This window comes from Cellulophaga omnivescoria (assembly GCF_001999725.1).
GTDB lineage: Bacteria > Bacteroidota > Bacteroidia > Flavobacteriales > Flavobacteriaceae > Cellulophaga > Cellulophaga omnivescoria.
On sequence record NZ_MDDP01000010.1, the window covers coordinates 173,015 to 288,357 of the forward strand.

At 32.4% G+C, this 115,343-nt stretch carries 101 protein-coding genes and 1 pseudogene (2 of these 102 running past the window's edge); 38 read left to right on the plus strand and 64 right to left on the minus strand.

Annotation, left to right across the window (positions count from 1 at the left end; genetic code table 11):
• On the plus strand, positions 1–2,191 hold the 3' portion of the coding sequence (locus BFJ87_RS05835) for an inorganic phosphate transporter (protein WP_077401282.1). 101 nt of this gene lie to the left of the window's left edge; the window shows 2,191 of its 2,292 coding nt (coding positions 102–2,292); its start codon lies off the left edge, out of view; the stop codon is at positions 2,189–2,191.
• A gap of 79 nt (positions 2,192–2,270) precedes the next feature.
• Here the strand turns inward: BFJ87_RS05835 and BFJ87_RS05840 are convergent, their stop codons facing one another.
• On the minus strand, positions 2,271–2,615 hold the full coding sequence (locus BFJ87_RS05840) for a hypothetical protein (protein ID WP_077401285.1): 345 nt from the start codon (positions 2,613–2,615) through the stop codon (positions 2,271–2,273).
• A 91-nt stretch (positions 2,616–2,706) separates the two neighbouring features.
• Between BFJ87_RS05840 and BFJ87_RS05845 the strand changes: the two genes are divergently transcribed.
• On the plus strand, positions 2,707–3,420 hold the full coding sequence (locus tag BFJ87_RS05845; protein ID WP_077401287.1) for a DUF6503 family protein: 714 nt from the start codon (positions 2,707–2,709) through the stop codon (positions 3,418–3,420).
• A gap of 71 nt (positions 3,421–3,491) precedes the next feature.
• Here the strand turns inward: BFJ87_RS05845 and BFJ87_RS05850 are convergent.
• Positions 3,492–5,948 (minus strand): annotated as a pseudogene (locus tag BFJ87_RS05850) (zinc-dependent metalloprotease).
• 165 nt (positions 5,949–6,113) lie between these two features.
• On the opposite strand from BFJ87_RS05850, the gene BFJ87_RS05855 reads away from it, so the two are divergent.
• Positions 6,114–7,148, plus strand: a complete 1,035-nt coding sequence (locus tag BFJ87_RS05855; protein ID WP_077401290.1) for a YiiG family protein — start codon at positions 6,114–6,116, stop codon at positions 7,146–7,148.
• A gap of 4 nt (positions 7,149–7,152) precedes the next feature.
• Here BFJ87_RS05855 and nadD read toward each other — a convergent pair whose 3' ends face one another.
• The 6 genes from nadD to BFJ87_RS05885 all read right to left on the minus strand — a co-directional run bounded on the left by nadD (position 7,153) and on the right by BFJ87_RS05885 (position 11,992).
• The gene (gene nadD, locus BFJ87_RS05860; RefSeq protein ID WP_077401292.1) at positions 7,153–7,740 is read right to left on the minus strand and encodes a nicotinate (nicotinamide) nucleotide adenylyltransferase; all 588 of its coding nucleotides are present in this window, start codon (positions 7,738–7,740) and stop codon (positions 7,153–7,155) included.
• A 1-nt stretch (position 7,741) separates the two neighbouring features.
• Complete coding sequence (gene gmk, locus BFJ87_RS05865) at positions 7,742–8,335, minus strand: guanylate kinase (protein ID WP_077401295.1); 594 nt, start codon at positions 8,333–8,335, stop codon at positions 7,742–7,744.
• Positions 8,335–9,192 (minus strand): YicC/YloC family endoribonuclease, encoded by an 858-nt coding sequence (locus BFJ87_RS05870; RefSeq protein ID WP_077401298.1) that lies wholly within the window; start codon positions 9,190–9,192, stop codon positions 8,335–8,337. The genes gmk and BFJ87_RS05870 overlap by 1 nt, the downstream gene beginning before the upstream one ends.
• Positions 9,193–9,340: 148 nt before the next feature.
• Positions 9,341–10,150 carry a 3-keto-disaccharide hydrolase gene (locus BFJ87_RS05875; RefSeq protein WP_077401301.1) on the minus strand — a complete coding sequence of 270 codons (810 nt, stop codon included), beginning with the start codon at positions 10,148–10,150 and terminating at the stop codon, positions 9,341–9,343.
• A 2-nt stretch (positions 10,151–10,152) separates the two neighbouring features.
• The gene (locus BFJ87_RS05880; protein WP_077402224.1) at positions 10,153–10,911 is read right to left on the minus strand and encodes a 3-keto-disaccharide hydrolase; all 759 of its coding nucleotides are present in this window, start codon (positions 10,909–10,911) and stop codon (positions 10,153–10,155) included.
• A 28-nt stretch (positions 10,912–10,939) separates the two neighbouring features.
• Positions 10,940–11,992: a sugar phosphate isomerase/epimerase family protein gene (locus BFJ87_RS05885; protein ID WP_077401304.1), complete on the minus strand. Its 1,053-nt coding sequence runs from the start codon at positions 11,990–11,992 to the stop codon at positions 10,940–10,942.
• A gap of 191 nt (positions 11,993–12,183) precedes the next feature.
• On the opposite strand from BFJ87_RS05885, the gene BFJ87_RS05890 reads away from it, so the two are divergent.
• Positions 12,184–12,645 (plus strand): ASCH domain-containing protein, encoded by a 462-nt coding sequence (locus tag BFJ87_RS05890; RefSeq protein ID WP_077401307.1) that lies wholly within the window; start codon positions 12,184–12,186, stop codon positions 12,643–12,645.
• A 72-nt stretch (positions 12,646–12,717) separates the two neighbouring features.
• Here the strand turns inward: BFJ87_RS05890 and BFJ87_RS05895 are convergent, their stop codons facing one another.
• Together BFJ87_RS05895 and BFJ87_RS05900 are read right to left on the minus strand one after the other, a co-directional pair.
• Positions 12,718–13,854, minus strand: a complete 1,137-nt coding sequence (locus BFJ87_RS05895) for a Gfo/Idh/MocA family protein (protein ID WP_077401310.1) — start codon at positions 13,852–13,854, stop codon at positions 12,718–12,720.
• A gap of 20 nt (positions 13,855–13,874) precedes the next feature.
• Positions 13,875–14,861 carry a sugar phosphate isomerase/epimerase family protein gene (locus BFJ87_RS05900; protein WP_077401313.1) on the minus strand — a complete coding sequence of 329 codons (987 nt, stop codon included), beginning with the start codon at positions 14,859–14,861 and terminating at the stop codon, positions 13,875–13,877.
• Between the two features lie 133 nt (positions 14,862–14,994).
• On the opposite strand from BFJ87_RS05900, the gene BFJ87_RS05905 reads away from it, so the two are divergent.
• The 3 genes from BFJ87_RS05905 to BFJ87_RS05915 are packed head-to-tail and all read left to right on the plus strand — an operon-like array spanning position 14,995 to position 18,290.
• A complete protein-coding gene (locus tag BFJ87_RS05905; RefSeq protein ID WP_077401315.1) occupies positions 14,995–16,713 on the plus strand; it encodes a GMC oxidoreductase in 1,719 nt (572 codons plus the stop codon).
• Positions 16,713–17,360: a gluconate 2-dehydrogenase subunit 3 family protein gene (locus BFJ87_RS05910; RefSeq protein ID WP_077401318.1), complete on the plus strand. Its 648-nt coding sequence runs from the start codon at positions 16,713–16,715 to the stop codon at positions 17,358–17,360. Before BFJ87_RS05905 ends, BFJ87_RS05910 begins: the two co-directional genes overlap by 1 nt.
• A 12-nt stretch (positions 17,361–17,372) precedes the next feature.
• A complete protein-coding gene (locus BFJ87_RS05915) occupies positions 17,373–18,290 on the plus strand; it encodes a hydroxypyruvate isomerase family protein (RefSeq protein ID WP_077401321.1) in 918 nt (305 codons plus the stop codon).
• Between the two features lie 508 nt (positions 18,291–18,798).
• On the opposite strand, the gene BFJ87_RS05920 is transcribed toward BFJ87_RS05915, so the two are convergent.
• From BFJ87_RS05920 to BFJ87_RS16865, 3 genes are all read right to left on the minus strand, one after another.
• On the minus strand, positions 18,799–21,276 hold the full coding sequence (locus BFJ87_RS05920) for a ribonucleoside-diphosphate reductase subunit alpha (protein WP_077401324.1): 2,478 nt from the start codon (positions 21,274–21,276) through the stop codon (positions 18,799–18,801).
• A gap of 115 nt (positions 21,277–21,391) precedes the next feature.
• Positions 21,392–22,378 (minus strand): ribonucleotide-diphosphate reductase subunit beta, encoded by a 987-nt coding sequence (locus tag BFJ87_RS05925; RefSeq protein WP_013621240.1) that lies wholly within the window; start codon positions 22,376–22,378, stop codon positions 21,392–21,394.
• 499 nt (positions 22,379–22,877) lie between these two features.
• Positions 22,878–23,048, minus strand: a complete 171-nt coding sequence (locus BFJ87_RS16865; RefSeq protein WP_171974472.1) for a hypothetical protein — start codon at positions 23,046–23,048, stop codon at positions 22,878–22,880.
• 240 nt (positions 23,049–23,288) lie between these two features.
• Between BFJ87_RS16865 and BFJ87_RS05930 the strand changes: the two genes are divergently transcribed.
• On the plus strand, positions 23,289–24,023 hold the full coding sequence (locus BFJ87_RS05930) for a LytR/AlgR family response regulator transcription factor (protein WP_077401327.1): 735 nt from the start codon (positions 23,289–23,291) through the stop codon (positions 24,021–24,023).
• Positions 24,024–24,030: 7 nt separating this feature from the next.
• Positions 24,031–25,998 carry a tetratricopeptide repeat-containing sensor histidine kinase gene (locus BFJ87_RS05935; RefSeq protein ID WP_077401330.1) on the plus strand — a complete coding sequence of 656 codons (1,968 nt, stop codon included), beginning with the start codon at positions 24,031–24,033 and terminating at the stop codon, positions 25,996–25,998.
• Here BFJ87_RS05935 and BFJ87_RS05940 read toward each other — a convergent pair.
• On the minus strand, positions 25,978–26,565 hold the full coding sequence (locus BFJ87_RS05940) for a DUF3109 family protein (RefSeq protein WP_077401333.1): 588 nt from the start codon (positions 26,563–26,565) through the stop codon (positions 25,978–25,980). The two genes, BFJ87_RS05935 and BFJ87_RS05940, sit on opposite strands and share 21 nt — an antisense overlap.
• A gap of 123 nt (positions 26,566–26,688) precedes the next feature.
• Here BFJ87_RS05940 and BFJ87_RS05945 point away from each other — a divergent pair, with 123 nt between their 5' ends.
• Positions 26,689–27,270 (plus strand): MarC family protein, encoded by a 582-nt coding sequence (locus tag BFJ87_RS05945; RefSeq protein WP_077401336.1) that lies wholly within the window; start codon positions 26,689–26,691, stop codon positions 27,268–27,270.
• Positions 27,271–27,282: 12 nt separating this feature from the next.
• Positions 27,283–27,483, plus strand: a complete 201-nt coding sequence (locus BFJ87_RS05950; RefSeq protein WP_077401339.1) for a hypothetical protein — start codon at positions 27,283–27,285, stop codon at positions 27,481–27,483.
• 90 nt (positions 27,484–27,573) lie between these two features.
• Here the strand turns inward: BFJ87_RS05950 and BFJ87_RS05955 are convergent, their stop codons facing one another.
• From BFJ87_RS05955 to BFJ87_RS05970, 4 genes are read right to left on the minus strand one after another with little or no spacing between them, the layout of a single operon-like run.
• Positions 27,574–31,032: an efflux RND transporter permease subunit gene (locus tag BFJ87_RS05955; RefSeq protein ID WP_077401342.1), complete on the minus strand. Its 3,459-nt coding sequence runs from the start codon at positions 31,030–31,032 to the stop codon at positions 27,574–27,576.
• 4 nt (positions 31,033–31,036) lie between these two features.
• Positions 31,037–32,203 carry an efflux RND transporter periplasmic adaptor subunit gene (locus tag BFJ87_RS05960; RefSeq protein ID WP_077401345.1) on the minus strand — a complete coding sequence of 389 codons (1,167 nt, stop codon included), beginning with the start codon at positions 32,201–32,203 and terminating at the stop codon, positions 31,037–31,039.
• 31 nt (positions 32,204–32,234) lie between these two features.
• A complete protein-coding gene (locus tag BFJ87_RS05965) occupies positions 32,235–33,569 on the minus strand; it encodes a TolC family protein (RefSeq protein ID WP_077401348.1) in 1,335 nt (444 codons plus the stop codon).
• The gene (locus tag BFJ87_RS05970) at positions 33,570–34,175 is read right to left on the minus strand and encodes a TetR/AcrR family transcriptional regulator (protein WP_077401351.1); all 606 of its coding nucleotides are present in this window, start codon (positions 34,173–34,175) and stop codon (positions 33,570–33,572) included.
• A gap of 144 nt (positions 34,176–34,319) precedes the next feature.
• Between BFJ87_RS05970 and BFJ87_RS05975 the strand changes: the two genes are divergently transcribed.
• Positions 34,320–35,294 carry a polyprenyl synthetase family protein gene (locus tag BFJ87_RS05975; protein ID WP_077401353.1) on the plus strand — a complete coding sequence of 325 codons (975 nt, stop codon included), beginning with the start codon at positions 34,320–34,322 and terminating at the stop codon, positions 35,292–35,294.
• Between the two features lie 4 nt (positions 35,295–35,298).
• Here the strand turns inward: BFJ87_RS05975 and BFJ87_RS05980 are convergent, their stop codons facing one another.
• The 3 genes from BFJ87_RS05980 to BFJ87_RS05990 are packed head-to-tail and all read right to left on the minus strand — an operon-like array spanning position 35,299 to position 39,128.
• Positions 35,299–36,294 carry a hypothetical protein gene (locus BFJ87_RS05980; RefSeq protein ID WP_077401357.1) on the minus strand — a complete coding sequence of 332 codons (996 nt, stop codon included), beginning with the start codon at positions 36,292–36,294 and terminating at the stop codon, positions 35,299–35,301.
• A gap of 54 nt (positions 36,295–36,348) precedes the next feature.
• Positions 36,349–36,828, minus strand: coding sequence for a thioredoxin family protein (locus BFJ87_RS05985; protein WP_077401360.1), 480 nt, complete (start codon positions 36,826–36,828; stop codon positions 36,349–36,351).
• Positions 36,829–36,833: 5 nt separating this feature from the next.
• Positions 36,834–39,128, minus strand: a complete 2,295-nt coding sequence (locus BFJ87_RS05990; RefSeq protein WP_077401363.1) for a TonB-dependent receptor — start codon at positions 39,126–39,128, stop codon at positions 36,834–36,836.
• 79 nt (positions 39,129–39,207) lie between these two features.
• Between BFJ87_RS05990 and BFJ87_RS05995 the strand changes: the two genes are divergently transcribed.
• From BFJ87_RS05995 to BFJ87_RS06055, 13 genes are all read left to right on the plus strand, one after another.
• A complete protein-coding gene (locus tag BFJ87_RS05995; RefSeq protein ID WP_077401366.1) occupies positions 39,208–39,864 on the plus strand; it encodes a metal-dependent transcriptional regulator in 657 nt (218 codons plus the stop codon).
• 8 nt (positions 39,865–39,872) lie between these two features.
• On the plus strand, positions 39,873–40,796 hold the full coding sequence (locus BFJ87_RS06000; protein ID WP_077401369.1) for a metal ABC transporter solute-binding protein, Zn/Mn family: 924 nt from the start codon (positions 39,873–39,875) through the stop codon (positions 40,794–40,796).
• Between the two features lie 6 nt (positions 40,797–40,802).
• Positions 40,803–41,540, plus strand: a complete 738-nt coding sequence (locus BFJ87_RS06005) for a metal ABC transporter ATP-binding protein (RefSeq protein ID WP_077402227.1) — start codon at positions 40,803–40,805, stop codon at positions 41,538–41,540.
• A 22-nt stretch (positions 41,541–41,562) separates the two neighbouring features.
• Entirely contained in the window at positions 41,563–42,687 is a 1,125-nt protein-coding gene (locus BFJ87_RS06010) for a metal ABC transporter permease (protein ID WP_077401372.1), read from the plus strand.
• A complete protein-coding gene (locus BFJ87_RS06015; RefSeq protein ID WP_077401375.1) occupies positions 42,680–43,840 on the plus strand; it encodes a metal ABC transporter permease in 1,161 nt (386 codons plus the stop codon). Before BFJ87_RS06010 ends, BFJ87_RS06015 begins: the two co-directional genes overlap by 8 nt.
• A gap of 20 nt (positions 43,841–43,860) precedes the next feature.
• Positions 43,861–44,865 (plus strand): endo alpha-1,4 polygalactosaminidase, encoded by a 1,005-nt coding sequence (locus tag BFJ87_RS06020; protein ID WP_077401378.1) that lies wholly within the window; start codon positions 43,861–43,863, stop codon positions 44,863–44,865.
• 175 nt (positions 44,866–45,040) lie between these two features.
• The gene (gene pelF, locus BFJ87_RS06025; protein ID WP_077402230.1) at positions 45,041–46,558 is read left to right on the plus strand and encodes a GT4 family glycosyltransferase PelF; all 1,518 of its coding nucleotides are present in this window, start codon (positions 45,041–45,043) and stop codon (positions 46,556–46,558) included.
• Complete coding sequence (locus BFJ87_RS06030; RefSeq protein ID WP_077401381.1) at positions 46,530–48,134, plus strand: hypothetical protein; 1,605 nt, start codon at positions 46,530–46,532, stop codon at positions 48,132–48,134. Before pelF ends, BFJ87_RS06030 begins: the two co-directional genes overlap by 29 nt.
• Before the next feature lie 40 nt (positions 48,135–48,174).
• Positions 48,175–48,942 carry an endo alpha-1,4 polygalactosaminidase gene (locus tag BFJ87_RS06035; RefSeq protein ID WP_171974473.1) on the plus strand — a complete coding sequence of 256 codons (768 nt, stop codon included), beginning with the start codon at positions 48,175–48,177 and terminating at the stop codon, positions 48,940–48,942.
• Positions 48,942–50,921 carry a hypothetical protein gene (locus BFJ87_RS06040; RefSeq protein WP_077401387.1) on the plus strand — a complete coding sequence of 660 codons (1,980 nt, stop codon included), beginning with the start codon at positions 48,942–48,944 and terminating at the stop codon, positions 50,919–50,921. The genes BFJ87_RS06035 and BFJ87_RS06040 overlap by 1 nt, the downstream gene beginning before the upstream one ends.
• The gene (locus tag BFJ87_RS06045) at positions 50,918–54,925 is read left to right on the plus strand and encodes a DUF2194 domain-containing protein (protein WP_077401390.1); all 4,008 of its coding nucleotides are present in this window, start codon (positions 50,918–50,920) and stop codon (positions 54,923–54,925) included. The genes BFJ87_RS06040 and BFJ87_RS06045 overlap by 4 nt, the downstream gene beginning before the upstream one ends.
• Positions 54,926–54,967: 42 nt before the next feature.
• On the plus strand, positions 54,968–55,399 hold the full coding sequence (locus BFJ87_RS06050; protein ID WP_077401393.1) for a hypothetical protein: 432 nt from the start codon (positions 54,968–54,970) through the stop codon (positions 55,397–55,399).
• 20 nt (positions 55,400–55,419) lie between these two features.
• On the plus strand, positions 55,420–55,794 hold the full coding sequence (locus BFJ87_RS06055) for a DUF423 domain-containing protein (RefSeq protein ID WP_077401396.1): 375 nt from the start codon (positions 55,420–55,422) through the stop codon (positions 55,792–55,794).
• 15 nt (positions 55,795–55,809) lie between these two features.
• Here BFJ87_RS06055 and BFJ87_RS06060 read toward each other — a convergent pair whose 3' ends face one another.
• From BFJ87_RS06060 to BFJ87_RS06095, 8 genes are all read right to left on the minus strand, one after another.
• Positions 55,810–57,327, minus strand: coding sequence for a carboxypeptidase-like regulatory domain-containing protein (locus BFJ87_RS06060; protein ID WP_077402233.1), 1,518 nt, complete (start codon positions 57,325–57,327; stop codon positions 55,810–55,812).
• Between the two features lie 494 nt (positions 57,328–57,821).
• Entirely contained in the window at positions 57,822–59,000 is a 1,179-nt protein-coding gene (locus BFJ87_RS06065; protein WP_077401399.1) for an acyl-CoA dehydrogenase family protein, read from the minus strand.
• Between the two features lie 64 nt (positions 59,001–59,064).
• Positions 59,065–59,802 (minus strand): tRNA1(Val) (adenine(37)-N6)-methyltransferase, encoded by a 738-nt coding sequence (locus BFJ87_RS06070; protein ID WP_077401402.1) that lies wholly within the window; start codon positions 59,800–59,802, stop codon positions 59,065–59,067.
• A 73-nt stretch (positions 59,803–59,875) separates the two neighbouring features.
• Positions 59,876–61,324, minus strand: a complete 1,449-nt coding sequence (locus tag BFJ87_RS06075; RefSeq protein ID WP_077401405.1) for a nicotinate phosphoribosyltransferase — start codon at positions 61,322–61,324, stop codon at positions 59,876–59,878.
• Positions 61,325–61,350: 26 nt separating this feature from the next.
• Positions 61,351–62,193, minus strand: coding sequence for a ribose-phosphate diphosphokinase (gene prs, locus BFJ87_RS06080; protein WP_077401407.1), 843 nt, complete (start codon positions 62,191–62,193; stop codon positions 61,351–61,353).
• Between the two features lie 63 nt (positions 62,194–62,256).
• The gene (locus BFJ87_RS06085; protein ID WP_077401410.1) at positions 62,257–62,949 is read right to left on the minus strand and encodes an NUDIX hydrolase; all 693 of its coding nucleotides are present in this window, start codon (positions 62,947–62,949) and stop codon (positions 62,257–62,259) included.
• A gap of 53 nt (positions 62,950–63,002) precedes the next feature.
• The gene (rimM, locus tag BFJ87_RS06090; RefSeq protein WP_077401414.1) at positions 63,003–63,530 is read right to left on the minus strand and encodes a ribosome maturation factor RimM; all 528 of its coding nucleotides are present in this window, start codon (positions 63,528–63,530) and stop codon (positions 63,003–63,005) included.
• 17 nt (positions 63,531–63,547) lie between these two features.
• Complete coding sequence (locus tag BFJ87_RS06095) at positions 63,548–64,066, minus strand: 30S ribosomal protein S16 (RefSeq protein WP_077401417.1); 519 nt, start codon at positions 64,064–64,066, stop codon at positions 63,548–63,550.
• A 259-nt stretch (positions 64,067–64,325) separates the two neighbouring features.
• Between BFJ87_RS06095 and BFJ87_RS06100 the strand changes: the two genes are divergently transcribed.
• The 3 genes from BFJ87_RS06100 to BFJ87_RS06110 all read left to right on the plus strand — a co-directional run bounded on the left by BFJ87_RS06100 (position 64,326) and on the right by BFJ87_RS06110 (position 70,089).
• Positions 64,326–64,796, plus strand: a complete 471-nt coding sequence (locus tag BFJ87_RS06100; RefSeq protein ID WP_077401420.1) for a ferritin-like domain-containing protein — start codon at positions 64,326–64,328, stop codon at positions 64,794–64,796.
• A gap of 152 nt (positions 64,797–64,948) precedes the next feature.
• Entirely contained in the window at positions 64,949–69,388 is a 4,440-nt protein-coding gene (dnaE, locus tag BFJ87_RS06105; RefSeq protein WP_077401423.1) for a DNA polymerase III subunit alpha, read from the plus strand.
• Between the two features lie 86 nt (positions 69,389–69,474).
• Complete coding sequence (locus BFJ87_RS06110; RefSeq protein ID WP_077401426.1) at positions 69,475–70,089, plus strand: hypothetical protein; 615 nt, start codon at positions 69,475–69,477, stop codon at positions 70,087–70,089.
• 71 nt (positions 70,090–70,160) lie between these two features.
• Here BFJ87_RS06110 and BFJ87_RS06115 read toward each other — a convergent pair whose 3' ends face one another.
• The 16 genes from BFJ87_RS06115 to BFJ87_RS06190 form a co-directional block, all read right to left on the minus strand.
• Positions 70,161–71,546 carry a Kelch repeat-containing protein gene (locus BFJ87_RS06115; RefSeq protein WP_077401429.1) on the minus strand — a complete coding sequence of 462 codons (1,386 nt, stop codon included), beginning with the start codon at positions 71,544–71,546 and terminating at the stop codon, positions 70,161–70,163.
• A 1-nt stretch (position 71,547) separates the two neighbouring features.
• A complete protein-coding gene (locus BFJ87_RS06120) occupies positions 71,548–72,012 on the minus strand; it encodes a lipocalin-like domain-containing protein (protein ID WP_077401432.1) in 465 nt (154 codons plus the stop codon).
• An 86-nt stretch (positions 72,013–72,098) separates the two neighbouring features.
• Positions 72,099–73,607, minus strand: coding sequence for a phosphoinositide-specific phospholipase C-related protein (locus tag BFJ87_RS06125; RefSeq protein WP_077401436.1), 1,509 nt, complete (start codon positions 73,605–73,607; stop codon positions 72,099–72,101).
• A gap of 109 nt (positions 73,608–73,716) precedes the next feature.
• Positions 73,717–74,220, minus strand: a complete 504-nt coding sequence (locus BFJ87_RS06130) for a hypothetical protein (RefSeq protein WP_077401439.1) — start codon at positions 74,218–74,220, stop codon at positions 73,717–73,719.
• A gap of 3 nt (positions 74,221–74,223) precedes the next feature.
• Positions 74,224–75,135, minus strand: coding sequence for a helix-turn-helix domain-containing protein (locus BFJ87_RS06135; RefSeq protein ID WP_077401442.1), 912 nt, complete (start codon positions 75,133–75,135; stop codon positions 74,224–74,226).
• A 9-nt stretch (positions 75,136–75,144) separates the two neighbouring features.
• Positions 75,145–76,095, minus strand: coding sequence for an SDR family NAD(P)-dependent oxidoreductase (locus tag BFJ87_RS06140; protein WP_077401445.1), 951 nt, complete (start codon positions 76,093–76,095; stop codon positions 75,145–75,147).
• Between the two features lie 221 nt (positions 76,096–76,316).
• Positions 76,317–76,880 carry a hypothetical protein gene (locus tag BFJ87_RS06145; RefSeq protein ID WP_077401448.1) on the minus strand — a complete coding sequence of 188 codons (564 nt, stop codon included), beginning with the start codon at positions 76,878–76,880 and terminating at the stop codon, positions 76,317–76,319.
• Positions 76,881–77,012: 132 nt separating this feature from the next.
• Positions 77,013–77,480, minus strand: coding sequence for a DinB family protein (locus tag BFJ87_RS06150; RefSeq protein ID WP_077401451.1), 468 nt, complete (start codon positions 77,478–77,480; stop codon positions 77,013–77,015).
• 235 nt (positions 77,481–77,715) lie between these two features.
• Complete coding sequence (locus BFJ87_RS06155; protein ID WP_077401454.1) at positions 77,716–78,159, minus strand: GNAT family N-acetyltransferase; 444 nt, start codon at positions 78,157–78,159, stop codon at positions 77,716–77,718.
• Entirely contained in the window at positions 78,156–78,572 is a 417-nt protein-coding gene (locus BFJ87_RS06160) for a hypothetical protein (protein WP_077401457.1), read from the minus strand. Before BFJ87_RS06160 ends, BFJ87_RS06155 begins: the two co-directional genes overlap by 4 nt.
• 132 nt (positions 78,573–78,704) lie before the next feature.
• Entirely contained in the window at positions 78,705–79,364 is a 660-nt protein-coding gene (locus BFJ87_RS06165; RefSeq protein WP_077401459.1) for a class I SAM-dependent methyltransferase, read from the minus strand.
• Positions 79,365–79,372: 8 nt separating this feature from the next.
• Positions 79,373–79,765, minus strand: a complete 393-nt coding sequence (locus BFJ87_RS06170; RefSeq protein ID WP_077402236.1) for a VOC family protein — start codon at positions 79,763–79,765, stop codon at positions 79,373–79,375.
• A gap of 134 nt (positions 79,766–79,899) precedes the next feature.
• Entirely contained in the window at positions 79,900–80,661 is a 762-nt protein-coding gene (locus BFJ87_RS06175) for an AraC family transcriptional regulator (protein ID WP_139344217.1), read from the minus strand.
• A gap of 110 nt (positions 80,662–80,771) precedes the next feature.
• Positions 80,772–81,485, minus strand: a complete 714-nt coding sequence (locus tag BFJ87_RS06180; protein WP_077401466.1) for a hypothetical protein — start codon at positions 81,483–81,485, stop codon at positions 80,772–80,774.
• A gap of 199 nt (positions 81,486–81,684) precedes the next feature.
• Positions 81,685–82,740, minus strand: a complete 1,056-nt coding sequence (locus BFJ87_RS06185) for a phosphoadenosine phosphosulfate reductase domain-containing protein (RefSeq protein WP_077401468.1) — start codon at positions 82,738–82,740, stop codon at positions 81,685–81,687.
• Positions 82,733–83,395, minus strand: coding sequence for a hypothetical protein (locus BFJ87_RS06190; protein ID WP_077401471.1), 663 nt, complete (start codon positions 83,393–83,395; stop codon positions 82,733–82,735). Before BFJ87_RS06190 ends, BFJ87_RS06185 begins: the two co-directional genes overlap by 8 nt.
• 371 nt (positions 83,396–83,766) lie before the next feature.
• Here BFJ87_RS06190 and BFJ87_RS06195 point away from each other — a divergent pair, with 371 nt between their 5' ends.
• Positions 83,767–84,102 (plus strand): single-stranded DNA-binding protein, encoded by a 336-nt coding sequence (locus tag BFJ87_RS06195; protein ID WP_038505775.1) that lies wholly within the window; start codon positions 83,767–83,769, stop codon positions 84,100–84,102.
• A gap of 66 nt (positions 84,103–84,168) precedes the next feature.
• Here BFJ87_RS06195 and BFJ87_RS06200 read toward each other — a convergent pair whose 3' ends face one another.
• The 5 genes from BFJ87_RS06200 to metG all read right to left on the minus strand — a co-directional run bounded on the left by BFJ87_RS06200 (position 84,169) and on the right by metG (position 90,657).
• Positions 84,169–86,292 carry a Tex family protein gene (locus BFJ87_RS06200; RefSeq protein ID WP_077401474.1) on the minus strand — a complete coding sequence of 708 codons (2,124 nt, stop codon included), beginning with the start codon at positions 86,290–86,292 and terminating at the stop codon, positions 84,169–84,171.
• Positions 86,293–86,379: 87 nt separating this feature from the next.
• Positions 86,380–87,087 (minus strand): YiaD family glycine zipper/OmpA-like lipoprotein, encoded by a 708-nt coding sequence (locus tag BFJ87_RS06205; protein ID WP_077401477.1) that lies wholly within the window; start codon positions 87,085–87,087, stop codon positions 86,380–86,382.
• A gap of 42 nt (positions 87,088–87,129) precedes the next feature.
• Positions 87,130–87,606 (minus strand): lipocalin family protein, encoded by a 477-nt coding sequence (locus BFJ87_RS06210; RefSeq protein ID WP_077402239.1) that lies wholly within the window; start codon positions 87,604–87,606, stop codon positions 87,130–87,132.
• Between the two features lie 424 nt (positions 87,607–88,030).
• Positions 88,031–88,549, minus strand: a complete 519-nt coding sequence (locus tag BFJ87_RS06215; RefSeq protein ID WP_077401481.1) for a ferritin — start codon at positions 88,547–88,549, stop codon at positions 88,031–88,033.
• Positions 88,550–88,578: 29 nt separating this feature from the next.
• The gene (metG, locus tag BFJ87_RS06220; protein ID WP_077401484.1) at positions 88,579–90,657 is read right to left on the minus strand and encodes a methionine--tRNA ligase; all 2,079 of its coding nucleotides are present in this window, start codon (positions 90,655–90,657) and stop codon (positions 88,579–88,581) included.
• Between the two features lie 171 nt (positions 90,658–90,828).
• Here metG and BFJ87_RS16870 point away from each other — a divergent pair, with 171 nt between their 5' ends.
• On the plus strand, positions 90,829–90,999 hold the full coding sequence (locus BFJ87_RS16870; RefSeq protein ID WP_171974474.1) for a hypothetical protein: 171 nt from the start codon (positions 90,829–90,831) through the stop codon (positions 90,997–90,999).
• A 62-nt stretch (positions 91,000–91,061) separates the two neighbouring features.
• Here the strand turns inward: BFJ87_RS16870 and BFJ87_RS06225 are convergent, their stop codons facing one another.
• Positions 91,062–92,777, minus strand: coding sequence for a DUF1501 domain-containing protein (locus BFJ87_RS06225; RefSeq protein WP_077401487.1), 1,716 nt, complete (start codon positions 92,775–92,777; stop codon positions 91,062–91,064).
• A 9-nt stretch (positions 92,778–92,786) separates the two neighbouring features.
• Positions 92,787–94,280 (minus strand): DUF1800 domain-containing protein, encoded by a 1,494-nt coding sequence (locus BFJ87_RS06230; protein ID WP_077401490.1) that lies wholly within the window; start codon positions 94,278–94,280, stop codon positions 92,787–92,789.
• 195 nt (positions 94,281–94,475) lie between these two features.
• Here BFJ87_RS06230 and BFJ87_RS06235 point away from each other — a divergent pair, with 195 nt between their 5' ends.
• Together BFJ87_RS06235 and BFJ87_RS06240 are read left to right on the plus strand one after the other, a co-directional pair.
• On the plus strand, positions 94,476–94,835 hold the full coding sequence (locus tag BFJ87_RS06235) for a YraN family protein (RefSeq protein ID WP_077401493.1): 360 nt from the start codon (positions 94,476–94,478) through the stop codon (positions 94,833–94,835).
• Between the two features lie 157 nt (positions 94,836–94,992).
• On the plus strand, positions 94,993–95,652 hold the full coding sequence (locus BFJ87_RS06240) for a hypothetical protein (RefSeq protein WP_013621306.1): 660 nt from the start codon (positions 94,993–94,995) through the stop codon (positions 95,650–95,652).
• 11 nt (positions 95,653–95,663) lie between these two features.
• Here the strand turns inward: BFJ87_RS06240 and BFJ87_RS06245 are convergent, their stop codons facing one another.
• Together BFJ87_RS06245 and mfd are read right to left on the minus strand one after the other, a co-directional pair.
• Entirely contained in the window at positions 95,664–96,980 is a 1,317-nt protein-coding gene (locus tag BFJ87_RS06245) for a TlpA family protein disulfide reductase (protein ID WP_077401496.1), read from the minus strand.
• A gap of 83 nt (positions 96,981–97,063) precedes the next feature.
• Positions 97,064–100,360, minus strand: coding sequence for a transcription-repair coupling factor (mfd, locus tag BFJ87_RS06250; protein ID WP_245799594.1), 3,297 nt, complete (start codon positions 100,358–100,360; stop codon positions 97,064–97,066).
• A gap of 335 nt (positions 100,361–100,695) precedes the next feature.
• Between mfd and BFJ87_RS06255 the strand changes: the two genes are divergently transcribed.
• Positions 100,696–101,118 (plus strand): tellurite resistance TerB family protein, encoded by a 423-nt coding sequence (locus BFJ87_RS06255; RefSeq protein WP_077401502.1) that lies wholly within the window; start codon positions 100,696–100,698, stop codon positions 101,116–101,118.
• A gap of 55 nt (positions 101,119–101,173) precedes the next feature.
• On the opposite strand, the gene fbp is transcribed toward BFJ87_RS06255, so the two are convergent.
• The gene (fbp, locus tag BFJ87_RS06260) at positions 101,174–102,184 is read right to left on the minus strand and encodes a class 1 fructose-bisphosphatase (protein WP_077401505.1); all 1,011 of its coding nucleotides are present in this window, start codon (positions 102,182–102,184) and stop codon (positions 101,174–101,176) included.
• Between the two features lie 112 nt (positions 102,185–102,296).
• Between fbp and BFJ87_RS06265 the strand changes: the two genes are divergently transcribed.
• The 4 genes from BFJ87_RS06265 (at position 102,297) to BFJ87_RS06280 (ending at position 106,972) form a co-directional block, all read left to right on the plus strand.
• Positions 102,297–102,776 carry a GNAT family N-acetyltransferase gene (locus BFJ87_RS06265; protein ID WP_077401508.1) on the plus strand — a complete coding sequence of 160 codons (480 nt, stop codon included), beginning with the start codon at positions 102,297–102,299 and terminating at the stop codon, positions 102,774–102,776.
• Positions 102,777–102,813: 37 nt separating this feature from the next.
• Positions 102,814–104,064 (plus strand): aspartate kinase, encoded by a 1,251-nt coding sequence (locus BFJ87_RS06270; protein WP_077401511.1) that lies wholly within the window; start codon positions 102,814–102,816, stop codon positions 104,062–104,064.
• A 79-nt stretch (positions 104,065–104,143) separates the two neighbouring features.
• Complete coding sequence (locus BFJ87_RS06275; RefSeq protein WP_077401513.1) at positions 104,144–105,955, plus strand: GNAT family N-acyltransferase; 1,812 nt, start codon at positions 104,144–104,146, stop codon at positions 105,953–105,955.
• A gap of 12 nt (positions 105,956–105,967) precedes the next feature.
• Positions 105,968–106,972 carry a carboxypeptidase-like regulatory domain-containing protein gene (locus tag BFJ87_RS06280; protein WP_171974475.1) on the plus strand — a complete coding sequence of 335 codons (1,005 nt, stop codon included), beginning with the start codon at positions 105,968–105,970 and terminating at the stop codon, positions 106,970–106,972.
• A gap of 54 nt (positions 106,973–107,026) precedes the next feature.
• Here BFJ87_RS06280 and BFJ87_RS06285 read toward each other — a convergent pair whose 3' ends face one another.
• The 8 genes from BFJ87_RS06285 to BFJ87_RS06320 form a co-directional block, all read right to left on the minus strand.
• A complete protein-coding gene (locus BFJ87_RS06285) occupies positions 107,027–107,341 on the minus strand; it encodes a TM2 domain-containing protein (protein WP_245799595.1) in 315 nt (104 codons plus the stop codon).
• A 59-nt stretch (positions 107,342–107,400) separates the two neighbouring features.
• The gene (locus tag BFJ87_RS06290) at positions 107,401–107,784 is read right to left on the minus strand and encodes a VOC family protein (RefSeq protein ID WP_077401519.1); all 384 of its coding nucleotides are present in this window, start codon (positions 107,782–107,784) and stop codon (positions 107,401–107,403) included.
• A gap of 7 nt (positions 107,785–107,791) precedes the next feature.
• Entirely contained in the window at positions 107,792–108,247 is a 456-nt protein-coding gene (locus tag BFJ87_RS06295) for a DUF1801 domain-containing protein (protein ID WP_077401522.1), read from the minus strand.
• Between the two features lie 28 nt (positions 108,248–108,275).
• Positions 108,276–109,214 (minus strand): 2-hydroxyacid dehydrogenase, encoded by a 939-nt coding sequence (locus BFJ87_RS06300; protein ID WP_077401525.1) that lies wholly within the window; start codon positions 109,212–109,214, stop codon positions 108,276–108,278.
• Between the two features lie 2 nt (positions 109,215–109,216).
• Positions 109,217–109,582: a cupin domain-containing protein gene (locus BFJ87_RS06305; protein WP_077401528.1), complete on the minus strand. Its 366-nt coding sequence runs from the start codon at positions 109,580–109,582 to the stop codon at positions 109,217–109,219.
• 17 nt (positions 109,583–109,599) lie between these two features.
• A complete protein-coding gene (ggt, locus tag BFJ87_RS06310) occupies positions 109,600–111,270 on the minus strand; it encodes a gamma-glutamyltransferase (RefSeq protein WP_077401531.1) in 1,671 nt (556 codons plus the stop codon).
• 41 nt (positions 111,271–111,311) lie between these two features.
• Positions 111,312–112,307: an MBL fold metallo-hydrolase gene (locus BFJ87_RS06315; protein ID WP_077401534.1), complete on the minus strand. Its 996-nt coding sequence runs from the start codon at positions 112,305–112,307 to the stop codon at positions 111,312–111,314.
• 102 nt (positions 112,308–112,409) lie between these two features.
• Positions 112,410–113,561: a histidine decarboxylase gene (locus BFJ87_RS06320; protein ID WP_077401537.1), complete on the minus strand. Its 1,152-nt coding sequence runs from the start codon at positions 113,559–113,561 to the stop codon at positions 112,410–112,412.
• 161 nt (positions 113,562–113,722) lie between these two features.
• Between BFJ87_RS06320 and BFJ87_RS06325 the strand changes: the two genes are divergently transcribed.
• Positions 113,723–114,175, plus strand: coding sequence for an Lrp/AsnC family transcriptional regulator (locus tag BFJ87_RS06325; RefSeq protein WP_077401540.1), 453 nt, complete (start codon positions 113,723–113,725; stop codon positions 114,173–114,175).
• Here the strand turns inward: BFJ87_RS06325 and mgtE are convergent.
• Positions 114,170–115,343, minus strand: partial view of a magnesium transporter gene (mgtE, locus tag BFJ87_RS06330; protein ID WP_077401544.1) — the 3' portion only. It continues 173 nt past the right edge of the window; only the last 1,174 of its 1,347 coding nucleotides appear in the window; its start codon lies beyond the right edge, outside the window; its stop codon occupies positions 114,170–114,172. The two genes, BFJ87_RS06325 and mgtE, sit on opposite strands and share 6 nt — an antisense overlap.

The following is a 115,343-nucleotide window of genomic DNA, read 5'->3' on the forward strand; positions in this document are numbered from 1 at the left end:
TTCGGCTATAGGATCTAAGGCTATTTCTTTTAAAACTATAATGATTGTTGCCAGTGTAGGTATTGCCTGCGGAGCTATATTTTCTAGTGGAATGATGGAGGTTGCTAGAAAAGGAATTTTTAATCCTAATGAGTTCTATTTTAATGAGATTATGTTCATTTTTATGGCTGTTATGATTACAGATATTCTGTTGTTAGACTTTTTTAATACCTTGGGTATGCCTACGTCTACAACGGTTTCTATAGTTTTTGAGCTTTTAGGTGCTGCTGTAGCAATGGCCTTAATTAAAATATTGCAAGCTGGTGGTAGTGCATCAGACGTGGTTAATTACATTAACACCTCTAAGGCAACAGAAATTATTATAGGTATTCTCCTCTCCGTTGTTATTGCTTTCTCAATTGGTGCAATTGTACAGTGGTTTTCTCGTTTGCTTTTATCTTATGATTTTGATAAAAAAGCAAAATGGGTAGGAGCTGTTTTTGGAGGTATTGGTTTATCTGCCATTACGTACTTCATTTTTATGAAAGGTATTAAAGGTACTGCATTTGCTAGCGAAAGTTTTGAACTTATTGGAAATATGACTATTAAAGACTTTTTAGAAGTTAAATGGTTTCCTATAGTATTAGCAAACTTTGTAGTATGGTTTATTTTATCATACATATTAACTGCTTTTGCTAAGCTTAATATTTATAAAATAATTATTGGTGTTGGTACCTTTGCTCTGGCATTGGCGTTTGCTGGTAATGATTTGGTTAACTTTATAGGTGTACCAATTGCAGCATACCAATCTTACACAGAGTGGTCTGCATCTGGTGTAGATGCTTCTGCTTTTAGTATGTCAATTTTATCAGAAAAAGTACCAACTCCTACATTGTTGTTATTTATTTCTGGTATGATTATGGTTGCAACTCTTTGGTTTTCTAAAAAAGCACGCTATGTTGCAGAAACAGAAATTAACTTGTCTAGAGAAGGTGAAGGTAAAGAGCGTTTTGAGCCAAACTTTTTATCTAGGGGTATTGTTAGAATAGGAATGGCAATATCTACATATACGTCAGCAGTAATGCCAAAATCTATTTCAGATAAGGTGGAGGCCAGATTTGTTAAACCAAAAATAGCTTTAGCTAAAGATAAGACGTATGAAATGCCTGCTTTTGATATGGTAAGGGCAGCTGTTAACTTGGTGGTAGCGGGTATTTTAATATCGGTAGCTACATCGTTTAAATTGCCATTGTCTACAACCTATGTTACATTTATGGTGGCAATGGGTACTTCTTTAGCAGATAGAGCTTGGGGCGCAGAAAGTGCAGTATATAGAGTTGCTGGTGTGCTAAATGTAATTGGTGGTTGGTTTGGTACTGCAATTATAGCATTTACGGCTGCTGGTATTATCCTTACGCTTATTAATTTTGGTACTGGTGCTGCTATAGCAATTTTACTGTTTGTTGCTATTTTACTTTTGGCTAGAAACTATATTTCTTACAATAAAAAATCTAAAGAAATTAAAGCAGAAGATAGTCTTAGAAGAGCAGAAAGTAGCTCTATACAAGGTGTTATTGTGGAAAGTGCAAAAAACACTGCTAATGTTGTAAAAAGAACAAATAAAATTTACACTAATGCAATTGATGGCTTAGCTAAACAAAACTTAGATATATTAAAAAAGAATAAAAAAGGTGTTGTTAAATTAGGTGATGAGGTTGATGATTTAAGAGATCATATCTTTTATTTTATTAAAAACTTAGATGATGCTAGTGTGGGTGCAAGTAATTTTTATATCAATATTTTAGGATCATTACAAGATATGACACAGTCATTAGAGTATATTACTAAAATATCGTATAAGCATATAAACAACAATCATAAAAAATTAAAATACAACCAAATAAAGGAACTTAAAGAAATAGATTACAAGCTAGAGCATATATTAAATGAAACTCAAGTTGTATTTGAAACACGTTCTTTTGATAGGATTGCGCAAATTTTAGAAGAAAAAGAAGAATTATTTACTTTGTTGTCTCAGAAAATTCAAAAACAAGTAGAGCGTACTAGAACTGAGGAGTCTAGTCCTAAAAATACAACGTTGTATTTCTCATTGTTGTTAGAAACTAAGGATTTGATGACGGCTACAATGACAATGCTAGAGCTATATTACAATGAACATGATAGCAGTGTGCCACCTGCAACAATATCATAAGTAATAAGTGTATAAAACAAAAAAGCCCAACAAATTATTGTTGGGCTTTTTTGTTTTTCAGTACTTCTAATTTATATTTCTATAATCTAATAATTTTTAGGCTATAATTGTAAGTAGTGTCTATTTTAATGTTTCTGGCGTTAAACCTCCCCTTAGGTTTGTGTATGGGCATTGTAGATGTAAATGTTTCTTTTTGCTTAAAAGGGACGGTATTCTTAAAATCAATTTGTTTGTATTTTAACAAATTGTTCTCCTTAAATTTAGAGAAAGTGTCAGAGTTGTTTTTCCTGTAAAGACTAATAAAACTTTTGTTTATAGATTTGCTGTTTAGTGTGGAATCTATTTTAAATCTATTTTTCTGCTGTGCTACTGTGCTAGTTGTAATTATGCCTAAAACAGCTATAAGAAGTGAGATTTTTTTCATTGAGTATTTTTCTTACAAATTATGCATTTTTAATTAAACTTAAAATACTTTTTATACTTTAGAGGCTCTGTTACTGTAAAAAAACACTTTTATGAATATCAAATTATTAATTTATACCTTCTGTATACTGTCATTAGCAAATTTAAAAGCTCAAGAAACTGATGCTTTGGAGTTTTTAGATGAGGTTATTGCACATCATGATCCCAATAATAATTGGGCTACTTTTAATGGAGATTTGATTGTTACTATGAGTACGCCAAATAAAAAAGATAGGATAACGGATATTCATATAAATATTCCTAAGAGCACTTTCGTATTGTCTAATGTTGTAGAAGGTAAAAAACACACCACTAAAATTGTAAATGATAGTGTTCATTTTTTTGTTGATGACAGACAAATTGTAAATAATGTAGAGCAAAAAAAGTTTAAGTTTACCACTAAACGAGCGCTTTTTATGAGGAACTATTATACTTATTTATACGGTTTGCCAATGAAACTTAAAGATAAAGGTACCATAGTAGACCCTAAGCTTTATTCTAAAAAAATTAATAAAAAGTGGTATAAGGTTATTAAGGTAACTTATGATAAAGAAGTGGGTAAAGATACGTGGTATTTTTATTTTAATCCTAAGTCTTTAGATATGGAGATGTATCAGTTTTTTCATGACGAGTCTAAAAATGATGGAGAATACATTTTATTGTCTAATATAGAAATTATAAATGGTGTGCGTATGCCAGCAGTTAGAGCTTGGTATACCAATAAAGATAATAAACTTCTAGGTACGGATGTGCTAACTAAAAAGTAGCATTTAAGAATATAAATATAAAAGGGTAATCTTTACAGATTACCCTTTTATATTTATGATATTTTTATTGACTATTTTGGTTCTAAAGCTTGCTCTATTTTAGCAATAGCGTCTTCATAATGGTAGCGTGTAACAGTATTAATGCTTCCGTTTTTTGCTACTTTTAATTTAGAGCGTAAGGTTTTTAATTCCCCTCTAACTAATGCGCTTATATCAGATGTGGTTATATTAAAATCAGATCTGCTGCTATTTTGCGCATTTAATAAAGTTTCCATACGTTCTAAATACGTGCGCTGTAAATTTCTACGATAAATATCTGCGCTTTTACCTACGTAGGCTTCTTTCCATATGCCTTTACGTAAGTCAGACAACATTTCTAAAGCACTGTAAAATGTTTTGTTGGTGGTTTCTGCATCTAAAAGTCTACCTATGCGGTCTGCGCTTAAAACACTATTTAAATGTCTTGCTTGTACCTTTCGCAGGTTTTCTGGGTATCCGGCATAATCTATGTTTTGTAATATCGCGTTATCTACTAGCCATGACTGTGTGCTAAACACATTGTCTTGCAGTCATTTCATAGATTCTTTTTGTTTTGTTTTGCTTAAAGCTGTATAAACAGTTCCGTTTTGTTTTGGTGTTTTTAAGTTTTCAAAAACACCACCAATGTTTGTAACTACGTGCCCTACGTATCTGCTATACACGCCTAATAATTCTCCGTATAATTCCTCTAAATCATCGTAATTATTTGTTTGGTCAGATGTCCAATTGCTAAGGTTTTTTGCTACATATTTAAGATTTTTTATTCCGTATGTGCTTGCTTTAACCGGATCGTCTCCTAATCCTTCAGTTTGTGATTGCGGATCAAAACGGCTAGACTGTCTTCCAAATTTATAAATAGGGTTGTCTGCTTTTTCTAAAATCCATTTGTTTAATGTAGTTACTTCTGCCTCAGGAGAATCGGCTTCTAAATATCGGTAGCCCCAGTTAGTTACATAATGGTCATACGGCCCCATTTGTCTTATAAATCTAATGTTTTTATCACCAGGTTGAGCTATGTAGTTGTAGCGGGCGTAGTCCATAATACTAGCTGCAATACCATTTTTTTGAGTAAATTCTCCGTTGCGTAAAGAGTCTACAGGATATGCGTAACTAGCAGCCATATTGTGAGGGTAACCTAATGCGTGACCAACCTCATGTGCTATTACCATACGCATCATATCACCAATTTCTTTTGGGTTTGTGTTTAGTGTTCTTGCATTAGGGTTAGCAGCACCAGTTTCTAATAAATATCTATTTCGGTAGCTACGTAAATGGTTGTGGTACCAAATAATATCACTCTCAATAATTTCACCGCTTCTTGGGTCAGATACACTTGGGCCAACTGCATTTCTTGTTGTACTAGCAACATAGCGTATCATAGAGTATCTAATGTCTTCTGGACTAAACTCAGGGTCTTCTTCTGGTGTTGGAGCATCACGTGCAATTATTGCATTTTTAAAACCAGCAGTTTCAAATGGTTTCTTCCAATCCTCAATACCTTGTTTAATGTATTCTTTTAAATTTTCTGGTGTGCCAGGATCTAAATAGTAAACTATTGGTTTTACCGGCTCTACTAGTTCTCCTCTTGCATATGCTTCTGGGTCTTTAGGTTCTAACCTCCAGCGTCTAATATAAGTTTTTTCATCAGCCTTTAATTCATCACTGCCAAAGTCATATTGGCTAACAGTAAAAAAGCCAACTCTGGGATCAAAAATACGTGGTTGCATTGGTTCCTCTGGTAACAAAATCATAGACTGATTTATCTGTAAGCTAATAGATTCTGTTGCTCTAAGTGTAGATGGTTCTGAGGCGTTAAATGTAAAGTCTTGTTTTACTTCTATGTTTTCAGGAAAACTTTTAACACTGTTTATAAAGCTACGTTGCGGGTCTAGTCTTTTTACTTTGTAGGTTTTTCTTAATCTACTAGATAACCCACTTATTGCAGGTACATCTGTGCTAAATAACGATGTAACATCTATTACCACACTTGTAGAGTCTGTACTAAAAGCTTCAATATCAAAAGCAAATAATGTAGGCTCATAGTTGTTAACTTTAACAGATGCGCTAATAGCTTTGCTACTATCTGCTACGTTGTCATAAGATTTACCTTTAAGCAAAACTTTATCCTGAAAACGTACCCAGTGTACTAATTGCTCATTGGTTTTAGACCCGGCGTTCATATAACCTCCACCCAGTCCTGTAGGTATTTTAGATATTCTAGTAACCCACAGCATATCTTTGCCAAGCTTGCTAAAAGGTATTTCATACAAATACTTTTTATCAACTTTGTGTACCTTAAATAGTCCATTGTCTGTAATGGCATCGTTGGTTACAACTTGGTTGTAATTTTTAATGTCTCCTTTTTTTGATTTTTGAGTAGGAGCTGTTTGTTCGGTTTTGCCTTTTTTAGATTTTTTCTTTTTTTGGGCAGTTGTGTTAGTAGCACAAAATAATGATGCTGCTAAGCAAAATAAGAGTATTTTTTTCATTAGTGGTTTGTTAGGTTCACAATATAATAAATGTATAAAAGTATGTTTGTTAGCAAAAAGTTAATATAATAATAGATTGTTCATAACAATTATAAATAATCACGGTATGCCGTGATAGTTAACATAATAACTTTGTTTATTTTTGCACCACATTAAAAATAAGAAATGAAAAACTACCTTGTACATACCTGTTTAATTGCTTTTGTATTTGTAAGCTGCAAAAACGTAAAGCAAGAAAAGGATGACAAGGATGATAGTGATAAGCAAACTGTTACTAGTTCATTAGAGCCTTTTTCTTCAGAAGAACAAAAACTTGTAGTTACTACTATAGAAGATTCTTATAATTCTACCGAGTTTGTTATAAAGTATAACAATTACATAGAATTTTTTAATACCTATGATGATAAAGTTCGTAAGTCTTATGCTAACTATTTAAGTTGGGTAAACCAAAAAGAAATTAACGGAACAACAAACTTAAAAAGTAAAATTGGTTTGCCTTTAGAAGAATTAAACATTTTAAAGTCTACCATTGTTCACAGGCCTGCCATTAAAAAAGTAGATGCTAACATGCTTTTAGTGTATAAAACAGCAGAAATTTTATACAATACAATAGTAGAGGTAGATGCTTATTATAAAAAGGGAATTGTGGTGCCTGTTAATGAAAATAAGACTAAAAAATTACATATTAAATTACTAGAGGCTTACCGTAACTACTTTTCTACTTTTGATGATATGTCTATAGTTTTTTATAGATTACAAGATGATGTAGAAAAATACAAAAAAGAAAAGTACAAGGAGCAAGAACTTGTTGTACAATACAATTTGTTTAGTGCTATAAACGCAGCAGAAGCTATTTTAAATGAAATAGGTGGTAGAGATGTAGATGGACTTTTAACTTTAGATTTTACGGTAATTAATCAAAAAATAAAAGAGCTTAGAGCCGCATATGTGGCTTTAGAGGGGTTAAAGGAGAATCAAGATTTAATAGTAAAAGAGTTTGGTAAGCCTATGCCAGTTGTTACTAATTTTACCAACCATTTAGGTAATATTTTAATGGGTTTAACTAGCTTAAAATTACGAATAGCTAATAATGATTTTGATTACGGTAAAGATCATCCAAACATTGCTGCAGATGGCTCTCCTTTAAAATTAGAACTAGAATTTATTGCTATGGTAAATGAATACAGAAGTATAAATTAAAAACTTACCTATAAAAATTCATTTCATCCATATATTTAAATACCGCAGCAGGAAGTAATGGTGTAATGTTTTTTCCTAATTTATGATTTTTTCTAATAAAGGTAGATGAGATTTCCATTATAGGAGCATCGGTTACCATTTTTATTTTAGGGTTGTTTTTAAATTGATGATCTACTATACCTGTGGAAACCCTTGGATACACATAAATATCGTGGTTTTCTAAAATTACTTCATAGTTTTTCCATTTATGAAGACTCTTTAAATTGTCTTCTCCCATAATTAATGAAAAATTATACCCACTAGGGTACTTCTCTAATAAATGAACTAAAGTGTGTACCGTGTAATTTGGTTGTGGTAAATTAAACTCTATGTTAGATGGTTTTAGTTTAGGGTACTCTTCAGTAGCCTCTAAAACCATTTGGTATCTATGATGGTTGCTTAATAAAGATTGTTTTGTTTTAAATGGGCTTTGAGGTGTAATTACAAACCAAACTTCATCTAAATCTGTAAATTCTACCAAGTGGTTTGCAATAACTAAATGTCCTAAGTGTATGGGGTTAAAAGTTCCAAAATACAACCCTACTTTTTTCATACTATTCTTTTTTTTCGGGAGTTGGTTTACTAATAAAATCTTCAACCAGTTTTTCTGCTTCAGCTAAAGCAGTATCTAAATCATAATTTTTTATAACCGTGTCAAATTGTGGGGCTGTAGCTAGCTCTACAGAGGCTTTTGCAATACGCATATTAATTTTGTCGTCACTCTCTGTACTGCGTTTTTTTAATCTAATTTTTAGTTCATCAATACTAGGTGGTTTAACAAATACAGCAAGCGTTTGTTCTGGAAACTTCTTTTTTATACGTAAGCCTCCAACTACATCAATGTCAAAAATAACGTTTTTACCTTCGGCCCATAAACGCTCTACTTCTGTTTTTAAAGTTCCGTAAAAGTTATCTCGGTATACTTCTTCCCACTCTAAAAAATCATCGTTTTTTATATGATTTTTAAATTCAGATAAAGATAAAAAATAGTAGTGTTCTCCATTTTTTTCTTTTCCTCTTTTTGGTCTAGATGTAGCAGAAACAGAAAAAGCTAGGTTTAAATGTTCTTTGGCCAATAAATGCCTAACTATAGTTGTTTTGCCACTACCAGATGGTGCTGAAAATATGATAAGTTTGCCGCCTTTCATTATAAAACATTTAGCATTTGTTCTTTAATTTTTTCAAGCTCATCTTTCATCTGCACAACTAATTGTTGCATAGGAGCGTAATTAGCTTTAGAGCCTATGGTGTTAATTTCTCTCCCAATTTCTTGAGAAATAAACCCAAGTTTTTTTCCGTTAGAATCTGAAGAGTTAATGGTTGTAGTAAAGTATGTTAAGTGGTTTGCTAAACGAACTTTTTCTTCTGTAATATCATATTTCTCTAAATAGTAAATAAGTTCTTGTTCAAACCTGTTTTTGTCTACTTCGGTTTTTAGATCAGACACAGCTTTTGCTAAACGCTCACGCAGCGCAGTTTGCCTATCTGGGTCTATAGCAATTACTTGTTGTAGCAAGTTTTCTAAAGAAGAAATTCGGTCTTTAAAATCTTGCTCTAAAACAGCACCTTCTTCAGTTCTAAACACGTTAATTTCTTTTAAAGCTTCTGCTAATGTATTTTGTATTGCTTTATATTCATCAGCGTCAATTTCTTCACGCTCTGTTTTCATAGCATCTGGCAAACGTAAAGCCATTTCTAAAAGCTTAACATCATCTCCTTCTGCTATGCTTTTTAATTGTTGCATATATTGTTTAACCACCACTTCATTTATTTGCGAAGATGTGTCTGCACCTGTGCTTTCAATATAAAGATTAAAGTCTATTTTACCCCTTTGTAAACCGTTAGCAATAGTTTTGCGTAACTCCAATTCTTTTTCTCTGTATGCAGATGGCATACGTGCATTTAGGTCTAAACTTTTGCTGTTTAAAGACTTAATTTCAATGGTAATTTTTTTTGATGGAAGTTGCACTACGTGTTTTCCAAATCCGGTCATGGACTGAATCATATATTGTAAATTTTATGCAAATATAAATAAACTATACTAGTTGAGACTAAGAGCTTATCTTATTAACTCTATTTCACTATTTTAAAAAAAACATAAAAAAAATCTGCTTATTTAGAATAAACAGATTTTTATATTAAGTGTAGGGTACTTACAGTTCTCTTACCCAAATATTTCTATAGCTAACTCTACTATTGTCCCCGTGATCTTGCAATCTTAAAGGGGCTTTGCCGTGAGCTTCGTTTTTAGGCCATCCAATATAAGGTGTTGTACCTTTAATTTCTACGTGGTCTAAAACTAGAATTCCATTATGTAAAAGTGTTAGTGTTCCAGATTTTATTTTTTTACCAGCTTTATTAAATTCTGGTGCGTGGTACACAGCGTCATAAGTGTTCCATTCTCCTGTTGGTACAGAGGCTTTAGCAAGTGGGATATGTTGTTTGTATACAGAGCCTACTTGTCCGTTTACATAAGTATCATTGTTATTATTATCTAATATTTGAATCTCATATCTGTCTTGAAAAAAAACACCACTGTTTCCTCGGTTTTGGCCGTCTCTTAAAATTTCTTTTGGAGACATCCATTCTAGGTGCAATTGTATACTTCCAAATTCTTTTTTGGTTTTAATATCTCCAGATTTATCTTTAACGGTAAAAAAACCATCTTCTTGGTTTATATCCCACGGGGCTGTTTTACCATCTATGCTTAACCATTGGTCTAAGTTATTACCGTTAAATAATACAATAGCATCACTAGGAGCGGCATTATTTTTTGCAGGTGTAACTGTTGGCGGTACTGGTTTGTATAATTCTGTTTCTTCAGGTTTTGTAGGTTCTGTGCCACTGTATTCCTCATAGATTATGTAATTTACTTCAGATTTGGTTTCAGGGGTTTCTACTGTTGCTTTCTCTTGGCAGCTAATAATTAGAAGCCCTAAAATAGACCAGATAATTTTTTTCATGCTTAATTTAATTCTTTAATTTTTATGTTTCTGTATGATACTATATCTCCGTGGTCTTGTAGGCCTATTTTGCCTCTTTTGTATTTTGCAAATCCGTCCCAACCGTTAAATTTTGAGTTTTTAAGCATATTATTCCATTCCTCTCCGCTTAAAGAGAATTCTGCTACGGTAACACCGTTTAGCATAGAACTACCTTTGTTGGTTTTATGATTTATTGTAATAACAGTTGTGTTCCATTCTCCTACTGGCTTTGTTGCGTCTTTGCTAGGGGAAACTAAATCATACAAAGCACCCGCTTGTCGGTCTGTGCCATTTTTAGCATCTGGGTGCTTATTGTTGTCTAATACTTGTACCTCTAAGCCTGTTTCATAAGGTTGTGAATAAGTTCCATCATCCTTAATTCCCCAAAAAATACCACTATTTCCTCCTTCAGATATTTTCCAATCTACAGTCAAAACAAAATTTGTGTACTCCTGTTTTGTTACAATGTTATAGTGTGTGTCCTTTGGTCTGTCTGTTGGAGGGTAAAACACTAAAGCATCACCTTCTATTTTCCAGTTTTCTATAGTATTGTCATTACCGTATAGTTTAAAATTGTCTAGATTACTACCATCAAATAAAACCTTCCATTTATTTTCTTTAGGTTCATCTTTTTTAATGGTGTTTTCTGCAGTAATTTCCTTTTTAGTATTTTGGGAAGCTTTTTCTTTGCAACTAAGGGCTAAAGCAGATAGGCAAATTATTAGTAATGTATTTTTCATAAGTAGTAATTGTTGTTTGTTGTATTTTTTAAATACCAAGCATTTTTTTAAGCATTTCTTTGTCTGTTTCTGCTCCGGCAAAATCATCAAATTTCTTATCAGTAACTTCAATTATATGATCTTTTATAAATTTAGCACCTTCTATTGCACCTTGTTCTGGACTTTTAATACAACATTCCCATTCCATAGTAGCCCAAACATCGCATCCGTATTGCGTTAGTTTAGAGAAAATAGTTTTAAAATCTATTTGTCCGTCTCCTAAAGATCTGTATCTACCTGCTCTGTCTATCCAATCATTATAGCCGCCAAAAGCTCCTTTTTTTCCGGTTGGGTTAAATTCAGAATCTTTTACATGAAAAGATTTTATATATGGGTGATAATGATCTATAAAGGCTATATAATCTAACTGTTGTAGTACAAAATGACTTGGGTCATATAAAATATTAACGCGCTTGTGATTTCCTGTGGCCTCTAAAAAACGCTCAAAAGTATCACCATCATGCAGGTCTTCGCCTGGGTGTAATTCGTAGCATATGTCTACATCTTCTTTGTCAAAATGATCTAATATTGGTAACCATCTTTCTGCAAGTTCTTCAAAACCAAGTTCTACTAACCCAGGAGGTCTCTGTGGCCATGGATGCATTGTGTGCCATAGTAGTGCACCGGAAAAAGTAGCATGTGATTTAATGCCAAGTCTCCTACTGGCAGTACCAGCTTTTTTAACTGTTTCTATAGCCCACTCTGTTCTTGCTTTAGGATTTCCGCGCAAATGTTCTGGAGCAAAACCATCAAACATAACGTCATAAGCTGGGTGTACAGCAACTAATTGTCCTTGTAAATGAGTAGATAGCTCCGCAATTTCTAAACCGTAAGAGTTTACTTTTGCTTTTAGTTGGTCACAATATTCTTGACTTTCTGCTGCTTTATCTAAGTCAATTAAAAAAGTTTCCCAAGTAGGTATTTGTATGCCTTTGTAACCAAGGTTGGCCGCCCATTTACATAAGCCATCTAAGGAGTTAAAAGGAGCTTTACTGTCTACAAATTGTGCTAAAAATACCGATGGGCCTTTTATTGTCTTCATTTTATGTGTTTATATTATGTAATTTAATGCTATATTTAACGTTTAATTTATAAGGTTATAAAGAGGAATAACCCAAGTTATAAATATAATAATTTGTAACCGAATAGGTGGTCTTTTTTATATGAATTGAGAGGTTTTGTGTAACGAACAACATAAAACCTGTATTGAAATAAAAATATAAATCTATATCTGTGGAAAACAATAGATCGGCTAAAAATTTATGGGGAGATTATTTAGATAAGCATTTAGAAGATGCTTTTGTAAAAGACCCTAAAGTGGAACATTTCTGCGATAATGAAAAAGATGCTAATGAGTGTGCTACACTTGTTGAAAAAGGGGTTAAAAAAGCAACTACACATTCTTTATTGGGTTTGCAATTACGTAAAGAGCCTTTACCTAAAATTGGCGATTTTAGAATTGTTACTGATTGGAGCGGACAAGCAAAATGTATTGTACGCACTACAGCTGTTAAATTAAAACCTTTATTTAGTATAGATGAAGCATATGCGCAAAAAGAAGGTGAGGGAGATAAAAGCTTAAAATATTGGAAAACAACACATGTGGACTACTACAAAAGAGAGTTGGCAGAATTTAAGCGTGTACCCACAGATAGTATGATTGTAGTTTGTGAGGAATTTGAAAAAGTTTTTTAAAAAAATCAAAAAAAATACGTACAAAAAACCACACTTAAAAGTGTGGTTTTTGTTTTGTATAAGCTTGGTAAATTAATCTAAATCTACCCAAATATTTCCTTTTTGGTGAGACGTTACACTACTTTGTATAAAGTTTAGTCCGCGCACACCGTCTAACATTGTAGGAAATTCACCGTCATTATATTCTTCTCCTCTTACGGCTCTGGCTACACCTAAATAGATATTTGCCATAGCATCAAAAATACCTTCTGGGTGTCCTGGAGGTAACTTTGTTCCGTCTAAAGATAAATCAGAGTTATAAGCGTGACCAGGTTTGTAAACCTGTAAAGGCTTGTCGTCACTCATAACATATAAGTAATTTGGATTTTCTTGCTCCCACTTTAATCCACCTTTGTTACCATAAATTTTAATGGTAAGTCCGTTTTCTTCACCAGTGGCTATTTGGCTAGCTCTTATTATGCCCTTTGCATTACTGTTAAAGCGTACAAGTGCTGTACCATCAATATCCATTTTATTATCTTCGTACAAATAGTTTAAATCTGATAATAAAGATTTTATTTGCATACCAGTTGTGTACTCTATCATGTTAAACGCATGTACTCCAATATCTCCCATACAACAACTAATTCCAGATTTTTCTGGGTCTAATCGCCAAGTGCTTGTTCTTTTATCTTTTTCATGTATTATAGGGTTTATCCAACCTTGGTAGTATTGTGCATCTACCTTTTGGATGTTTCCTATGGCCCCAGCTTTTATCATTTCACGCATTTGGCGCACCATAGGGTAGCCTGTATAGGTATGTGTAACTGCAAAAATAGTACCTGCTTTTTCTAGTGTAGCCTGTAAAATTTTAGCTTCTTCATAAGTGGTTGTCATTGGTTTTTCACAAATAACATGAAATCCATTCTCTAATAGCTTTTTTGCCATAGGAAAATGTAAAAAGTTAGGTGTAAGTATAGAGCAAACCTGTATTCTTTCTTCGGTTGGTAATTTTAACTCTTCTTCAATTAAGGTGTCAAAGTCTTTATATATTCTGTTTGTAGGAATATCTATTTGCTTTGCAAAGTTTAAACTATCCTGTAAATTAGGGTTAAAAACAGCGCCCGTAATTTGGTAATTATCATTAATAAATGAAGCTACCCTGTGTAAAACACCAATTAAAGAATCTCCGCCGCCGCCTAGTATTCCTAGTCTTATTTTTTTACTCATACAAGTGTTTTTTTAATTTTTTATTTTAAGTTTTTTGCAGCATTAACTAATAAATCTCTTGTTGCAATAATACCTTCTTCTTCACCTTTTTCATCACCTTCATACTCAACACCAATAAACCCTGTGTAACCTGCATCTTTTACTATTTGTAGCATTTTCGCATAGTCAATTTTAGTTTCGTTACCTTCAGCATCAAAATTATAAGACTTTGCGCTAACAGCTTTTGCATAAGGCATTAACTCAGTAACACCTTTGTAGTTGTCATACATTTCTTCACAGCCTTCTTCTGATTTTTTTATGCAAAAGTTTCCAAAATCTGGTAGTGTGCCTACGTTATCCATATTAACTTGGCTCATAACTTCTGATAGTAGTTTGCCATTAGAAGATAAACCACCGTGGTTTTCTACAATAACATTAATGTTATGTTCTTTGGCAAAAGTACCAAGTTGTTTTAATCCGTCTATAGAACTAGTAACCCATTCTTGTTCATTAGTAGAGCCCGATAAATTTACGCGTATGGCGTGACAGCCCATTTCTGCTGCTGCTTTAACCCATTTGTAATGATTTTCTACTGCTTTTTTGCGTTCGGTTTTATCTGCCAATGCAAGGTCTCCTTGACCATCAATCATGATCAATACATTTGTCATTCCGTGTTTTTTTGCAGCTTCGTTAGATTTTGCAATAAATTGCGCCATAGCTTCATCAGAATAGTTTGCTTCTTTAACATCATTATACAGGGCGCTAACATATTCTAAGCCAGTAAAACCAAGGCTTTTAGCTTTTTCTGCAAAATCATAAGGATTGCCACCATCAAAAACTTGTTTGTGTAAAGACCATTGCGCTAATGATAATTTAAAAAATGGTTTTTGCTCTTCGGTGTTGGTTACTGCAACTTCTTCTTTTGCTTCTTCATTTTTTTTAGGAGCATCCTTACAAGATGCAAAACAAAAAACAAGTAAAATTAATGGGTATTTAACACTCTGTTTAACTAGTTTTTTAACTTTCATTTTTTAGATATTTAATTTTTAGGAATTTACATCAACTATAACGTTATAGTACGTTACCCTCAATATTTATAGGGTTTAAATGTAGAAAATTTATTTTATATTTGAGAAAATTATGAAATAAACAATACAAAGAATGGGCAAATTTTATTATAACGAAGAACAAGAGTCTTATGATGCTATAGTTGTAGGAACTGGCATAAGTGGAGGATGGGCCGCTAAAGAATTGTGTGAGGCTGGTTTAAAGACTTTAATTTTGGAAAGAGGTAGAATGGTAAAACATAGGGATGATTACCCAACCGCTTTTAAAGAGTCTTGGGATTTGCCAAATAACGGAGCCATTTCTCCTGAAGAAAAAGCAAAACAAGAAAAACAGTCTAGAACTGGATATACTACAAATGCAGATACAAAGCATTGGTTTGTAAATGATTTAGAACACCCTTACAATGAAACTAAACGTTTTGATTGGATGCGTGGTTACCATGTTGGAGGAAGATCTATAATGTGGGGTAGGCACAGTTACCGCTGGAGTGATATAGATTTTGAAGCCAATAAAAAAGATGGTCACGGTGTAGATTGGCCTGTTCGTTATAAGGATATAGAGCCGTGGTATGAAAAGGTAGAAACTTTTATTGGTGTGTCTGGAGAAAGCTTAGGCTTGCCGCAATTACCAGATAGTAAGTTTGAGCCTGTAATGCCGCTTAATTGTGTTGAAGAAAAGTTAAAAGAAAGTGTAGCTGAAAATTTTAATGGCCGCGTTGTAACAGCTGGTAGAGTTGCCCACATTACTAGTGATAAAAAGTTTGCAGGAGACGGTAGGTCTAAATGTCAGTTTCGTAATCGTTGTAGTAGAGGTTGTCCTTTTGGTGCGTATTTTAGTAGTAACTCTTCTACGTTACCAGCTGCAGAGGCTACAGGTAATTTAACACTTAGGCCAGACTCTATTGTTTATGAGGTTATTTATGATGAAGAAACTAAAAAAGCAACTGGAGTTAAAGTTATTGATAGAATAACAAAAGAAAAAATAGAATTTAAAGCAAAGGTAATTTTCTTATGTGCTTCTGCTATTGCTTCTACAGCTATATTAATGCAGTCTAAGTCTGATACTTTCCCTAACGGAATGGGTAATGAGTCAGACCAGCTAGGAAGAAATATTATGGATCACCATTTAGGTTGTGGTGCAAATGGTAAGTTTGATGGCTTTGAAGATAAATATTATAAAGGCAGAAAGGCAAACGGTATATATATTCCTAGATTTAGAAATTTAGGAGGTGATACAGATCGTAAAGAATTTATAAGAGGTTACGGTTACCAAGGTGGTGCAAGCAGAGGTAACTGGCAAGAGGTTGTTGCAGAAACAGGTTATGGCAAAGATTTAAAAGATGCTATTTTAAAGCCAGGCGGATGGACTATGGGTATTATGGGATTTGGTGAAGTATTGCCTTATGAAGATAATAGGTTTACTCTAGATTATAATAAATTGGATGATTGGGGATTGCCAACTGTTACTTTTGATGCAGAATTTAAGGAGAATGAACTTAAAATGCGTGAAGATATTAAAGAGCAGGCCGCAGCTATGTTAAAATCTGCAGGATTAAGAGATGTTAATGTCTTTGATAATATTGGGGCTTTAGGTCTTGGTATTCATGAAATGGGTACGGCTCGTATGGGTCATGATCCTAAAACATCTGTGCTTAATAAATACAATCAGGTGCACTCTGTACCAAATGTATATGTAACAGATGGGTCTTTCATGACATCATCTTCATGTGTTAACCCATCGTTAACATATATGGCTTTTACTGCAAGAGCGGCAAACCATGCTGCAGAACAATTTAAAAAAGGATTATTATAATGAATAGAAGATTAGCACTTAAGAACCTAGGTTTGTCATTAGGCTATGTTGTAGCTACGCCAACCTTAATTAGTATTGTACAAAGTTGTAAAAATGATAAAGGTGTTGCTTTTACTCCAGAGTTTTTTTCTCAAGAAGAAGGTGATGTTGTAGTAACCCTAATGGATATTATTTTACCTAAAACAGATTCTCCTTCAGCATCTGAAGCAAATGTTCATATGTTTGTAGACCAATATATTAATGTGTCTAACACAGCGGAAGAAAAGGCTTTGTTTAAAGCTAAAATGGCTAGTTTTTTATCTTTAGCAAAAAGTAATTCAAAAAAAGAAGCTGTTTCTGATATTACTGCTGAAGAGCTTGAAAATACATTAGCAAGTTGTTTAAAATTGTCTGAAGAGCAAATAAAACAACAAGATATTACTATGCGTAATTATAATAATGCTATTGCCAATGGAGAAGTAGGAGAGTTAGATGTAAACTCTGGGGCAATTGCTTTTGCGCAAGAGCTTAGAGGTTGGACAATTAGAGGTTATAAAGCAACCGAAGAAATAGCTAAAAACTTTTTAGCTTTTGACCCTATTCCAGGAAAGTATGTTCCTTGTGGTACTATTGACGAATTTACAGGAGGTAAAGCTTGGGCTTTGTAATTAACTAATTTTATGAAGAGAAGGAGTTTTATACAAAAATCGGCATTAACTACAGGGGCTATAACCTTAGGTGTTGCTTATGGTGCTGCTTCTAATAATATTGAGAAAGCTAAGCATACATTTAATTTAAAGTATGCGCCACATTTTGGTATGTTTTCTAATTATGCTAAAAGTTTAGAAGATCAACTGCATTTTATGGCAAGTGAGGGCTTTACAGCGTTAGAAGATAATACTATGCTTAATCGTGATGTTGCTACTCAAAATAAACTTGCAAAAACAATGCAAAATTTGGGGATGCAAATGGGGGTTTTTGTTGCTCATGAAATATTATGGAAAAAGCCTAGTTTGGCTTCTGGCGATTTGGCTTTAAGAGAAAAGTTCTTGTCCGAAATTAAAAGATCTGTTGAGGTCGCTAAGCGTGTTAATGCTAAATGGGTTACTGTTGTGCCAGGTCATGTAGATTTAAAACAGTCTATGGGGTACCAAACGGCACATGTAATAGAGTCTTTAAAGCAAGCAGCTTCTATTTTAGAGCCTCACGGCATAGTTATGGTGTTAGAGCCGTTAAACTTTAGAGATCACCCTGGTTTGTTTTTAACAGATTCTCCACAAGCTTATGAAATTTGTAAGGCTGTAGATTCTCCATCTTGTAAAATTTTATTTGATATTTATCATCAGCAAATTCAAGAGGGTAATTTAATACCAAATATGGAAGCATGTTGGGATGAAATAGCTTATATACAAATTGGAGATAACCCAGGAAGAAAGGAACCTACAACTGGGGAGATAAATTATAAAAACGTTTTTAAATTTATTTATAATAAAAATTTTACTGGCATTTTAGGTATGGAGCACGGAAACTCTATGCAAAATAAAGCAGGGGAACGTGCTGTTATTAATGCTTATAAAGAAGTGGATAATTTTATTTAAATATGTTGTTTAACGTACTAAAAAGCTGTGCTTATGCACGGCTTTTTTGTATTTTATATGCTTGTGTTATGTTGGAAATTGTAATTTTAAGTTAAATTCTATAAATTTTTATCGATTAACTGCACTTTTATTTGGTTGTATGTAAAGTTTTTGTATTTTCATAACGTATAAATAACAAAAGGGTAATATTTCTCTTTTTGTAAATACGAACTACTATGGAGAATTATTTTATTTTATTAATTGTGTATACTTCTGCACTAGTGTATTCTACAATTATTAGACCTAGACTTAGAAAAGAATAGTTAAGACTATTTCTTGGCTTTATAAATTAAAAGCATCATTAAATCTACTATTATGGTAGTGTTTAATGATGCTTTTTTGTTTGGTGTAGTTGGTAAAATAATAATGTTAAATAAAAAACCTCAAGCTATGCCAAATTAGGGGAGGGCATAGTTGAGGTATTTTTTTTCTCGTCCATAACGAGAGGTGTTCATAAAGCTTTATGCTGTTATGAGCCGCACATTAAACAATCGTCATCTGCTTGGCCAGCTTTAGCTTGTTCTATAAGTGCTTTCATTTCTGCTGCACTCATAGGTTCTACATCTGTATCTACAGGTGTAGGGTTAACTTTTAACTCCGTTGCCGCAGCTTTAGGAGCAGTACTAACTGCAGCTAACTTTGGTTCAGGAATTTCAACTTTTGGAGTTTCTTTTTTCTTGCTATTGTCTACTGTAAACTTAATTGCATCTGCCGCAGCTTTTGTTCTTAAGTAGTACATACCCGTTTTAAGTCCGCTTTTCCATGCGTAAAAGTGCATAGATGTTAACTTAGAGTAGTTAGCGTTTTCCATAAATAAGTTTAAAGACTGACTTTGGTCTATAAAATACCCACGGTGTCTAGACATGTCAATAATGTCTTTCATACTTAACTCCCAAACAGTTTTATATAATTCTTTTATTTCTTGAGGAATAATATCTATGTGTTGTATAGATCCGTTAGCACGCATAAGCTCTTGTTTAAGGCTTTCATTCCAAAGTCCTAATTGTACTAGATCTTCTAATAAATGCTTGTTAACTACAATAAACTCACCAGATAAAACTCTACGTGTATAAATATTGGATGTGTAAGGTTCAAAACACTCATTATTACCTAAAATTTGAGAGGTAGAAGCCGTTGGCATTGGGGCAACTAATAGAGAGTTTCTAACTCCATTTTTTAGTACGCTTTTGCGTAATTTTTCCCAATCCCATCTGCCTGATAGTTCATCATCTTTAATGCCCCATAAGTTATGCTGAAAATCTCCTTTAGATATTGGAGATCCTTCGTAGCTAGAGTAAGGACCTTCTTCCTTAGCCATTTCCATAGAAGCTGTTACGGCAGCATAGTATAATGTTTCAAAAATCTCCTGATTTAGTTTTTTTGCTTCATCACTAGTAAAAGGCATACGCATCATAATAAACGCATCTGCTAAGCCTTGTACTCCTAAACCAATTGGTCTGTGACGCATATTAGAGTTTTTAGCTTCTATTACAGGATAGTAGTTGCGGTCTATTACAGTGTTTAAGTTTCTGGTAACGCGTTTAGTTACACGAAAAAGCTCTTTATGGTCAAACTCTCCATTTTTTACAAACATTGGTAAAGCAATAGAGGCAAGGTTACACACAGCTACTTCATCAGGAGCAGTGTATTCCATAATTTCTGTACATAGGTTAGAAGAGCGTATAGTACCTAAGTTCTTTTGGTTACTTTTACGGTTTGCGGCATCTTTGTAAAGCATATAAGGTGTGCCAGTCTCTATCTGAGATTCTAGTATTTTTTCCCAAAGGTCACGAGCCTTTATTGTTTTTCTTCCTTTGCCTTGAGCTTCAAATGCAAGGTATGCTTCTTCAAATTCTTTATCGTGTTTTTTGTATAAATCTGGGCATTCATTAGGGCACATTAGTGTCCAGTCTTCATTAGCTTCAACTCTTTGCATAAATAAATCTGGAATCCACATTGCGTAAAAAAGGTCACGCGCACGCATTTCTTCTTTACCGTGGTTCTTTTTTAGATCTAGGAACTCAAAAATATCTGCATGCCATGGTTCTACATAAACAGCAAAGCTACCTTTACGTTTTCCTCCTCCTTGATCTACATAACGAGCCGTGTCATTATAAACGCGCAGCATTGGTACTACACCATTAGACGTACCGTTTGTACCTGCAATATAAGAACCTGTAGCTCTTACATTGTGTATAGATAAACCAATACCACCGGCAGACTGAGATATTTTAGCAGTTTGCTTTAAAGTGTCATAAATACCATCAATACTATCATCTTGCATAGCAAGTAAAAAGCATGAAGACATTTGTGGTTTTGGCGTGCCAGAGTTAAACAATGTTGGTGTAGCGTGTGTAAAGTATTTTTTAGACATAAGTTCATATGTCTCTATAGCAGCATCTAAATCGTTTAAATGTATACCTATAGATACACGCATTAACATGTGTTGTGGTCGTTCTGCTATTTTACCATTAAGTTTTAATAGGTAAGAGCGCTCTAAGGTTTTAAATCCAAAATAATCGTAGCCAAAATCTCGGTTGTATATAATAGTAGAGTCTAGTTTTTCTGAGTTGTCTTGTATCACTTTAAAGACTTCATCAGATAAAAGAGGTGCTTTTTTACCTGTTCTTGGGTTTACATATTCATATAAATCTTTCATTACTTCAGAGAAAGATTTTTTCGTGTTTTTATGTAAGTTAGATACAGATATACGTGCTGCTAGTTTTGCATAATCTGGGTGAGTAGTTGTCATTGTAGCGGCAATTTCTGCTGCTAAATTATCTAACTCAGATGTTGTTACACCATCATACAAACCTTCTATAACACGCATAGCCACTTTTAAAGGGTCTACTAATGCGTTTAAGCCATAACAAAGTTTACGAACTCTTGCCGTAATCTTGTCAAACATTATTAATTCTTTTCTGCCGTCTCTTTTTACTACATACATGCTACAATTGTTTTTAGTGATACGTTGGTTAGGTCAAGTCTTGTGAGACTCAACAAATTGGTTATTTATAGTGCTTTTTTTAGAAGTGTATTCTAAAAAATAAAAGGGTTAAATTTTAAAAATCTGCGTCAAAGCTAATTTTCTGTGCGTCGTCACCATCATTATTGTTGGCAACTCCAGATTTTTGGTACTCGGCTACTCTTTTTTCAAAGAAATTTGTTTTTCCTTGAAGAGAAATCATATCCATAAAGTCAAACGGATTGGTAGAGTTGTACACTTTGTCACAGTTTAATTCTACTAATAAGCGGTCTGTTACAAATTCTAAATATTGTGTCATTAATTTAGAGTTCATACCAATTAAGCTTACAGGTAAAGATTCTGTAATAAATTCTCTTTCTATATCTAATGCGTCTACAAGTATTTCTGTAATACGCTCTTTAGGTACTTTGTTTATTAAGTGGTGGTTGTGTAAGTGTACTGCGTAATCACAGTGCATACCTTCATCTCTAGATATTAATTCGTTAGAAAAGGTTAAACCAGGCATTAGGCCTCTTTTTTTAAGCCAAAATATAGAACAGAAAGAACCAGAAAAGAAAATGCCTTCTACTGCTGCAAAAGCAATTAAGCGCTCTGCAAAACTTGGAGATTCAATCCATTTTAAAGCCCAATCTGCCTTTTTTCTAATAGCAGGGAAGTTCTCTAATGCATGAAATAAAATATCTTTTTCTTTTTCATCTTTAACATAAGTGTCAATTAATAACGAATATGTTTCAGAGTGTATGTTTTCCATCATTATTTGAAAACCATAAAAGAATTTTGCTTCTGCATATTGTACTTCACTAACAAAGTTTTCTGCTAGGTTTTCATTTACAATACCATCAGATGCAGCAAAAAACGCTAATATGTGTTTAATAAAATAACGTTCGTCGTCGTTTAATTTGTTTTTCCAGTCATCTAGATCAGCGTGTAAATCTATTTCTTCAGCTGTCCAGAAACTAGCTTCACATTTCTTGTACCAATCCCATAAATCATTATGTTTAATAGGAAAAATTACAAATCTGTCTTCGTTTTTTTCTAAAATAGGTTCTATTGCTGCTGACATAATTTAAATCTGGATTATAACTGTTTTTAAAATTTTAAGGAGAATTGTTCCTTAAACCTTGGGGGACTACAAAGATTGTAAAATGTAGGCACATGGTAAAGGGGTTTTGCTGCTTTTAGCTTATAAGTTTTTAACAGCAATTGTTGACATGTGTGCTCGCTAGTGATGTTTATTGCCTTTGAAGAATTTATATGTTTTTTTAGTTTTTAAAACATAAAAATGTTCTAAAAAAATAAACCAAAAAGTATATTGTTTATAAGTGTTGTGAGCTAGTGAAGTAGCAATTTATGACGCACCAAACTTTACGATTCTGGCTTTAGTTTTTACAAAAATGAAATATTATATGATTCAGGTAGTTCCCCCCGAAACCTTTAAATCATTTGCAATAAAAATCATTTAACGTTTAACTAAAGCTAGGCTGCTTAACGCAGTTGTGTATTCTGTTTTTTAATACACGTCCTTTAGAATCGTAAACTCTTAGTTTGGTGGTATCATAAAATTATTTATCTTTTTTATTTATTGTTGTTGGTATTAAAGGTTTTGTACTGTTGTTCATATTTGCTAATACAGGTTCTTCTTTATTTAGCGTTGTTGTTTTGTTATTTTCCATTAGTGCAGCAACAGCTATTGTAATTACTAACAGACTAAACATAAAAATGCATTTTTTCATAATACTATAATTGCTTTTAAGTTTGCTTTATAATTGTTGTATTGCGCACATCTAATACAGTGCTAATTTATAATCATTTAGTAATCTTTTGGTTAACAATGTATAAATGGCAAAAAAAACTGTGTAGTTTGTATGATTTATACCTTTTTTGAGCAATTAACACGCAATTTTATGCCAACTACACAAAAAAAATATTGTTTTAAACAATGTATTGTACATTTACTATTCTAAATCTTTATTATGATAGAAGCAGTTGTAATTGACGATGAAATAAAAGCCATACAGAGCTTAACTTGGGAGTTAACCAACTTTAGTGATGAAATTAGAGTGGTAGCTTCTTTTACAGATCCTTACGAGGCTCTTAACTATTTGGAAGGAAACATACCAGATTGTGTATTTTTAGATATAGAAATGCCTATAATGGATGGTTTTCAGTTTATGCAAAAAGTAAAAGATAGGGAATACCCTATTATAATTACTACTGCGTACAACCAGTACGCTATAAAAGCCTTAAAAAATGAGGCTATAGATTATTTGTTAAAGCCTATAGATACAGATGATTTAAATGACACTATTATTAAAATTAAAAAGTACAATCAGAAAAACGATACTATAGAGCGCTTAGAACGTTTGCTTATTGGTTTTAATTCTAATATGGTAAATAAAAGAATAACCATAAATACAGATGGTAAGTTAATTTTTTTAAATAGTGACGAAATTATGTATGCGGAGTCTGACGGAAATTATAGTACACTGTATTTAGATGATGGTAACAAAGTTGTACTTACAAAAAAACTTAAAGAGGTAGATGATATGCTTACCTTAGAAAACTTTTTTAGAGTGCATAATTCGTACATAGTCAATGTAAATAAAGTAAAAGAGTTTATAAAAACTGATGGGTATTTGGTGCTACAGTCTAATGACAGAATTCCCGTTTCTAGGCAAAAAAAGTCTAATTTTTTAGACTTGCTATAACAGTGTCATGACGTTTAAATTAAAAAACAACATACTTATTATAAAGCCAATATTGCATATTATACTGCTGTGTGTCTTGTTCTTATTTTGTATTGGAGCCAAGGGGCAAGCTACTTTAAGTAATGCATATAAAAAAAAGATAGATAGCTTAATACTAGCAAAACCGCAAACGTATAAAGAGATAAATACTGTTATTAAATACAGTAAAAAGGATACTCTATTATTAAGGTATTTGGCTGTAAATTCAGAAAAGCATCGTTATTATATTGGAGTTTCCTATGCATACAATCAATTAGGAACCGTGTATAGAAACCTTTCAAGGTACAAAAAAGCAATACAACTACATAAACTAGGATTACAAGCCTCTACCAATGCAGATAATTTGGAGTTTAAGGTTTACAGTTTAAATATGCTTGGGGTAGATTATAGAAGAATAGATGCTATACGTACTGCTTTAGATTACAACCAACAAGCACTAGAGTTGGCAGAAAGCGTAAAAAATCCTAACGAAGAATTAAAAAGAAGTATAAATGTATCTTTAAATAGTATTGGTAATTTATACCATAGTTTAGAGCAATATAATTTAGCTATTAACAGGTACCATGCGTCTTTAAAAATAGAGGAAGAATTAGGGAATAAACTTGGGTTAGCTATAAATTACCAAAATATAGGAGAGGCTTTAGAGGAGCAAGGGAAATTACAAGAGGCACTAGATAAGTACAGAACTTCTTTAGCTTATAATGAAGAAATAAACTCAAACAAAGGAAAAGTTATATGCAACAATAGCATAGCACAAGTATACTTAAAACAAAACAAACCAAAAGAAGCAATTGTACTTTTAGACACTGCTTTAATAGGAGCCAAACAATTAGGGGACAAATTTATTACTGCTTTTGTAGAGGCAAATATGGGTTGGGCTTTTATGCAGTTAAATAATATAGTAAAGGCAGAAAAACATATAACAAATAGTATAGAAATTGGTAAAGAACAAGGTATACCAAGAATAATTGCTTTGGGCACCAAAAGATTGTCTGAGTTAGAGCATTTAAAAGGAAATTATGACAAAGCCCTAACGTATTATAAAAGAGCAATAGAATTAGAAAAACAAATTAGTAGCACAAGAAACATACGTTACGCTAACGATGTTATTTTAAGGTACGAGAATGAAAAAATTAACAATGAAATAGAAAACCTTAGGAAAGATAATGAAATTGTAAAGCTAAAACTAAAAAAAAATAGAGCTACTTTATTAATAATTGGTATTTCTTTACTGCTGTTGGCAGTGGTTTTATTTGTGTTTTATAAACAAAATCAATTAACTAGTGATAAAAAAATGTTGACATTGGAGCAAACAATGTTACGTAGCCAAATGAATCCACATTTTTTATTTAATTCTTTAAATTCTATTAAATTATATATAATTAATAACGAAAAAAAGAATGCTGTACACTATCTAAATAAGTTTTCTAAATTGGTCCGTAAAATACTAGAAGCTTCATCTTTAAAAGAGATTTCATTAGAAGATGAATTAGAAACCGTTAGCTTGTATATGCATATAGAAAACATTCGTTTTTCTAACAAAATAGATTTTACTGTTCATGTTGGTAGAGATGTAGATATTAACCAGGTAAAAATACCGTCATTAATTTTACAGCCATTTTTAGAAAACGCATTATGGCATGGTTTGTCCTCTAAAAAAGGTGCTAAAAAAATAGATCTTCAGATTTCTAAACCAGATGAAGAGTTTATAATAATTAGTATAACAGATAATGGTATAGGTAGAGCAGCATCAGAAAAAATTAAAGAAGCTAAAGTGCTTAAAAGAAAATCTTTAGGTATAGATATTACTAAAGAGCGCCTTAAAAACTTTTCTAAAGATTATTTAAATTCTTTTAAAGTAGAGTTTGTAGATCTAAAAGATGAAGATGGCACTGCGCTAGGGACAGAAGTAACTTTAACTATTCCCATTATTTAACTTGGTATACTCTTTAGCAACTAGGTCCAACTCGTTATACCAATCTTCTCCAAATTTTCTAATTAAAGCCTCTTTTACAAACTTGTAAATGGGCACTTTTAACTCTTGCCCAAGTGAGCAGGCAGTGTCGCATATTTCCCATTTATGATAATTTACACCAGTAAATTCTGAATATTCTCGTGTTCTAACAGGGTATAAATGGCATGATACAGGCTTTTTCCAGCTGGTAACACCTTCGTTATAGGCATCTTCTAGTCCGCATTTTGCGGTTCCATTTTCAGAGAAAACTACATATGCACATTCACTACCGTTTACTAAAGGTGTTTCCCATTCACCGTCTTCTCCCTTAACAAATGCACCTTGTTCTTCTATGGCAGCAATACCTTCTGGTCTTAAAAAAGGTTTAACATCTTGGTAAATGTCAACTAAAATTTCGGTTTCCTTATCTTCTAAAGGAGCTCCAGCGTCTCCATCTATACAACAAGCACCTTTACAAGCCGTTAAATTGCAAACAAAATCGTTGTCAATAATTTCTTCAGATACTATGGTTTTTCCTATTTGAAACATATGCGTAATATAAGTGTGCAAAGATACTTTTTTAACGTTAATAAGCTGTTATTTTTAATTTTAGTAATTTAAAACCGTTTTATAAAGTGTAAGTTTGCACCGATTTTTAAAAAAAGTAAAATTATGCCTTCTAGTTTTTTTGATTTTAAGGAGATTGTTACTGCAAGTATGATTTTGTTTGCTGTAATAGATATTATTGGTAGTATACCTATAATTATAAGTTTAAGAGCAAAAGTAGGACACATACAGTCTGAAAAAGCATCATTGGTAGCTACTTTAATTATGGTAGCATTTTTGTTTGTTGGAGAAGAAATACTTAACCTTATTGGTATAGATGTAAATTCTTTTGCTGTAGCGGGTTCTTTTATTATCTTTTTTATGGCTATAGAAATGATATTAGGTATTACGCTTTACAAAGATGATGTTCCTGAAACGGCATCTATAGTGCCAATTGCTTTTCCGTTAATAGCAGGAGCAGGTACAATGACTTCTTTATTATCTTTACGTGCAGAGTATCACGTTCAAAATATAATTGTAGCCATTTTAGTAAACATACTTTTTGTGTATATAGTGTTAAAGTCTTCTAAAAAAATAGAAAGAGTACTAGGAAAAAGCGGATTAAGTGTAATTAGAAAAGTTTTTGGTGTAATTTTGCTGGCAATAGCGGTAAAATTATTTGCTGCAAATATTAATGAACTCTTTTAAAAAGTAGTTAAAATGAATAAAGTAGTATTTATAATCTTGTTTTTAATAGCAGGGTTGTTAATTGGGTACAATGTAACTCAAATTAATTTTGAAGATCCACTTAGTGGCCCAAGTACTATTGCACTTATCTGTATTGTTGCGGCTTTGTGTGCTATAGTATTGTTGGTAATATTTATGATTTCTAAAAAAATACAAGAAAAAATAAAAGAATAACTTTTTTAAATAAAGTTTTAAAAAACAAAAAGGCGCTATTATTAGCGCCTTTTTTTTATGGTATGTTGCAGTGTTTACGCTGCACTTACTTTAGCTTTTTTTATAAAACCTTATTTTTAGTCTGTATGTTATATCAAACAATGCAGGTACAATTATTAGGGTTAAAAATGTAGCTACCATAAGTCCAAAAATAACTGTCCAGGCTAAAGGTCCCCAAAAAATAACATTGTCACCACCAATATATATATGTGGGTTAAACTCAGAGAATAGGGCAAAGAAATCTATATTTAAGCCTATTGCAAGAGGTATTAAACCAAGTACAGTTGTAACCGCAGTTAAAATTACGGGTCTTAGTCTTGCTTTACCACCTGTTACAATTGCTTCTGTAGCTTCTTCTCTAGACAGTACATCTTTTTCATCTAAACCAAGTTTTACTTTTTTACGATCTATAAGTATTTGGGTATAATCTAACAAAACAACACCATTATTTACTACAATACCCGCTAAGGATATAATACCCATCATAGTCATCATAATAACAAAAGACCAGCCAGTAATCATTAATCCTCCAAATACTCCTATAAAGCTTAAGAAGATAGCAATCATAATAATTACGGGTTTAGAAATACCACCAAACTGAAAAATTAAGATAAGCATAATTAAACCTAAACCAGAAAAGAACGCACTTACAAGAAATTTCATTTGTTTGTTTTGCTCTTCAATTTGACCTGTATAGTCAATTTTTACGGTATCAGGTTTACCTTTATAATCTTCCATTTCTTTTTGTATTTCATCTACAATTGCAGCTGCATCTGTATAACCAGGCTCTAAACCAGAATAAATAGTTACCACGCGCTCATTGTCTCTATGCTTAATAGCACTAAAACCAGATGTATTTTTAACGCTGGCAACAGCAGAAACCGGAATTTCTTTTATTTGTCCGTTAGATGGATCTCTAAAAATTATATTCTGATTAAATAACGCATTTGTATTGTAGCGTAAATCTTCATTAAAGCGCACGTTAATATCATAATCATCACCATCTTCTTTATAAATTCCTGCTTTTTCGCCAAATAAGGCTCTACGCAATTGGTTGCCAACCTGTGCAACAGAAACGCCTAATTCTCCTGCTTTTTCACGATCTACAACTACTTCCATAGATGGTTTACTCTTGTTAACATCAATCTTTATTTCTTCTATACCAGCTATGTTTTTGGTATTAATAAAGTTTTTAACGCTTTCTGCAGTAGAAATTAGTTCATTGTAATCTTTACCCTCTAACTCAATGTTAATTGGGTAGCCAGCAGGTGGACCATTTACGTCTTTTTCTACAGATATATTTACACCTGGGTAAATACCACTTAATGCTTTTTGCACTTTTGCACGTATTTCCTCGGTATTAATTCCTCTCCTAAATTTAAACTCGCTAAAGTTTACTGTTATTTTACCTTTATGAGGCATTTCTGCAGCAGAACCACCATCGGTTTGTGGGTTACCAGCACCTTCACCTACTTGTGATACAGCAGAATCTACAATAAAGTTTTCCCCATCGTGTTTGTATATGTCATCATCTAAAATCTCATAAACTCTTTTTTCTATAACCTTAGTTATAGCATTTGTTTTCTCTATAGATGTACCTTCTGGATATTCTACATATACAGATATTTCATTTGGTATATTGTCTGGGAAAAATTCTATTTTGGTTCTTTTGCTGCCAACAGACATACCAAAAAGCATAAATACAACAATTAAAAGAACAAAGGTTATAGATACATACCAGTAAACGTTACCACCTCTTAAGGCGTGTTTTAATCTGCGTTCATACCAGTTTTCAAACTTAACCATTGTGTTTTTTTGAAAACGAATTGCCCATTTTTTAATGAAATATTTGTACGCCCAGAACATTACAGCAGTAATAAGCATAACAGTACCTAAACCTCTCATTACGCCGCCAAAAACTAGTATCAATATACCAAAACCACCAAGAATAATACTTAAACGTATAAGTTGTTTAACGGTAAGTTCTTTTTCGCCTAGTTCCATAAATCTAGAAACTAGCATAGAGTTCATTAAAATTGCTACCAATAATGAAGAACCTAAAACAACGGATAATGTTATTGGGAAAAACTTCATAAACTGCCCCATTACACCTGGCCATAAACCAAGAGGTACAAAGGCCGCAACTGTGGTAAGTGTAGATACTATAATTGGGAAAGCAATTTCACCAACACCTTTTTTTGCAGCTTCAACTTTAGATAAGCCTTCATCCATTAAACGGTACACGTTTTCTACAACAACAATACCGTTATCTACAAGCATACCAAGTCCCATAATCATTCCAAAAAGAATCATTGTATTTAGGGTGTAACCTAGCCAAGATAATATCATAAAAGACATAAACATAGACATAGGAATGGCAAAACCAACAAATAGGGCGTTTCTAAATCCTAAAAAGAACATTAATACAGTTACAACCAGTATAATACCAAAAATAATATTGTTTACTAGGTCATCAACTTGGTTTAAGGTTTTAGTAGAAGAATCATTAGCAATAGAAATTTTTAAGTCTGGCGGATAATACTCCTTTTGTGCTTTTTTTACTATTTTTTTAATTTGGTCTGATGCAGAAATTGAGTTTTGACCGGCTCTTTTTTTAACATCTAACATAACTACACTTTCACCAAACTCTCTGGCATAGGTGGTTTTGTCTTCTTCCGAAAACGTAATTTTTGCAATGTCTCTAAGATATGTAGCGCCATTTTCTGACTTAACAACAAAGTTGTTTAGTAGTTGAGGGTCTTTTACTTCTCCTAAAATACGGATGGTTCTTCTTTGCTCTTCTGTTTTTAAGTTACCAGCAGACATAGTAACGTTACCACCTCTAATGGTGTTTAAAACATCATCAAAACTAATTTTAGCAGCCATCATTTTATAAATGTCTACCGCAATTTCTACCTCTTTTTCTTGAGCACCGCGTATATCTGCCTTTTTAATTTCTTGTAAGTCTTCAACTTCATCTTGTAAATACTCAGCAAAATCTTTTAACTTTTCTACAGGGTAATCTCCTGTAAAGTTAATGTTCATTATTGGCATTTCTTCAGATAAGTTAAGGTCAAAAACATTAGGCTCTACTTTAGCGCCGTTAAATGTTGGCCAGTCTTCACTAGCTTTTTCGGCATCTACTTCGTCCTTAATTTTTTGCTTAGCTTCCTCTACACTTATACCTTCATCAAATTCTACTATAATCATAGCATAATCTTCTTGAGAGGTAGATGTAAATTCTACAACGTTACTAACGTTCTTAATTTTATCTTCTAAGGGATCTGTAATTAAACGTTCTATATCCTCAGCAGTGTTACCAGGATATGGTGTGCTAATGTATATTTTGGTCTCTATTACCTCTGGAAAATCTTCTCTGGGCATAGCTAAGTATGCAGAGAGTCCTATCCATAAAAATAGCCCAATAAGTACGTAAATAACCGAAGGGTTATCTATAGCCCATGAGGATATTTTAAATTCCTTGTCGGCGTTTTTTTGTATTTTGCTCATGGAATTATTGATTTAAAATTTCAACTTTTTGTCCGTCTTTAACTGTTCTTGCACCTTCTTTAATTACGTGTTCATTAGCTGTTAATCCAGAAATAACCTCTATTAACGGACCTTGACTTTTACCTGTAGTAATTATTTTCTTTTTTGCAGTTGCGTAATTTTCTTCAGTTTTTTCTGCTACATAAACATATTGCTCCCCGTTAGCATTTTCTGATATTACGCTTTGCGGTATTAAAATAGCCTCGTTGTTAGTGTAGTCATTAAGTCTAACTTTAGCTGTTAAATTTGGTTTTATGTTACCGTTTTTATTAGGAACAGAAACCTCTACAGAAAAGGATCTGTTACTAGGGTTAATAAAGTTGCCTGTTTGTCTAATTTTAGTTGTAACACTATCGTTTAAAATTGGAAAATAAACAACAGCTTCTTTACCGTTTTTAATGCTTTTAATGTAAGTTTCTGGCACTTCTACATCTAAATACATATTAGAAAGGTTTACAATTCTAAAAACTTCAGATCCCATACCAGGAGCAACAACAGTACCTTGTTCCTTAATAACATTGTCTATAATACCTGTAAAAGGGGCTCTTATGGTAGATTTTCCTAATTGGCTTTCTGCTTGTTTAATAGCATTTACCTGAGCCTCATAATTTGTTTTAGCTTGTAAATACTGTATTTCTGAGCCTATTTTTTGTTCCCATAGCCTTTGCTGTCTTTCATACGTAGTTTTAGCTAATTCTGCTTGTGTTTTTAACTGTGCAAGTTGGCTGCTCATACCACCATCATCTATAGTTGCAAGTACTTGTCCTTTGTTTACTTTTTGCCCCTCTTTAACGTATACTCTTTTTAGCGTACCAGCCATTTCTGGGTAAATTAAAACATTTTGTTTTGTTTGTACATTACCTTGCAACTCTAAAAAGTGATTAAAAACTTGTGTTTTGGTAGTTAGGGTGCTTATTAAAGGAAGGTTTTTGTTTCCTTGTATAACAGCAATAGCAGAATCTAATAATATCATTTGTTTTTCTAAGGTTTTGTGTTCCTCAGAAACGGTTGCTTTTTTTGCTCTTATTTTATCTATATTTTTTGTAGCAATAATACTTTCTATGGAGTCGTTTTTGCCTCCGCAGGCAGTAACAACTGCTGTAAGTGTTACTATGTAGAATATTTTTTTCATGTTGTTTGTATTACAAATTGTTGTGATGGGGTTAGTTATTTAGAATTAATTCTAAAGCTGTTTTTTTATTAATTACGTCTACCATAGACTGTAAATACTCTTGTTGTACTGCGTATAGTTGCGTTTGCGCTTGTCTAAGTTCAAAACTTGTAGCTAAACCTTCAAAATACTTTACTTGGTTTTTTTTCTCTATACGTTCTGCTAATCCTAAATTATCTTTGTTTGTTTGGTACTGCTCAATAGCTAAAATGTATTCGCTTTTTGCATTTTCCCAGTTTAAACGTAAAGACTCTTCTGCTTCTGTTTTTTGTGTTTTTGCTTTTTCTAATGCAATTCTAGCACGTTGTGTAGATGCGCTTCTGCGTAATGAACTAAAAATAGGAATATTAAGATCAAACCCTAAAATAGAAGAGTTAAACCAGTCTGTCTCTTTCTTTAAAAAATCAAATTCCTGACTGTAGGCTGTATATCCAAAATTTACAAAGGCATTAAGTGTAGGTAAGGCTTTACTTTTTTCTAACTTAAGCTCTAAAGCACGTTGTTCATTAAGGTTAAGTGCCATTTTATAGTCTACATTATTTTCTAAATTAAAGCTACTTTCTATTAAGTTAAAATCTATTTGTTTTTCTGTTAATATATCTAAGTCTTCAGTTAATTTAGTTGGGTTATCTAACTCTAACCCCATTACTAAGTTTAACATTTGTACTGTAATTTTTTTTAGCCTTATGGCATTTTTTAATTGGTTGGTTACAGATGCTAATGTAATTTGTAATTGCTCTGCATTTTCTTCCTCTGTTAAACCGTTTTCAAAAATCTTTTGTGTTTCATTAAGATTTTTTTCTAGTGCTGCCTTGTTTTTTTCTAGTATAGCAGTGCTTTCTTCAGCTAAAAGTACATTTCCATAGGCCTCTACCACAGCTTTGCGAACATCTAAGGCATTTTTTTCTTTGCTGTTGGCACTGTAGTCTATAAAGGTTTTTGTTGCTTGTACACCTACAATATAAGAGCCATCAAAAATTTGCTGACTTAATGTTGCTGTTGCACTGGTAGATTGTTTTTGCCCAAAAACCACAGGAATAAATGATCCTGGTGCACCACCGGCTAATTCTCCTGGTATTAAAGATACAGGTTGTTTTAGTTGGTTTTGGTAACTTATTGCACCGTTTACTTGTGGTAAACCGCTAGCAATAGTTTCCCATTTTTGCTTTTGCGCATCTTCTATGTCTCGGTCTGCATTTATAGCACTGTAGTTGTGCTCTAGTGCGTAATTAATTGCCTCTTGCAGCGAAAAACTAGTGGGCTTGTCTTGTGAAAAACCCATTTGTATGCCCAAAAGCAATAGTACTAATGTTAAACTCCTTTTCATTTATGATTGATTTGATTTGATAATATCTGTTAATACTTTTTTTCCTTTTGTTGTTACTATTCCTCGTAAGTGGTACTCTAAATAATTGTCCATTAATTTAATTTTAGAAAATTGCTCTGGCGGAAAAAAGTCATCATCCTTAATTGCTGTCATTCCAGAAAAATATATTCTAGATATAAACTCTATATCTAAGTTTTTTCTAAATAAGCCTTCTTCTATCCCTTCTTTTAAGTTCTCAATTACACATTTTTGCATAAATGTAAATTGCTCTTTTTTTAAAAATTTATGAATTTTAGGGTAATACTTTTGCAACTGGTAAATAGGAGAAGAACTCTCATCCTTTAAATTTGAAATTATAAATTTTCTAATCTCAAACATTTCTACAATAGGGTTGTGTTTTAAAGAGCATATGTTATTTATACCATTAGTAATATTACTAAATAAATAGGAAGTACTTTCTTCTACTAATCTAGTTTTATTGTCAAAATAGGTGTAAATAGTTTTTTTAGACATTCCTAACTCATTAGCAAGGTCATCCATAGTAACACTCTTAAATCCTAATTTTAAGAATAAATCTGTAGCTTTTTCTAAAATTTTATCTTTCATAATGCGCGGCAAAGATAATTCAGGAAACTTAGAATACAAAAAAAGTTTCCAAAGTTTTATTATATCTTAACTATAGTTTAAAATGAATGTTACATTTATAATTGCTTAAAAAGTATTTCATGTATTTTTGGTAAAAAAATACAGATGCATACCATAGACCAGTATAGAGAGTCTTTTTTAGAAGAATTAAACAAAATTACAACAGAAAAGGAGCCTAAAAACTTATACCAGCCAATTAATTATATATTGAATTTGGGAGGTAAGCGTTTACGACCTATACTGGCGTTAATGAGTGCAGATATTTTTGGTGCAGATTTTAAAAATGCTATACCAGCTGCAATGGCTGTAGAGGTTTTTCATAATTTTTCTTTAGTACATGATGATATTATGGATGATGCGCCTTTAAGAAGAGGAAAAGCAACTGTGCATGAAAAATGGGATATTAATACGGGTATTTTGTCTGGTGACGCTATGCTAATTGAAGCATATAGGCTTTTAGAACAGTATAATGGTAACCAATATAAAAAATTAAATGCGCTTTTTAGTACTACTGCTTTACAAGTTTGTGAAGGCCAACAATATGATGTTGATTTTGAAACCAGAGATGATGTAACCATACCAGAATACTTAAAAATGATTGAGTATAAAACAGCGGTATTGGTTGCTGCTGCTATGAAAATGGGAGCTATAATAGCAGAAACTACAGTAGAAAATGAAGACTTAATTTATGAGTTTGGTAAAAATTTAGGTATCGCTTTTCAGTTACAAGATGATTATTTAGATGCTTTTGGTGACCCAAAGACATTTGGTAAACAAGTTGGAGGTGATATTATAGAAAACAAAAAAACATATTTGTACTTAAAAGCGTTAGAACTCTCCTCTAAGGCAGAGCAAAACTCATTAGATCAGTTGTTTTCTATACAACCAGCAAATAACAACGATAAAATAGCTACGGTAAAAGCTATTTTTGAAGAGTTTAAAGCAGATGTTGCTACAAAGCAAGCTATAGAAGATTATACGCAAAAAGCCTTTAATGTTTTAGATAAGCTAGAAATACCTGCTACAAACAAAGAAGCATTAGAGCAATTTGGGTTATGGCTAATGACCAGAAAAGTGTAACTTTTTAGTCTACCAAATACGGAACCTTCTTTAATGTAATTATTGGCTTACTTAGCATTTGCTGTATGGTTTGCTGTTGTTCTACAATGCAAATAACCTCTATGCCAATGTGTATGCCGTAAATATTATCTGGATTATTAAGTCCTAGATAAAATGTGCCTTTGGTAGTATCTGTTACATTTACAATACCAGACTTGTAGTTTTCTCTAGAGCCAAATAAGTAGGGAACATAGTCTTCTTTTTGTTTAAAGAGTAATGCATTTTCTTCGTTTAGTAAATAAATGTCGCAAATATTAGCTCCAGGTGGCGGACTCAAATTTTCTACTGCGCCCGAAAAAGAATTTTCCGTATCTATATAATTAGACAATGTAGAGGCTAAACCAAAACTTTTTATTGTGTTTTTTATGTCTTGTTCTTCTCTAGAGGCACTAAAAACGTAATACCAAGAAACTGTATTTTGTGGTAATGCAATTGGTACTAGAACTCTGCTTTTTCCTCCTTTTAATAAGTCGTTAGACCTACTGTTAAGGTAAAAATTATCTTGCTGTAAAGAGATTGTTTTTAGTTTAGTAACCTCTGTGTCTGTTTTTATTGGTGTAGCATATGTTGTGTCTGCAACTTCTTTGTAGGCAATAATAGGCGCTTGTTTGTTAAAAGAATCTACTTTAAAATTTAAGCTTATTTTTGAATCCTTAATATTGCTGCTTTTTATAATTAATTGGTATAGGTCTGTGTCTGGAGCTTCTAGCCAATAATTTGCTTTTTTGTCTAAAGTTTTAAAAATTGCGGTATTTATATCTTTATACTTACTTATGGTATAAACTATATCTCCTTTTCCTTTAGCTTTTAAACTTATATGTATGTTATCCTTTTTATTAGCAGAAAACAGTAATCTGTAATCATTACCTGTATTAACCGTAAAAGTAGTGTCTTGTTCTTGTTGTGCGCTAATTGTGATAACGCAAAACAGTAGGGTAAAAAAACAGACAAGGTTTTTCATAGCTTTTTTTTGTAAATGTAACCAAAGTTATTTTTTTTCAAACGATAAACATTGTTATTGTATTGTTTTTAAAAGTTGTTTTGAGTTTAAAAACTGAAAATATCTGGCTGTTGCAATAAAATTTTCATCTAGAATAACGGTTGCGGGTAAAGAAAACGGCTTGTTTTTGCGGCTAGCCATTAAGAGAGGTATTTGATGAATAGAATTTACCTTTTTAGCATTCTTATTTTCATAAGTGTTACCTCCAAATGTAATTTTTTCTGTAGATTCTACATTCATTTTTACGGCGTAATACTCCTTGTTAAGTTTGTTAATTACAGTAGAATCTTTATATGTTTTACGTTCCATTTTGTTGCATAATACACACCAGTCTGCATAAAAATGGATAAAAACTTTTTTTGGCTTTACTGCTAGGGAGTCTTCAAGCTGATTAAAACTTAGCCAGTTTACCTCATTATTTTGCGCAGTTACTTGTGTACAGGTGATGTAGTTTATTAGCAATAAAATTAGTGCTTTTTTGTAGTAAGATTTCATTTTAATTACAAGCTTTTTATTCTTAAACCTATAAAAATTGTTCTTGGTAGAGATGGGCCATAAACATAATTGCTATCTCTATTTTTACCAGTGTCAAAATCGTTTTGGTAAGCATTAGTTATATTTTTTATACCTCCAAAAAACTCAATTCCTGTATTTAATTTAACACTGTTAAATGTGTAGCCTAGTCTTAAACTTGTTTCTAAAAAAGATGGTGTCTCTTTGTACTCATCTCTAACTTGGCCCGTGTTTTCACCTCCAAAATGAGCAATGTCCATATTACCAGTATATATTAAATTAGCAGAAACGCTAAGCTTTTTTTTGGGAGTGTAAGTAAAGTTAGCGTAGCCGTATGTGTTAGGTGTTCTTAAAAATTCTTTTTTGGTTGGCAAACCTTCAATATTTTCTACTGCCTCTGTAAATTTACTAGATTGTATTGTAAAACCAGCATCTACCTGAAAAACGTAATTAAAATTTGCTCTAGTTTCTAGGGTAATACCCTTTACAACTGCGCCGTCGCCATTTCTTTTTTCAAATAATTCGCCAAAACTATCTTCGCCTAGAGGAAAAAGATAAAAGGCATTATTTAGTTTGGTGTAAAAACCTTCTATTGTTACACCAGTAATTAAATGCTCTGTAGCTTTGTCATAATTAAAAGAAGCCGTGTAGCTGTTAGATCGTTCTTCAAATAAATTATCAGATAAAGAAATTCTAGAAATTCCTCCTCCTGCAAAAGCAATGTGTAAATCGGTATCAAAAGCTTGTGGAGCTCTAAAACCTGTTCCCCAGCCCAATCTAAACTGTGATTCTTTATTAAGTTTGTATAAAAACGATAGTCTAGGGCTAGCAATTACGTTATCTAGCAAGTTGTGTTTGTCTATTCTTAGTCCTGATAAGAGGTTAATTTTAGGAGTAACATCCCAATCGTTTTGTAAAAATGCACCCCAATTTCTGGTAGTTTGGTCTATGTTATAGTTATAAGCTTCAATTACATCTAAAACATCATCATACACATACTCCGTACCAAAAGTAAAAATTGCTTCTCCTCCTAAAAATGAATCTACTTTATGGTTTAACTGCAAGCCTGCTTGGTGGGTTTCTACTTTGGAAGTACCGTAAGGAGGGTTTGCTAAAAAAATATTTAACTCATCTTCATCATCAGGCTGTATACCTGTGTAGTGATCTCTATCTGTAATTTGTCCGCCATAGTAGGCAATAAAACTATTTTTATCTTCATTAAAATTTATTTGATAATCTAAACTTCCCATTACAACATTATGAGTTCGTTCTTCAGATTGTTTTGCTAAATGTGCTGCTTTATCTACTTGTTCGCCCCCATATCTGTATTCATAAATGCTACTAATGCTAGCTTCTATTTTTTCGTTTTCAGATGGTAAATAAAATAAATTAGCACCAAAAGAATTGTTTTTTAAACTGGGTAATTCAGAGTAATTATCTCCGTTATCATCATACGTATTTCTGTCCCTTTTATTAATAAAAAACGTAGCGCCAGCAGTTCTATCATCATTAACTACAGTAGCATTACCTAACAAAATATTGTCTGATGCATTGTTGTTTATACTCTGGTAGGTATAAGTTAAGTTGTATTCGTTTTTAATAGGTATTTTGGTAATTACATTAACTGTACCGCCAATAGCACTAGAACCATAAAGTGCAGACACGCCACCTCTAACTACTTCTATACGTTCTATCATATTTACCGGTATTTGCTCCATACCATATAAACCTGTTAAAGGGCTAAAAATAGGCCTGCCATTAATGAGTATTTGAGAATAGCCTCCCTGCAAGCCATTTATACGTAATTGTGTGTAGTTGCAGGTTTGGCAGTCTGTTTCTACCCTTAATCCTGGCTGAAATCTTAAACCTTCAGATAAATTGGTAGCAACAACATTGTCTAACGTTTTGCTATTTATAAGGTTTACAATAACAGGAGAATCTGTTCTTCTTTTTTCTGTTTTTGTGCCTGTAACCACAACTTGGTCTAAACCCAAAACATCTTCTTTAAGATTAAAATTAATAGTTTGGTTATGGGTAACCGTAATTTGTTTTTCTACAGTTGCAAAACCCACACTTTGGCAAATTAAAGTATAAGTACCTTTAGCAAGTTTTAAACTGTAAAATCCGTCTTTATTAGTAGTAGTCCCAATAGATTTTTCTTTAAGGTATATAGTTGCATACGCTAAAGGATTTGTATTGTTGCTTACTTTTCCTTTAATGTTAATGTCTTGAGAAAAAATAGAATAGGGAAGTATAAAGAATAATAAAATTACTTTTTTCATTAATTTAAAATTAAATTTAGACAAAGCTAAAAATTTGTTTTTAGAAATAAAAATGTATTTTTGGTAAAAATTAAATTTGATGACGCATTCTGAGGAAAATTATTTAAAAGCAATTTTTCACATAGGTAAGGGAGGAGTAAATGATATTTCTACTAATGCTATTGCAGAGCAAATGGAAACCAAGCCATCTTCTGTAACAGATATGATTAAAAAATTATCAGAAAAAAACTTGGTAAACTATAAAAAGTATAAAGGTGTTTCTTTAACAGATGCAGGTAAATCTACTGCTTTGTCTATTATTAGAAAACATAGGTTGTGGGAGGTTTTTTTGGTAGAAAAATTAGATTTTTCTTGGGATGAAGTGCATGAAGTTGCAGAACAATTAGAGCACATTAAAAGTGAAAAGTTAATTGATAAATTAGATAAACTTTTAGATTTTCCTAAATATGATCCTCACGGAGATCCAATACCAGATAAGAATGGTAATTTCAAAGTTATAGATAAAAAGCTTTTGAGTGAACTTTCTGTAAATGATAAAGGTATTTGTGTGGGAGTAAAGGACTCTTCTAGTCAGTTTTTAAAGTTTTTAGATAAAAATAAAATTGCATTAGGAGATGTAATAGAAGTGACCGATAAGGAGGATTTTGATGGTTCTTTTCAGTTAAAAATAAATGCCAATAGTTTTAACGTATCTAACCAAATTGCTTCTAATTTATTTGTGCAAATAACAGAATAAGTAATAAAATGAAAAAAATTAAATATATAATAATAAGTGCTCTAATGCTACAATTGTTTGGTTGTAAAACCGATACAAAGAATGCAGATAACGGACAACTTAATGTAGTTACAACAACTACAATGATAACAGATTTGCTACAAAATATAGGTGGTAATGCTATTAATGTTGTTGGCTTAATGGGTAGTGGTGTAGATCCGCATTTGTACAAGGCTAGTGAAGGAGATGTAAGTAAACTGGTAAACGCAGATGTAGTTTTTTATGGTGGTTTACATTTAGAGGGTAAACTTGTTGAGGTATTTGAGAAAATGGAAAAAACAGGTAAAAAAGCCATAGCTGTTTCAAATGCTTTAGACAAAAAAGAACTTATAGGTTCTGAGTATTTTGCATCTAATTATGATCCTCATATTTGGTTTAATGTTACATTTTGGAAACAGATAACTACATATGTTACAAATGAATTAAAAAAGGCAGATCCCCAAAATGCATCTGTTTTTGAGAAAAATAGTAACAAATATTTAGAAGACTTAACAAAGCTTGATGCGGAAGTTAGGGCTAAAATTAATGAGTTGCCAAAAGATAAAAGAATACTGGTTACAGCCCATGACGCATTTAACTATTTTGGTAATACTTACGGCTTTAATGTGGTTGGGTTACAAGGTATTTCTACTGCAACAGAGGCAGGAGTACAGGATGTACAAGAATTGTCTAAATTTATAATAGACAACAAAGTGAAAGCTATTTTTGTAGAGAGTTCTGTACCTAAACGTACAATAGAGGCTCTGCAGGCGTCAGTTAAATCTAAACATCATGATGTTGCCATAGGTGGCACATTGTATTCTGATGCTTTGGGAGATAAAGGTTCTGTAGAAGGCACTTACATAGGAATGTTTAAGTACAATGTAACCACAATTGTAAATGCATTAAAATAAATGCTTATGGAAACTAAATACGCTATAACAGTAGACGATTTAACGGTTGCCTATAATTACAAGCCCGTGTTGTGGGATATAGACTTGGCAATACCAGAAGGCGTACTAATGGCTATTGTTGGTCCAAACGGAGCAGGTAAATCTACCTTAATAAAATCTATTTTAGGTATAATAAAACCAATAGCAGGTAGTGTTAAAATATTTGGTAAACCCTATAAAAAACAGTTTAAAGAAGTTGCTTATGTGCCACAAAAGGGTAGTGTAGATTGGGATTTTCCTACTACTGCATTAGATGTGGTTATGATGGGTACTTACGGTAGTTTGGGGTGGGTTAAAAGACCTGGGCAAAAAGAAAAGAAAGCAGCATTAGAAGCCTTAGAAAAAGTGGGTATGCTCTCTTTTAAATCACGACAAATTAGTCAGCTTAGTGGCGGACAACAACAACGTATTTTTTTAGCAAGAGCCTTAGTGCAAAATGCAAGTATTTATTTAATGGATGAACCTTTCCAAGGCGTAGATGCTACTACTGAAAAAGCCATTATTAATATTTTAAAAGAGCTACGTAAAGCCGGAAAAACTTTAATTGTTGTACACCATGATTTGCAAACAGTACCAGAGTATTTTGATTGGGTTACGTTTTTAAATGTAAAAAAAATTGCAACTGGGCCAGTTAAAGATATTTTTAACGATGGTAACCTAACTAAAACTTATGGTATAAATTATAAGGTTAGTGTACAAGAGTAAAATTATACTAAAAAATTAAATAGTGACCGTAACCGAATATTTTAACCTATTGTTTACAGATTATACACTGCAAACCATAACCTTAGGCACTGCAATTTTAGGTGCTTTGTGTGGTATGCTTGGCAGTTTTGCGGTGTTGCGTAAACAAAGTTTGCTAGGAGATGCAATATCACATGCAGCATTACCTGGTATTGCTTTGGCTTTTTTAATTACAGGAGCTAAAGACAGCAATACTTTATTAATTGGTGCTTTGGTAAGCGGTTTGGTTGGTACTTTTTGGATTAGAGGCATTGTAAAAAAAACACATTTAAAAACAGATACGGCTTTAGGGCTTATATTATCACTATTCTTTGGTTTTGGGATGTTGTTGTTAACCTTTATACAAAAAATGCCTAATGCAAACCAAGCTGGGTTAGATAAATACTTATTTGGGCAAGCGGCAACTTTAGTGGCCAGTGATGTTTGGACAATGTGTATTATAGCGGGTTTAAGTTTACTTATTTTATTGGTGTTTTGGAAAGAGTTTAAGCTTTTGCTTTTTGATGTAGACTACACTAAATCTTTAGGATTTAATGTAAAATTTTTAGATGTTTTAATTACCTTTTTTATAGTAATATCTATTGTTGTGGGGCTACAAACAGTTGGTGTGGTTTTAATGAGTGCTATGCTATTAGCGCCAGCAGCAGCAGCTAGGCAATGGACAAATAGTTTAAGTGTAATGGTAGTTTTAGCTGCTATTTTTGGTGCTTGTTCAGGAGTGTTTGGTACTGCAATTAGTGCCAGCTCTAACAATTTATCTACAGGACCAGTAATTGTTTTAATAGCTGCCGTTTTTGTATTGTTTTCGTTTATTTTTTCACCTAAAAGAGGATTGTTATTTAGGGAAATTAGGTACCGCAGCAACCGTAAAGATTTGGAGTTAAACAAAACGTTGGCTTTTATGTATCAAATTGTAGAATCACATGATAATATAAATCACCCACACGCTATAAAAATATTAAATAATTTTCACGGGTTTACGCGTAAATCCCTTCAGAAATTAGAAGACAGAGAACTAATTACGGTAACTAAAACAATGTGGTCTTTAACAGAAAAAGGATTTAGTACGGCTGCAAATTTATATAATCAATTAGAAGAAAATGAGTAGCGCACAATTAGAGATACAACTTATTGCTTGTTTAGTGGCTATAGCTTGTGCTATACCTGGTACATTTTTAGTACTACGTAAAATGGCAATGATTAGTGATGCTATTAGTCACTCTATTTTGCCAGGTTTAGTAATAGGCTTTTTTTTAACAGAAGATTTAAACTCGCCTTGGCTTATTTTATTGGCTGCTGTTGCTGGTGTAATTACAGTTGTTTTAGTAGAGTATATTCAAAAAACCGGACTTGTAAAAGAAGATACAGCTATAGGCTTTGTTTTTCCTGCATTGTTTAGTATTGGTGTAATTTTAATTGCAAAAAACGCTAATGATGTACATTTAGATGTAGATGCCGTTTTATTAGGCGAGCTAGCTTTTGCTCCATTTGACAGGTTGTTGGTTAATGGTGTAGATTTAGGAGCAAAATCGTTATGGGTAATTGGTAGTATTGTAGTTGTTACATTAATTTTATTGGTTACTTTTTTTAAAGAACTTAAAGTAAGTACTTTTGATAAGCAATTGGCGGCTACATTAGGTTTTTCTCCTTTGGTAATACACTACGGTTTAATGTCTATTGCATCTGTTACAACAGTTGGTGCTTTTGATGCTGTAGGTGCCATACTCGTTGTGGCGCTTATGATTGCCCCAGCTGCAATGGCATATTTGCTTACAAATAACCTTAAAAAAATGTTAGTTATTGCTGTTTTTGCGGGTGTGGCTTCTGCAATAATTGGTTATTGGGTAGCACATTATTTAGATGCTTCTATAGCGGGTTCTATGACCACAGTTTTAGGTGTTCTATTTTTACTGGTTTATTTATTTGCGCCAAGTAAAGGTCTAATTTCTGTGTTATTTAGGCAAAAAAGGCAACAGGTAGAAGTGTATCTACTTACATTTATGTTGCATTTGCAAAACCATAGTGAAGAGTCAGAACGACACATAAACCATTTAAGTGAGCATATTAATTGGGGAAAAATGCAATCTAAAACTGTACTAGATTTGGCATTAAAAAATAATATGATAGTGATAAATAATAACATTATATCACTTACAGAAAAAGGACAGGGGTTTACAAATAAGGCAATAGACTATATTACAACTAATAGTGCGGTAGCAATAGAAAAAATGAAAGAAGATTTCTTTTTGTTTAGAGGATAATATATAAATAATCAAAAATTATGTCGATTAAAAAAATAACTAGCTTGTTACTTTTTATTGTAATGTTTAGTTGTGGTAGCTCTGCTGTTAATTATGATAACTTAGACGAAAAAGTTGCTGCTAAGGACTCTATAAATTATAGGCAAGAAATGCGCAATTTTGTTGTAGGTTTAAGTGCCTATGCAAAAAATATAAACCCTAATTTTTTAGTAATACCACAAAACGGTATAGAATTAATTACTAGTGATGGCGAGATTTCATCAGAAATTAATACTACATATTTAGACGCAATAGATGGCCACGGGCAAGAAGATCTTTTTTATGGGTATACAAAAGATAATGGTGCAACGCCTAAAAAAGTAACAGCTTATATAACGCAATTGTTGCAGTTGTCTAAAAATAGAGGAAAAACAATTTTGGTTACAGACTATTGTTCTTCAGAATATAAAATAAAAAATTCACAAGCAAGTAACAATAATCTGGGTTTTGTTTCTTTTGCAGCTACAGAAAGAGACTTAAATGTAATACCAAATGTGCCAGTTTACAATGCATCAAATAAAAACATTACAACATTAAATGAGGCTGGTAATTTTTTGTATTTGCTTAATCCTGAAAACTATGAGCTTAAAGATAAGTTTATAAGTGATGTTGCTAACACAAATTATGATGTGCTAATAATTGATTTGTTTTTTAATGGAGATGTAGCTTTTACAGTTTCTGAAATTGAAAAACTTAAGATTAAAGAAAACGGAGGTAAGAGATTGGTAATATGCTATATGTCTATAGGAGAAGCCGAAGATTACAGGTATTATTGGAAGCCACAATGGAAATCTACTACTCCAGCTTGGTTAGACAAAGAAAATAGAAATTGGCCAGGAAACTACAAAGTTAAGTATTGGAATAAGGATTGGAAAAATTTAATTTTTGGTAATGAAGGTGCCTATTTAGACAAAATTTTAGATAGAAAATTTGATGGAGTTTATTTGGATATTATTGACGCTTTCAACTTTTTTGAGGAAAACTAGTCAATTTTTTTAACATATTTTAACTTGTAGTCCAATGGTGTATTTTATCTATTTTATAGAGTAAATAGGCAACTTAACTATATTCTTATTTAAAAAATATTTTTTGGTAGTTGTTTTGTGTTCTGGCACAAACCCAATATTAAACTTGACTACAAAAAGTAAAATTAATGTATTAATGATAACCGAAGGTACTTATCCGTTTAACCACGGAGGAGTATCTACATGGGCACATAACTTGTGTAATGAAATTACAAATGTAGACTATACACTTTATGCCATTAATGCAATGGTAGAACCTAAACCAAAATACAAATTAAGCAATAATGTAAAAAAGGTAATACAGGTGCCAATGTGGTCTGCCGAGGAGCCTTTTGACTGTGTTTATTATGATGTTAAATACTCTGATGTTATTTATAAAAGAGAACGTACATCTACAGATGCTATTTCTCAAAAATTTGTACCATACTTTATAACCTTTATCAAAGAAATTTATTCTAAAGAGCAGTCGGTTACTGTTCTAGATGATTGTTTTTATAATATGTGGCTTTTTTTTAATGATTATGATTATAAAGTAGCAATGACCAGTAAACCTGTTTGGGATGCATTTACAGAAGTATTAAAAAGTACCTTGCCACAAAATGAACTCGTTAAACTTAGTTTAGAAGATGTAACCATTGCTATGCGATGGATATATAGGTTTTTAATACCAATAGCCATAGATGTTCCTAAAGCAGATGTGTCGCATATAACAATTTCTGGAATAGCAGTGTTGCCTGCCTTAAGTTTAAAGTATAAATACAATACACCTATTTTGGTTACAGAACATGGTGTTTTTATAAGAGAACGTTTAATTGCAATTAGTGCAGCAGATTACTCGTATTTTTTAAAGAAAATGCTTATTCATTTCTCTGAGTGCATTACTAAATTAGTTTATTACCATGCAGCTAAAATTACTTCTGTAAGCAAATTTAACATTGCTTGGCAAAAGCATTATGGAGCAGATGTTAATAAAACAAAAGTTATATATAATGGTGTAGACCCTAATGTTTTTGTCCCAAGAAGTAAGCCTAAGCATTTAGAAAATACACCAACTGTGGTTGCCGCTGCAAGAATTTTTGACCTAAAAGATATTCTTACAATGATAAGAACTTGTAATGAGGTTAGAAAAACAATACCAAATGTACAGTTTTTGGTTTATGGTAATAAAGATGCTGTGCCAGAGTACACTAAAGAATGTCAAAATTTAATTGAAGAGTTAAACCTGAGCAAAAATTTTAAATTGGCAGGTTTTCATTCTACACCAGAGGCAATCTACTCCGAAGGAGATATATCCATATTAACATCAATTTCAGAAGGTTTTCCTTTTACAGTAATAGAGTCTATGAGCTGTGGAGTTCCTGTAGTTGCTACAGATGTTGGTGGAGTATCTGAAGCTATTGATGATAGTTGCGGTTTTATATGCAAACCTAAAAATTATACTGAAATTGCAGAAAAAGTAACATTGCTGTTAAATGACGTTTCATTACGCAATTGGATGGCAGAAAATGGTAGAAAAAAAATACAAGAAAACTTTACCATTAAAAATTTTATTCATGAGTTTGAAGAAACTTATGAGTTGTTAAATACAAAAAATGAAATCTCAAAATTAGCAAGTTTCCCCCAAGATGAGCCAAGTTTTACCAACTATAGATGATTTAACCGCACAGGTTGTCTCTAAAATTGGCAATCCAGTAAGTGTAATGGTAGTAAAAGCAACGTTAGAGTCTTTTGGCTTGCGCGAAAAAGATATGCTTAAAGACTACGGTTATAACTCGTTAGATAGTTTATCTTCTTTCATTTATAATAAATTAAAAGCAACAGATGAAGAAAAACTATTTAATGTAAAAGAGTTAGAGAAAAAAGAAACATTAGATAAAAATATTCCGGTGTCTGGTTACTTATGGGTAAAAGCAAAATTACTTTTTAAGTTTTATCCAATAGGTCTTTTTCATTTGTTTCCTGTGTTATTGCAAATTGTTACTATAGTATTTTTTGGGTACTCCTTATGGACTTTTACAGAGTTTAATGTAATGCAGTCTACAGCCGTAGTTGTTGGTGTTATGTTAGGCCTAATTATATCTGGAGGTTATGTACAGGTTTTAGGAAAACAAGCGTCATTTTACTGGAATCATAAAGAATATTACAAATCAAAAATTGTAATAAAAAAGCTTATAAAGTCTGGAGTTTATGGTATTTGCGCTGTTTTTGTAGGTTTGGCTGTAGTTAATTTTTTGTTTTCTCTTTTTCCGTTTACTTTTTGGTTTGTAACCTTTATGTACTCCTTGTTAATAGGTACTTTGTTACTTTATACAGCACCTTTTCATACCATAAAGCAGCGTTGGGTAATATCTGTAGTGGTACTTATAGCAACAGTTTTAGCCTTGTTTCTTAAGTTACATACATCTATACACATATATATAACACATTGGTTGGGTATTAGTACAGCAATAGGCTTAAGTAAATTGTTTTTAGCTTACTTTTTAAAACCTTATGTTGTTAGTACGGAAGGTGAAATTAGACCAAAAAGGTTAATTGTATTGTACCGTAATTACTTTTATTTTTTTTACGGAGCTTTAATTTATGTTTTTATTTTTTTAGATAGAATTTTAGCTTGGTCTGCCGATGTAACTCAGACAAAAAAATTTCTTTTTTTATATGAAAAAGATTATGAAATAGGGATGGATTTGGCCATACTTGTTTTCTTTTTACTTGCAGGGGTTATGGAGTATGCTATAGCTGCATTTAGCAAGTTTTTAGATATTAACCAGAAAAAAATACAGTTTTTACAAACTAAACAATTTAATTCCCAATTTTATAAAATGTACTGGGGCCATATTGCTCTCCTATTTGTATCTGCAATGGTAGCAGTTGTAATACTTTACTATATAATTACAGAACCTTGGGGGTATTTTAGTGCTTTTGGTGAGCAGTTAGGTGCTTTAAGTATAAAGGTGTGTGTACTTGGTGGTGTTGGATATTTCTTTTTAACATGGGCTATGCTAAACACATTGTATCTTTTTACATTAAATAAGCCACATAAAGCACTAAGGGCGTTGCTAATTTCTGTTGTTGTAAACTTTATTGTTGGTTTTATTTTAAGTAGAACAATTAGTTATGAGTATAGTGTTGTAGGAATGCTTGTAGGCTCAATTGTTTTTTTAGTCTTAACACTTAGAGATAACTATATTTTTTTTAAAAAATTAGATTACTATTATTATGCGGCTTATTAATTTTTTATATCTAATTGTGCCGTTTGTTTCTAATATAAATGTGGCGCAAAAAACTGTAGCTAATCAAAGCTTTTTTATATGTTATGGCAAAGTAGAACCTAGTTTAATTAAGGGTTATAAGCTTGTAATATTAGAAAGCGCACATTATAACCAATATGAAATTTGCCTTTTTAAAAAAAATAATGATAAAGTTGTAGCTTATTTAAGCACAACAGAAGCCAATGAATACGCAAGTATTTTTAAAAACGTAAAGGGTACTACACTTGGTAAAAATAGCAACTGGAATAGTTTTTATTTAGATTTAGCTGCTAAGCAAACAATAGAAGCTTTGCATCTAGAAATTAATAACATAAAAGGCAAAGGTTTTAACGGAGTGTTTTTAGATAATTTAGATAATACATCTAAATGGGGAGTTCTTAAGGATTATAAAAAACCGCTTATAGATTTTATAAAGAGTATTAAAGTTAAACACAAAAACTTTTATGTGGTACAAAATGCGGGTTTATTTATAGCCAAAGAGCTAAAACAGAGTACAGATGCAATACTTATGGAGTCTGTTTATACCAATTATAATTTTAAAACCAAAGAATATAGTTTTAGAGAAGTAAAGGATACCAAAACGCTTTTAAATAATATTAAAAAAGTAAGTAATAGCGTAACCAAACCAATATTGTTGTTAGAGTATACCAACACTTATAAGATGAAAAATGATTTGCATAAAAGGCTTAAAACGTTAAAATTTCCTTTTTTTATAGCAAATATAGAGCTGCAAAGTATTCCTAATTTTTTTAAACCACAGGATAAGTAATGCCAGTTTTAGACATCACATTAATTGGGCCTTTGCGTGTACTTCTGCTTATTATAATGCTATTTGTAATACACCAAATGATAACTAAACAACCACTAAGTACATATAGTTTAAACTATGTTTTAAAGCGCTTATTTTTTTACGGTAGTTTAGTTTTTGTAGTGGTTTTTGTGTTAGTGCAAGTAAATATGTACGACACGTTTACGGTACTGTCATTATTTTTTGTAATGCTTGTTCTTCAGTATTTTAATTTTGGCAAATTAGCTACTCTGAGATCTAATTTTAAACAAAAAAGGTATTCTTTTTTATTGTCTTTTTTTAGATTCTTAGAGCACAACCCCAAACAGTCTTTACAAACAAGGTGGAACTCACTAAAAATAGTGAAAATTAACTATGTTTTTGTTTCTGCTTTTGTTACTGCTTTAGCGGTCTTTATATCTAGATATGCTTTTTTAAAAAATGATTTATATACACTGTCAAACCTATGGGTTAAAAATTTATCAATTGTAAAAAAAATAAATTTAAACAAATGGTTTACTAGTGGTTTGGAATTAAAAGGAGAGCTAGTTTTTGTAAATTTTTATAGCAAAATAACAGGAATTAGTGAGGAAATTGCTATGCATTCCTTTGGCTTAATAGAGAATTTTATTTTAGGTATAGTTATATATTGGGTTGTTAGCAAAATGGCTAAATCAATTTATGTAGCGCCTATAGTAAGTGTGTTATTTTTTGCCTTTTATTATGACTTTATGCCTATTAATATAAATATATTATTAGAGCATAACCCGTTGTATTTTGCATTGTGTTTCTTATTGCCTGCAATGCTATTTACACTAAAGCCTACTATGTTAGTAGTAAGTAAAAATAGGTACACTTTAATTGTATTTTTACTATACGTAGTTGTTTGTTTTGTTAATCTTTTTGTGGCCGTATTTATAGTGCCAGTTTTTTTGGTTATTGCGGTTTTATGCGTTAATAAAATTAATAAAAAATACGTTTTTAAAAGTATATTAGCATTTGTTGCAGCACTTGGTTTTATGCTTAGTGTTTATGGTACAGCGTCATACTTTGTAAATAAATCTTTTGCAGATTTTTTATATCGAAGTTTGCTTCTGGTAGACGTATACACCTATTTTCCACATTTAGCAATAACACTAAATAACTTATTGTTTGCCTATAAAGCCATAGCTATAATTACATTTTTAGTACTGTTGCCTAAACTATTTTTTAATAAAGAAAAATGGTTGCCTGCACTTATTTTTGTAATGTTTTTTATTGTAATTACTTTTTTGGTTAATCTAAATTTTAAATGGTTAGATGTAGATTTATATTATCAATCTTTATCTGTTTTTATTGTTGTTGTAATAGGTATTTTAGTGGGTGTATTAACGGCCTATATTAAAGACACTTTTTTGTTAGACGTACGTAAATACAAACCTATAATAGTACTATTTCTTTTTGTAATTATAGCGTTAACAGCTTATAAGTTTAATCCTGTTTACACTAATTATGTTGTAGCTAATAAGCAGGAGTTAAAAACAAGTGTTTTAAACGTTTACCATAATTTATCTACTAATAACTTGCCGTATTCTTATGGGGTTGTAAATTCTAGTTACGGTCATTTTTTATCAGAATCTGAACACACCTTTATTAATTACAAAGATTTTTTAGCCAACTACACGCATAGAGATTCTATTTATCATTTAAATAAAAATAATAAACCATTTTTAAAAGCTAATCCTGAGTATGTTTTACCAAATAGTGTGTTTGTTTTTGTGTCTAAAACAACAGAAAAAGAAAATGAAGGTCATTTGGTAACCAATACAGCAATAGTACAGAAAATTGAAACCGTTTTACATACATTAACAAGCAAAAACAGAACAGTAAAAGTTTACTATAAAACACCAAATTTAACTGTTTACAAAATTGTAAACATCCCAAATTCTACAAACCTAAACAATCTTATTATTAAACTATGAGGCTTACCAAATCACTTATAGTTATATTGTTACTGGCTAGCTTGCTTATAAGTTGCCAAAAAGAACTATATAATTTTTCACACAAATACACAAAACCTAAAGTTAGTAGTGAGCCATCTTTGGTTCAATTTGTTGTAGATGGTACAGACGCCAATAATATTAATCAAGCTAATCATCTTAAAAAAACACTAGAGTATACAAAAATACCTTACCAGAGTATAGGAGTAGATGCTTTTAATACAAATAAAAATATAGCCAAAAGTACAAGGGTTTTGTGTGTCTATAATTCTGAGCTTTTAGAAAATACCACTTTAGATAGTATACAAAGTTTTGTAGCAAAAGGCGGTACTTTATTTTTACTAAAGGCGACAAAAGATAAAAGGTTAAGTTTTTTATTAGGGCTTAATCCTGTAGCTAATTTTAATACAAATAACCGGGCATCGGGATATTATTTTAAACAGCCGCTTTTTCCAGATTTAAAAGGGTTTTCCTTAAAATTAAAAAGTATACACAATGGTTTAGCAAAAGAAAATTTCACAAATAAGGTAAACGTTTTAGTTACAGCTACTAATACACAATATCCTGTAATTTTAGAACATCAAATAGGTAAAGGAAAAGTACTTTTATACAATTCCAATGTAGAGTTTGATAAATGGTCTAGAGGTATTTTGTTTTCTACAACATTAAATGGTCTAGAAGGAGTTCCATACCCAATAGCTAATACTTCAACAATATTTTTAGATGATTTTCCCTCTCCACTTTATGATATTTATAAAACTCCAATTAAGGAAGAGTTAAATCTTTCTATAGCAGATTATGTAAAAGATGTATGGTGGCCAGATATGAAAAAATTGGCAGAAAAACAGAATTTAACTTATACGGCATATGCTGTTTTTGATTATAATGAGCAAGTACAACCTCCTTTTATTTTTAAAGAATGGGATAGAAATGTATTTGTAAACGATAACAAAATTTTAGAAAAAAGTGTATGGATTGGTCAAGATATTATTGCTAGCGGCCATGAAATGGCTTTACACGGTTATAATCATGTATCTTTACTAACCACAGATTGGAAACAGCCAGACTATATGGCTACTGCATTAGCAACAGCAGCAAAAAAATGGAAAACGGTAGGTTTTGGAGCTTTGCCTGTATCATATGTTCCTCCTTCTAATTATATAGACAGTATTGGCTTAGCACAATTAAAAAAGGCTATGCCTAGCATAAAATATGTGCAAAGTACTTATTTAGGAGATATAGAAGATGGTGGAGACAGAGATTTTGATCCGGATCCTTACCACAATGGTTTTTTCGGATATCCAAGAATTACAAGTGGTTTTGATTTAGACAGTGATAATTTGTTTGCATTGGAGTCTATGAATATTTATACGGGTATTTGGACCCATTTTGTACATCCAGATGATGTTTTTCAAATTCCAGATGCCTCTAATAAGGTTACAAGCAGTCATTATCCATTCAGAAATCAAAACGAGCTAAACTGGTATACGTCTAATGGTAAAAAAGGAATGTTAGATAAGTTTACGTCTACCATTATACAATTTAAAAAAAGACACCCTTTTAGCAGGTTTTTAAACGCAACAGAGTCTTCAAAAATAGTTCAGGACTGGAGGTATGCCTATTACACCCATTTGCAACAGGCAGATAGGTATGTGGTAGATACAGATTATTATTTTGGTGGTAATACCAATTATTGGTTGGTGTATTCAGCTGCAAATAATACAAAAATTTTAGAGGAAGATTTAAATAAAAATAAACACAAGTTTAAAAAAACAGCCCTTTTAAATGGTTATTTATTTACGGTTAGTACAGACGAAACTACTCTTTCATTGCCAAACTTAAAATACAAAAATGAGTTTGCTAGTATACCTAATGCCATAATGGTTCAGGAGGTTAACAACAAAAAAAATGAATACCTAAATAGGCAAACTATTTTACAACCATTAAACAAACAAATTAATGCATACGTAGAGCAAGGAGATTTAAACAGCGCAACAAATTTGTTCCAAACTAACATTCTTAAAGGAGTTAATATAACAAGGTCTCAGTGGTTAGATTATGCCACTTATATGGTATGGCAAAAAAAAGAAAATAATTTATGGCAAGTTGTAGAACAATTTTATCAGAATAGTAACCATAAAAATAAGGTAGTTAAATTGTCTAGATCAATTTCTAAAATTGCAGATTATTCTACTTTAAAAATTAGAGAAACTTGGCTTACTAGGCACATAGAAGATAATACAGAAGATATTAGTATACTTAAAGAATATGTAGATTATTTTTCTGTTGACCTTAATAAAACAAAAATTAAAGATGTTTTAAATAAAATAGCAATTGTAGAACCAAATGAAAACAACAAAAAAAAATACATAGAGCACTTATTAGCCTTTAAGTTTGATGATCTTTTTACAGAGCTAAATAAGATTGATGCCTGTGAAGAAGGATACATGAGTTCTGCAACTGCAATAGCGTGGATTTATGCAGATAATTTTATGTTTGATAAGGCTTTAGATTGGTCTAAATGTAGCTTGGATATTGATGAAGAGACAAAGCAAAATTGGTGGGCTTACAGTTCTAATTTTGATTCGCTAAAAACATTAAATTTTCCTTTATACATAAAAATACTGCTTCAAAAAAACACTAAAAAAGCCCTTAAAGAATTGCAAAATAAAGAGGCTTGCACAGATAGTAGTTTAGTGCCTTTGGCAAAGGATATTGCTTATGCTTATGAAGGTTTTAAGTTGTATAGAGAAGCTTTAAGTTGGGGTAAATGTGCAAAAGATTTGCCCGTTACATCTGTATTATCATGGTATCATCAGTTAAAAGAATACGAGTTGTTGTCTAACACCTATAGTAACTACATAGCCCTTAATCCTGAGGATCACAATGCCAAACTTCATATGAGCTTATTGTTGTTGTATAGTGGTAAGGTTAATGGCTCTGTAGCAATTGCTAAAACAATACCAAAAGGTATTGGAAAAACCAGGTTAAAAGCTAAAATTAATGCGGAATTAAAAAATTTAAATATAAGAGACCAGCGTAAAGTAATAGCTTCTGATGATGGTATTTTGTATAAAAATGTTAGTACAGATATTAGTAACGCTATACGTTTGCAAGAGGGTAATTCTGTTAGTGGTAATACAGAGGCAATTTATGATGCAACTTCACCAATAAGCTTAGCAAATGTATTAAGCTATAATTTGTACGATAAAAAATTTAATGTACATAGCTTGTCTGTTACACAAAGTGTAATGAGCCCTATTAGAACTGGTAGGCCCAGAAATAATAACAATAGCTATTCTTTATTTGGTTTTATGTATGGATATAAAAATACTAGTAAAGAGGAACTGCAGTATTGGGCAAATGGAGGATTAGAAAAAGATGTGGAGTCTCAAGATTTATTTTATAAAATAGGAGCGGGCTTAATTAGTAATAAGGAAAGGAACTTTACTTCTTTTGAAGCTAATTTTTTTCCTGTAAAATCTGGCGCAGGTTACAGTGCAAATATTTATAGACTTATGCTAGATAATTATAACGAGTTTTTGCTATCTAAAACCTTTAGACAAGTTTTTGCGTTACAAGGTAACTACTATACAGATTCTCAGGTAGAAGTAATATTAACCAGTAGATCTGAGTTTAGAGTTTTAAATGGTATAAACCATAAGCTATTTCCTTATGCAGAAGTTTCTTATGTTCAAGGAAGTGTAGAACGCAGAGGTGGTTTTCCTTATTGGATGGCAGAAAATAGGGCATACGCAGGGCCAGGAGTTTTACTGCAATTAGGAACAGAGAAAAGTAAGTTTAATGGTACATTAGATGCGGGTATATTTGCAGAAACCAATGAACCAACCTTTCAACGCTATATAGGGAATTTAAGCTATAGGTTATTTAATTTTACTAAACTGCAATTAGGAGTTGAGGTCTATACAATAGATAATTATTTTTCTAATACCTATCAACTGGGTTTTGTACATAATTTTAAGTAATATTTTTCTACAAATCTATTCTGTTGTACATTCGTAATTGTGATGAAAAATAGAAAAATACACTGGCTATGGAATGTGGTAATTGTACTAACACTAATGGTTATAGTTGCTGCTTTTATGGCACACTACAAAAACTGGATTAACGTAGAGAGCAATCAGTTTAAAATATTATCTGGTATATACTATAAAAAGATAAATTTTACCGATGTTAATATGGTAGAAATGGTTGATAAAATACCGTCTCTAGAGCGTATTAATGGGTTTTCTGTGAGTGAAACAGAAAAAGGCATTTTTAAAGACTCTATTTATAATACAGACGTATACATTTTTGTAGATAAATTATCTACACAAAAAATTAAAGTGACTTATAAAGATACGCTCCAGCTCTTTTTTAATGTTTCAGACTCTTTGGAAACAGAAAAAATGTATACATTGTTTTCTAGTAAATTAGACAGCTTATCTAGCTTAAAATAAATTCTACTTAATTAAGGTTTATGATTATCACAATTAAATTTTTTGCAGCGTTGTACGGTATGTTAGCTGTAGTTTTTGGCGCATTTGGAGCACACGCTTTAAAAAAAATATTCACAGATGACCAACTCAAAAATTTTGAAACTGGTGTAAAGTATCAAATGTATCATGCTATTGTATTGTTAGTTTTAGGTTTTAATTATAGTTTTTCTACAACTATTGAGGTTGTAATGGGTTATGCCTTTATTATAGGTGTATTTTTATTCTCATTTAGCATTTATGGTTTGTGTATTTCTGCTGCCAAAGGAAAAAAAGTAAAAATACTTGGTCCAATAACGCCCCTAGGAGGTTTGGGATTAGTCCTAGGTTGGGCGCTTTTACTAATTACCGTTTTGTAAGTGTAATTATATTTATTATTCTACTGCCGTAAACTCTCTTATGGCTTGGTTAGGTTCAATAATGTTATAACCTTTCCAAAATTCCGGATCGTATTTACGTAAGTGTTTAGGTTTAATGTCTTTATTCTCTTCAAAATTAGTAAAGGTGGATTTTGTTATAGGTTCTGCATCAAAAACAACAATTTCATATTTTACTACATTAGTAAATGCCATATCTAACTTAACATATAGCTCATTTTGTCGGTTTTTTCCTTTTACAATTTTGTTTTTTTCAATTATTTTTAAAGGTCTGTTAATGCCAGATTTGCTTCCCGTTTCTCTCTCTAAATATTGTAAGTCATAGGTGTTATTTTCATTTTTAGCAAAAATCATTTTTCCATTTGCTAAATGCTCTTGGTAAGATATGCCAAACAATTTTATGCTTTTTAGCATTTTAACGTTCTGATAATCAATTCGTATAACTGCAAAATCATCTGCATTTACATACATTGTACCCTTGTAATCTTCACCTCTTTTTGGTTCAAAATTTAATATGTATACTGGTGCATTTCCCCAATATGTGTAGTCTTTAATAGTAAAATTGTAGCGGCCAGATTTTGATATTACATTTAATTTTGCATCCTCCATATAAAACAAGTTTTCAAACTGCCTACCAATAGTGTGTTTTCTATGATTTGCAAAGTTTTCATTTCTTATTCGTTCTTCTTCTTTCCTTTTTTCAAGTTGCTTTTTTAATTCTGTGCTGTCTTTTTTTATAGTTGCAACACCCATTTCTTCAGCATCTACCTTTGTGCTAAATATGCCCGATTTTATTTTAAAATAAGAATCTGGTCTTACATTATCTTTTATAATTTCATTAAACTTTTCCTCAAGGTTGTTTATATCTAATTCCGATTTTTCATCATATAATTTGCACGCTTTTATACCGTCAATCTTCATATTTTCTCTATTGTAGTTTCCGTACAAATCACATAAGATTTCAGAATAACTATTGTCTCTTTTTGGAACTGCATTTAAAATACTATCAATAAAAGGTTTATTTAGTTCCTTAATTGTAGACTTCATAAATGTGTAATTTGTTTTATCAAAACCTTGGTAGTATGATTCTCTAAAAAACATTTTTTTTCTTGTAAACTCCTCATTGTAGTTTTTGTCTAAACTATCTTTTACAATGTCTATAATCTCTTCTCCGGTGTAGTTTTTGTTAGAAACCAATACTTCTCTAAGCTCTATTGTTTTGGGAGACATATAAATTATACTATCTGTAAAAGTAGATACTGGTTGCGCAATGGTATTGTAGCCAATACAAGAAATAAAAATAGAATCTACAGCAGTTGTATTTGTTGTGCTTAATGAAAATTTACCTTCACCATTTGTAATAACACCTTTTTTGTTAGATAAAACAACTGAAACATATGGTATTGGTTCTTTGCTGTTAGCATCTTTAATGCTAGCGTTTAGTTCTTGAGATTTAGCAATGTTGCTTGTTATAATAGTAATGATTAATAAAGCAAGTTGAGTAGTTTTACGCATTTTTGATTCTTTAGTTTTGTTTCTTGTTAGTATAGACAACAACAATGTGGTTTGTGTTGCCCAATAAAGCTAAAACAACTTAAAAAATAACCTAATACTATGGTTTTTAGTAGTTTGTATAGTCCTTTTTTTGTTGCCTTTTTTAGCCGTGGGCTAATTAAAGTAATATAAGGACTACAAAAAAGCGTTTTTTGATAATTTTAATATAGAATTCTTATTTCTTTAACGAAATTATGAATGTTTTAAGAAAAATACTGACTATTTGTTGGTTTGTTTAGCTGCATCCGCAACTATCAGAACCGCAAGATTTTTTGTTTTTGTTACTTGTGAAAAGAGATTTAGGAAGAAAGAATTTTTTAACGATATACCCAAAAGCAATCGCTGCAGTTATAAAAACTAAGATATGTTGTAGTGTTTCCATAATCTATAATTTTAAGGGTTGTTATGTCTAAAACAACCCTTATTTAGACTGTGTAAAGATAAGGAATTATTTTTTACTTAAAGGCATTAAGCCCTGTTATGTCCATACCAGTTATAAGTAAGTGAATATCGTGTGTACCTTCATACGTAATAACACTTTCTAAATTCATCATATGTCTCATAATGCTATATTCTCCAGTAATACCCATTGCTCCAAGTATTTGTCTGGCCTCTCTGGCAATAGTTAAAGCCATATCTACATTGTTACGTTTAGCCATAGATATTTGTGCAGTAGTTGCTTTACCTTGGTTTTTAAGCTGTCCTAAACGCAATGCTAGTAACTGTGCTTTGGTAATCTCAGTAATCATTTCTGCTAACTTTTTTTGCTGTAATTGGTAGGCACCAATTGGTTTGCCAAATTGTATACGTTCTTTTGCATAACGTAAGGCAGTATCATAGCAGTCCATAGCAGCGCCAATTGCACCCCAAGCAATACCATATCTAGCAGAATCCAAACAACCCAATGGAGCACCTAATCCGTTTTTATTTGGTAGTAAATTTTCTTTTGGCACTTTTACGTTGTCAAAAATAAGCTCACCTGTGGCAGATGCTCTTAAGGACCATTTGTTGTGCGTTTCTGGAGTAGAAAAGCCTTCCATACCACGTTCTACAATTAGTCCGTGAATTCTACCTTCTTCATTTTTTGCCCACACAACGGCTACATCGCAAAAAGGAGAATTAGAAATCCACAATTTGGCACCATTTAAAAGATAATGGTCGCCCATATCTTTATACTTGGTTTCCATACCACCAGGGTTAGAGCCGTGGTTAGGTTCTGTTAAACCAAAACTACCCATAAACTCGCCGCTAGCAAGTTTAGGTAAGTATTTTTTACGTTGTTCTTCTGTACCGTAAGTATATATTGGGTACATTACCAAAGAAGATTGTACAGATGCCGTAGAGCGTACGCCACTATCACCACGTTCTATCTCTTGCATAATTAAACCATAACTTATTTGGTCTAATCCTGCACCGCCATATTCTTCTGGTATATATGGACCAAAAGCTCCTATTTCTGCTAATCCGCTAATTATTTGTTTTGGAAATTCTGCTTTTTGTGCATAATCTTCAATTATAGGAGATACATCTCTTTTTACCCATTGGCGGGCTGCATCTCTCACCAATTTATGTTCTTCAGACATTAAATCGTCTATATTGTAATAATCTGGTGCTTCAAATAAATCTGGTTTCATAGCTATGTATTAGGATATGTAACCAAAGATAGTTAAAGAAATATAACAATACAAAGAGTAATTGTTACATTTTTAAATAAAAATCTTTTGTTAGGTCGATGTAATCTTGAGTGTAAATATGTCTATCTTCCTCAATAACAAGTTGTTTAATTTCTAAATTGGTAGAAGGTGTTTTTTGAAACTCTAACAGACTACGTTTTACCTCTGCTTTTGCATTGCCTTTAACTCTGGTAACTTTTAGTGGGTATAGTTTAAAATTTTCTGCTAGTTTGATGAATTTTTCTTCTTCTTTATATGGTATTATGGTAGCAAACCTTCCGTTTGCGGTTAATAATTTGGCTACGCCGCTTACCAACTCATTAAAAGGTAAAGATGTATTTTGGCGTGCATTGTCTCTTGCTTCATTACCACTAGTAACTTCTTCTGCGTAAAAAGGAGGGTTAGATACAATTAAATCATACAACTCATCTTCTTCTGTTTCGTCTGTAGCATATTCATCTACAAACTCGTCAAAACCAGCGTGAAAGCAAAATAACCTGTCAGCCCAATCAGATGCTTCAAAATTGTCTGTACATTGCTCATAGGCATCAGCATCTAATTCTATAGCTTCTATATTGTCTGCAGCACTGCGCTGTGCTAACATCAACGCTATTATTCCTGTGCCAGCACCAATATCTAAAATTGAATACGGATTGTGGTCTACAGATGCCCAGGCGCCAAGTAAAACTCCGTCTGTACCAATTTTCATAGCACAACGGTCTTGATTAATTGTAAACTGTTTAAAAATAAAGGGTTTGCTCATTATAAAGTTTTTTAAAACAGTAGAGGCAAGCTTGTAAAAAAGCTTGCCTCTTACGGTTGCAAAATTAAGAAGTTTATCTTACTCTGTTTCTAATATCTTGTAAAGAATCATTAACAAGTAATTTACCGTCTTTAAATACCTCTTTTAATTCTCCTGTTTTTTCTTGCTCCCAATTTACTTGGTCTACAAGTTTATAAGTTCCGTTTTCTTTTGCAATTTTAAGTAAACCCTTGGCAGACTTTTTAGTTCCGTCATCTGTAATAGGATCTTTAAAAATTTCTCTTCCCTCACCGTTTACTTCACCATAGGTAGCTTTCATTGCAAAACCAAAAGTATCTCTAGTATTGTATTGGTATGTAAACGAACCAATACCCAAAACTACGTTTGTAGAGGCAAACCCTTTTTGTTTTAATCGTTCACAAATGTCTGTAGCGCGTGCTGTAGTAATACTATCGCCATAAATTGCACCAATGTGTGGGTCTAATTCTTTATAGCCTTTACTATTAGTTTGTCCGCCAAATATCTCCCATAACAATTCTATAACTCCCTTTTTCTCTTCTTCAGTTTTTCCGTTAGGATTACCACAAATAATATCTGCAGGGTCGCCGCTATCTGGTCTAATAACTACTTTGCCATCTCTTGCCAACACATCTTCTTTTAAGTTAGGTAAGTATTCGGTAAGTACTTTCCATAAATCCCAAGTGTCAGAAACAATAGAAACAATTCCGTTAGGGTAAACTTCTGTAATTAATCTTTTAAAAGTTTCTTGTTCTCCAGTATTTGTTCCCATACACATTACAGAGTGTTCTGTGGCTGCTACAGAGCCACCAACTAGTTCATTATCAGAATTAGCATTGTAGTATTCCTCTAAAAAGTCTATTGCAGGAATTGTATCTGTACCAGAAAAGCTAAGTAAATGGCCAGATGCACTCATAACAGCAGCTTCCATACCTGCAATACCTCGCATAGAAAAATCGTGACCTTGCCAATCTACAAATTCAAGTGCTGTAGATGTCTCTTTTGCATATTTATCTAATATTTTTCTGTACTGTTTAGCAATAGTTGCAGAGGTACAAGGCATCCAAATAGTAGTGCTTAATATAGTTTCAAAATAATTAGTTAGCCAAAAGAATTCTGGTAATGTGTTATACATTGTCATCATAGGAACGCGAATAGGAACGCTAGAACCTTCTGGCAATGCTTTTATTACCATTGGTAAATAACCAAGATCGTGTAAATCTTCAATGTGTTTAATACCAACAGCATTTGGCCCTAAATAATTATTAATTCTTCTGCTGTACTTTTCTGCAATTTCCTTTTTGGGTTTGTTAAAAAAGTTGGTATTAAACTCTTCTATAATGTACTTTTTAATAAAGTATTGTAGCCCAAAAAACACTACTTCTTCTATAGCGTCTATTCTACTCTTTCTTGGTGTCCAGTTAGAGTATACTAAGGTTGTACCCTCTGGATATTGTCTTCTGTGGTCTACTTTGTAACCATCTGTATATAATAGTGGATTCATAATATCTATAATTTGTTTCTAATGTCTTATTCTAATATGGTTGCAATTGGTATTTGTGTAACCTTTGGTTGTTCTGTAATTGTGTTAAAAGCATCTGTAGTAAAAATACCATTGTAATAATTACTTAAGCTCTCTAAACCTTTGCTAAATATACCGTGACTTACAGCTAGGTATAAATTGCCTGCATTTTTATTTTTTAGTTCTTGTGCTAAACCATTAAAAGTTCCACCACCATCGCAAATATCATCTACAACCAAACAATCTTTACCCTGTAAATCATCTGCATATACTTTAAAACCAGAAAGTTTTCCCGTTTTTACATCTCTAGTTTTGGAGCACTCTATTACTTCTTTTCCCCCTAAATATTCAGATACTTTATAAATTTTTTTAAGCGCACCACCATCAGGAGAAATTAGTACAACATTGCTGTTTAAGGTTGACAATACCTTTTGTATAAAAGTGTAATTTGTAATTGTAGTGCAATTGTGTAATAGAGCAGGTGTAACCTCAGAATGTGGGTCATAAACAATAACTTCATTTAATTGAAGATTATTTATTAATTCTGCATACACTTTTACAGATAATGATTCTCCTGAAACCATTAGCCTATCTTGCCTAGCAGCCGGAAAATATGGTATAAAAGCATTAATTGTTTTTACGCCCATACGTTTTAAAGCATCTACGGTAATTAATAACAAGCCAACATCATTAAAAGACTGTAGTCTGTGTGTTACTGTTATTGTATCTGAGGTATTAAAATTGTCTTCTATTTTAATGTGAGGTTCACCACCAGAAAATAAAAACGATTTAAATTCGATGCTTTTCTGATTTGGGAACGGGTTAAACTGTGGATCTAAATTTAATATCATTTGCGTTATTTTTACACAAAGTTAAATAAGTAAGTGGATAAGTAAAAATATTTTGTGTTAAAATTACGCAAACTTAATTTCAAAATGAATTCCATTTTCTTCTAAAGCCTTGTATTTGTTTGGTTCAAACGTGTATAGTTGTGCTGGTCTTCCGCTGCCATTTTTTTGCTTTTCATCACATTTTTTAATAAATCCAAAGCTCAGAATTTTTTTTCTAAAGTTTCTCCTGTCTATGTCTTGTTCTAAAATAGTTGCATACAAATGCTCTAAATCCGAAAAAGGAAACTTTTTAGGAAGCAAATCAAAGCCAATAGGTTGGTAGTGTAGTTTTGCTTTAATTCTTTTAAAAGCAGTATCTATTATTAAATTATGATCAAAAGGCAGTGAAGGTATGTTGTTAATGTTTTGCCACTTTACGTCCTGTGCATCTGTTGCTGCCGCTAGTTGTAAAAGGCCGGGGTTTACTAATGCAAAATAAGATACAGATATTACTTGGTTTCTTTTATCGCGTTCTACATCATCACCAAAAGTATAAAGCTGTTCTAGGTAATTAACCTTTATTCCAGCTTCTTCATGTAATTCTCTGTGTACAGCTTTGGTTAGTGTTTCTCCGTTTTGTACTAAACCACCAGGTAATACCCATTGGTTTTTATAAAAGCCATATTTTTGTTGTACTAACAATACATAAAGAGCATTGTTATGGTAGCCAAAAACCACGGCATCTACAGCTACTTTTATATTCTGATTGTTTTGCATAATATGTGTACTATATACGCAAAAATACAGGTTTTATTATGTAAGAGGTAAATTTAACTTAAGTATAAATCTACTAAGCCTTCAGGAGTAGTTACAAAAATGGTTTTATTTTCACGATCTACTTTGGTAATAATTTCGTCGTTAATAGGGATTAGCAGTTGTTTGTCTCCTTTTTCCACTTCAAAAAGTGCTTGTGATGTGGTGTCGTTAACACTGGTAATTTGTCCAATATCTCCGTGTACATCATCTTGTAAAGTAAAACCTATAACTTCGTGAAAGTAAAATTTGTTACCAGTTAATTTAGGTAACATTGTAAGTGGTAGGTAAAGTTTAGAGCCCATAATGCGGTCTGCATCAGACTCATTTAAAACTTCTTCAAATTTTATACGTAGTAAGCTAGATTTATGTAGCCTACATTTATCAATAAAAAATGGAACCAGGTTATTTCCTAAAGAAATAAACACTGATTCCATATTTTCGTATAAATCGGGTTCATCTGCATCAACCTTAATTAACACTTCACCCTTAAAACTATATTTTGAAACGATTTTACCTAAGTAGAAACAATCTTCCTTTTGCATATCGTTTATATATAAATTTATTCTTCTTCAGAAGCTGCTGCTACATCTTCAGAGTCAGCTGCTGCTTCTTCTGCTACAGGAGCTGCCGCTGCTGCTGCTTCAGCTGCACGTTTTTCATTAATTGCTTTTTCTGCTTCTAATTTCTTAGCAGCCTCATCAGCTTTAGCTTTATCTAAACCTTCAACTTTACCAGCTACAGATTTTTCTTTTTCAGCTACCCAAGCATTAAATTTTTCTTCAGCTTGCTCTTCAGTTAATGCACCTTTACGTACACCACCTTGTAAATGGTGCTTTAATAAAACACCTTTGTAAGATAAAATTCTTTTAGCTGTATCAGATGGTTGTGCACCATTTGATAACCATTTTACAGAACTATCTACATCTAAGTTAATTGTTGCAGGGTTAGTATTTGGATTGTAAGTTCCTAATTTTTCTAAGAATTTACCATCTCTTTTAGAGCGAGAATCCGCTGCTACTACCCAATAGAAAGGTTTTCCTTTTTTTCCGTGTCTTTGTAATCTAATTCTAACTGGCATATCACATTAAATTTGTAGGGTGCCCGACCCCTGTTATTAATTCTTTTTAATTGCTTTTGGCTTAAAAGCGGGTGCAAATATACAATTTATGTTTAATCTGCAATGTTTTGAATGGCAAAAATAACAGTTTTTGCTTAACATTTATTAAGACTTGGCGTTAAACTTAGGCTAAACCGCAGTATTTTCTTGTTATTGGGTGTTTCGGTTTGTAATTTAGAGGAACAAGATTGTTGATAGTCAGCAATGTAAATTAATTTAAATGATAAGAGATATTATGAAGTATACAGAAGAAATTACAAACAGATTAAACAATTTATTAGAGAAAACTTATGACGCCGAAAAAGGATATAAACTTGGCGCCGAAAAAGTTGAAAATCCATCCATAAAAAGATTTTTGGAAAGTAAAGTAGAACAGCGTTATAATTTTGGGCATCAATTAAAGTCTGAGATTTTGGCATACGGACACTTGCCAGAAAAGAGCGGAACAATTAAGGGTGACTTGCACAGAACTTGGATGAACCTAACGGCAACTTTGTCTTCTAATGAAGAAGAACGCATTTTAGACGAGGTAGAACGCGGAGAACAATCTTTTATAGAAGAGTATGATGATATATTAAATGACAAAGATATGGTGTTGCCACCATCTACAGAAAACCTGCTAATAGCGCAGCGCAATAGTGTGCAATCTGCGTTAAACACTGCAAAGGTGTATCAGGAAATGGTTTCATAATTATCTTGTATGTTTGGTTAATTGTTGAGGGAGCAGGGCATAAGTCCTGCTCTTTTTTGTAACGTTAATAACTCTTGCTGCTATAGCTTTATAAAACGGAGGATTTTTGGTATTTTTATCCACTGCTTTTTTACCACTACAAACAATACACTATGTACTTAATTTTTGATACTGAAACTACCGGATTACCTAAGCGTTGGGATGCGCCTTATACAGATACAGACAACTGGCCTAGGTGTATTCAAATTGCTTGGCAATTGCATGATGGTATGGGTAATGTTGTAGAACATCAAGATTATTTAGTGAAACCAGACGGATTTAATATTCCGTATGATGCAGAAAAAATACACGGTATTTCTACTGCTTTAGCAGAACAAGATGGTGTGCCTTTAGCAGAGGTTTTAGAAAAATTTAATGCTGCATTAGAAAAAACCAAATTTGTTGTTGGACAAAATGTTGGGTTTGACCTTAACATTATGGGGGCAGAGTTTCATCGTCTTCAGGTAGAAAACCAACTACAAGAGTTACCTGTTTTAGATACGTGTACAGAACACACTGCTAGCTTGTGCCAAATTCCTGGTGGGCGTGGAGGTAAATTTAAATTGCCAACACTAACAGAATTGCATCAATTTTTATTTGGTGAACCTTTTGGAGAAGCGCACAACGCAACTGCTGATGTAGAGGCAACTACGCGTTGTTTTCTAGAGCTTATTCGTAAGCAGCAATATACCGCAGAACAGTTAGATGTTCAGCCAGATTATTTTAAAAACTTTTCAGAAGCTAATCCTAAGCCAATAGAGCTTATAGGGTTAAAACACATTAACCTAAAAAAGGCATCTAAAAAAATAGCAGATGCACTGTGGGCTAAAGATACTGGTGGTGTTAGTAAAGAAGAAATTAAAGAAAATTTAGCAACTTTAGAGTCGGCCGAGTTTTCTCACTTACATAACCACACACAGTTTTCTATATTACAGTCTACTATTAGTATTCCAGATCTTATAAAAGCTACTGCTAAAAATAATATGCCTGCCGTAGCAATGACAGATCATGCTAATATGATGGGTGCATTTCATTTTGTAAATGGTGTTCTTAACCACAACAAAGGTGTAAAATCTAGAAATGATGCTAATGAAATACGGTATGAAGCTACGCAAGAGGGGCGTTTAGAAGAGGGAGAAGAACCGTTACATGAGTTTGTGCCAGAAAAGGAAATTACACCAATAATTGGGTGCGAGTTTCAGGTATGTGAGGATCACACTAACAAATCTCAAAAAGACAATGGGTACCAAGTAGTATTTTTAGCAAAAAATAAAAATGGCTATCACAACTTAGCAAAAATGTCTTCTATTGCCTTTGTAGATGGTAAATACTATGTGCCTAGAATAGATAAAAAAATTATAGAACAGTACAAAGAAGATTTAATTGTACTTACAGGTAACCTTTACGGAGAGGTACCTAGTTTGGTTTTAAATGTGGGCGAAAACCAAGCAGAAGAGGCATTACTTTGGTGGAAAGAGCAGTTTGGAGACGACCTGTATATGGAAATTATGCGTCACGGCCAAGAAGACGAAGACCGTGTAAACCAGGTTTTAATAAAATTTGCTAAAAAACACAATGTAAAACTTGTGGCTACAAATAATACCTATTATGTAGATAAAGAAAATGCACATGCACATGATATTTTATTGTGTGTAAAAGATGGAGAAAAACAAAGCACACCAATAGGTCGTGGTCGTGGCTATCGCTATGGTTTGCCTAACCAAGAATACTACTTTAAGTCTTCTGATGAAATGAAGGAGCTTTTTAAAGATATACCTGAGGCAATAACCAATATACAAGAAGTTGTAGACAAAGTAGAAACATTTACACTAGCACGTGACGTATTATTGCCTGCTTTTGATATTCCAGAAGAGTTTGTTTTTGAAGAAGATAAGCTAGATGGTGGTAAACGTGGAGAAAATAAGTTTTTAAGACACTTAACTTACGAAGGTGCAAAAATAAGATATGGAGAAATTACACCAGAGATTGATGAACGTTTAGATTTTGAACTTAAAGTAATTGAAAAAACAGGATATCCAGGATATTTCTTAATTGTAGAAGATTTTATTAGAGCGGCTCGTAAAATGGACGTGTCTGTAGGTCCTGGTCGTGGTTCTGCAGCAGGTTCTGCTGTTGCCTATTGTTTATGGATTACCAATTTAGATCCTATTAAGTACGATTTACTTTTTGAGCGTTTTCTTAATCCAGATCGTGTATCTATGCCAGATATTGATATAGATTTTGATGATGAAGGACGTGGACGCGTAATGGATTATGTAATTGATAAGTACGGCTCTAACCAAGTAGCGCAAATTATTACCTACGGTACAATGGCAGCCAAATCATCTATTAGAGATACTGCCCGTGCGCTAGACTTACCCTTGGGTGATGCAGACCGTATGGCTAAGCTTATACCTAACATGTCTAAGCTTAAAAAAATTATTGGTGTAGATGAAAAAACATTAAAAAGTAAGTTTAATAGTGAGGAACTAGCAAAAATAAACGAGCTTTTAGAAATTTCTGAAGGAGATGATTTAGAATCTGAAACTTTAAACCAAGCTTATATTTTAGAAGGTTCTGTGCGTAATACTGGTATACACGCTTGTGGTGTAATTATTACTCCAGATGATATTACAAAGTTTGTACCTGTAGCATTAGCAAAGGACTCAGACATGTATTGTACACAGTTTGATAACTCTGTTGTGGAAAGTGCCGGCTTGCTAAAAATGGATTTCTTGGGGTTAAAAACACTAACCCTAATTAAGGATACCGTTAAAATTGTAAAAGCAAAGCACGGTGTAGAGCTAGATCCAGAGAATTTTCCGTTAGATGATCAAAAAACATATGAGCTTTTTCAGAGAGGTGAAACAGTTGGGGTTTTCCAATATGAATCTCCCGGAATGCAAAAACACATGCGATCACTAAAACCTACCGTGTTTGCAGATTTAATTGCCATGAACGCATTGTACCGTCCAGGGCCAATGGAATACATACCAAGTTTTATTGCTCGTAAACACGGTACAGAAGAAATTATTTATGATTTAGATGCTTGTGAGGAGTACTTAGCAGAAACCTATGGTATTACGGTTTACCAGGAGCAAGTTATGCTTTTGTCTCAGAAATTAGCAGATTTTACCAAGGGTGAAGCCGATGTATTGCGTAAGGCAATGGGTAAAAAGCAAAAGCACGTTCTAGATAAAATGAAGCCAAAGTTTATACAACAGGCTTCTGCAAAAGGACATGCGGTAGATAAATTAGAAAAAATTTGGAAAGATTGGGAAGCTTTTGCGGCATATGCATTTAATAAATCTCACTCTACCTGTTACGCATGGATTGCTTACCAAACAGCATATTGTAAGGCACACTACCCAGCAGAATATATGGCTGCGGTACTGTCTAATAATATGAATGATATTAAAACAGTTACCTTTTTTATGGAAGAGTGTAAACGTATGGGCTTAGAGGTTTTGGGGCCAGATGTAAACGAATCTTACTATAAATTTGCTGTAAACGACGCTGGTGCAGTTCGTTTTGGTATGGGAGCTGTTAAAGGTGTTGGTCGTGGTGCTGTTGAAACTATTGTAGAAAATAGAAAAAAAGACGGTCCGTATAAATCTGTTTTTGATTTGGCAAAACGTATAGATTTACGTGCGGCAAATAAAAGAGCTTTTGAAAACTTAACTCTAGCTGGTGGTTTTGACTCTTTTGGAGATACCCATAGAGCACAATATTTACACGATGAAGGAGACGGAATTACGTTTTTAGAAAAAGTAATGAAATATGGCTCTAAGTTTCAAGAAAGCCAAAACTCGTCTCAAGTAAGTTTGTTTGGCGAGGCTAGTGATGTACAAATTCCAGAACCTGTAGTACCACCTTGTGAAGAGTGGGGGACTATGGAAAAACTACGTAAGGAAAAGGAAGTTGTAGGTATTTATATTTCTGGTCATCCGCTAGATGATTTTAAATCAGAAATAAAATCGTTTTGTAATTCTGGTATTGCAGCCGTACATAATATGGAGCAATATGTAAATAAAGAACTTTCTATTGCAGGTGTAATTACAGATGTGCAACATAGAGTTTCTAAAAACGGAAAAGGTTGGGCTATGTTTTCTATGGAAGATTATACAGATTCATACGATTTTAGAATTTTTGGAGAAGAGTATTTAAAATTTCGTCATTTTTTAATGATTAGCTCTTTTGTGTATGTAAAACTATTTATTAGAGAAGGATGGACTAATAAAGATACAGGTAAAAAAGGAGATCCGAGATTGCAATTTAATAGTTTTATGTTGTTGCAAGATGTAATGGAGCAATATGCTAAAAAACTTACTATAAAACTAAATATAGATACACTTAAGGAAGAAGATGTTTTTAATTTAAAAAAGACGTTGAACTCTGACGAGCAAGAAGGAAAACATCCTCTAAAGTTTGAGGTTTATGAAATGCAAGAGCAAATAAAAGTAGACTTATCTAGCAGAAAACAAAAAATAAATATAACCACACAATTGTTAGCGGAATTAGAGGAGCAGGACATTATTTTTAAACTAAATTAAAAGCATTAAGAAATATTTAACAGTAGGGAATTTTTAATTAAAGTTGTTTAAAGGTTGATCTAGAAATTAACCTAACATAATTTTAAATGAAACAATTACTTTTAAGCTTACTTTTAACTTTAGTACTAACTTCTTGCCAGACTGAAGAAGAGTTTGAAACTCCTAAACAACAAGCAGAAGTACCTTTGGCAGAAACAGCTGAAAATATCGAAGCTGATACTAAAAATGAGGATGATAAAACTAATGGAGAAGAAGGTAGTAATGAAGACCCTAATAACCAAAGCAATCAAGAAAATCAAAATAATGAAGAAAAGGGTATTACCGTTGTATTATTAACAGATATTCTTTTAAAAAATACGTGGACAGTAGACAACTTAACTCAGAAAAAAGGATTAACTGCTTATATAGATAGGACTTCTAAGTTATCTGGTTTTACCTTTGTTTTTAAAGACTCTGGTAAAGTTATAGCAGAGGCAGATAATACTGTTGTAGATGGTAGCTGGACAATTACTGGTAATGAAAAAGAAGGTTTAATTTTAATGTTAGATTTTGACACCAAATTAGCAGATTTTGTAGTGTTAAATAACAATTGGCCAATAGTATCATTATCTAATACAAGTATGGGATATGTACACGGTAACTTAAATGTTGCAGCTAATGCAGATAATAGAGTGTTTTTAAGTTTTGATAAAGCTAAATAAACTTAATTATAGAAGTATAAAAGCGCAACAAATACCAAATTTTTGTTGTGGCTTTTAACTGTGCTGCTATTTTAACTTAAATATTTTTCCTTAAAAACTTTGGTGGTCTTAAACTCTTCTAAATCTATGCTATAGACTTCTTTAGATACCTTTATTTGATAATTAAAATTTTTAGAACCACCAAGTATATACAACTTGCCATTAAAATAATGCATATTGGCATACTTTAAAGGAATATCTATTTTATATTCTTTTAAAACATTTGTTTTAGTGTTGTAAGTAAGTATTTTTTTTGAGTTAAAAATATAAATAATGTTGTTATCGTAAGCTAAAGCAGGTCTTTCAATCCCATTAAATAGCGTTCCTTGTAACTCCCATTTAGCGGTTTCTAAATCGTAAGATTCAATATTTTTTAGTGGTCCGTTATGAAAACCTCCAACTAAAAAGACTTTATCATTAGCTACTATACCGTTAGCTTCTTTACCTTTTAACATTTTTGTTAATTGGTACCAATAACCGGTTGTGGTATTATATAAATAAGAATTGTTACGATACAATTTTTTACCGTTGTCTAATAATTTTGTAGATCCTCCCATTATAATTATGTTATTTTGGTAGGCTACAGCAGTAAAGTTTACGGCTTGGTGCGGGTAGGCATCATCAATAACAATTTCATTTGTGGCAGTATTTAATATTTCAATTTTATTATTTAAATATTCTCTTTTTTTGTTTGCAGATATTGTTTTACCTCCTAAAACATATAATTTGTTGGCAACAGCAACTGTTTTATGAAATGCCTTCTTATCTAGTTTTTCCTTAGTAACTTTCCATGAGTTATTTTTAAAATCATAAATCTGTATCTTGTTACTATAACTCTCCCAGGAGCCATTTAATTTTAAGTTTGAAACTAACTCAGACATAGTTTCTGAATTATCTATAGCTCTTTTTTCATTTTCTTCAATAAAAGATAAATCACCAGCAGTAACGTAAAGTTTATCATCAACAATTGTAGATCCAAAGTTAGCTACACCATGTGGCATTTCTGCTAGTTTTTTATAGCCAATATTTTTTTTTAATTTTTTGTTAGATGAAACAACAACTTCCTTTAATTTTTCTGCATTAGACTCTAAATAAACAATGTAATTGGCATTTTTAATAGACTGTATGGTAATTACTGAAGTTTTATATCCTATACTAGAAAACTGTAATTTGGTTTGTGGCGCTAAATTAATACTTGTTTTTAATTTAAAGACTCCTTTAGCATTGGTTACTGTACCAGTGCTATTGTTTACTATAGTAATATTTACATTTTGTATTGGTGAGTTTGTTTCCTTACTTAAAACAGTACCTTTAATGGTTTGTGCAGTGCTTGCTACGGTTATAAAAAAAATAAGTAGAGCTAAACTTAAGTTGTTACTTAATTTGGCTCTTGAAGTTTTAGTGTTTTTTCTATGCATTTTAGTTTCTTCTTGTTAGCACTTGGGTGTAAATATCTATTGTGCCATCCTCATCGTAATCTATTTCTAATTCCCATTCCATTACTGTTTGGTTTAACTTGGTAATGGTTACAGTATAAACTACGTCATTAATAGTAAGAAGTAGGTTGTTGTTTTCATCTATATCCCAACTTCCAGCCGTAGGAGTAACTTCTTCACATCCGTTACCGCTATGGTTTTCAAACTCGGTTTGTTTGTAAGAACCGTTTTCTTCATAAATTTGATACTCAAACTCTTTATGGCATTCATCTGGATATTCTTCATCTACACCATTTACGGCTTGTGATTTAAAATTCCATTCCCCAACAATCATCTCACTATAATCAAGTTTAATATCATCTTTTTCATCTTCTGCATTATCATCAGAGGAACAAGAAAAAAAAGCTAATGCTAAAAATAAAGTAGCTAATGTGTTAAGTTTTTTCATTTATGTAAATTTTTTAATTAAAATTGTAATATAGCAATTTATAAGAATCTACGCACGTAATTATAACTACTTTAGTTTTTGTTTTACTACTTAAATAGTATTTTTTTACTAATAGCATCTTTTCCTAATTTTCCTTTAAGAATATAAATTCCTTTTAATCCGTTTGAGTTCCAGTGCAATTCCTTTTCTCCTTTAACTGTTTTATGAGTTATACTTTTAATATGTTGTCCGCTTAAATCATACAAATCTAGTATAAGAGTTTTAGGGTTTTGTGTATTGTAGTTAAATATTAAGGTCCCGTTTGCTGACGGATTTGGGTATACAGCTAAAGGATCTAATGTGGTGTTTTGTACAAAAGCTCTTGAGGCACTTTTTTGATTGGCAGTTATGTTTATGGTAAATGTTTTACTTTGTGTGCCATCATAATCTCCAATTTTAATAAATTTTGGAGAAAAATTATAGTTAGGATGTTCAAAAAATAGTGCTCTATTGTCATTAGGTCTTGCAGGAAAAGAGTAAAATAAATTCCATTTAGCTCTATCTCCTTTGTATTCTATATTTTTAATTTTTTTCCATTGTCCGTTTACATATTCTGCCAGATAAGTAGTTACATTTTTTATGTGAGAATTTGGGTTTCTAGAGTCAATAAACTTTCCTCTAACCTCATTAAAAGTGTTTACCTCATTAATCTGAGATATGGTAGATTTTCCGTTAGATAAATGATAGTAATCTAAAGCAATAGAAGGTCTGTGCCCAAACTGAAACCAAGCAGTTACTAGTTTTTTACTTACATCTTTATTTGCATCTTTAGACTTGTTAACGTCACCATTATATGTTGGAGCATCACCAGCAAAATGGTTTACTGTAAGTATAGTTTTATGGTCTATACCCCTGTCTACCTTAAACTTATTATTATCCCAAAGATGACTTACTTGCCCTGCTCTATACGGGTTTTGTACTGTATGTGTAAACTCATACCTGTAAATATTACTATTATAGTTAGTTTCACTAAATATTACTAGTCTTTTATTGGAGTTAATCATTTCCTGAATTGTTGGGTATGTGTCTGAACCGGAGTATGCAGGTCTGCTAGTACTAACAAAGGTACTGTGGTTGTATATGTAATTAGACATATTTTTATAACCACTTCTTCTTCCGTAAAAAATATCGTCCATACCAGAAATCCCTAGGTTAGGACCACTTTGCACATGTAATGTGATAATGTCTAGTGGATGATTTTTTAGCCAATCATAAATTATAATATTAAAATCTTTGGCATCCATCATACACATATTGGGAGTTCCGTGTTTTAGCCTTAACTCGCCATTAACACGGTGTATGTCTACCATAAATTTTCTAACGCCATCCTGTAATTGGGCTTTAATACCTTTTCCTTGATTTCTACCGCCTAAACAGCCAAAAAAACCTTGTGGACCATCTGTATTATTATTGTTTGCATTGTGGGTTATAAGCCATGAGATTTCATCATATCTTCTTTGCTTATTCATGTGGTTAGCGTCTTGTGCTAAAACAAATTGCAAGTTGCCTAAAACAATAATTAATGTTATTGTTTTTAGTGTAAGTAGGTTTTTCATTTTAAAATTTGGTTTAAGTTAATACGAACAAAAACCAAAGTTAGTGGGCAAAAATGATAAGCAGATTAATTAATGGTTATTAGAAAATTAACAATTTTATTCTTTCTTTTCAGCTGTTTTTATCAAGTGATTTTAGCTCTTTGTGGTAAGTTTCAATTCGGGCATAGGCAGTGCCATCTACTAATAAAATTACAATTAACATAGCAATAGTAGTTATGCTAATAGCTCTCCATGTTGAGGTTTGAGTAAAAAGAATTAGTAATGCAGCTATAACGATTAAAATAGGAATAACTTTAAATACAACAGTGTATTCTTTTAAAGTACTTTCCGTACGTTCAATTTCAGAATTATAAAAAGCAGATGCGTTAGTTGTAAATGCTTTTTTAAACTGATTAACTCTAGATTTATTTGTGTAAAATAATCCCAGACCTATAGTCATAAGCAATACACCGGTTACCAAAGTAGGAATAACATATGCCTTTGCTAAATCGGTTTTGCCCAATTGCCAAAAACCGGCACTGGCAATTAAAAATAAAGTGGCAAATAAAATAAAGAAGCGGGTTGAGAAAACCTCGGCTTTTGCCCATTCTGTAGCTAATTTTAGTAATTCCATATTTTAATTAAGTTTATATTTTTCTCTGTATTGTGTTGGACTTATACCTTCTTTCTTTTTAAATAACCTAGAAAAGTAAGGAGGATATTCAAAGCCTAACTCATAAGCAACCTCAGAAATACTTTTATTGGGTTGCAATAGTATATTTTTTGCTTCATCTATTAAATGCAAGTGCAAATGTTCTGTAGTGGTTTTGCCTGTTTCTTTTTTAAGTGTATCACTTAAATAGCGCTGAGATACCAACATTTTCTTTGCTATTTGTTCTATGCTAGGTATGCCATTTTCTTGTAATTGTCCAGATTCTAAATAGGTAGATATTTGCCTGTTAAATTGTTCTAATAAAGAGGTAGATAACTCTTTTCTGTTTAAAAACTGTCTGTCATAAAACCTGTTAGCATACTTTAAAAGGGTACTTAGTTGCGATATAATAATTTCTTTACTAAAAGCATCTTGGTTGTTTTGGTATTCTATTTCAATGTTTTCTACTAGCAGTTCTAGCTGCTTTTCTTCTTTTGGTGATAGGTGCAAAGCTTCGTTTACAGCATACGAAAAGAATCCGTAATTTTTTATTTGTTGTGCTAACTCTGTTCCTTTAATAAAATCTTCATGAAAGTTTATTGAAAAACCTTTGTGCTCAAAAACCATACTGCTATCCCATTGTAACACCTGTCTTGGTGCAATACAAATTAGTGCACCATTTGTAAAATCATACTTAGTACGTCCGTAATTTAACTCGCCTACAACAAATTTTTTAAAGCTAATGGAGTAGCAGTCATTAGTAATTGGCGGAGAGCTATCTCTAGGGCAAGGTAAATTACCATTGCCTTTAGAATTAAAAACGCTAAGCATTGGGTGCTCTGGTCTTGGCAGTTCTAAATAATTTAAATAAGCAGATAGTGTTTTAAAATGTTGCATACTACAAATTTATATATTCCATTTTACACCTGTTTCTTTTTCAGACAGTTGCCATAATTTTTCTGCTACAACTTTATCTTTTGCGTGTGGTTCTAATTTATGAACGCCAACAGGACCAGTCCAAAAGTTTCTGCCTGTAGGACCATAAAAACCACTTTGGTCTAAATTTGGCTCTGTTGCACACATTAATTGCGGATAAGCACCTTTTTTTGCAGATTGAGTTAATGGAGATAGTTTCATCAAATTAAAGATAAATTTCATTATAAAACTACCACTGGTATTAATTAGGTTGGTTCTAGAAGAACCAGGATGGCAAGCAAATGCTTTAACATCTGTTTTGCCATTTATAGCTAATTTATTTTGTAGCTCATAAATAGTCATAATTTGCGCAAGTTTACTTTGGCTAAAGGCATTGTTTGAAGTGTAATCTTTATGCCAGTTTAAATCATTAAAGTTTATGGTTTTAATTCCCATATTATACCCCATACTACCAACGGTAACTATACGTCCTTTAGATTTTTGAATAAGAGGAAATAGCAAGGCTTGTAACGTCCAGTTTCCAAAATAGTTTGTACCCATTTGACTCTCCCAACCATCTACAGTAAGCGTTAATTTTGGTACTTGTGCAATTGCCGCATTACAAATTAGCGCATCAATTTTAGTAACGCTGTTAAGCACCTTTTGGGCAGCTTTTTTTACAGAGGATTGTATAGATAGGTCTAAAGTTATATTTATAACATTGCTATGGCTACCAACTTCTTGCTTTAAAGTTTGTATAGTATCATCAGCCTTTTTGGGGTTTCTGTTAAGCATTACCACTTTAGCATTTTTAGACAGCAATATTTTAGCTGCTTCAAACCCGGTTCCGCTTGTAGTGCCTGTTATAACAAATGTTTTACCGCTTAAATCATCAATTCTTTCTGGTGTCCAACCATTTTTGCCAAATTTATTTGCTTTCATTGCTGTCTGTTTTTTTATAGATTAAAATAACATTGCAAAGATGAGGTAGTAATAGGCTTAACCGCTTATACAACTTTTCAGATGTTGTATACTTTTTGGTTGTGTTAGGTTATTTAAATAGTTAAGCACCTAGTTTAGCAAATTAAAATTTTCAACACTACAAGTAATTGTAAGTAGGCTAAAACAAGCAATAAATTATTTGCGGTGTTGGTAAATCGTTTTTATTCATATTCAAACCAAACTGTTTTCGAATTTCGTTCAATCGCATAGTCAATAAATCTTTTGAAATTCCTTAAGTCTTGTCCAAAATTATTTCCAATATAGCCATCTCCTTTGTCTTTAGTGAAGTCCGAAAAATAGTATTTAGAGTTCATAGAGTCAAAATCAGTTTTTATTAATCTCTCGTATAGATTATCAATTTTTTCTAGTCTATTAATTAACTTCTCTACAAGAATTTCTATATGATTTATATTTCCATTTAAGTCTTGTTTTCTCTTTTCGAAATCAGACTTTAAACGTTCCTTTTCTTCTTCATTTTCCGCAAATTCAATCATATCTATTTCTTCCTCTTCGCTTGGGTATTCGGTCATTTTGTATAAATGAGATATATCGATATTTGTTATTTTTCCTATTTGGTCAAATTCAGGTTTGTGTTTAACTATGCCTGGTCTAGACATTAGATTGCAAAATTCTCTGCTTAAAGAATAGAGATTACTATTCTCAAAGTATTCAGCCGTGATTATTTCACTGTAATTATTTACTCTTAAATTAATGTCTAAACCCATTTTTTTAAATTATGCACAACGGACTTGTGTATGAAACGTAGCGTGTAAAAAAACACTAACTTTTCAGGTAAAAACAGAGCCGAATTTTTATGTTTTGTTTTAATTATAGCCTATTTTAGCTGTAGTGTTTTTTTAATCCCATATTTTTGGTCTATCAATTTTCATTGCTCTTAAATATGACAAAAATTGTCCTGCGTGAACTGATTCGTGATATCCAATCCGCAATAAATATTTTCCAAGTATTTTCTTTTCTCCGTTCCCTGGATGAATGATTTCAGTTTTGTTTAATTCCGTATCCGAAAATTGCCATACACTTTCTATAATTTTTTTTCTATAAGGTTCGGCAAATTCAAGTTCATCAGTAACGTTAATGAATGGTCGGTTTTCCCAAGGTGTTTTATAATTTGTCATATCTCCATGATTAATAATAATATTCCATCCATAATCAGCTTCCAAAACGTGTCTTATCATTTCCGACGCACTCATAGCTTTTTCGTCAGGTTTCCAATTATAATATTTCTCAGGTAGTCCATTCCAAAGTTTTATGCTTCTTCTTCTTATTTCTATTAAATTTAAAATTATAAGTTCAGATTGGGTCATTTTCTTTGTTTTCGGGAATGTCGTTTTACATTACAGCCAACGGACTTGTATATGAAACGTAGTGTGTAAAAAGACACTAACTTTTCGGTTTAACCACAAGCCAAATCTTTTGTATTTTGTTTTTAATTTATCATTTTTAAAAGCCAAATTAAAAATTTGGCGGTCTTTCTAAATATACACAAACCTTTCGGTTAAGCATTTATTAGCTATGTTTTATACACCGTGTTGGCAGTAGTTATTTTTTTAATATCATATGTAGCGTTGGATAAGGTTTTCCGGAAGAATCCAATTCAGAGCGTTTAATAGTTTCAAATCCGCAATGTTTGTAAAATCCGACTGCTTGTTCATTTTGTTCGTTTACATCAACTTTTGTTACATTTAAGTGGTCAATTGAATAGTCTAATAGTGCTTTTCCGATTCTTTTCCCTCTATATTCAGGGTGAATAAATAACATTTCCAAGTTTTGGTCGGCTACTCCAAGAAAACCAACTATTTTTTTGTCATTATTCCTTATGCATCTTAATTCGACTGCATCTAAATAAGTGTTTAAAATTAGTGGTCTAAAATATTCAATATCTTCTTCTTTTAAGAAGTGATGCGTTGCTCGAACTGAAGACTCCCAAACAGCTACGACTTCTTGGTATTCAGTTTTATTAATTGGTTCTATTTTTACTTTCATTTTTTTTCTTTCAATCTGTTTTTTGATAAAAAGACCAGACATCCAACAGTTAACCCAACAAGTATAAAACCAGTTGACATTAACCAAGGAATTTGGACTTTATTATCTGCGGATTGTAGCGTTAATTCTGGTAAAGCAATTAAGAATATTCCCTTAAGTAGAAACATACAACCTAATACAGATACTAAAATTTGAAGCATATTTTTCCACAAGAAATGATTAACAAGAATTGCCACTCCAATGAAAAAATGAACCATACCTGATAAATTAATTAAAACAGGGTCTGTTCCTTTGTGAGATATCATTTGTGAAAAAAACTCACTTGAAACAGAAAATCCAATACCAGTAATAACCAAATAAACAGATAGTATTTTTCCTATTTTAGATGTCATTTCCATATTATTTACTTTCATTTTAATTAGTAGTAATAGTGAAGTATCTGAAAAGTGTCTTATTACAATGTTTTACCATTTTACGGTTTTCATAGACTATAAATTTATATATAGATTTATAGTATTACAACTTAATCACTACTTTTATATGTGCTATAATAGATGAATAGCTTTTTGCATTATGAAATATTGAGATATCAAATTATGAGTTTTTTCATTAAATTCAATTTCTGGTTCAATTTTCTCAATTCTTTCGATAATTTTAAAATTAGTTTGTTCAATTAAAGACTCAAAATCCTCATTTCTATACTCCTTAAATCCGTATTGGGTAAAATCGAGTGTTTGCCCACTTATAAAAGGTCTAAATGAAACTATCAATATTCCCTTTTTCTTTAAGACTCTATAAACTTCTTCTAATGCCTTTATTGGATTTTTCCAAAAGTAAATGGTGTTAACTGTACATATTTTATCAAATGTTTCATCCCACACAGGTATTTTCTCAATGTCTGCAACAAATATATCTACGTATCCTGTTTCAAATAGAGAACTATTAATCCTCTTTGCTTCAGTTATCATAGTTTCAGAAATATCAATTCCAGTATAGGATACACGAGAAGTATTGTCTAGAATATCCTTAATGAATTTACCGTTTCCAATTCCAATTTCTAGAACAGCATTATTATCGTTTATTTTTAACAATTCATAAGTTGTTTTACTTATAAATTCATTCATTGTATTCATACCTAATGCAATATCAATTCCAAATTGTCCTGATGGATTGGCTAACTGTTTTGAAACTTTTTCAAAATTCATTTAGCAATTTATTTTGGCGTTTCGGAAAAAGTTAAAATAAAACCATTCAAGTCCATTATTGCGAACTCATTGGTGTCGTAAAAAGTTCTGTTCATAGGTTTTACGATATTAACTTCTTTAGGTAGTTGATTGAAATATTTATTTATGTCTTTTACTCTAATGTAAAAAGTTAATGCACCTCCAATTTTTAAAGATTCCATTTCTTTATACTCGGCTTTTAATGATTTTTCCTCTTGGAACATCATTCCTACATTATCTAACATAACATAACACCATTCATATTCACCTGATTCGGGATTAGTATCTATTAATGTAAAACCTAACTTTGTTACGTAATAATCTAAAGTTGCATTTACGTCTTTAACCATTATGTTTGGTGTAAGAGATTCTAATTTTGCCATATTATTATTTTTAGTTTGAGAATAAGATTTAGTAGACCAACTAATGAGAACTACTATTAAAAAATATTTCATGATTGTTTTAAGGCAAATGTAAAAGTTAAGAAGGTGCCATGTTTTGTAAAAAAACGACAAGATTATAATTCTGAAGGATTTACTCCCGACATTTTTTTTATTTCTTTGAAGAGGTGAGAATGGTCAAAGTAACCGTTATCAAATGCTGTGTTTAATAAACTTAAGTTTGGATTTTTTGTAATACAATCTTTGACTTGATTAAAACGTATTATCGAATGATATTCTTTCATGGTAACTCCGATTGTTGTTTTAAAACGCCTTTCTAATTGTCTTAAGCTTATACAATGATTTTTAGCTATTTTGTTCAAGTCTAACTCTCTATAGTTTAGTTGGATTGATTGACAAACGGAGTGTTCCAATTTGTTTGGTGTTAAATCTGACCAATTTATTTCAGCTAATAAAAATTTATTGATTATTTGGACTTTTTCCCAATGATGCTTTTTTTCAACTAATTCATCTAAAAACGAATTGTTAAGTTTAAAGAAAAAGTTTGATGCATTAATGGTAGTGTTTTTTATTTCTGAAAGAGGTATATTCGAGATAGCATTAAATTGTCCTGTTTTAAATCTTATACCTAGTGTTTCTGAATTTTTTCTTGATATTACTTTTTTAAACTTTGTCATCATTCCTGAAATTCTAATTTCATTTTCTGAGTTCAAATGCTTTTGCTTGTTAAGGTCAAAAACAATATCTACATATCCATCAGGCAAGATTCTAGACTCTATTTCTTTTCCATTGTTTGTTGCTATCCAAATGGTATCAACAATTGAATTCAAATTTTCAGATGGTATGTATTTTTTATAGTTCATTCTAATTACTGCCAACGGTCTTGTGTATGGTTAGTTACGTTGTTTAAGCACCTAATTTAGCAAATAAAACATAGTTAGAAAATCCGCGATGATTTTCGTAAGTAGGCTTGCACTAGCAATTAATTTTATACGGTGTTGGCAACTGGCTTTTTATTCAGTCTGTTTATTATTTCTTCGTCTTGGAATGTTTTAATTCCGTTTTTATAATTGTTCAGAAAATACTCGTCATAACCAGTTTCATTTATTCTTTCAGCTATAATTTTTTCGTTTAACAAAGATTTCGGATTGGGAACAGTCAATGTCGCTATCAGAAAATCAAATTCGTTCATTTCATCAGTCCACTCTATTTTTAAAAATCCGTTTTTGTCAATTATTTCAGGTTCTTTTTCAATAATGTAATCGGATGGATTGAAATTATAATCTGCATATATTTTTGTCCAACGTTCTTTTATAATTTCAAGATTTCTGGTTTTCTCAATCTTTGGATTTATTAAAAGTCCAACAGTTCCCCAATTTTTATTCAAAGATGGTCCTGATTCTTTCCATAGACCTTCAGCTCCAGCCATAGCAAAAGCTTGACTTTCTATATTCCGTGCGTTTTTCAGCACTTCCTTAAATCTCAAAATATACGCATTTCCAAATTCCGTTTTTGGGTGATTTGACAAAATCATTGTATGTGTATTTCTCCGAGAACTTGATTCTCTTCCGTAACGAATTCGAGCTTTTATTGGAATTAGATTTTCTATAGATTCCAGATTGAGTTTTCTCCATTTAATTCGTTTAGGTTCGTTGTCCCAAAGTAATGAACCTATGATTATTGCTCCTCCTTTAAATTCCATCTATTTCGTTTTTCAGCTTGTTGCCAACGTCTCGGCTATGATTAGTACGGGAATAAATAAGTGATTAATTTCCGATTAAGCACTTAGCCAAAACTTTTTATTTTGTTTTATCTTTTCATTTTAAAAGCCAAATCAAAAGATTTGGTGAACTTTATAAAAGTACACTAAACTTTGGGTTAAACACCAAAACCCGTATTAATTATAGCCATTGTTGTAAGGCGTTTTCTGAATAATTATCATTTATTTTATCAATTTCCCACAATTCATAGATTCTTTTTATTTCCTCTTGACTAATTAAATTCAAACCACTTATTTTCTCTGTGACTAATAACTTTTCTAAAATTATTTTTCTTCCTTCTAATGTTATAGGTCCTAAACCTTTAACTCCATTTCTTCTGAAAGAACATCTGTATTTTACATTATCTCTAAATTCTGAAATCCAATTCCTGAAGTCATATAATTCTTTTAATTCTGAGTATCCATTTTCTATCATATTACCCATAGACTTATCTTTTCGAACTACCGTACAAGTCCAACAGCCAAACCTTGAGTTTCCACAAGAAGAGCCTTTAGATTCTCTATAAGTAGGACATTCAGATTCAGCATCTTGATATATTGAACGAATCTTTTTAAAGTCAATACTTTTAGGCAATTCGTTATACCGTAAAGTCAACCACACATCTTCTAATGCGTGATTAATAATTGGACTAAAAATTATATTCTTTGATGAACCACTTTGTTTTAAATAATATTGATTGTTTGTTTTATGTTTAGATATTGTTCTATCTCTTTGTTCACTTTCAGAGCTTCTTACTCCTAATAAAATAACTGCTTTTTTATCTTTATCTATAAGCTGTTTAACAGGATTAATTCTTAATTTATCTGTACACCAACGAAAAATATTAGTAGGTGTAGGGTAACCTCTTCCAATTACCTTTACAAAAAACCTATCTTCCAATTTTGGTTTTACAATCTTCAAAATCAATGGTATCTTTAATTCTTCACATTCTTTTTTAAGTTTATCAAAAGTATCATAAACATAAGTTGTTACAATAGGGTTTTCTACACCGGTGTCACAATACAATACTGTGACGGGTTTATGATAAAAATCTATTTGTTTTAAAGCATTAAAAACTAATTTTAACATTGAAGAAGAATCTTTTCCCCCACTGTAGCCAATATACCAAGGTATATAGTTTTTAACATATTCTTTTTTGATGACTTTAATAACTTGTTGGTCAATTTTACTATTCATCAAGTTTAGTTAAAGTTTCAGTTATTTTGGTGTTTACTAAATTTATATGATGAGTTTCTATAAATTCAATTTGTTCATTTGATAATTTAATGTGTTTTAGAAAAGCGAGTGCGTGCAAACCAAGGCTAATTAAACCGACCATAATAGTTGTTAAGCCAAACATTAATAAGTTGTTTTTGATGCTTCCCTCAAACATTGTCATAGAAATAAGAATTAATACAGATATAAATATTGAAATTATAGAAAGGTCAGCAGTTGAAGTCCATATGATTCCATTAAAATAAATATTTTTACTTTTTTGCTTAAGAGATTCATCATTATCTACCACGTGATAAAAGATACTTTTTAATCTGTTTTTTTTAAAAAGAAATTGTCGTTGTATATCAGTTAGAGGTTGAGTGAACAGTCTACAAATATGATTCTTTATATTCAAGTCAATTTTTTTATGAGAATAATTTGTGACAAGATATCTGACTTCAAACATTTCATATAAAACACCAATAATAACAGCTATTACAGTAGGAATTGTATATTCTTTAAATTCAAAACCTGAGAATTCTTTTTTTGTAATTATTGAGATGTAAATTAAGCCATAAATTACTATTATAATTCCTGGGATTAAGAGTCTTAATTTTTTTAATGTTTCTAAGTTCATTTATTTTTTGTCTTAATGCCTTACAACTACACATAAACGCAATACATTGCGTTTATTCCACCCATATGGCTGTGTAAACGCACATTTTGCATTTTTGGTTGTTATTTTTCTCACAATTTATAATTATTTTCTGTATTATAATTACGCAAATGTGTAATTAGCCCAATTTTATGTGTAAAATGCACTAAAATAAACCCTTTTTGTATTTTTAGTTTAAGGTTGTTTTTACCGTTTTTAAACGACTACAAATAGTTACAACCGAAAGTAAGCACTTTGTAACCGCATATAGTTTGGTTGACGTTTTAGGTTTGCAGTGCCATTGCAATGGTGCTTTGGTAGTAATAACTGTTAAACATTAAAACACACAAATTATGAACGCACTTAAAAACAGAGTACAGTTAATTGGGAACTTAGGTAACGATCCAGAAATTATAAACTTAGATGGCGGTAAAAAGCTGGCACGCTTTTCTATAGCTACTAATGAGACGTACAAAAACGCTGCTGGCGAAAAAATAACAGATACCCAATGGCACAATGTTGTTGCTTGGGGTAAAACTGCAGAAATTGTAGAGAACTTTTTAACCAAAGGAAAAGAAATTGCTTTAGAGGGCAAATTGGTTAACAGGTCTTACGAGACCAAAGAAGGAGAAAAAAGATATAGTACAGAGGTTAATTGTAACGAGATTTTAATGCTTGGTAAAGGATAAAAATACACCAAACACTAACCAAAATTAAAAAGGCTTTCTATACTGGTTTAGAAAGCCTTTTTTGTATTACATTTTTTTATGTAGTGCCAGTTGTATGCGCTTACGGGCAACGTCTACCTCTAATACTTTTACTACAATTTGTTGGTGTAGGCTTACGTGCTCATTTACGTCTTTTACAAAAGTGTCTGCCAGGTTAGATATGTGTATTAAACCACTTTCTTTAATACCAACATCTACAAAACAGCCAAAATTGGTAATATTGTTTACAATGCCGGGTAATAACTGCCCAGCAACAAGATCTGTAATAGACCGTATGTTTTGGTTAAAAGAAAATACTTTGGCTTTTTCTCTAATATCTAAACCTGGTTTTTCTAGCTCCTTAACAATGTCTTGCAATGTTGGTAAACCAACAGTGTCTGTACAGTATTTTTGTAGGTCTATTTTTTGTAAAACCTCCTTATTACCAATTAACTCCTCAATAGGTACTTTGGTATCTTTAGTTATCTGTTGTACTATGCTGTAACTTTCTGGGTGTACAGCAGAATCGTCTAAGGGGTTTTTTGCATTTTTTATGCGTAAAAAAGCAGCACCTTGCTCAAATGCTTTTCCGCCCAAACGCGGTACTTTTTTTATAGCTGTTCTGCTTGTAAAAGCACCATTTTCATTACGGTAATTTACTATGTTTTCTGCTAATTTTGGCCCAATACCAGATACATAACTTAGTAAAGATGTACTTGCGGTGTTTATATTTACACCAACCGCATTTACACAACTCTCTACAACGGTGTCTAAAGATTGTTTTAGTTTGCTTTGGTCTACATCATGTTGGTATTGCCCAACACCAATAGATTTTGCATCTATTTTTACCAATTCTGCTAACGGGTCTGCCAATCTACGCCCAATAGAAACTGCACCACGTACGGTAACATCATAATTAGGAAACTCGTCCCTAGCAATTTTTGATGCCGAGTATATAGATGCTCCCGCTTCACTAACCACAAAAACCTCTACAGGGTTTTTAAAATGTATTTGTTTTACCAAATGCTCTGTTTCTCTAGATGCTGTACCGTTGCCAATAGCAATGGCTTCAATTTTATAAGCATCTGTTAACGAGCTAATTTTTTTAATAGCCTCTGTGCTTTTATTTTGTGGTGCATGCGGATAAATGGTTTCATTATGCAACAAATCTCCTTGCGCATCTAAACACACCAATTTGCAACCGGTTCTAAAACCAGGATCTAAGGCTAAAATTCTTTTTTCGCCTAACGGAGAACCTAAAAGTAACTGTTTTAAATTTTTAGAGAATACAGCTATTGCATCTGCATCTGCTTTTTCTTTAGCACTTTTTAATAGCTCGTTAGACAAAGAAGGTAGTAGCAGTCTTTTGTAAGCATCTTGTATAGCAAGTTCTATTTGAGTGCTACAGGAATTGTTACTTTTAATAATTCTACTTTCAATTTTATCTAAAGCTCTATCATTGTCTATTTCTATTTTAACCCGAATAAAACCTTCTTTTTCGGCTCTTAAAATAGCAAGTAACCTGTGTGATGGGCATCGTTTTAAAGCCTCGCTCCAATCAAAATAATCTCTAAACTTCTGGGCTTTTTCGTCTTCTTTTTTAGTGCCAACCACTTTGGTTGTTATAAGTGCATAATTTTCTAACTGGTGGCGTATACCGTTTCTAATATCAGTACGCTCATTAATCCATTCAGCAATAATATGTCTGGCTCCTTCTAACGCCAAATCTTCATTAACAATAACATCATTTAGGTATCTAGAGGCTGTATATTCAATTTCATCATTACGCTGTGCCATTATTATTTTAGCCAAAGGCTCTAAACCGTTTTTAATAGCGGTTTCAGCTTTTGTCTTGCGCTTCTTCTTATAAGGCAAGTAAATATCCTCTAACGTTGTAATGTTGTCTGTGGTAGCAATTTTAGCTTGTAGTTCTGTAGTTAAAACGTCTTGCTCTTGTAAGGCTTTAAGTATTGCTGTTTTTCTTTTTTCTAAGGCTTCAAACTGTGTTTTGTAGGTTACAATGGCACCAATTTGTACCTCGTCTAAATTACCTGTTTTTTCTTTACGGTATCTAGATATAAAAGGTATGGTACAGTCTTCATTTAAAAGCTCTATAGTATTTTTTACACTTAGTTCTGGTAACTGTGTGTGTTTAAGTATATATTTTATCATTAAAAAAGACCTTATAAATTTAGTTTTATAAGGTCTCTAATATATTTAACTCAATTGATTTAATCGAATTTATGTGCTATAAATTTTCTAGTTTTCGCCAGATTCCATTTTAGCATCATTTATCATTTTCTCATTAGGTAAAATTGCAACGTTAACTCTTCTGTTTTTTGCTCTACCTTCTGGAGTACTATTATCATGTGTTGGTTTTTCTTCTCCAAACCACTCTGTAGTAAATCTGCTTGCAGCAATTCCTTTTGCTGTTAGGTATGATGTTACAGCGTTTGCTCTGTTTTTAGATAATGTCATATTATAATCTGCAGCACCAGAACTATCTGTATGGCCTACAACCAAAATATTAGTGTCTGGATACTCTATAAATACATTAGCTAATTTGTTTAAAGATGTTTTAGAAGCACCGTTAATGTTGTATTTAGCTGTGTCAAAAAATACACCACTGTTTTCATCAAAAGTTACAACAATACCATTGTCTACACGCTCTACTTGTGCACCCGGAATTTCTTCTTCAATTTTTTGTGCTTGCTTATCCATTCTGTTACCAATAAGCACACCAGCACCACCACCAACAACACCGCCAATAACAGCACCTAGCTCGCCATTGCCTCCTTTGCCTACATTATTGCCAATTATAGCGCCTAAAATTGCACCACCAGCAGCACCAATTGCACCACCTTTTTGTTTGTTGTTTGCGTTTTGTACAGCATCACAACTTGTAAAATTTGCCATTAATAGTAATGCAAATGCTGCTGTAGCTATCTTTTTTATTATTGTTTTCATAAGGTTATTTTAAATTATTAAATAATTAATGGATTGTGTTTATTACAAAGTTGCTTTGGTAAAATTCATTGTAATTGTAAATGGTTTTCCATCTACAGATAAAGTTTGTGTCCAGGTCATATTAGACTCTGTTAACAAGGCGAGTGATAACCTAAAACCAACGTTGTTTTGACTTTTACCTCTTGCGTCTGTAGGCTTAATTAAAAAGTCGTACAAACCTGTAGTTTCATCAATTTCCTGAATAGTAAAAATAAAATTACGTTCTCCAGTAGCACAATTTGCATTGTTTATGCTATACTTACCAGTATTGTTGTTAGGTATAAAAGACCAAGAACTGCCTTGGAAACACTCTTTAGAGACATCGTTTAAAAGGGTAACGTTATATTCACCAGCTTCACTATAAGATATGTTGCTAAGTGTCCATTCTCCTTTAATTACTTTTTTTGATGTTCTAACGGTTTTTGATGCTCCGCAAGAAACTAAACTTACTGCAAGTAGTAGTACTATTAACTGTTTCATAATATTTGTTTGTTTTTGTATATACGAAATAACTGTTTTTTTAGACCACATAGTAACTCATTTGCATAAAATGATAATGCAATAAATTTGTAGTCTAAATACTATGTAAAGATACTAGATGTTGTATTAACTAGATGTGAAAAAAACTGTAAATTAGATGAAGTGCGTAGTCTTATGCTACTTTTTTAAGCAAATCAAAACAAGGACATTTTTTACAACGTTTGCTTTCAGATTTCTTGTATTTTTTACAGCATTTACTTTTTACCTTATCAGCAACTTTTGGAGTTGTTGCCTTTAGTAATTTTTTTAATGCTTTTTTTTCCTTTTTCTTATCCTTTTTTTTGCCCATAACTACTTATGCCTAAAAATAGTAAGGCAAAAGTAGTTATTTTAAATTAATCTAAATAAAATTATTTTGTTAAACTTATTGCGGATTTTCTGTAGAGGCTGTAGATACTGTTATTTGCTGTATATCTCTGTCAAACAAATACAAGCCACCTTTATCATCTCCAATAAGGTTTATTTTGTCTAAAATAGTACGTGCCATAGCTTCTTCCTCTATTTGTTCTGATACGTACCATTGTAAAAAGTTATGTGTGGCATAATCTTTTTCTTGTAAAGTAATGTGTACTAACTCATTAATACTGTTAGATACAAATACTTCGTGTTCAAAAAGTTTTTCAAACATTTCTTTAAAAGAATTAAAGGTAACATTTGGTGCCGCAAGCTGAGAAATTTGTGCGTGTCCGCCACGCTCATTAACAAATTTAACCAGTTTTAGCATATGGTCTCGCTCTTCGTTAGACTGGTCGTACATAAAGCCAGCAACACCTTCTAGCCCTTTAACTTCTGCCCAACAAGCCATTGCTAAATAAATTTGAGAAGATTCTGCTTCTATTTTTATCTGATTGTTAAGTGCTTTTTCTATATTTTTTGATAACATAATTTTCTTCTTTTTATAAAATTACAAAATTAATTTATTGTTTCACCACTATTTACACCATCTTCATCTGGGTTCACAAAAACTAATTTGCCATCTGCATTCTCTGTCATTAAAATCATTCCCTCACTCTCTACACCGCGTAAAGCTCTTGGAGCTAGGTTTACTAAAACGGTAACTTTTTTACCAACAATTTCTTCCGGAGTAAAGCTTTCTGCAATACCAGATACTATAGTGCGGGTATCTAAACCAGTATCTACCTTTAAAACCAATAGTTTTTTGGCTTTTGGCATTTTTTCAGCTTCTATAATGGTACCCACACGCATGTCTAACTTTGTAAAATCGTCAAAAGTAATGGTGTCTTTTTGCGCAGCTACTTCTTTATTCATTTGTAAGTTTGCTTTTTTTGTAGCTTCTAATTTTGCTAATTGAGCTTCAATTTCTTTGTCTTCTACTTTTCTAAACAATAACTCTGCTTTGTTAATTGTATGTCCGGCTGGTAATAACACATCTAAGGTAGAAACGGTGTTCCATTCTACAGTTGTGTCTGTAGCAGCTATATTTAAAATGTTTTTAAGTTTAGCAGATGTAAAAGGTAAAAATGGCTCACTTAGTACAGCCAATGCAGATGCTATTTGTAAAGCAACGAACATTATGGTTTTTACACGTTCTTCATCTTGCTTAATAACTTTCCAAGGTTCTTCATCTGCTAAGTACTTGTTACCAAGTCTGGCAAGGTTCATTAATTCTTGTCCGGCTTCTCTAAATCTATAGCGCTCTAAAGAACTAGAAATTATTTCTGGGTATTTTTTAACCTCTTCTAAAGTAGCTGTATCTATTTCAGAAAATGTTGCAGGAGTAGGTAAAACACCGTTATAGTATTTGTTTGTTAATACCACAACTCTGTTTATAAAGTTACCAAAAATGGCTACCAACTCGTTATTATTACGTGCCTGAAAATCTTTCCAAGTAAAATCGTTATCCTTAGTTTCTGGTGCATTTGCAGTTAATGTATAACGTAACACATCTTGCATATCTGGGAAATCTTCTAAATACTCATGCAACCAAACAGCCCAGTTTTTAGAGGTTGATAACTTATTGCCTTCTAAATTTAAAAACTCATTTGCTGGTACGTTTTCCGGTAGAATAAAATCTCCGTGTGCTTTTAGCATACTAGGAAAAATAATACAGTGAAACACTATATTGTCTTTACCTATAAAATGAAGCATTTTTGTGTTTTCATCTTTCCAATACGGTTCCCAGTCTTTACCCTCACGAGCAGCCCATTCTTTTGTAGATGAAATGTAACCAATAGGAGCATCAAACCAAACATACAGTACTTTGCCTTCGCCACCAGGAACAGGTACTGGAATTCCCCAGTCTAAATCTCTGGTTACTGCACGTGGTTTTAAACCATCATCTATCCAAGATTTGCATTGTCCGTAAACATTGGGTTTCCAATCATTTTTATGGCCTTCTAAAATCCATTCTTTTAAAAAGTCCTCGTACCTATCTAAAGGTAAAAACCAGTGTTTTGTTTCTTTTAATGTTGGTACAGCACCAGATATTGTAGATTTTGGATTTATTAGCTCGGTAGCATTTAAGGTAGACCCGCAATTTTCGCACTGGTCACCATAAGCTTCTTCATGACCACATTTAGGGCAGGTGCCAATTACAAATCTGTCTGCTAAAAACTGTTTAGCTTCTGCGTCATACAATTGTTCTGTGGTTTCTTCTATAAAATCACCTTTGTCATACAAATTCTTAAAAAACTCAGAAGCTGTATCATGGTGTACTTGTGCAGATGTGCGCGAGTAATTATCAAACGTAATTCCAAAATCTAAAAACGATTGTTTAATTATTGCGTGGTATTTATCTATAACTTCTTTAGGTGTAATACCTTCTTTTTTGGCTTTCATAGAAATAGCTACACCGTGCTCATCACTACCGCAAACAAAGGCAACGTCTTTATTTGTTCCTCTTAAATAACGTGCATAAATATCGGCAGGAACATATACACCTGCCAAATGCCCAATATGTATTGGTCCGTTTGTGTAGGGTAATGCTGCTGTAATTGTATATCTGTTTGGTGTTTTTGTTTGCTGTGCCATTAAAATTGAATTAAAGCACAAAAATACATTTTTGCCAGCAGTACTAAAGAAAAAGATAGAAATAAATACGTGATACAGGCGCTTGTTGCTTTTAAAAACTGTGGCATTACAACGATTATTTAAAATATATGCTGTATTTTTTAGTTGTAATAGTATAAAAAAGATAAAGTTATGAGTGGCAAACCAGTACGTAAAGATATTTTAAAGTCTGTAGATCTAGATGCTATAAAAGACACAACTAAAGCTAAAGATGATATTACACGTGTGTACAAAAACAAAAACTCTAGAGTTAAAAAGGAGCTAGATTTTAAAACCAAAAAAAACAATACCAAATTGGCATAAAAAAGCACCTAAAACGTAAGTTGAAGGTGCATTAAAGTAACATTAATTGTAACGTAAACTATTTAGGATACCATTACAGATTTGCTCATTTTTTGGTCTTTAACACTTATTCTGTATATATATTTGCCGGTAGCAAGGTTTACAGGTAAGCGTTCTCTAATGTTAATTTCTTGGGCTCCTTCAGTAGTCATAGCATTGTATACCGTGCCTATGTTTTGCCCTAAAATGTTATAAATTTGGATATCTACATGTGCCGTAAAAGGCATTTCTAAATGTATTGTTGGGTTTCCTTTTGTAGGATAATATGGTTTGTGTACTACCATATTTTCTATTACAGGGTCTGGTTCTGTAGGATCCGTGCCACCGTCACCAGGACCTGGTAAAACAGGCGTTTCATCATCAATTGCAATATCCGGAAAATCTTCTCCACTACAACTAAAACCTAAATCTACTGGCACATAAGTGCGCCCTAATAAATGCCTTTCTACAGCTTCTCTAGGTACACATAACCATTCTGCTAAAACAGTACCGTACAAATCTCTAAAATCCATTGTGTACTCTAGGTTTCCTCTTTCGTTGGGGTCATCTAACGATGGATGATCACCAACAAAGGCACTACCATTTAAAGCAGAACCAAAAAATAGGGTAGGACTGGCTTTACCATGATCAGTACCGTTAGATCCGTTTTCGTAAATTCTACGTCCAAACTCAGAGAAAGTCATACTTAAAACCTTGTCGTCTTGATCTGTACAGGCTAAATCCTGATAGAAATCACTTACTGCAACAGATAAATTTGTCATTAAACGCTCATGCGCTAATGGCTGATTTCCGTGTGTATCAAAACCACCCATAGAAATCATATATACTTTTGTGCCTAAACCTCCTTTAATAAGTTTAGCTAACACAGCTAATTGTCTAGCAAAACTATTGTCTTGGTATTCTATACCACAACCCAATGCCTCACCACGTTCATAAGCTTCATGTATTTTGCCAGAGTACTCATAAGTTGTGTTTGCAACACCTCTTAAAAATTTAATTTGGTCACCATACATACAGTCACCAAAAATGGTTTCGTCTGCTATTTCATACTGGTTACCTGTTTCTGCAATACGTTCTAGTTGGTTAATATTACTAGTAACAAAGGCATAATTAGTTTCTTCTCCCTGAAATACTAAGCTACCGTATTGTCCTATTTGAATGGCAGCAGGAGCTTCTGGAGGATTTATTAAATAATCTTGATATAATTCTTCAAAATGTCTACCCATCCAACCTGTATTTTCTCCAGAAAAACCTGTGGTTGTTAAGTCGGTATTGGCAAAAATATCTGATCCTGTAAAGTGAGATAAACTCTGACCTTCATATCCAACACCGTGCACAGCTTTAAATTGGCCTTCTCCCCACATACGTTCTAGAGATGTCATATATGACGGCACACCAAAATTATCGGTTAATTTTAGAACCTTACTTTCTGGTATGTAAATATTTGGTCTTGCATTTGCGTACGTATCATATTGCTCTATTGGTATAACAGTACTTAAACCGTCATTACCACCTGCAAGTCTTATTAAAACTAAAACTTTACCGTCTGACTCTGCATCTGCAATTGCAGTAGATAAGGGAGATTTGGCCGAAGCGTTTAAAACATTACTGCCTAATAGCATAGAACCAGAGCCAACCATACCCATTGCTTGTAAAAATGAACGTCTGTTCCATTTTTTATGCTCTAAGTCATGAGCCTCTTTGTCTGCATGTTGTACTTTAGAATTTGTATTGCACATAATAAATGGTTATTTTAATTGGAATTCTGGTTGTCTAATAATATGCATCATAAGCTGAAAAACTAATACTTCTGCGCCTGGGTAATATAAGTTCCAGGTGCCGTCTCCTTCAGGCGGAGCGTAATATTGTACAAGTGCATCATCTCTAAATACATCATACGCATTTTGTAACTCATCTGCAGCAATACCTTTTGGTAATAATTTACCTAAAATGGCATCTGTAACTCTATCTGGACTGCTTTCTGTAGATGCATTGGGTGTAACAGAAATGGCAAATTCTCTAAATTGCTCAGAGTTTGCATTGTATGCAGTTTGTAAGTATAGTTCTGCAGACAACCAACGTCCAATCATAAAATTGGTGTTTATCCAGTACCTATCTCTGTACCATCCTTCTACTCCAGGAGGGTTAAAAATTTCCTGTCCTAATAGTCTACACGTGTTTTCTACGCTTGCAATTGTATCCTCATCAAACGCAAAGTTTGTTTCGTTTATTAAATTAACATAAATATCAAACGGACTTTTTATAATTACACCTACAGCTTCCTCATCATAAAAATGTTCACTTTTAAAAAGTACTCTTAATACTTCTGCTATTTCAAAACCACTGTTTCTAAAAACAACGGCTAACTCACTAACAATTTGCTTTGCATTCCCATTATTTTCTTCATCATCAGAATCAGGGTGAATAAAAAATTCATAAAGTTTTTTACAAATAAACCAGCTAATTTTTTCTTCTCTTTGGTCAAATAAATTGTCTATAACCCCATCATAATCAAAAGTATCTGTTTGACCAAAAATTATTTTAGTTCCAGCATCGTGCTTTGTAGGGTCAAAAGTAATAGGAGTGTATCTTTCTTCACCGCGTTCTACCCAACCCGTTAATGCTCTAGAAGTTTCTATAATATCTTCTTCTGTATAACCATTACCCTCGCCTAAAGTAAATAACTCATACAACTCACGAGCATAGTTTTCGTTAGGGTTGTTTCCATTATTAAATACGCCATCTAAATAAAAAAGCATTGCATCGTTAAGGCCTATTTCTCTTACAAAATCTTTAAAGTTGCCTATTGCATTGCGTTGCAAACAATCTACATACCTGTATAATAGTGGCGGAGCCATATAGTTTCTGTATTCGGTAACAAAGTGGTTGCTCCAAAAGAAACTTAATCTGTCTTTTAAATTATTTGTAACTAAACCATTAATATATAGGTTTATGAACTCGCGTTTTTGTTGTGTAGTAATTTGACTTTTTGCATCATTATCCTCTGGATAATCTGCTCCGGTCCAGTTTGCCCAAGTTGGGGTTGCAATCCCTGGCATACTAATAGCCTCAGCTATTAAATTGTCTACATAAGCAGAAACATTCTGCCCTACTGCGTTAGTAATAGTGTCTACAGAGGCACTAAAACCTAATCTCCTGTATAGATGTTCAGCTTTTTGTTTGTCTAGTGAGCCAGCTATGGGGTTTAGCGATGCAGAGTTGCAATTCACAAAATATTCCATAATAATTATTGCATTAGTATTGATCGGTTATTGGGTTGTGTGTTTATTTTTAACGTTAAAATATACATAACAGTATATCTATGGTTAAAAAATTTAACAACATAACGCTATTAGCTACGTAAATTAAGTAGTTTTAGATGATGAAAGGCTTTTTTTTTCGATGAAATACTGTAATTTGTGTGTTAAATTTTATTTATGAGTAATCACAATGAGTTTGGTAAGGAAGGCGAAAAGCTTGCAGTACAATTTTTAAAAGACAATGGTTACACTATAAAGCGCCTTAATTATCGCTATTTAAAAGCTGAGGTAGATATTATTGCTCAACAACAACATACACTTGCAATTATAGAGGTTAAGTCTAGAAGTAGTGAGGCATTGCAGAACATTGCTGATACGGTAACCGCAAAAAAAATAAAGCTTTTAGTAATGGCGGCAGATCACTATGTTGCTGATAATGATTTAGATGTAGAGGTTAGATTTGATATTATTACAATTCTTAAAAATGCAGATAATTTAAAAATTGAGCATTTAAAGGATGCTTTTTATCATTTTTAAAATTCACCCTACTTATTTTTATCATATTACAATTGTTACATTTAAAACAATTTGTTATTTTTGAATCATCAAAATGTATTTTTTTCTTTTTTATTGAAGATTTTTTTGATAGCACATACAAACTAACAACCAAAAATTAACTTAAACTTGTAACAAGATGAAAACAATATCATCAGTAGTAGAGGAGTACATTAAAAAGAAACCTTTTTTACAAAGCGCTTTAGCACAGAGTATTATTAACTTAACTTCATTATCTAGAATAATTAAGCCGGAAATTGAATCTGAATTAGGAAAAGATATTAGAAATGGAGCTATTGTTATGGCTTTAAAAAGATTGTCTGACGATTTAGAATTTAGAGCAACACACAAAATTGTTAAGGTTTTAAAAAATATTGGCGAAATTACCGTAAGGTCTTCTTTAACAGATTTTACTTTTTTACTGTCTGATTCTATCTTAGATAACCAAACTAAATTAATTAGAGAAGTAAATAAAAATAAAGACGTTTTTTACACATCTTCTAGAGGTGTAAATGAGCTAAATATTGTGGTAAACAACACCCTAGATAATACGGTGGAAGAACTGTTTAAACACGAAAGATGCACACAAAAGGCCGAAAATTTATCGTCTATAACAGTAAAGCTACCAGCAGAAAATGTATCTGTACCTGGTATTTATTACTTTATTTTTCAGCGTTTGGCTTGGGAAGGTATTGTGCTTTTTGAGGTGATTTCTACAACCAATGAGTTTACTATTTTAGTAAATGATGAGCAGGTAGACGTAGCCTTTAAAACTATAAAAGATCTAAAGGCTTTATAAGTCTATTTGTACTATTTTTTATTTAAATATTCTAGAACTTCTTTGTAGGTTTCTGGCTTGTTTACAATTTTTTTATCCCTGTCTAAAATAAAGTAAGTAGGTGTTGCAGAAATGTTGTACAATTCTGCATATTTGCTATCCCATTTTCCAAGGGCTATTGCATGAGTAAAGCTTTTTAGTTTAGCAGACTCGGTGTCCCAATAATTGTATTCATCTTCTAGGCCTACAGCAAGTACTTTTACGTTGTTATATAGTTGTATTGCTTTGTTAAGTTCTGGCAATTCTTTTAAACAGTGAGAGCAGGTACTACTCCAAAACACAACTACGTAATTGTCTGCAGCAGCTAACTTGCTTAGACTGTTTTTTCCATCATTCCAAGTAATTTCTGGAGCTTTTGCACCAATTCTTAATCTTGTATGTGCCTCTATACCTTTTATTAATTCTTGATTATTAGTAACTGAGCCTAATTTTTTTAGGAAATTACTGTAGATAAAATCTGATGTTTTATCATACTTTGCACTGGCAGCATAAATCCACATATCATAAAACAAGCTAAACTTAAAAGTATCAGTAACACCATCTAGTTTACTAGCTACAGTTTGTACATTTTGCTGTAATATTGTTTCTGTAGCATCTTTTGTAATTTTATTTAACGGCAAAGATGTAAATACATAGTTTAGTGTTTTATCTGTTAAAAAAGAAGAGGCTTGTAGCTGCTTGTTTTTAAAATCTATTGCTGTAAAATAGTTTTGCTTTTTATGTTCTACAAACTCATATATAGACTCAAAATTACTTGCTATATATGGCTTATTTGCCTTAATAAAATTGAGAGCTATTAAATCTTTAGCATCAGCTTCATACTTAGCCTGTGTGCTATTTATTTTATCATAAAGCTTTGCTAGTTCTTTTTTGTTAGTGCTGTTAGAGGTGTAAAAATCAATAACCTGCTTTTGTAGTGCATTAATTTCTAAAAAGTAACTATTAAGCATTTTATTTTCTTTAGATGTGGTGTAGGTAGCCCCATCTTGAGCATTAAAATTAAGTACAATGTCTTCTTTACCGTTGTACAAAACATCAAAATTAAACTCTTCTTGCGGGACCGCGTATACTAACCTATAAGTTCCGGCTGCTGCACTTGCTGGTAATTCTAATTTAAATTTACCATCTTCTATTTTAGTATCTGCAACATAAACTTGTGTGCCAGGTTTAAGTTGGTATGCAATAAGCCAAGTATACTCTTTAGCAGGTGAAAATGTGCCAGAAATAGTGTGTTGTGCTGCTAATGATACAGCTATAAATGCAAATAATAAAGTTAATGTTTTTTTCATAGTATGCTTTTTAGCAATGGTTATTGCTTAGTTACTTAGCTTATTTTCAAAAATCGAACCAAACTAAGTATTTGTGTTCATTTTTAATGTGTGTTAAACGGAGCTAAGCTCTTTAATGCTTTTTCTACAGTAGTAATTTTATCAAAAACTAAAAGTAAACGTAAGCCAGCTCTAGTTTGTTTTTCTTTCATTTTGCAAATTGCGGTGTTGGCTTGTACAAATTGTAAAACTTTAGTGAATTTAGCACTTTGGTAAAATCCTGACTGTTGGTCTGCTATAAAATACCCAATCATTTTACCTTTTTTAAGTACAATTTTTTCTAAACCTAAACTGTTTGCAATCCATTTTATACGAACGGAGTTTAGTAAGTCTTCAACAGGACTAGGTATTTCTCCAAAGCGGTCTACCAATTCTTTTTCATACTTTGCTAAACCTTCTTCTGTGGTAATTTGGTTTAATTGGGTGTAAAGGTTTAATCGTTCTGTAACATTATTTACATAATCATCAGGAAATAAAAGTTCAAAATCTGAGTCTATTTGGGTTTCTTTTACATACACTTTGTCTTTGCCTTCTACTTCTTCGTATAAATCTTTAAACTCGTTTTCTTTTAATTCTTCTACCGTTTCTGCTAATATTTTTTGGTAGGCATCAAAACCAATTTCATTAATAAATCCGCTTTGCTCACCACCTAAAATATCACCTGCACCACGTATTTCTAAATCTTTCATAGCAATATTAAACCCGCTACCCAACTCTGTAAATTGTTCTAGAGCTTGTATACGTTTACGGGCATCTGTACTCATGGAGTCATAAGGTGGTGTAATAAAGTAACAGAAAGCCTTTTTATTGCTACGCCCAACACGGCCACGCATTTGGTGCAAATCACTTAAACCAAAATTGTTGGCATTGTTTATAAAAATAGTATTGGCGTTAGGCACGTCTAAACCACTTTCTATAATGGTTGTAGACACTAAAACATCAAACTCGCCATTCATAAAAGCAAGCATTAAAGTCTCTAGTTTTTTACCGTCCATTTGCCCGTGACCAATGCCAATTTTAGCATCAGGAACCAAACGTTGTAACATACCAGCAACCTCTTTAATATTTTCTATACGGTTGTGTATAAAAAATACTTGTCCGCCTCTTTGTATTTCATAAGAAACAGCATCTCTTATAGTATCTTCTGTAAAGCGTACAACGTGACTTTCTATTGGGTATCTGTTTGGAGGTGCTGTATTTATTGTAGATAAATCTCTGGCTGCCATTAAACTAAATTGTAATGTTCTTGGGATTGGCGTAGCAGTTAACGTAAGTACATCTACATTTTCTTTAATAGACTTTAATTTATCTTTTACAGCAACTCCAAATTTTTGCTCTTCATCTACAATTAGCAAGCCTAAGTCTTTAAAAACTACGTTTTTATTAACTAATTGGTGTGTACCTATAATAATATCTACTTTACCCTCTGCTAGGCGTTGTAGTGTTTCTTTTTTCTCTTTTGCAGTTCTAAAACGGTTTACATAGTCTACCGTTACAGGCATGTCTTTTAAACGCTCTGCAAATGTTTTATGATGCTGAAAAGCCAATATAGTTGTTGGTACTAAAACAGCTACTTGTTTGCCATTATCTACCGCTTTAAAGGCGGCACGTATAGCAACCTCTGTTTTACCAAAACCAACATCGCCACAAATAAGACGATCCATTGGCCTGTCACTTTCCATATCTTTTTTAAGATCTTCGGTGGCCTTACTTTGGTCTGGCGTATCTTCATAAATAAAAGAAGCCTCTAACTCGTGCTGTAAATAGCTATCTGGTGCGTATTTAAACCCTTTTTTAAGTCTACGATTGGCGTACACTTTAATAAGGTCAAACGCAATTTGTTTAACTCTGGTTTTGGTTTTCTGCTTCAGTTTTTTCCAAGCACCAGAACCTAGTTTAAATATTTTAGGAGGCTTACCGTCTTTACCAGCAAACTTAGATATTTTGTGTAGTGAGTGTATGCTTACGTAAAGCACATCTCGCTCGCTATACATTAATTTTATAGCCTCTTGTTTTTTTCCTTCTACATCTATTTTTTGTAAACCACCAAATTTACCAACGCCATGGTCTATGTGTGTTACATAATCTCCAATATCTAATTTGGTAAGTTCCTTAAGTGTTATAGCTTGCTTTTTAGCATAGCCATTTTTAAGGTTGAATTTATGGTAACGCTCAAAAACTTGATGATCTGTGTAGCAGGCAACTTTTATATCATCTAAAATAAAACCCTGAAAAAGAGGTAAAACTACAGTTTGGTAATGTACATCTTGCTCTACTTCATCAAAAATATCATGAAAACGTTTTGCTTGTTGCTCTGTAGCACAAAAAATATAATTGGTATGGTTATTAGCGTGATTTTGATCTAGGTTTTCAATAAGCAAGTCGAACTTTTTATTAAAAGACGGCTGTGGTTTAGAATGAAAAACAATAGACTTGTCTGCATTTGTTGCTGTTTGATGAATGCGTATAACATTAAACGCATCAAACTCTTTTTTTAACTGATTAGAATCTACAAACAACTCACTTGGTTGAGCGTGTTTTAGCTCGCCTGTAAGTTTTGTAAAGGCTTCTTCTGCTTTTGCGTAAAGCGAGTCTAGTCTGTCGTGTAAAAGCTCTGTGTTTTTAGAAAAAATGACAGTTTTAGAAGCAATATATTTTAAAAAGCTTTCTCTAGTTTCGTCTAAAAATTTATTTTCTACATTGGGTACAATGGTAATTTTAGTGACTTTGTCTGTAGATAATTGTGTTTCTACATCAAAAGTTCTAATACTATCTACCTCGTCACCAAAAAATTCTATTCTGTAAGGTACATCGTTAGAAAACGAAAAAACATCTACAATACCACCACGAACCGAAAATTCTCCAGGTTCTGTAACAAAGTCTACACGTTTAAACTTATACTCAAACAACACTTCATTTAAAAAGTCTAGGGTAATGGTGTCATCAACCTTAATTTTTAAAGTGTTTTTATCTAGTTCTTTACGGGTTACCACTTTCTCAAACAACGCATCTGGATACGTAACTAGTAATGCTGGTTTTTTACGCGAATTAATTCGGTTTAAAACCTCTGCACGTAGCAGTACATTGGCATTATCTACCTCGTCTATTTGGTAAGGCCTACGGTAACTGCCAGGATAAAACAGCACATCTTTTTCGCCTACCAATTGCTCCAAGTCATTTAAATGGTAAGCAGCCTCTTCTTTGTCGCTAAAAACAACCAAAAAAGGAGTGTCTGCTTCTTTAAAAGTTTCAGCTAAAACAAAGGATAGGGCAGAGCCTATTAAACCTGTAAGTGTTGTGTTTTTTTCATTTTTGGCAATAGTAGTTTGCAGTTTCTGCATTTGCGGAAGCTGTGCCAACGATTTTAAAATGAGAGATTTTCCCAAAAGTCAATACATTTTTTGCAAATATAAAGCTACAATTTTAAACAATTATAGTTTGTAGCTAATTTTAAAAAGTACAATGCGTGGTAAAATAAAGGTTAATTGTAATTACGTTTTATAATTTTACTGCGTTAGTGATAGCAGTGAATAACCCGCAGCTTTTTGCGAGGATTAGTAACGTATAGCACGGCGTTAAAAACAGTGGTTTTAACGAACGTCCAAAATAATTTTAAAATTTTGAAGTTCTATTATTGCAAAAAATTATATTTGCAATCTAAATTAAATTATAAATTATGTCTTTTAAAGATTTATACGGTAATAGCGAACATAGAAAAAATGTTGCACACTTTGCATCTATTGCTTCTTTAGCAAGTGTAGATGGTGAGGTTAACGATGCAGAAAAAGTTGTTTTAGACCGTTTTGCACGTAAATTAGATATTACTGAAACTGAGTACAAAGAGGTAATGAAAAACCCTGGGGCTTACCCAATTGATCCGCCAACAAGTTTAGACAGACGTTTAGAGCGTATGTATGATTTGTTTAAAATTATTTTTGCAGATCATGATATTGATGATGATGAAAGAGTACTTATAAAAAAATATGCTATTGGTTTAGGATATTCTAATGAGTCTGCAGATAAAGTTATCTCTAGATCTATTGTAATTTTTGGAGGTAAATTAGATTTTGATGATTATGCTATGCTGGTAAGAAAATAAGCAAATAGTGTTTTAGAGTATAAAAAAAACGAGGCATTTGCCTCGTTTTTTATTTTTATTTATTAGCCTTTGCAATAAATTCTTCTGCCTTTTCTACCATTTTGGTGCTACCACAAAAGAAAGGTACACGTTGGTGTAACTCTGTTGGTTTTAAAGCCATAATACGCCCTTTACCATCACTTGCTTTACCATTAGCTTGTTCTGCTAAAAATGCCATTGGGTTACACTCGTATAACAAGCGTAGTTTGCCTTCATGAGCCTTGCTGCTTTTTGGGTACATGTAAATGCCACCTTTTATCATATTTCTATGAAAGTCCGATACCAATGAGCCAATATACCTAGAGGTGTAAGGTCTGTCTCCTTCTTCTTGCTGGCAATATTTTATGTAATCTTTTACGCCTTGCGGAAAGTGTATGTAGTTACCTTCGTTTACAGAGTATATTTTGCCAGTTTCTGGAAATTGCATATTTGGGTGCGATAGGTAAAATGTACCAATTGCTGGATTTAATGTAAAACCATTTACACCGTCACCTGTTGTATATACTAACATTGTAGATGTACCGTAAACAATGTAGCCTGCTGCTACTTGGTTATCTCCTGGTTGCAAAAAGTCATCAATTGTAACCGGTGTGCCAACAGGAGTTACTCTGCGATAAATAGAAAAAATAGTACCTACAGACACGTTTACGTCTATATTAGAAGAGCCATCTAATGGGTCTATTAGTACAATATATTTGTTTTGGTGTTGTTCATCTTGGCTATTAATGCTAATAAAATCATCTTCTTCTTCAGATGCTATACCACAAACAATTTCTCTGTTTTTTAACGTTTGTATAAACTTTTCATTAGCTAAAACATCTAGTTTTTGTTGGTCTTCACCTTGTATGTTAGTGTCGCCAGCGGCTCCTAAAATGTCTATTAATCCTGCTTTGTTTACCTCATGGTTAACCACTTTTGCGGCTAAACGTATGGCGTTAATCAGTTTAGAAAGTTCTCCAGAAGAATATTGAAATGAGGATTGGTTTTCAATAATGAATTCTCCTAAAGTCTTGTTTTTTTTGTCCATTAATAGCTGTGTTTTATTTAACTACAAATATCGATAATTTTGTGATACTACAACGATTTCGCTATTTAAAGTCGCTTAAACGTGTTACTTTGCAGTTTATTAGAGATTAATTATGGAGTTTATTACTAGAGATGCAACCAAGGAAGATATGCCGCAAGTGCTTAATTTAATTAAGGAATTGGCGCTTTTTGAAAAAGAACCAGAAGCGGTAGAGGTTACTGTAGACGATTTAATTTTAGATGGTTTTGGAGATCATAAATTGTTTCACTGTTTTGTTGCAGAAGCAAATAATAAAGTTGTTGGTTTGGCTTTGGTTTACAACAGATACTCTACTTGGAAGGGACCTGTTTTGCATTTAGAAGATTTAATTGTTACCCAAAAAATGCGAGGTTCTGGTGTGGGAACGTTGTTGTTAAATGAGGTTATAAAGTACGGCCATAGTCAAGGTGTTAAACGTATATGTTGGGAAGTTTTAGATTGGAACGAGCCGGCAATTAAATTTTACCAAAGTAAAGGTGCAGACGTAAAAAGAGATTGGGACGTTGTGCATTTAGATGAAAAAGGGATTAAAAATTATATAGCAAACCTATAGGTAATAGGTTAGCTAATACAAAACATAACATAATAGAATGAAGATTTTTAAATTTGGTGGCGCTTCTGTAAAAGATGCTGCTGGTGTAAAAAATGTTGTAAATGTGTTACAACAAGTTGGGCATACAAATACTTTAGTTGTAGTTTCTGCAATGGGCAAAACTACTAATGCAATGGAAGATGTTGTTAATGCATATTTTAATAATAAAGCTGGTTTGCCGGCAACAATACAAGAAATTGTAGATTTTCATATAAACATTTTAAATGATTTGTTTGACAATACACAGCACGAAGTTTATACTAAAGTAAAAGTTTTGTTTGATGAGGTGCAAGGGTTTTTAGCGTGGAACAAATCACCAAAACGTAGTTTTGTGTACGACCAAGTTGTTGGTTATGGAGAGTTGCTTTCTACTACAATTTTAAGCGCGTATTTAAACCAAGTTAATATACAAAACAACTGGTTAGATGTTAGAGAGTTTATAAAAACAAGCGACAATTACAGAGATGCTATTGTAGATTGGGATAAAACACAAGAGAAAATTACTGCAGGTATAGATAAAAGTAAACTAAATATTACACAAGGTTTTTTAGGGAGTGATGATAACAACTTTACCACTACTTTGGGTAGAGAGGGGTCTGATTATTCTGCTGCTATATTAGCGTACTGTTTAAATGCTACGGAGGTTACCATTTGGAAAGATGTGCCAGGTGTTTTAAATGCAGATCCTAGGTATTTTGAAGAAACACAGTTGCTAAACAAAATATCATACAGAGAGGCAATAGAACTTGCTTTTTACGGTGCGTCTGTAATTCACCCAAAAACATTACAGCCTTTACAGCGTAAAGAAATTCCGCTGCGTGTAAAATCTTTTTTAAACCCATTAGATGCGGGAACTACTGTAGGTAAAGGTGAAGGAATAGAACCAAAAGTACCTTGTTTTATTATTAAAAGAGACTTAGTTCTAATGAAACTTTCTTCTTTAGATTTTTCTTTTATTGTAGAAGATAGCATTAGTGAGTTATTTAAATTGTTGCATGACCATAAAATGAAGGTAGATTTAATACAAAATTCTGCTATTAGTTTTTCTGTGTGTGTAGATAATAAGTTTGATCAGTTACCAGATTTATTAAACAAACTAAAAGGAAAGTTTAAGGTAAACCACCAAGAGGGAGTTTCTCTGTATACTATTCGTCATTTTAACACAAAAGCCATAGAAAGTATACAAAACGGAAAAGAAATTTTATTGGAACAAAGAGCTAAAGAAACCGTACAATTGGTGGTAAAGTAATATCTTATTGGCATTATAATAAGCTACATTGTTTTACATTAAAACTAATAAGTTATATTTGTTTATCACAATATAATGTATGGGATTAGTTACAGCAAAAGAAGTTGCGCAAGCCATTAAAGTAGATAAGTTTGGTTTTGTTGGCACTTTTATAGGTTGGTTGTTAATGAAGGTGACTAAAATATCTAGTATTAATACCTTTTATGACAACCATAAACACCTTAACGGAACAGCTTTTTTAGATGCTATTTTAGAGCATTACCAAATTAAATTTGAGATTCCTGAGGAAGATTTTAAAAGACTTCCAAAAGACGGTGCATACATAACCATATCTAACCACCCGCTGGGTGGTATAGATGGTGTTTTGCTATTAAAATTATTATTACAGCATAGAGAAGATTTTAAAATAATGGCTAATTTTCTGTTAAACAGAATAGAGCCAATGTCGCCTTACATACTTCCCGTAAATCCTTTTGAGACTAGAAAGGAAGTAAAAAGTAGTTTAGCCGGATTTAAAAATGCAATGCTACATTTAAGAGGTGGTCACCCATTAGGTATTTTTCCAGCAGGAGAGGTGTCTACCTACAGAGATGGTAAATTAATTGTAGATAAACCTTGGGAAGAAACCGCTTTAAAATTAATAAGAAAAGCAGAAGTACCCGTTGTTCCTATCTATTTTCACGCAAAAAATAGTAGGTTGTTTTATAGGTTGTCTAAAATTAGTGATGTTTTTAGAACTGCTAAATTACCTTCTGAGGTTACTACGCAAAAAAACAGAGTTATTAAGGTTAGAATTGGTCAGCCTATAACAGTAAAAACACAAAACGAGCAAAGTAGTTTGGCAGATTTTACCGAGCTATTACGTAGAAAAACCTATATGCTATCTAATGCTTTTGAAAAAGAGAGGTTAATAGATAAAGTGCCAACAACACTTAAAATACCTAAGGCACCAAAAAAAATAGCAACTCCTGTAAGTAGAGAACTAATAGAGAAAGAAATTGAAGAGTTACGCAAAAAAGATTGTAGACTTTTACAAAGTAAGTCTTATGAGGTTTTTTTAGCTACAGCAGTAGATATGCCATTTATTTTACAAGAAATAGGTAGGCAAAGAGAAGTTACTTTTAGAGCCATAGGTGAGGGTACAAACAAGGCAATAGATTTAGATGAGTTTGATAATTACTATCACCATTTATTTCTTTGGGATGATGAAGGTAAAGCTATTGTAGGTGCATACCGTATGGGATTAGGTGCAGAAATTTTTGATAAATATGGTATTGATGGTTTTTATGTACAAGATCTTTTTAGGTTAGAGCCAGAATTGTATGGTATGATGAAACAAACCATAGAAATGGGTAGAGCATACATTATTAAAGAATACCAACAAAAACCTATGCCTTTGTTTTTATTATGGAAAGGAATTGTGCACACAACACTTAGACATCCAGAGCATAAATATTTAATAGGTGGTGTTAGTATTAGTAATCAGTTTTCTAATTTCTCTAAATCTTTAATGATAGAGTTTATGAAATCTAACTACTGGGACCCATATGTAGCGCAGTATATTAGGCCTAAAAAAGAGTTTAAGGTAAAATTAAAAGACGCAGATAAAGAATTTATTTTTGATGAAACTGAGGCTGATTTAAATAAGTTTGATAGACTTATTGATGAAGTAGAACCAGGTAATTTAAGATTGCCAGTTTTAATTAAAAAATACATTAAACAAAATGCAAAAGTGGTAGCTTTTAATGTAGATCCGCTTTTTAACAACTCTGTAGATGGCTTAATGTATATTAAAATTGCAGATATACCAGAGAGTACTGTAAAACCTGTTATGGAAGAATTTCAGGCAGAATTGGAGCAAAAACTACACAATAACGAACAGGCAGAATAATATTAAATGCAAATGAAAACAACACTCTTTTTTTTATTTGCATTTGTTTTCTTAAAAGTCAACGCACAGCAAACGGTTACGGGTTATGTTTTAGATGCAAATACTAAAGAACCCCTAGTTGGCACCTCTGTTTTTTACGATGGTACAACTATTGGTGTTGTAACCAATACAAAAGGGTATTTTAATATTTCTACAGAAAAAAATAGCACAGCGCCACTTGTTATAAGTTACTTTGGTTATAAAAATAAAATTATAAGTGCAGTAGGTAAAAAAGATCTTGGTAACATTTATTTACAAGAAGAAGTAGAGCAGTTAAATGAAGTTGTATTGGAGCCAGATACTTGGAGTAGAGAAAAGAAATTACGCATCTTTAGAAATCAATTTTTAGGAACTACTTTACCAGCGCAAAAATGTAAAATTTTAAATGAAGATGATGTACGCTTGTACTATAGTAAAAAAGAAGACATACTATATGCTTATGCTAACAAGCCTATTAAAGTTCAAAATAAATTTTTAGGGTATAATTTAGAGTATCATTTGCAAGATTTTGAAGTTAGATACAAAACCAATGCCAATGGTTTTAGGCTAACAGGTTCTGTATTTTATGCAGGAACTACTTTGTTTATGGAGATTGATAAAAAACCAAGACGTAAGTATATTAAAAATAGAGAACTTACTTATTTTGGTTCTACATTGCATTTTATGCGTGCTTTGTCTGCAAAGCGACTAACAAAAGAAAAATTTAGAATTTTTAAAGAAAGCTTAGAGGTACAGCCTTATGATTATTACAAAATAGAAAAAATAGAAGATGGCAGCGCTAAAGTAGTTCAGTCTTTAGAACGTTTAAATATACTGTACAACAGGTGGAGTAATTCTTTTATTATGGTAACTCAAAATCCTTTTTATATTGATGCTTACGGAAACCATTCTCCTGTAGATGTAGTGTTGTTTGGTGGTGATATGGGCTTACTTAGAATTGCAAATACATTGCCACTAGATTATGAGTCTGTAAACTAAAAAGGCCATCTAAAAAATAGATAGCCCTTTTGTACTGTAATTTGTTTTAATTTTTTAGAACCAAGGCTTTCTACCTACTTGGTATGTGTTGTAAAAATCTTCATCAGATTTTGTTAAGTATATAATGCCTTCAATAAACCCTATAATTCCGGCTACACCACAAGTTACCACAGTTGCTATTATTTGTATAATTCCTTCTTTTTGGTAGCCCAATACAAATTTGTGAATCCCTAAAGAGCCAATTAATATTGCTAAAATACCCGCAAGCATTTTCTTGTTTTCTCCACCAGCCATATTGTTTAAGCCTTCTGAGAATTCATTAGCTGTTTCTTTTGCTTCTGTGTTAAAATCTTTGTTTTCTTCTGACATAATATTTGTGTGTTGGTTTAATTTAATTGTGGGTTAAATGTAGTAATTTTTTTTAATTATTACTTAAAAGCATCATCTTTTGGCTCCCATAGTTCTAGTTTATTTCCTTCAGGGTCTAGTATCCATCCAAATTTTCCGTAGCTATATTCTTCTATTTCACCAACAATAGTAACACCTTCTGCTTTTAATACTTCTAATAATTTCACTAGGTTTTCTACCCTAAAATTCATCATAAAAGAAGATTTGCTAGGTTCAAAATACGTAGTGTCATTTTTCATTGGACTCCATTGGGTGCTACAATCGTTTCCTTCTTTATCTTTCCACCAAAAAGTACAACCATAACGGTCTGTATCTAGGCCTAGTCTGTCTTTGTACCATTGTTTTATTTTATCTGGGTCTTCTGTTTTAAAAAAGAATCCTCCTAAGCCTGTAACTCTTTTCATATTGGTTTTATTTTTTAGTGTTTTTCTCGTATAAATCTATCCATTGTTGTACTGTCATTTTTGTAGCCAGTTCGCCAATTAACTCGTATGGGATATCATCTATCTTTTTAAATCTTATACAGCTTTTGCCCATATCTAATTTGCGCTTACAGTGTTTAGGATACTCTTTAGTAAACCAGTTTAAAAGGTTAGAATCTGCATAAATACCGGAATGGTACAATGCTATAAAGTTTTTTTGTGATGCCACATTTATAAAGGGGAGCGGCAACTTAGGATCGCAATGGTAGCCGTCTGCATACAAAGTATGTGGTACAACATAGCCTAACATACCATAACTCATAGTTTCTGTAAAACCACTAGGAATATTGCTTAAAATTGTTTCTCTAATTTTAGATACAGCTTCTTTGCGCTCTTCTGGCAGCTCTTTAATGTATTGTTCTGGTGTTGTGGCTTTAGATTGCATAATTGGCAGTGTATTGGTTGTTTTAAAGTTACAAAAACTTTGCTTTTACCTTGTCTACAATAGTTTGTGCAAGTTTAATTTTGCTCTCTACCGTCCAACCTGCTACGTGCGGACTAAGTAATACGTTATCAGATTTTATTAAATATTCAAAAGCTTCTGGTAGCTCGTTATCTGTAAACATATGTTCAAAAGAAGCTTTCTCATACTCTAAAACATCTAAACCAGCACCTAGTATTTTACCCTTTTTTAGTGCTGCCACTAAATCTGCTGTTATTACACATTTACCACGAGCTGTATTAAATAACCAAAACGGCTTTTTAAAGCCATTTATAAATGTACTTTTCACCATATTTTTGGTAAGCTCTGTTTGTGGTACGTGTAAACTTAATACATCTGCTTTTTGTTGCAATTCTTCTAGAGATACCTGTGTCGCATTTTCGTTTCCAACATCATCTTTAATGTCATAACACAATACATCAACATCAAAACCACGTAGTTTTTTAGCAAAAGCATTGCCCATATTTCCATAACCAATTATGCCTACAGTTTTGCCGTCTAACTCAATTCCGCGGTTGCCTTCTCTGTCCCATTTTCCGTTACGTACTTCTTGGTCTGCTTTGTTTAGCTTGTTAAATAAAGATAAAATCATACCTAACGTATGTTCACCAACAGCATTACGGTTGCCTTCTGGGGCAGAGGCTAAAAAAATGCCTTTTTGCGTAGCGTAATCGGTATCTATATTTTCTAGACCAGCACCTAATCTTCCTATAAATTTTAAGTTTGTTGCTTTGTCTAAAAATGCTTTGTCTAACGGAAACCTACTGCGTATAATTAAGCCTTCGTAGTTATGAATAATAGCTTCAACTTCTTCTTTGCTTGCTGTATAATCTACATCGTTCGTAAAACCAAAACCTTTAAATTGTTCTATTATTAAAGGATGGTTTTTATCTAAATGCAATACTTTCATTATTATATTTTTGGATATTCAGTTTGTGTTTTCTCGTCAATAACAGTACCTGTGTGTAAAATAGATTGTTTTTCAAACAACAAAACCTCTACAACTTCATCGTTTTCTGTTCTAGGGCAGTGTTCTACGCCTTTTGGTATTACAATAATTTCACCTTCTCTTACAATTTCTGTACGGTCTCTAAATTGCATATACAGTGTACCTTTTAGTACCTGAAAAAGTTCATCTTCATTTTCGTGAGCGTGCCAAACAAAGTCGCCTTTTAATTTGGCTAAAAGTACCTGCATATTGTCTACAACAGCAATTTGGTGAGGATGCCACTGTTCACTAAACTTGCTTTGTTTTTCTTTTAGGTTGATGGTTTTCAAAATAAAATGTATTAAAATTAATAACCAATTGCGCCACCGTCTGGACTAGATGAGTCTGATGCTCCAATATAAACCTTATTTTCAGTATCTACAGTAATACCCATTAATCTGCCTAAGTGCTCGCGTTCTACCATAGTGTGTCCCATAGCTTCTAATGACTTTACAGTGTCTGGAGACAGTAAATCTTTTTCATACAAAATACGGTCTGGTAACCATTGGTGGTGAATTTTCATAGCTTCAATAGCTTTGTGTATAGGCATATTAAACTCAATAACATTTAAAACTGTCTGAAAAACTGTGTTTATAATTGTTCTTCCGCCTGGGCTACCAATAACCAAAACAGCTTTACCGTCTTTGGCAACAATTGTAGGTGTCATACTAGAAAGCATTCTTTTTTCTGGCTTAATAATGTTAGCAGCGGAACCAATTAAGCCTTTGCTATTTGTGTATCCTGGTTGCGGATTAAAATCGCCCATTTCATTATTAAAAATAAAACCAAGTTTTGGAGAGCCTAATCTAGAGCCATAAGAGTGTTCTAAGGTATATGTTAAAGACACTGCATTGCCATCTTTATCTAAAATTGATAAATGTGTGGTATTGTTGCCTTCATAAATTTGTCCAAATTTGGTAGAATCGCTTACAGATGCTTTTTGCCAATCTATATTTTTAAACCTGTTTTTAGCAAATTGTTTAGACGTAAGTTTTTCTAAAGGCATATTTAAATTAAAGTCTGGGTCGCCTAAATGTTCTGCTCTATCTGCAAAAGCTCTACGCATAGCTTCTGCTACCAAATGTACGTAAGGAGTAGAGTTAAAAGGCTTTTTGTTAAAATCTGCTAACTCCATAATATTCATCATTTCTAACAATGCAACTCCACCAGAACTAGGAGGTGGCATTACAAGAATGTCGTATCCCTTATAAGTTCCTTTTAAAGGAGCTCTTTCCACGGCTTCATATTTTGCTAAATCTTTTAATGTAATTAAACCGTCATTTTTTTTCATAAAACGAGCAATTTCTTTGGCTACTTTACCTTTGTAAAAACCGTCTTTACCATTGTCTCTAATTTCTTTTAGCGTTGCGGCAAGTACAGGTTGTTTCCAAATTTCATCCATTTGTGTTATTTCACCTTTTTCATTGGTAAAATAATTGGCCATAAATTCAGATTCCTTTTTGTAATGTAAGGCGTGCTTATAAAGCGTATAAGACAAAGGCACACCGTTTTCTGCTAAATTAATAGCTGGTTGTACTAGTGAAGACCAAGGTAGTTTGCCATATTTTTTGTGCGCCATATATAAACCTGCAACGGTTCCGGGTACACCAACAGATTGTAAACCATTGTGGTTAGAGCCAGGTTTTAAGTTGCCCTGTTCATCTAAAAACATATTTGTAGTTGCTTTTAAAGGTGCTTTTTCTCTAAAATCTATTGTAGTAGCGTTGCCATCAGATTTCATAAAAACCAAAAAGCCACCACCGCCAATATTACCTGCTTGTGGGTGCGTAACTGCCAGTGCAAAAGCAGTTGCTACAGAGGCATCTATTGCATTACCGCCTTTTTTTAGTATTTCTGTGCCAACTTTAGATGCTACGCTGTTGTCTGATACTACCATACCATTTTTAGCATAGGTTTGTGCGTTGGTTACTGTTGTAAAAAGTGCACAAACTAAAAGATAAAATAGTTTAATTTTCATAGGTGTAATTTTTAAGTAAATATAGTATTTGTAAGGTGTTTTTATAAGTTGTAAACACCGTTAATTTGTGCTATGTTAAAACCGTTTTTTATAATTTGTTTTGCCTTAGCGCTTTTAATGTTTAAGGCTGGGTTTGTATGGTTAAAATGGATGAAGTTTATTTTACTTTTTTCTGTAAAAGTTAACTCTTTAAATAATTCCATACTTTCTACAATAAATGGATGAGGTATTTCAGAAATATCTCTGTTGTTTATTTCTGCGGCATCAAAAAAAGTAGCATCTATAAAGGCATAATCTACTTTTGCAATTTCAGTAATAATATCTTGTTCCCACTTATTCCACTTGTCAATATCTGGAATAAACAAAGCACTTTTGTTTGGTCCAATTATGGTGTAACCTACGGTTTCAGAAAACTCATCTCTGTGTGGAACAGTAAAAGGAACTACTTTTAAAGTAGAGGTTAGCTGTATTGTTTTGTTGTTTTCAGTAGCTTTTATTTCTATGTTTTGGTTGGCCACAAGCTGACTCCAAGGCCCATTGTTTTCTAAAAATGTTTTCATTTTAGGCATAGCATAAACAGGTGTGTTACTAGCATTCATAGCTTCTTTTCCTAAGTACATTAAACCTGCGTAATGACCAATATGTGCGTGTGTTAAAAAAACACCGGTAGGAATTTCATATGCATTAAAATTAGCACTGTTTTTTAAGGTCTTTACTTGTGTTGCAATATCTGGTGTGGCTTCAAACAAAAAAGTTGCTTTGTTTTTGGTGTCTACAACTCCTAATGAAACAACTTTTCTGCTTGGGTCAGGGTTTGTAAATAAGTCTTTACAACAATCTTTTTTGCATCCTATCTGTGGTGAACCAGCATCTTGTACCGTTCCTAAAATAACCAATGCAGTATTGGTAATTTTGGGCGTGTTATTTATTGTTGTCTTCTTGTTAGTTATTTTTGTGGTGCTTTCTGGTTTTTCTTTGGGTTTGCAAGCACTTAATATAAGCAGTAAAACACATATGTGTAATAAGTTTTTTATCATTGGTTATTGCTTTGTTATTTATAAAGATAACCAATTGGTAACAAAAAAAGCCAATGGAAAATACTTCCATTGACTTTTAGGTTCTAAACTAGTAGTGTTAATCTAAAAATCTAGCTCAAATTCTTCTTCTTCAATAGTGCTGGCTTGCGACATATCATAAATAAACTCATCTATTTGTGCTTTTGTAACATTGGGCATACAAATAACATGGGCAACATTACCTTCTGTAGCTAATTGCCATTTTTGTTTTACTTCTATAGCCGTTTTAGGAAATACAACAGTAATAGAATTTGGATTACGCCAAGCGTTTACTCCAATTTCTTTTAGTCTGTTTTCACAATACACAGCAGTTTCTAAACTTTTTTGGTAACGGGCTCTTAAGCCATTTACGCCTAGTTTTTTAAGTGCATACCATAAAAATAGTGGACTATGACCATTTCTAGAACCTGTAATTGTAGTATCTAAAGAACCAATGTAAGAGATGCCTTTTGCAATACGATCCCTATTGCTACGCTTGGTAATTATAACACCAGACGGAATAGGGGAACCTATAAACTTATGTCCGCTTATAGATATACTATCTGCCCCATCTTTAAAGTCAAACGGTATGCGTGGCTCCATAAATGCGCCGTATGTGCCAGATAATGCAGCGTCACAATGTATATAATGGTCTTGTATGGCTAAGTTTTTTAAAATACTTTTTATTTTAGAAACATCGTCTTTTGCTTCTTTCATTGTAGTGCCAAATGTAGTGAGTACAATGGCAGGTTTATGACGATTCATTTTAACTGTATTCTCAAAATCTTCATAATCTATTTCTCCATTTTCTTGAGAACGAATTATTATACTTGGAATATTTAACAAATGAATATTTTTACGCACGCTATAGTGTGTAGACTCAGAATAATACACCATTCCTTTTGGGTATAATTCTCTTGCTAAATACAAACCGTATAAGTTGCTTTCTGAGCCACCATTGGTAATATAACCCCAATAATCTGTTGGTTGTGCTCTAAATAGTTTTGCAAAAAAAGCAACAACTTCTTTTTCCATTTCGTGGGTTTGTACTTTGTACGTACCATCTTCAAACGGATCTCCTAAGTTGTTTATTGGGTATTGTAAAAAGCTGCTAAGCTCAGAATAATCAAAATCTTTAGATACAGGGTAACCTAAAAATGTATCTCTGGCTTGTTCTATGTTTTCCTTTAGTTTGTAAAGGCGTTCTGTGTCTTTTTCTGATATGTTTTGATACATAGTAGTATAGTAGGTTTTAATGCTGTAAAATTAGTATTTCCAGGCAAAGTGTCTTTAATTTGTTGTTAGTTTGATAAATAATACTGTTATGTTTTTTATTTTCAGTATGATTATTCTGTTTTAAATTGAATTTTATCGACCTAACAAAAAAATATACTGATATGGATGCTGTAGACAAAAAAATACTAATGCTATTGCAACAAAATGCAAAGCAAAACACTAAAGAAATTGCAGATAAAATTGGACTAACAGTATCGCCTACTTTTGAGCGTATTAAAAAGTTAGAGCAGCAAAATTATATTAAAGGCTATGTTGCATTACTTAGTGAGGAAATGATTAATAAAACCATTAAAGTATATTGCCATATTACATTAGCAACGCACTCTAGGGAATTAATAGATAATTTTAAAAATAGCGTGGCTAATTTGCCAGAAATAATGAGCTGCCAACACTTGTCTGGTAATTACGATTTTTTACTAAAAGTTGCTGTTAGTGATATGACGCAGTACCAACAATTTGTATTAGATAAATTATCTGTAATTAAGGGCATATCTAACGTGCAAAGTTCTTTTGTTTTAGAGGAAATTAAGAATGATACCGCTTATGTTTTATAAGAACATTTTAGCTATTGAAAAATAAATTATAATACCAAAAATATCATTACTAGTAGTGATAAACGGACCAGTTGCAATGGCAGGGTCTATGCCTCTTTTATGTAAAAAAATAGGGACAAACGTGCCAATAATACCAGCAACAATTATAACAGCAATTAATGAAATAGAAATCGCAAATGCCATTTTTACATCGCCTTCCATTAGCCAAGCAAAGCTAAAAAGTATTATAGCTAGTATAGTACCGTTAAGGGCAGACAGTAGAATCTCTTTAATTAGCCTATTAATCATACTACCTTTAAGGTCATCATTAGCAATACCTTGTACTATAATTGCACTAGATTGTACACCAACATTACCAGCCATAGCGGCAATTAATGGTGTAAATAATAGTAAGGATATGTGACCTTTAATAACGCCTTCAAAAGTGCCCATAATAGTGGCAGAGCCTACACCGCCAAAAAGACCTAGTATTAACCAAGGTAAACGTGCTTTTGTAAGGTCTAAAATACTATCATCTGCTTCTACATCTTGTGATATACCTGCCGCCATTTGGTAATCTTTGTCGGCTTCTTCTTTAATTACGTCTACAATATCATCAATAGTAATTCTACCCACAAGTCTGCCAATTTCATCTACAACGGGTATGGCTTCAAGGTCATACCTAGACATTATTTTAGCAATTTCTTCTGGTTTTTCGTTTACAGAAACAGAATCTACCTTTGGGATATACACATCTTTAATGTGTGTTTTTGTTGATGTGGTAAGTAAATCTTTTAATGATAATCTTCCTTTTAATTTTTCTTCGTCATCTACTACATAAATAGAGTGTACTCTGGTTACATTTTCTGCCTGTGCGCGCATTTCTTTTACGCAGGTAAGCACATTCCAATTTACATTTACTTTAACAAGTTCTTTTGCCATTAATCCACCAGCAGAATACTCATCATATCGTAAAAGGTCTACAATGTCTTTTGCATGTTCCCTGTCTTCTAGTTCAGATATTACCTCTTGTACAATGTTTTGTGGTAACTCTGCAACAATATCTGCGGCATCATCTGTATCTAGTTCATTAAGCTCATCTGCAATTTCCTTGGTAGATAAGTTTCCTAAAATAGATTCTCTTACGTCTTCATCTAGCTCGGTTAAAATATCAGAGGTTTTATCACTC

Bases quoted from the DNA above. Each gene is read 5' to 3' on its own strand.
- BFJ87_RS05840 (WP_077401285.1), bottom strand. From the start codon at position 2,615: ATGAAAAAAATCTCACTTCTTATAGCTGTTTTAGGCATAATTACAACT.
- BFJ87_RS05845 (WP_077401287.1), top strand. From the start codon at position 2,707: ATGAATATCAAATTATTAATTTATACCTTCTGTATACTGTCATTAGCA.
- BFJ87_RS05855 (WP_077401290.1), top strand. From the start codon at position 6,114: ATGAAAAACTACCTTGTACATACCTGTTTAATTGCTTTTGTATTTGTA.
- nadD (WP_077401292.1), bottom strand. From the start codon at position 7,740: ATGAAAAAAGTAGGGTTGTATTTTGGAACTTTTAACCCCATACACTTA.
- gmk (WP_077401295.1), bottom strand. From the start codon at position 8,335: ATGAAAGGCGGCAAACTTATCATATTTTCAGCACCATCTGGTAGTGGC.
- BFJ87_RS05870 (WP_077401298.1), bottom strand. From the start codon at position 9,192: ATGATTCAGTCCATGACCGGATTTGGAAAACACGTAGTGCAACTTCCA.
- BFJ87_RS05875 (WP_077401301.1), bottom strand. From the start codon at position 10,150: ATGAAAAAAATTATCTGGTCTATTTTAGGGCTTCTAATTATTAGCTGC.
- BFJ87_RS05880 (WP_077402224.1), bottom strand. From the start codon at position 10,911: ATGAAAAATACATTACTAATAATTTGCCTATCTGCTTTAGCCCTTAGT.
- BFJ87_RS05885 (WP_077401304.1), bottom strand. From the start codon at position 11,992: ATGAAGACAATAAAAGGCCCATCGGTATTTTTAGCACAATTTGTAGAC.
- BFJ87_RS05895 (WP_077401310.1), bottom strand. From the start codon at position 13,854: ATGAGTAAAAAAATAAGACTAGGAATACTAGGCGGCGGCGGAGATTCT.
- BFJ87_RS05900 (WP_077401313.1), bottom strand. From the start codon at position 14,861: ATGAAAGTTAAAAAACTAGTTAAACAGAGTGTTAAATACCCATTAATT.
- BFJ87_RS05905 (WP_077401315.1), top strand. From the start codon at position 14,995: ATGGGCAAATTTTATTATAACGAAGAACAAGAGTCTTATGATGCTATA.
- BFJ87_RS05910 (WP_077401318.1), top strand. From the start codon at position 16,713: ATGAATAGAAGATTAGCACTTAAGAACCTAGGTTTGTCATTAGGCTAT.
- BFJ87_RS05915 (WP_077401321.1), top strand. From the start codon at position 17,373: ATGAAGAGAAGGAGTTTTATACAAAAATCGGCATTAACTACAGGGGCT.
- BFJ87_RS05920 (WP_077401324.1), bottom strand. From the start codon at position 21,276: ATGTATGTAGTAAAAAGAGACGGCAGAAAAGAATTAATAATGTTTGAC.
- BFJ87_RS05925 (WP_013621240.1), bottom strand. From the start codon at position 22,378: ATGTCAGCAGCAATAGAACCTATTTTAGAAAAAAACGAAGACAGATTT.
- BFJ87_RS16865 (WP_171974472.1), bottom strand. From the start codon at position 23,048: ATGAAAAAATGCATTTTTATGTTTAGTCTGTTAGTAATTACAATAGCT.
- BFJ87_RS05930 (WP_077401327.1), top strand. From the start codon at position 23,289: ATGATAGAAGCAGTTGTAATTGACGATGAAATAAAAGCCATACAGAGC.
- BFJ87_RS05935 (WP_077401330.1), top strand. From the start codon at position 24,031: ATGACGTTTAAATTAAAAAACAACATACTTATTATAAAGCCAATATTG.
- BFJ87_RS05940 (WP_077401333.1), bottom strand. From the start codon at position 26,565: ATGTTTCAAATAGGAAAAACCATAGTATCTGAAGAAATTATTGACAAC.
- BFJ87_RS05945 (WP_077401336.1), top strand. From the start codon at position 26,689: ATGCCTTCTAGTTTTTTTGATTTTAAGGAGATTGTTACTGCAAGTATG.
- BFJ87_RS05950 (WP_077401339.1), top strand. From the start codon at position 27,283: ATGAATAAAGTAGTATTTATAATCTTGTTTTTAATAGCAGGGTTGTTA.
- BFJ87_RS05955 (WP_077401342.1), bottom strand. From the start codon at position 31,032: ATGAGCAAAATACAAAAAAACGCCGACAAGGAATTTAAAATATCCTCA.
- BFJ87_RS05960 (WP_077401345.1), bottom strand. From the start codon at position 32,203: ATGAAAAAAATATTCTACATAGTAACACTTACAGCAGTTGTTACTGCC.
- BFJ87_RS05965 (WP_077401348.1), bottom strand. From the start codon at position 33,569: ATGAAAAGGAGTTTAACATTAGTACTATTGCTTTTGGGCATACAAATG.
- BFJ87_RS05970 (WP_077401351.1), bottom strand. From the start codon at position 34,175: ATGAAAGATAAAATTTTAGAAAAAGCTACAGATTTATTCTTAAAATTA.
- BFJ87_RS05975 (WP_077401353.1), top strand. From the start codon at position 34,320: ATGCATACCATAGACCAGTATAGAGAGTCTTTTTTAGAAGAATTAAAC.
- BFJ87_RS05980 (WP_077401357.1), bottom strand. From the start codon at position 36,294: ATGAAAAACCTTGTCTGTTTTTTTACCCTACTGTTTTGCGTTATCACA.
- BFJ87_RS05985 (WP_077401360.1), bottom strand. From the start codon at position 36,828: ATGAAATCTTACTACAAAAAAGCACTAATTTTATTGCTAATAAACTAC.
- BFJ87_RS05990 (WP_077401363.1), bottom strand. From the start codon at position 39,128: ATGAAAAAAGTAATTTTATTATTCTTTATACTTCCCTATTCTATTTTT.
- BFJ87_RS05995 (WP_077401366.1), top strand. From the start codon at position 39,208: ATGACGCATTCTGAGGAAAATTATTTAAAAGCAATTTTTCACATAGGT.
- BFJ87_RS06000 (WP_077401369.1), top strand. From the start codon at position 39,873: ATGAAAAAAATTAAATATATAATAATAAGTGCTCTAATGCTACAATTG.
- BFJ87_RS06005 (WP_077402227.1), top strand. From the start codon at position 40,803: ATGGAAACTAAATACGCTATAACAGTAGACGATTTAACGGTTGCCTAT.
- BFJ87_RS06015 (WP_077401375.1), top strand. From the start codon at position 42,680: ATGAGTAGCGCACAATTAGAGATACAACTTATTGCTTGTTTAGTGGCT.
- BFJ87_RS06020 (WP_077401378.1), top strand. From the start codon at position 43,861: ATGTCGATTAAAAAAATAACTAGCTTGTTACTTTTTATTGTAATGTTT.
- pelF (WP_077402230.1), top strand. From the start codon at position 45,041: ATGATAACCGAAGGTACTTATCCGTTTAACCACGGAGGAGTATCTACA.
- BFJ87_RS06030 (WP_077401381.1), top strand. From the start codon at position 46,530: ATGAGCCAAGTTTTACCAACTATAGATGATTTAACCGCACAGGTTGTC.
- BFJ87_RS06040 (WP_077401387.1), top strand. From the start codon at position 48,942: ATGCCAGTTTTAGACATCACATTAATTGGGCCTTTGCGTGTACTTCTG.
- BFJ87_RS06045 (WP_077401390.1), top strand. From the start codon at position 50,918: ATGAGGCTTACCAAATCACTTATAGTTATATTGTTACTGGCTAGCTTG.
- BFJ87_RS06050 (WP_077401393.1), top strand. From the start codon at position 54,968: ATGAAAAATAGAAAAATACACTGGCTATGGAATGTGGTAATTGTACTA.
- BFJ87_RS06055 (WP_077401396.1), top strand. From the start codon at position 55,420: ATGATTATCACAATTAAATTTTTTGCAGCGTTGTACGGTATGTTAGCT.
- BFJ87_RS06060 (WP_077402233.1), bottom strand. From the start codon at position 57,327: ATGCGTAAAACTACTCAACTTGCTTTATTAATCATTACTATTATAACA.
- BFJ87_RS06065 (WP_077401399.1), bottom strand. From the start codon at position 59,000: ATGAAACCAGATTTATTTGAAGCACCAGATTATTACAATATAGACGAT.
- BFJ87_RS06070 (WP_077401402.1), bottom strand. From the start codon at position 59,802: ATGAGCAAACCCTTTATTTTTAAACAGTTTACAATTAATCAAGACCGT.
- BFJ87_RS06075 (WP_077401405.1), bottom strand. From the start codon at position 61,324: ATGAATCCACTATTATATACAGATGGTTACAAAGTAGACCACAGAAGA.
- prs (WP_077401407.1), bottom strand. From the start codon at position 62,193: ATGATATTAAATTTAGATCCACAGTTTAACCCGTTCCCAAATCAGAAA.
- BFJ87_RS06085 (WP_077401410.1), bottom strand. From the start codon at position 62,949: ATGCAAAACAATCAGAATATAAAAGTAGCTGTAGATGCCGTGGTTTTT.
- rimM (WP_077401414.1), bottom strand. From the start codon at position 63,530: ATGCAAAAGGAAGATTGTTTCTACTTAGGTAAAATCGTTTCAAAATAT.
- BFJ87_RS06095 (WP_077401417.1), bottom strand. From the start codon at position 64,066: ATGCCAGTTAGAATTAGATTACAAAGACACGGAAAAAAAGGAAAACCT.
- BFJ87_RS06100 (WP_077401420.1), top strand. From the start codon at position 64,326: ATGATAAGAGATATTATGAAGTATACAGAAGAAATTACAAACAGATTA.
- dnaE (WP_077401423.1), top strand. From the start codon at position 64,949: ATGTACTTAATTTTTGATACTGAAACTACCGGATTACCTAAGCGTTGG.
- BFJ87_RS06110 (WP_077401426.1), top strand. From the start codon at position 69,475: ATGAAACAATTACTTTTAAGCTTACTTTTAACTTTAGTACTAACTTCT.
- BFJ87_RS06115 (WP_077401429.1), bottom strand. From the start codon at position 71,546: ATGCATAGAAAAAACACTAAAACTTCAAGAGCCAAATTAAGTAACAAC.
- BFJ87_RS06120 (WP_077401432.1), bottom strand. From the start codon at position 72,012: ATGAAAAAACTTAACACATTAGCTACTTTATTTTTAGCATTAGCTTTT.
- BFJ87_RS06125 (WP_077401436.1), bottom strand. From the start codon at position 73,607: ATGAAAAACCTACTTACACTAAAAACAATAACATTAATTATTGTTTTA.
- BFJ87_RS06130 (WP_077401439.1), bottom strand. From the start codon at position 74,220: ATGGAATTACTAAAATTAGCTACAGAATGGGCAAAAGCCGAGGTTTTC.
- BFJ87_RS06135 (WP_077401442.1), bottom strand. From the start codon at position 75,135: ATGCAACATTTTAAAACACTATCTGCTTATTTAAATTATTTAGAACTG.
- BFJ87_RS06140 (WP_077401445.1), bottom strand. From the start codon at position 76,095: ATGAAAGCAAATAAATTTGGCAAAAATGGTTGGACACCAGAAAGAATT.
- BFJ87_RS06145 (WP_077401448.1), bottom strand. From the start codon at position 76,880: ATGGGTTTAGACATTAATTTAAGAGTAAATAATTACAGTGAAATAATC.
- BFJ87_RS06150 (WP_077401451.1), bottom strand. From the start codon at position 77,480: ATGACCCAATCTGAACTTATAATTTTAAATTTAATAGAAATAAGAAGA.
- BFJ87_RS06155 (WP_077401454.1), bottom strand. From the start codon at position 78,159: ATGAAAGTAAAAATAGAACCAATTAATAAAACTGAATACCAAGAAGTC.
- BFJ87_RS06160 (WP_077401457.1), bottom strand. From the start codon at position 78,572: ATGAAAGTAAATAATATGGAAATGACATCTAAAATAGGAAAAATACTA.
- BFJ87_RS06165 (WP_077401459.1), bottom strand. From the start codon at position 79,364: ATGAATTTTGAAAAAGTTTCAAAACAGTTAGCCAATCCATCAGGACAA.
- BFJ87_RS06170 (WP_077402236.1), bottom strand. From the start codon at position 79,765: ATGGCAAAATTAGAATCTCTTACACCAAACATAATGGTTAAAGACGTA.
- BFJ87_RS06180 (WP_077401466.1), bottom strand. From the start codon at position 81,485: ATGGAATTTAAAGGAGGAGCAATAATCATAGGTTCATTACTTTGGGAC.
- BFJ87_RS06185 (WP_077401468.1), bottom strand. From the start codon at position 82,740: ATGAATAGTAAAATTGACCAACAAGTTATTAAAGTCATCAAAAAAGAA.
- BFJ87_RS06190 (WP_077401471.1), bottom strand. From the start codon at position 83,395: ATGAACTTAGAAACATTAAAAAAATTAAGACTCTTAATCCCAGGAATT.
- BFJ87_RS06195 (WP_038505775.1), top strand. From the start codon at position 83,767: ATGAACGCACTTAAAAACAGAGTACAGTTAATTGGGAACTTAGGTAAC.
- BFJ87_RS06200 (WP_077401474.1), bottom strand. From the start codon at position 86,292: ATGATAAAATATATACTTAAACACACACAGTTACCAGAACTAAGTGTA.
- BFJ87_RS06205 (WP_077401477.1), bottom strand. From the start codon at position 87,087: ATGAAAACAATAATAAAAAAGATAGCTACAGCAGCATTTGCATTACTA.
- BFJ87_RS06210 (WP_077402239.1), bottom strand. From the start codon at position 87,606: ATGAAACAGTTAATAGTACTACTACTTGCAGTAAGTTTAGTTTCTTGC.
- BFJ87_RS06215 (WP_077401481.1), bottom strand. From the start codon at position 88,549: ATGTTATCAAAAAATATAGAAAAAGCACTTAACAATCAGATAAAAATA.
- metG (WP_077401484.1), bottom strand. From the start codon at position 90,657: ATGGCACAGCAAACAAAAACACCAAACAGATATACAATTACAGCAGCA.
- BFJ87_RS16870 (WP_171974474.1), top strand. From the start codon at position 90,829: ATGAGTGGCAAACCAGTACGTAAAGATATTTTAAAGTCTGTAGATCTA.
- BFJ87_RS06225 (WP_077401487.1), bottom strand. From the start codon at position 92,777: ATGTGCAATACAAATTCTAAAGTACAACATGCAGACAAAGAGGCTCAT.
- BFJ87_RS06230 (WP_077401490.1), bottom strand. From the start codon at position 94,280: ATGGAATATTTTGTGAATTGCAACTCTGCATCGCTAAACCCCATAGCT.
- BFJ87_RS06235 (WP_077401493.1), top strand. From the start codon at position 94,476: ATGAGTAATCACAATGAGTTTGGTAAGGAAGGCGAAAAGCTTGCAGTA.
- BFJ87_RS06240 (WP_013621306.1), top strand. From the start codon at position 94,993: ATGAAAACAATATCATCAGTAGTAGAGGAGTACATTAAAAAGAAACCT.
- BFJ87_RS06245 (WP_077401496.1), bottom strand. From the start codon at position 96,980: ATGAAAAAAACATTAACTTTATTATTTGCATTTATAGCTGTATCATTA.
- mfd (WP_245799594.1), bottom strand. From the start codon at position 100,360: ATGCAGAAACTGCAAACTACTATTGCCAAAAATGAAAAAAACACAACA.
- BFJ87_RS06255 (WP_077401502.1), top strand. From the start codon at position 100,696: ATGTCTTTTAAAGATTTATACGGTAATAGCGAACATAGAAAAAATGTT.
- fbp (WP_077401505.1), bottom strand. From the start codon at position 102,184: ATGGACAAAAAAAACAAGACTTTAGGAGAATTCATTATTGAAAACCAA.
- BFJ87_RS06265 (WP_077401508.1), top strand. From the start codon at position 102,297: ATGGAGTTTATTACTAGAGATGCAACCAAGGAAGATATGCCGCAAGTG.
- BFJ87_RS06270 (WP_077401511.1), top strand. From the start codon at position 102,814: ATGAAGATTTTTAAATTTGGTGGCGCTTCTGTAAAAGATGCTGCTGGT.
- BFJ87_RS06275 (WP_077401513.1), top strand. From the start codon at position 104,144: ATGGGATTAGTTACAGCAAAAGAAGTTGCGCAAGCCATTAAAGTAGAT.
- BFJ87_RS06280 (WP_171974475.1), top strand. From the start codon at position 105,968: ATGAAAACAACACTCTTTTTTTTATTTGCATTTGTTTTCTTAAAAGTC.
- BFJ87_RS06285 (WP_245799595.1), bottom strand. From the start codon at position 107,341: ATGTCAGAAGAAAACAAAGATTTTAACACAGAAGCAAAAGAAACAGCT.
- BFJ87_RS06290 (WP_077401519.1), bottom strand. From the start codon at position 107,784: ATGAAAAGAGTTACAGGCTTAGGAGGATTCTTTTTTAAAACAGAAGAC.
- BFJ87_RS06295 (WP_077401522.1), bottom strand. From the start codon at position 108,247: ATGCAATCTAAAGCCACAACACCAGAACAATACATTAAAGAGCTGCCA.
- BFJ87_RS06300 (WP_077401525.1), bottom strand. From the start codon at position 109,214: ATGAAAGTATTGCATTTAGATAAAAACCATCCTTTAATAATAGAACAA.
- ggt (WP_077401531.1), bottom strand. From the start codon at position 111,270: ATGAAAATTAAACTATTTTATCTTTTAGTTTGTGCACTTTTTACAACA.
- BFJ87_RS06315 (WP_077401534.1), bottom strand. From the start codon at position 112,307: ATGATAAAAAACTTATTACACATATGTGTTTTACTGCTTATATTAAGT.
- BFJ87_RS06320 (WP_077401537.1), bottom strand. From the start codon at position 113,561: ATGTATCAAAACATATCAGAAAAAGACACAGAACGCCTTTACAAACTA.
- BFJ87_RS06325 (WP_077401540.1), top strand. From the start codon at position 113,723: ATGGATGCTGTAGACAAAAAAATACTAATGCTATTGCAACAAAATGCA.